Below are 115343 nucleotides of genomic sequence, written 5' to 3' on the forward strand. Positions count from 1 at the left end.
CGCGCTGCTGGCGGCGCCGGCGATCGCCATGGTCAGCGACCGCGACTGAAGACGGAACTATCCCTCGCCGGCCCCGTCTTCGCCCGACGCGCCGCGGCGCCAATAGGCGGTGACAAGATGCCGGTCGCGCGGCAGGGCCCATTCCTTGCGCACGATCCGGCGGATCTCGCGGAAGTCGGTGAACTCGCATCCGGCCCAGACAAAGAGATCGTCGGCCCCGCTGCCGCGCTCGCGCAGCGCTTCCGGCAGCAGGCCGGCGCGGCCTGCTTCGCGGCCGTGCCGATAAAGCCAATGGACGGCGATGTTTTCGCCCGCCGCCAACGTCACTCGGTCTTGCGGACCGTTGACCTCGATGAAGGCCTCGGCACGGACGGACGGCGCAAGCTCTTCCAGCATCCGGCCGATCGCCGGAAGCGCGGTATCGTCACCCAGAAGAAAGAGGTTCGATGCCTCGGGCACATCGCCGCCGCCGGGGCCGATCATGCCGATGATGTCGCCGGCCCGCGCATTCTGTGCGAAAGTCGCGGCCGGCGTCTCGGCGCCGGGATGCAGCACGAAGTCGATGTCGAGCCAGCCCTCGGCCACGTCCAGCGCGCGGATCGTGTAGACGCGGATGGTCAGCGCATCCTCGCCCGAGGGCCAGACGATCAGACCGTCCGCGCCCATGGTCGGCCAGACCGCCTGGCGTCCGGCCGGCGGCAGCAGAAGCCGGACATGAAATCCGCCATGGGCGAAGCGGCCGAGGTCGCGGCCCGAGAAGCGCAGGCGCTGCATATGCGGCGACAGCCGCATCGAGGAAAGGACCGAAATCTCGCGAAAGAACACCGGCGTGCCGGCATCCTTGCCGTCGCCTTGCCAGCGTAAACCTTCGGTGGTGCTGAGATGCGCGGCGATGTGGCCGGCGAAGATCATCTTCATGTAGGAGAGGCAGGTCTCGTCCTCCGCCGAGACACGGACCAGCACGCCGCTGTCGTCGAATGAAGCATTCAACGCGCCGTAATGCATGCGGAATTCCCATTGGCCGGCAACRCCGGTGTCGATTTCATGGTCGCCATGCTCGGCGCGCAGCCTGTCCATCACCGCGCGGATGTCATCATTCTGGATACGGGTTTGCGCGCTCAAAAGATTCATCGCCGGGCCTTTCGATACCAAGTGCGACGGCACCGGCCGAAGCTCGGTGTCGCCAGGCGCCGGCATGCCACAGTGCAAGCGGCACTGCCACTAAAACATGATTATAAAAGTCATATTTTTGGATGAAGCCGCGCGAAGCTCCGTGACGCATCCGGTTTCAGCTGATGACCAGGCTCGCGATCCGGTCGCCGTCCAGCGTGAAGGCCATATCGCCCTCGCCGTTGAAGCCGTTGCCCGTCACGGCGACGCGGGCATGGTAGACGCCGTCGCGCTCTGCGACGCGAACGATGCGAAGATTGGACTGGACGCCGATATTGTCCGACCGGTTCCACCGCGCGACCCCGTCGCGGCCGTGGAAATCACGGCCCCAGTCGCTCAAAAAGGCATCGTCGGTGAAGGTAGCCAGAAAGGCTTCGCTATCATCGGCGTTGGTGGCTTCGACAAAGCGGCGGATCGGATCAGGTGTGGTCATTACTCCAGCCTATGCATCAAATCGTCATCCAGCCAGCGGCCGAAAAAATAGACAAGCTGCTTGTGCCACCACGGCCAGTCATGGCTGACGTCGCCGCCCCAATAGTCGACCCAGGCCGGGATGGATTTGTCGCGCAGCACCTGCTCCAGCTCGCGCGTCTCGACCAGCATGCGCTCTTCCCAGGCGCCTTGGCCGCAGCAGAAGATCAGCCTGAGCGCCCTGAGCCGCCCGAGCAGTTTCTGGTCGACGATGCCGGGCAGGTAATCGAGCGGCGAGTTGAAATAGATGTTGCCTTCAAGCGCCCGGCCGAAAAAGTCGCGGGCCGAATAGACGCCGGACAGCGAGATCACGCCGCTCGCCAGTTCCGGGAAGCGGAACACGAAGTTCGACGAGTGGTAGCCACCCATCGAGCAGCCGCAGAACAGCGGCTTCAAGCCGCGTCCGCCGTTAGACTTGGCGGCGACCGCCTGCAGCTCAGGCAACGCCTCCTCGCGCACATAGCGGAAATAGGCCTCGTGGCGGGCGATGCGATGCGCCGCGTCGGCATGCTTGTTGAAGAAGGATTCCGAATCGATGCCGTCGAGCGTGAAGAGCTGGATGCGGCCGGTGTCGATGAACTCCGCGAGCGCGCCGACACCGCCGGAATCCTCGAACTGGTAGAAGCGCCCTTGCGAGGTCGGGAACACCACCACCGGGCGCCCGGCATGGCCATAGCGTTTGTATTCCATGTCGCGGCCGAGATTGCGGGCATGGCCCTTGTGATAGGAGACGTCCATCGGCTCAGGCCTTTTCCGCGTGGATATAGTCGACCGCCTGGCGCAGCGCCTTCTGATCCTTCGAACGCATCTGGTAGGCGTAATTGCCCATGGCGCGGCTGAAGACCTCTTCGATGGCCTGGTGATGGACGATCTTGTCGCCGTGGGCGGCTAGCACGTCCGCATGGCTGTGCAAATAGTCGATATGGCGTTTGCGGCTGGCATAGGCGGTGAAATACCTGCCCTTGTAGGGGCCGCCGGCGGCATCCTTGACCACCATGTCGGCCCAGGCGGCATAGACGTCGATGTCGAACGTGTAGTTGATGGCGTCCGTCATCCAGGCGCCGGGCGGGCGCATGTTGACCTCGAGCGCTATGATGCGCTCGTCCCTGGTCTCGAACAGCTCGATGTGGAAGAAACGCTCGCGCACGTCGAACGCTTTCAGGATCTTGCGCCCCGCCTCCTCGACCGCCGGAGTGATTTCGGGGAAGCAGGTGTAGCTCATGTGGCGGTCCTTGTTGACCGCATCCATGATGCTCTGGTCGTAGCGGTGGCTCGCCGCCAGCACAACCTCGCCGTCGCGGTTGACCAGCCCGTCGAAGGTCACCACCAGCCCCTCGATGAACTGCTCCATGACGAAGGTCACGCCCTCCGGCTTGTCCCGGAAGAACTGGTCGAGCTCCTTGGCGGTGGAGATCTTGAAGGTGTTCGAGGCGCCGGAGCCCGAATCCGGCTTGACCACCACCGGGTAGCCGACGCGACGGATGAAGGTCATGGCGCCGGTGCGGTCGGAGCATTTGCGCTGCGGGATGGTCTCCACGCCGCTCTTGCGGAAGAAGGCGCGCATGCGGCTCTTCCGCTTCAAATTCTTCACGAAATCGACCTTGGTGCCGAAGATGTTGAAATCGGTGCGGATGTTGGCTTCCAGCTCCAGCCAATGCTCGTTGAGCGACTCGAAGCGGTCGATGCGACCCCATTTGTGGATGAAATGCCCCATCGCCCGGAACACGGCATCGTAGTCTTCCATGTCTGCGACGCGGTAATATTCCGCCAGCGCCGCTTTCAGCTTGCCGCTCAAGGTCTCGTAAGGCGCGTCGCCGATGCCTAGCACCGTGGCGCCCGCYTTCCTCAGCCGGTCGCAGAACTCGGCGCCGTTGGCGGGAAAATGCGGCGAGAAGAACACGAAGTTCATGGATGACCCCTCCCCGGCGGCTGCCGCCGATGGCTGAAGTCTGGCGCATTTGCGGCGCGCGGGGAAGTCCGTCCGCAGGTAGGGGATCGCGATCCGCCATGCGTCCCGCTTGCCTCCGCCGTGCCGCTCCTGTAAGAGAGCCGCCATGACCACGCGCGTCCGCTCCGTCGCTTCCTCTCGCACCGGCTTTGCCGGCGAGACCGCGCGCGCGCTCGCTTCGACCCTGCTTCTTCTCGGCCTTATCGGCGATCGCCGGGCTTGCTGAAGGAGCGCCCGGCGGTCGATACCCGCCGCCTCAGGCGCATGCTCCTTGGCAAAGTCACAATCAAGCGAATGAAATTCTGGTAGAGGCGACGCTCGCCATCAATCCGCCCAAGGCGAACATGCGAGCCGCCCGGAGAAGAGACGATGAACGCACGAGAAGAAATCCGCGCCGGCGAGGCTGAAGGCAAGCATGCCGCTCAGGGCATGCCCAACGCGACCCGAAAATACCAACCCTACCCGACCGTCGGCCTTGCCGATCGCACCTGGCCGAACAAGGTCATCGACAAGGCGCCGATCTGGTGCTCGGTCGACCTGCGCGACGGCAACCAGGCGCTGATCGATCCGATGGGCCAGGAGCGTAAGGCGCGCATGCTGGCGCTCTTGCTCGACATGGGCTTCAAGGAAATCGAGATCGGCTTCCCCTCGGCCTCGCAGACCGATTTCGACTTCGCCCGTTGGTGCATCGAGGGCGGCAATGTCCCCGATGATGTGGACCTGCAGGTGTTGGTGCAGTGTCGTCCCGAGCTCATCACGCGCACCTTTGAGGCGCTGAAAGGCGCCAAGACTCCGATAGTTCATTTCTACAATTCGACCAGCGAATTGCAGCGCCGCGTCGTCTTCGAGAAGGACGTCGCCGGCATCAAGCGCATCGCCACCGATGCCGCCAAGATGATCACCGACATGGCCGCCAAGGCCGGCGGCGGTTATCGCTTCCAATATTCGCCGGAGAGCTTTCCCGGCACCGAGCTCGAGGTCGCGCTGGAAATCTGCAACGCCGTCACCGAGATCGTTCGGCCGACGCCCGACAATAAGCTGATCATCAACCTGCCGTCGACCGTCGAATCCTCGACGCCGAATGTCTACGCCGACCGTATCGAGTGGATGATCCGGCACCTGGACAATCGCGACAGCCTGATCATTTCGCTGCACCCGCACAACGACCGCGGCACCGGCGTCGCCGCGACCGAACTCGCTCTGATGGCCGGCGCCGACCGCGTCGAGGGAACGCTGTTCGGCAATGGCGAGCGGACCGGCAATGTCGATATCGTCAACCTGGCGCTCAACATGTACACGCAGGGCGTCGATCCCGAGCTCGATTGTTCCGACATCAACCGGATGAAGGATGTCTACGAGTATTCGAACCAGCTGAAGATTCCGGAGCGCCATCCTTATGTCGGCGAACTGGTCTACACGGCCTTCTCCGGCTCGCACCAGGACGCCATCAACAAGGGCATGAAGGCGCTGAAGAAGGCCAACACGCCGCTGTGGGAAGTGCCTTATCTGCCGATCGACCCGGCCGATGTCGGCCGCACCTACGAGGCGATCATCCGCATCAACTCGCAGTCGGGCAAAGGCGGCATCGCCTATGTGCTGCAGGCGGATTACGGCCTCAATCTGCCGCGCAATCTGCAGATCGAGTTCAGCCAGGCGATCCAGGCGATCACCGATGCGGAAGGCAAGGAAGTGCCTGCCAAGCGCATCCACGAACGCTTCCTCGAAACCTATGTCGACCAGCCCGGCGCTCGGCTGAAGTTCCTCGACCATCGCACCTTCCCTGATACCGAGGCGAAGGGCCGACGGATCGTAGAGGCGGAGATCCTCGACAACGGCAAGGAAGTGACCATCACCGGCTCGGGCACCGGTCCGATCGACGGCTTTGTCGACGCGCTCTCGCGCCATGTCGGCGTCGATATGTCGGTGCTGGACTATTCCGAGCATTCCTTGCAGCGCGGCTCCAACGCCTCGGCCATCTCCTATGTCGAAATGGAATATCCGGGTGGCAAGCTGTTCGGCGCCGGCATCAACACCAACATCGTCGCCGCCTCGCTGGAGGCCGTTGTTTCGGCTGCCAACCGTATCATCGGCCGCCAAGCCGGCTGATCGGATTCAGTGCTGAAGCGTGGCGCGGCCCAGCTTGCGCCCCGCTTCAAAACGACGCGAAGCTGCCATTCGTTAACCGGCGGGGGAATTTCCGGTGGCTTACGCGATCGCATAATACAAGCATCCTTGTGCGCCGGCGCGAGCGCTATATGATCGCGCCCTAACCTGTGCCGACTTCGAGAGGATCGACACTTGGAGCATGCCCCGCCTGCCGCCCCCGCAGTGCGCGAGACATTGGAGCGACTGCTTGCCAGCGAAACGTTCGGACGCTCCGAGCGTGCACGCCGGCTGTTACGCTATCTGGTGGAACGCGAGCAGGCCGGCGAGGCGGACAGGCTGAAAGGCGTTTCCATCGCCATGGACGTCTTCGGCAAGGACGGCGATTTCGACGCCTCCACCGATGCCGTGGTCAGGGTCCAGGCCGGTCGACTGCGCGAACTCCTGGAGCAGTATTTCGCCAATGAAGGTGTCGCCGAGCCGGTGCGTATCGCGATCCCGCGTGGCGGCTATGTCCCTTCCTACGAGCTGAACGAGATTCGGCTGCCTGGTAACGCCAGGCCCGCCTCCGACACCGTTACGCAGCGGCCCGACGTATCGGCCGAAGCCGCTGCGGCTGTGCCCGAGCATCTCGACAGCTCCGGGCCGGGGCAGCCTGCGGCGCTGACGGCGCCGGCGGCACCCGCGCAGTCGCTCACGCGGCAACTGCGCTTCTTCTGGGCAGCCATGGTCCTGGTCATCATCATGCTCGGCGTGCTCATCGTGCGTCAAGGCAATGCTTTCCTCGGCGGCGGCGACACGGCCTCGACCGTCGAAACGGCGGGCGTGACCGGCACCGCTGCCCAGCCGACATTCGATTCCCTGCCACTGATCTACATCGCGGTGAAAGCCGACGGAGCGGAGGCGGCTCGCGTCGCGTCGTCGCTGCGCGCTGGCCTTGCCGGTTTCGACACCATCGATTTCATCGGGCGCGATGCGGATTCGACGCGCAATCGGTCCGCCGATCCGATCAGTTTCGTTTTCGACATTGTTCCCGGGCCTGCTTCCGGCGACGTCGCGGTGGAATTGCAGAGCGTCGCGACCGGGCGGGTTCTCCTGTCGCGCAATCTGACACCGGCCGAAAGTGCCCCTGGCGTGGTTGAAAGCAACATCGCCAGCCTCCTCACCTCGACCGTTCCCGCTTCGGGCGCGATCTACAGCTACATTGACCAGAGCGACATCCGGACCACTCAGATCGGATGCCTGGTGCTCGACGACCGCTATTTCCTCGACATGAGCGCCCAGACGCACGAAGTGGCGTATCGCTGCCTGGAGAAGTTGGTCGGCGAAGGTACCAAATCGTCGCTCGTCTACGCGGAACTGGCCGCGCTTCATGGCGAGGCTGTCACCGCCCACTATCCCTATCCACCGGAAGCGACGCTCGAAAAGGCCATGTCGCTTGCGCATCGCGCCGTCCAGATGGGGCCGATGAACCCGCACGCGCATCGCGCCCTCGGCTACCTCAACTCACGCCTCGGCAACGCGGACGAGGCGATCCGCTTGACGCGCAAGGCCTACGAACTCAATCCCTATGATCTCGGCATGGCCGCCGCCTATGGCTACGGGCTGATCTTCGCCGGCAAATATGACGAGGGAACGCCGATCCTGGGTCACGCGGTCGAAGCCTTCAGCGGCCATCCGACCTGGTGGGATTATGGCCTCTTCATCGGGGCCTTCATGCAGGGCGATATGAAGAAGGCCGCGATCGCCAGCGAATCGCTGCGCACGACGGCATCCAAGTCGCACTATCTGGCCGCGCGGCTGATCGGCGCCAAGATTTCAGGGCGCGACAAGCTGGCGGGCGAGCTTGCCAACGAGCTCACCGCCGAATTCCCGAACTTCGTCGCCGACCCGCGCGCGACATTCGTCGACCGCAAATACCCCGCCGATCTCACCGACCGGCTGGTGCAGTCCTTGCGAGCCGCCGGGATTGGCAACCCGAGCTAATCCAGCGCTGCGTCTGTGTTTGGGCCACAGGATCCCCAAGCACAAAATAAAGCCCTGTGATCCGGCAGGTATTAGGAAATGCTTGCGCCTTGAGCGCCTCACAGGCAACCAGTCGCAAAAATTTTACTGGCCATGGGTCTGGATCGGGAGCAATTCAGCCGCAATTTCTAATTGCGGCCTGTCTTCTTCACCGTTCCATTTTCATGCTTCCATTCCCTTATGCCGTCGAGGGCGGCGCTGGTCCGAAGACGATCATCTTTCTGCACGGCTTCGGAGCCTGCTGTGAGATTTGGCGTGACGTCATGGCATCGCTGGCGGCGGAAGCGAGACTGTTGGCCTACGATCTGCCCGGCCATGGGCAGTCCCTGGAATGCGAAGGCATGGGGGGCGCCAAGCCGGCGGCGCGGGCCATCCTGGCCGATCTTGCCGCTCGCCGGTTGGGCAAGGTTCATCTCGTCGGTCACTCCATGGGCGGCGCGATCGCGACATTAATGGCGCTTGCCGACCCCAGTCGGGTGGCCTCGCTCACTCTGTTGGCGCCCGGCGGTTTCGGCCCGGAAATCAACGCAGGCTTGCTGCGCCGCTATGCCGCCGCGACCGGCGGGAAAGATATCCGGGCCTGCCTTGCAGCCATGTCGGGCCCGCGCAGCGTGCCGCCTGACCATGTGGTCGACGCAATCTGCCGGATGCGCAAACGGCCGGGCCAGTTGCAGACCCTGATCGATATGGCGGCGGCGATGACCAAAGATGACCGGCAAGGCATCATTCCCGGGGCGCAATTGGATACGCTCCACATGCCGGTAATGGTTGTCTGGGGAGCGGAGGATCCGCTCCTGCCTGTCGTGCAGGCCGAGGCTCTGCCGCCGCATTTCCACCTGCATCATGTTCTTGACGCCGGCCATATGCTGGTCGAGGAGGCCCCGGCCCTGGTTGCCGAGATCGTGCGTCGCAATACGCGGCGGCGTGCCAGCCGGTTGCGTCCACCGCTGGGCGCAGCCGCGAGTTGATTGCTGAGTGCCCTGCGGGGATCGGGTTCCCAGGACCGATCTCGAAAAGCAACCGTAACGCGCTTCATGCGGACCGGGCGGCCGCGCGGCTCGTCATCGGCAGTGCATTTTCCCGGCGACTGTGTTAACTCGCTGTTAACCTACAACGAGGCAGCCGCCCATGAAGGATGCAGGCGACAAAATCACCCCGATAGAGCCGTCGCGAAAGCTCTCGGACGCCATACGCGAGGTCAAGAACGCGTTCGCAGACCGCGATGACGTGGTCGTCGACATGCGCGAGGCGCACCGCATGCGGCTCGATCTGTTGGCGACCGAGCTTGCACCCGTCTTTGCCGATGTCCCGGCCGACATGGACAGCTTCGACTTCGCCGTCTCGTCGGGCCTGCAGCCGCGGCTATGGATAGACGCGGTGAGCCACGTCGCCATGGGGCGCGACCGCCGCACCTACCGCTTCCTCAAGGATACGCGCGTCGGCCGTGTGGTGCTGGCCGAGACGACCGAGATGAAAGCCGTCGCCGATGCAGTGACGCGCTACGTGGCCGAACGGGTCGTCGAGCGGCAGCACATGATGGAGGGCGGCCTGGAGAGCGCCGTTCCCGGCCTGCATCGTCCCGTGGTGCGGGAAGCGGAGCCGCCCATGCTATCTGAAAATCGCCTCAATGGCTGGACGACCTTCTTCGCCGGCCTCGGCCTGATCACCGCCGGCGCCCTTGTCGGCCTGGCGGTTTCGCTGGCGATGTTCTGGGATCGCATCGTGCACATGAAGATCAGCTTCTGACGAGTTCGCGGTCCTTCACGGCCGGCATGTCGAGATCCGTCGTTTGCAGGTCCGAAGGCGGCAGCGCCGGTCCGGTCAGGCCGCGTCGCGTCAAGCGCACGCGCCAGGCACCCTTTTCGCCATCGATCTCGAACAGATTGTACTGAGCGGCCGGATGCTTGCCGCCCGGCGCCTGCCCTGCGGCGGCAACCCCGACTACGGGCACCTTCGCGCCACGTGCGCCGATGCTGAACAAGGACGGCAGATGCGAATGACCGTGCAGGACGAGCTCCGCGCCATGCCGGCGAATGACCTTGTGAAAACGGGCGATGCCGAACAGCCGCTTATGCTGCTGGACGGCGCCGCGCACTGGCGGATGGTGGATCATGATGGCGCGAAACAGCCCTTGCTTCGCCGCCTCGTCGAGAACCTTGCCGAGCCGCTCGGCCTGCCCTTCCATGAAGAAACCGTTGGCCATGAAGGGTGCTGTGGCGCGCGCCGTGGTGACGCCGATCAGCGCGACATTGCCGCGCACGCGCAGATACGGAAAGGAATTGCGGTCGACCGGGCTGTTGACGCCGTCGCCCGTCATCCAGGGAGCCCACGCCCGGCAGACCTTGTCGAAGGCGCCCGGCACATAGGCGTCGTGATTGCCTGGCACCACGGAAACGTCGTGTGGCGATCCAAGCGTCTCCAGCCAGTGCTTCGCCATCTCGATCTCGCCGTCGAGCGCCAGGTTGACGAGGTCTCCGGTGACGGCGAGATGGTCCGGCGCATTCGCCTTGATGTCGGCGACGATGGTGTCGATGACGGCGTCATGCATATGGCGGCGGCGGTTGCGCTGCCAGTTGACATAGCCGAGCACGCGCTTGGACGCGAGATCGCGATAGGTTACATCGGGCAACGGTCCCAGATGAGCGTCGGAAATATGCGCGAGCCTGAACATGGTCTCTTCTTAAGCGACGCCGGCGAGGCTTTCCACTCACCCTTTGCTGTTCGCCCAGGGATCGTTCGATGACCGGCGCAAGCGATCCGGAAGAGGTGTTCCGCCAGACAGGCTGGCCGGGCCTGCGGGCGAGGCTCTTTCATTTTTATTTCGTGCTGCGCCGCCCGATGACGCTTGGCGTGCGCGGCCTGGTTTATGACCGCGCTTCCAATGCCGTTTTCCTGATCCGCCACACCTATGTTCCGGGCTGGCAGCTACCTGGCGGCGGCGTCGAGATCGGCGAGACGCTCGAGGAAGCGCTGGCGCGCGAGCTGGCCGAGGAAGGCAACATCGTCCTGACGGCCCCGCCTGTGCTGAAGTCGATGCATTTCAACCGCCGCTCCAGCAAGCGCGACCATGTCGGCCTTTATCTGATCGAAGCCTTCAGCCAGACCGCGCCGAAACGGCCGGACCATGAGATCGCCGAAGCAGGTTTCTTTCCGATCGACCGTTTGCCGGAGGGCACGACGCCGGCGACGCTGCGGCGGATCGGAGAGATTTTTGGCAGCGAGCGTATCTCAGCCTACTGGTGATCACGCCGCCTTCCTGAACCTGTTGCGATCATGCGCCGCCGCATAGTCGAGCTCGGGCCCCACCGGAATGATCCCCGTCGGGTTGATCGACTTGTGGCTGCCGTAATAATGCGCCTTGACGTGATGCAGGTTGACCGTGCCCGAGACGCCGGGCACCTGGTAGAGATCGCGCAGATAGTTCGACAGGTTCGGGTAGTCGGCGATGCGGCGCAGATTGCATTTGAAGTGACCGACATAGACCGGATCGAAACGCACCAGCGTCGTGAACAGCCGCCAGTCCGCTTCGGTGATGTGTTCGCCAGCCAGATAGCGCTGCTTCGAAAGCCGCTCCTCGATCGTATCGAGCGCCGCGAACAATTCGCCGAACGCTTCCGCATAGGCTGTCTGCGTGGTGGCGAAGCCGGCGCGATAGACGCCGTTGTTGATCGCCGGATAGACCAGCGCATTGAGCCTGTCGATCTCCGCGCGCTGCGCCGCCGGGTAGAAGTCGAGGCCCGCATCGCCCCATTCGTCGAAGGCCGAATTGAGCATGCGGATGATCTCGGAGGACTCGTTGTTGACGATCGTCTTTTCCTGCTTGTCCCACAGAACCGGCACCGTCACGCGGCCTGAATAGGCGGGATCGGCCTTGGCGTAGATCTGGTGCAGGAAATCGAGGCCGTAGAGCGTGTCGCCCGTGGCGCCGTCCTCGGTTTTGAAGGTCCAGCCGTTTTCGCCCATGAAATGGTGCACCACGGAGACGGAGATGATGCCCTCCAGCTTCTTCAGGGCGCGGAAGATCAGCGTACGGTGTGCCCAGGGGCAGGCGAGCGACACATAGAGATGATAGCGGCCGGGTTCGGCCTTGAAGCCGCGCGTGCGGCCTTCCGCCGGCGCGCCGTCGCGCGTGATCCAGTCGCGCCATTGCGACTCCGTCCGCACGAACCGCCCACCGCTGTCGGTGTCGAACGGGCGGTCCTGCCATTTGCCTTCGATCAGCAATCCCATGCGAAAAATCTCCCTGTGGCTTTAGAGATATCTAGACCGATAAGCGGACTGGCGAAGCCTTCGGGCACTGAACAGTTCGTCAAACGACGAACCAGTTCATCGGCTGGAACAAAGAAAGACAAAAGGCATCGATTGCAGCGGCACAAAATTGGTGCTAGCGGAGGCGCCCATGTTCGACTTTGCCTCGATCCGGTTCGACCGACGACGAAAGGGCGCCCGCGCTTAAGAAGCGCTGACTGGCGAACGCTGCCGCTTTGCAGCAGACCTTCCTCGTATACCGGAACGCAAAGACCATGAGCCTTGCCGACGTGAAATACCTGCCGGAAACCCCGGCGCATGATGCCGAAATCGAAGCCCTCAACGACGAGGCCTTCGGCCCCGGTCGTTTCGTGCTTGCCGCCTATAAGATCCGCGAGGCCGGCGGGCACGACCGCTCGATGTCCTTTGTTGCCGTCAAGAACGATACGGTGATCGCGTCGGTGCGCATGACGCGCGTGGCCGCGGGCGCCGGTCGCGCCATGATGCTCGGCCCGCTTGCGGTGCGCCCCGCCTTCAAGAATCTCGGCATCGGCCGCAAGCTGGTCGCGATTGCGCTGGAGGCTGCCAGGAAGGCCGGTGCGCCTGCCGTCATCCTGGTCGGCGACGAGCCCTACTACGGACCGCTCGGCTTCAAGCGTTTCCCGCGCGGGCAGATAACAATGCCGCGCCCGGTCGATCTCGACCGGCTGCTGCATCACGAGATCAAGCCGGGCGCCGTCGCCCGCTTTGCCGGCGATGTCTGTCACGCCAACACGGCAAGGGTTGCGGAATTTGCCCCGGCTTTGGCGCGTTCGGCCGCCAGTGCGCAGCCGTCGATCGACCCGCCTATTGCGGTTGCGCCGCCTTTGCGCGCTTCGTAGCATAATCCGGAATCCTGGGAGGCTTGCATGAACCCGAACGGCCAGATCGCGATCGTCACCGGCGGGGGATCCGGCCTTGGCGAGGCGACGGCGCGCGCGCTTGCCGCCAAGGGCGCCCGCGTCGCCATCCTCGATGTCGGCATCGAGCGCGCCGCGAAGGTCGCGGCCGACATCGGCGGCGTTGCCGTCCAATGCGATGTCTCTAGCGGCGACAGCGCGACGGCCGCAATCGCTGAAGCGGCCGAAAGGCTTGGGCCGCCGCGCATCCTGATCAATTGCGCCGGCATCGCCATCGGCGTGAAGACGATCGGCAAGGACGGACCGCATCCGCTCGACCAGTACCGCAAGGTGATCGAGATCAACCTGATCGGCACCTTCAACATGATCCGCCTCGTCGCCGACCGGGCGGCGAAACTCGATCCGCTCGCCGGCGGCGAGCGCGGCGTCATCGTCAACACCGCCTCCGTCGCCGCCTATGATGGCCAGATCGGCCAGGCCGCCTACGCGGCCTCCAAGGGCGGCGTCGTCGGCATGACGCTGCCTGTGGCGCGCGACCTGGCGCGCTCCGGCATCCGCGTCTGCACCATCGCGCCCGGCATCTTCAAGACGCCGATGATGGCCGGCATGCCGCAGGAGGTGCAGGATTCGCTCGGCGCCTCCGTCCCCTTCCCGCCCCGGCTCGGCGAGCCGTCGGAATATGCCGCACTTGCTCTCCACATCGTCGAGAACCAGATGCTGAACGGCGAGACCATCCGCCTCGACGGCGCCATCCGCATGGCGCCGAAATAAACGGGATGACTGGCTCGCCGACAGGCGCCGGTGCCTCTACCGAAAAGACCGGCCCGCTCGCCGGCCTGAAAGTGATCGAGATGGCCGGGCTGGGCCCGGTGCCGCTTGCCGCGCTGATGCTGTCCGAGATGGGCGCCGGGGTCCTGCGCATCGAACGCGCCGACTCTGGCCAGCCGCTGCTGAGCCTGCCGGAAGAATACGATCTCGACCGCCACGGCCGTTCCATCCTCAAGCTCGACCTGAAGGACCCGCCGGGCGCGGAACTGCTGCTGCGCCTTGCGGCAAAGGCCGACATCCTCGTCGAAGGTTTCCGCCCCGGCGTCATGGAACGGCTCGGCCTCGGTCCCGATGTCGTTCTCCAGCGCAATCCGGCGCTGATCTATGGTCGCCTGACCGGTTTCGGCCAGGACGGACCGCTGTCCGCGCGAGCCGGGCACGACATCACCTATCTCGCCTATGCGGGCCTCTTGCATGCTCTCGGCAGGCAGGACGCGCCGCCGGTGCCGCCGCTCAACCTCGTCGCCGATCAAGGCGGCGGCGCCATGATGCTGATCGCAGGCGTGCTCGCCGCTCTTTTCCAGCGTTCCCTGACCGGCAAGGGCCAGGTGATCGATGCCTCGATGATCGAGGGAGCCTCGATGCTCGCAGCACCCATCCACGCCTATATGGCCGCGGGCCTCTGGAGCGACAGGCGCGGCGAGAACCTGCTCGATTCCGGTGCGCCGTTCTACGATACCTATGAGACCGCCGACGCAAGGCATATTGCCGTCGGCTGCCTCGAACCGCGCTTCTTCGCCGAATTCGCCAGGCTGCTGCCGCTCGACAGTCGTTTTGTCGGCAGCCAGTACGACAAGTCGTCATGGCCCGCGATGCGAGCCGCCATTGCCGGTCGTGTCAGGGAAAGAACACGCGACGAATGGGCCGCGCTGTTCGCCGCGACCGACGCGTGCGTCGCGCCCGTGCTGTCCCTGGTCGAAGCCAGGGATCACCCGCACAATCGCGCCAGGCAGAGCTTCGTGAAATCCGGCGGGCTCGATCGCCCGGCGCCGGCGCCGCGTTTCTCGCAAAATCCGCAGACGCTTGCCGCGGCGCCGGCCGCCGGCGATCGCCAGCCCGTGGTCATATTGACCCGTTTCGGTTTGAGCGAGGAGGAAATCGGAGCCTTGCAAAGGCGGGTGTAGTCGGCCGATAATCGGAGAATAAAAATCAACTTATCTCGGGTGAGCTTGTGACCGAACCGAAAAAAGATGTCATCCGCGAAACCGACGCCGAAGCGGTCAGGCTGGCGAAAACCCTAATCCGATCGGCGCGTTTCGGCGCGCTCGCGGCGATCGAGCCTGGCACCGGCGCGCCGCTGGCAAGCCGGGTTGGCGTCGCCACCGACATCGACGGCGCACCGCTGATCCTGATCTCGATGCTGTCCGCGCACACCGGTGCGTTGCTCGCGGATCCGCGCTGTTCGCTGCTGCTTGGCGAGCCAGGCAAAGGTGATCCGCTGGCGCATCCGCGCATCAGCCTGGCGTGCCGCGCCCTACGGCTGGAGCGGGGAACGGCCGATCAGATCCGCGCCGAACGGCGCTACCTCAACCGCAATCCGAAGGCGAAGCTTTATGCCGGCCTCGGCGACTTCTCGTTCTTCCGGCTCGAGCCCGAACGCGCCAGCCTGAATGGCGGCTTCGGCAAGGCCTTTCTTCTCGACCGCGACGATTTCATCACCAGCGCCGCCCTTGTCGAGGAGTTCGCCGGCGGCGAGCAGGCGGCGCTCGATCATATGAATGCCGATCATCGCGACGCGCTTGCCCTTTATGCCCGCCATTTCGGCCGTGCCGAGGGCGGCGACTGGATCGCCACCGGCTTCGATCCCGATGGCATGGATCTCGCCGCCCCGGACGCGACCTGCAGGATTTTCTTCCCTAAGCCTCTGCAAAGTGCGCGCGAATTGCGTCCGACGCTTGTCGAGATGGCAAAGGCGGGGCGCGCGGCAGAGCAAGACCGATAGTTGATCGCGAGCCGGCGAAAGCAACGCTTGAGATTTAAACAAAATGATCTACCTTCGTTGTGACGCTGATTCAGCAGCGCCCATCGACATCTGAACATTGTGGAATCAGGCGCCATTGCCCCCTGGCGCCAGGATGAGCCAGGACCCTTGGGGGATCTATGATCTCAAATAAGCTAATCGCCAACGCGGAATCGGCGGCCGCCTTTCTCACTCTCATGGGCAACGAAAAGCGATTGCTGATCGTGGCCTATCTGATGGATGGCGAAATGTCGGTCGGCGCCATCGCCGAGAAGGTGCAGCTCAGCCAGTCCGCGCTGTCGCAGCATCTCGCCAAGCTGAGGGCGCTCGATCTCGTCGAGACCCGGCGCGACCGCCAGATGATCTATTATTCCTGCAAATCCGAAGCGGTACGCGAATTGCTGCGCATGCTGGAAGGCATTTTCGGCGAAGGCGATCTTTCCCAGATGGCCTACCGGTTGCGCCGCGCCGGGGCTTGACCCGCGGTTCCAGTCGCTCATACCTCGCCGACTAAAGCGCGTCGCGCTGAACCGGATTCAGTCAACGCGCTTTAAGTCTTTGTTTTGATGCATGTCGTCGTCCCAGAATCGCTGCACACTTCTGGGCGACATGCATTGGTCTTCGGCGAGCCACGCATGAACCTCATCCCCATCGACGACCCCCGGGACCCGCGCGTCGCCGCCTATCTCGACATCCGCGAGCGCGATCTCATCGGCCGGCAAGGCCGCTTCGTCGCCGAAGGCAAGGTGGTGCTTGACCTCCTGTTGTCGGCCGGGCGCTTCGCCGCCGAGTCTGCCCTCATCCTCGAAAACAGGCTGGCTGGCGTGCGCGAGATCCTGGACAAGGCGCTGCCGGATTTCCCCGTCTATGTTGCCGCCGGTGAGGTCATGGACCGGATCGCCGGCTTCCACATGCATCGCGGCATCCTGGCGATCGGCATGCGTAGCGACCCGGTGCCCGCCGAGATTCTGGTGGAGACCTTGCCCCCGCGCGCATTGGCCGTCGTCCTGGTCGGCATATCCAATCACGACAATATGGGAGCGATCTTCCGCAACGCGGCGGCCTTCGGCGCGGGCGCGGTACTGCTCGACCGGACCTGCTGCGATCCGCTCTACCGCAAGGCAATCCGTGTTTCGGTGGGCGCGGCGCTGAAGGTTCCCTTCGCGTCGTTCGGCGATACCGGAGCCTTCACCGCGACGCTCGATCGGCTTGGCTTCAGCCAGTTCGCTCTGTCGCCGGGCGGAGCAACCGACATCCGCGCCGCGGAGCGGCCAGCGAGGCTGGCGCTCTATCTCGGCACCGAAGGCGAAGGCCTGCCGCGGGACCTGCTTACCCGGCTGCGCACTGTGAGGATCGGCATGGCGGAAGGTTTTGACAGCCTGAACGTCGCCGCGGCGTCCGCAATAGCGCTGCATCACTTTTCCGACCGGTAGCCACGGAACGACCCGGGGCACCTCGCGGTCGTCTTTCTCAGTTAGGAGCCGGCCTTCTGCAAAGCCCTCACGCGGTCGGCAAGGCTGACGCCGCGCCCATTCTGCTGCCCCTCGCCTGCCAGCGCCTTGGCGATAGGCGAATCCGGCCCGTCGAGCTTCATCGTCAGATTGACGACCTCGGCCGCCAGTTCGTTCATTTGTTCGCGAAGGCCGGCGCCGGAGCGTGCGTCGCCCGCCGATTCCGGCAACGGCGTCCCCGCGGCGGCAAGATCGGTTTTCAGCCGCTTGTTCTCGCGCGCCAGCGCCGTCAGCCTTGCCTCCAGCCGTTCCCGGTCGCCCTCGAGCCTGGCGATTGCCTTATCGACATCGTCACTTTTCGCGGCCGAGCCGGCAGCCAGCCGCGCGACGCCGTTCGCCGCAGCGGTCTCCTTCGAACGTTCGCGCATTCGAGCAAGGTCCTTCTCATGCCGGTCGAGCTTTTCCTCGCGATCGGCAAGCGTGGCGAGCAGCCGTTCCACCTTCTTCTCGAGCTCGGCCGTTTTCTTCTTCTCAACCTYCAACGCTTCGCGAGCGGCCTTGCTTTCGGAAGCGACCTCCTGGTTGCGCCGGTCCGCCTCCTTGCGCTGGGCTTTGAGCAACGCGATATCGCTGGCGAGCTTTTCCAGCTCCGATTCTCGCGCGACCAGCTCGATCTGGCGATTCGAGGACGAAAAGCTGGCGTCATCATACATCTGCTCGAGCTTTTGCAGCTCCAGCGCGCGCTTCTCCAAAGCCCGCTCCGTCTGTGCATGCTTTTCCGACAGGCGGTGCAGATCCTCCTCGCGCTGCCTGAGCTCCGCATTCTTGGCCTGCAGATCGGAAAGCGCCTGGTTCTTGTCCTTCGTTTCGACCGCGAGCCCCTTCAAGGCCTCGCGCCCGCGACCGATCTCGACCAGCTGTTCGGCCACCTTCTCCTGCAGATTCTTGACGGTTATCTCCAGCCGGCGCGTCGTCATGGCGTATTCCGCACGGACCCGGTCCTTGTCCGCCTGGATCTCGGCGGGCGTCAGCGGCAACGAAGCCTCGAGGCGCCTGCGCGTCAGGACAACGGCCCGCCGCCAGACCGCCGGCGCGATCAGCGACACCAGAAAAACGGCGCAAAGGAAACCAAGTACGAAGAACAGAACCGACTGGACCAAGGCGTGCTATCCACTTTACGGGGCGGCAATCGCGGGATTGTACCATCTTGGCATGGCGGAAATTCAACGCCGCGGCAAGAGCTTGCCGCGGCGCGATCAGCACAGTCCGAGCGATTGTAGCGAGCGCAATCCGATCAGAACGGGTTCCAGGTCGGCCTTTCGGTGAGCTTCAGATAGCCGAGATTGACCCCGAGGCGGGCACCGACGCCGGTGCGGATCGGCACGAGCAGCACCCGGTTGCTCTGCAATACGTTGAAGCCGACGCCCGCAATGACATAGGCGGAGCCGGCGACGCCGCCGAAGCGGTTATAAAGGCTGCTGATGTCGTCGAGGTTATAGACCAGCATCATCACCCGCGATCCCTCGCCGCCGAAATCCCAGCCGAGCGACGGACCTTGCCAGAACACCTTATGGTCGCCGGCGTTCTTGGTGTAGAGCGTCCCCTCACCATAGGTCAGGCCGCCGATCAACGCGCCGGACCCTTCCTCGCCCAGCAGGTAGCCGTTGGGCAGGCCGTAGGAGGCAAATATCTTCTCGACGACGGTGGCCAGGCCGCCGGACGTCTCGCCGAAGAATTTATGACCGGAATCGACGATTTCCTGAGCGGTGTACTGTTGAGCCCGCGATGCCGAGGTCGAAAGGACCAGGGCCGCCAGGAGTGTGATGGTCATGGTGAGGACTCGGACGAACGTCCGGTCGTAGTATCGGGAAAACATGCTTCCAAATCTCCGTCAGGGAGCACTTTCGCCGACGCCTCGCACCCCTGCGGCTCTTGCCGGCCGTTCAGGGTGGCTATCACTGGCAAACTATGCCGTAATCCTTTTTCAACCATTAAGCTCCCACACGAAGATGGCGGTTAGAAGGCCGCGCTTGCGCCTCCACGGCGGGTTTCCCCCGCGAACACACCATTTTCGCCGCCGATAATTTTGGATTTGTTGATGCGCGCCCGGGCCCTGTGTATTCAGAAAGCCTTGGAAAAGAGCGTGATTCGTGTGGGCAGGCGCGAAAAACTGTCGCTCGGCCATGAACAAGTGACTTAAGCAGGGATTTCGCCGATGGCCGAGCTTTTCACCCTTTCCGCGCCTGATCTCGCGGCACTGCTTTGCAGTCGCGTCTGCCACGACATCATTTCGCCGGTGGGCGCAATCAACAACGGCCTCGAGCTGCTCGACGAGGGCGGCGCCGACGAAGACGCCATGAAGCTCATTCGCCAGAGCGCCAGGAACGCCTCGGCGCGACTGCAGTTTGCCCGCATTGCCTTTGGCGCCGCGGGTTCCGCCGGTATGATGATAGACACCGGCGATGCCGAGGCCGTGGCCATCGCCTTCTTGAAGAACGAAAAGCCGGAACTGGTTTGGAACGGCTCCCGGGCGCTCCTGCCCAAGAACAAGGTCAAGCTGCTGCTCAACCTCATTCTCGTCGCCAACGCGGCCATACCGCGCGGTGGCAAGCTGGTGGTCACGCTGGAGAACCTTGAGACCGAGCCGCGTTTTTCGCTGTCGGCCAGCGGCCCGATGCTGCGCGTGCCGCCGAAATTCCTCGAGCTGCATTCCGGCCACAAGCCGGAAGAGCCGATCGACGCTCATTCGGTCCAGCCTTACTACACGCTGCTTCTGGCGCGTGAGGCCAATATGACGATCTCGATCCATGCGACCGCCGACGAGATCGTGCTGACGGCTGCATAAGAAGAGCCGAAGCATCTTTTATCGCTAATATTTGCTCCAGCAGTGCAGGTAGAGTAGTACCAGCCGCAATTCATGTAACGTCGCCGCGGAGGTAAAACCGCGCGATACGCCTGTTTGGAAAAACTTTACCTAACGGCTTTTCGGCTTCTTTACCAGATTGACCTATGGTGCTTTCCGGTTACCGGAGGTTGCCGGTTCGGCAGATGGCAAAGAGGACCCGGACATGAAGCGTTGCCTGTTCGTCGATGATTCGAGCGTCATCAGGAAGGTTGCAAAACGCATTCTTGGCTCGGACATGATCGTCGTCGAGGCGTCGACCGGGGTCGAAGCCGCCGAGATCTGCGCCGACAACATGCCCGATGTCATCGTCATCGACGGCGGGCTGACCGACATCCAGGCGGTCGACCTCATTCGCCGCATCCGCGCCATCGAAGCTCCCGTCAAGCCGCAGATCCTGGTCTCGCTGGTCGAGGTCGATGTGGCTGCGATCATGCGCGCCAAGCGCGCCGGCGCCCAAGGCTATCTGCTGAAGCCCTTCAACCGCGCGCAACTGCTCGAAAGCTTCCGTTTCCTCAAGATCGCCGCCTGATTCGCGGCACCGATCCAACAAAAAAAACCCGGCCGGAGCCGGGTTTTCGTTGGAATCGTTGGATCGCCTAAAGCATGTCTCCCGAAAGTGGGAACCGGTTTCGGGACAAAGACATGCGTAAAATCAAAGCCTAAAGCGTAGGGAGCGAATCTGAAAGGTCGCGACGCGCTTTAGGCGCTGACGCGGATATCTTCCGGCTCGCGCAGCACATAGCCGCGACCCCACACCGTCTCGATATAGTTCTGGCCACCGGACGCCGCGTCGAGCTTCTTGCGCAGCTTGCAGATGAAGACGTCGATGATCTTCAGCTCCGGCTCGTCCATGCCGCCATAGAGATGATTGAGGAACATTTCCTTGGTGAGCGTGGTGCCCTTGCGCAGCGAGAGCAGCTCCAGCATCTGATATTCCTTGCCGGTCAGGTGCACGCGCTGGCCACCGACCTCGACCGTCTTGGCGTCGAGATTGACCACCAGGTCGCCGGTGGTGATGACCGACTGGGCATGGCCCTTGGAACGGCGCACGATGGCGTGGATGCGCGCCACCAGCTCGTCCTTGTGGAAGGGCTTGGTCATATAGTCGTCGGCGCCGAAACCGAGGCCGCGCACCTTGTCCTCGATGCCGGCCATGCCGGAGAGGATCAGGATCGGCGTCTTGACCTTGGAGAGGCGCAGCGTGCGCAGGACTTCATAGCCCGACATGTCGGGGAGATTGAGGTCCAGCAGGATGATGTCGTAATCGTAGAGCTTGCCTAGATCGACACCTTCTTCGCCGAGATCGGTCGTATAGACGTTGAAGCTCTCCGATTTCAGCATCAGTTCGATGCTCTGTGCGGTTGCACTGTCATCTTCAATCAGCAGAACACGCATTTCATTCCCCTTTTCTGCTGCCGGGCCATCTCACGACCCGTCCGGGACCCGGAGCAGTGATTGCCTGAACAGAAGGTGCCACCGACTGGTTAACAAATCCTAATTTCGTGTCATCCACGATACCAGATTTTTTAACCCCTTTCTACACCCACTTGAATCTAATAACGAATCACAGACCAAAATCGCTAATGCACCACATTAATAAGCCAGCCTAAGTGACTCCAGAGACTCGCAGGCCCGGGCTTCCGCCGAGAGCCGGAATTTTTACCCGGCCTTAAGTCCTCGCCCGTATGATTAACAATGCCCGTAAACGAATGGTTACCGCCGGCAAAAATCTTTAGGGCTTTGTTTCCCATAGCCCAGGGAAAGCCGGGGGAAACGGGCGGCGCTTGGATCGTTCCGGGCGGACTGGGCGGTATTGCAAGTGTGCGGTTGCGGAGTATCGAGTCATGAAGTCACGTGAAAACCTCGTTCGACTGAAGCAATTTCAGGTGAATGAGAAACGGCGGCAGCTCTTGCAGCTGGACATGATGATCGCCGAGTTCGAGCGCATGGCCGTGGAGCTGGAAGCGCAGATCATCGCCGAAGAGAAAAAAGCCGGCATCACCGACATCAACCATTTCGCCTATCCGACCTTCGCCAAGGCGGCGCGCCTGCGCCGCGACAACCTCAGGAACTCACAAAGCGACCTCGCCCAGCAGCGAAGCACCGCCGAATCATTACTCGGCGAAGCTGAAGCGGAGCTGTCCAAGGCGGAGATGCTGGAATCGCGCGACACCAAGATTCGCGAGGCCGAAACAGGCGGCCGCAGCGCCATGATCGGCTGATCGCCGGGTATATTCGCAGTCATGCCGGAGGCCTGCCGGCATCTTCAGAACCGGCGATCGGCAGCAATCGGCCTCGCTGTCTTCAGGGCACAGCGCCCATCTCGCCGTGATCTGCCAATGCCCGGGCCCGGGCATCCTTGATTTCGGGCGCATGCTCTTCCGCCCAGGAGCGTATCTGGCTGAGCAGGCCAGCAAGGTTCTGGCCAAGCTCCGTCAGTTCGTACTCCACGCGCGGCGGAATGACCGCAAACACCTCGCGTCGCACAAGACCGTCGCGCTCCAGAACACGCAGCGTCTGGGTCAGCATTTTGGGCGTGATGCCCTCCAGCTTGCGCGCCAGCTCGCCATTGCGCAGCCGGCCGCGCCGCAGCGCGCAGACGGTGAGATAGACCCATTTGCTGGCCAGCATCTCGAGCACGGTATGCGACGGGCAGGTGCGCCGGAACGCGTCGTAGCCGAATGGGGATCTATCGTCACTATCCATAAGGTGTCTATATATAGAAAAGGTACATACTCGACAATCGAATATTACTATCCAAATGATAGCGGCATATCCACTCGAACAGGAGGCGTTCATGCGTGCCGTTATCCAGAATTCCGTCGGCGGACCCGAGGTCCTTTTCGTAGCCGAGCAGCCCGACCCCTCGCCCGGCYCCGGTGAAGTGCTCGTCCGCGTCAAGGCGGCGGGCATCAACCCGGTCGACGGCGCCGTGCGCGGCGGCTTCTACCCGCTGCTCGGCGAGCCGCCTTTCATCCTTGGCTGGGATATTTCGGGGACTGTCGCGGCGCTCGGTTCCGGCGTGACCGCCTTCAAGGTCGGCGACGAGGTGTTCGGCATGCCGCGCTTCCCCAAGCAGGCCGGCGCCTATGCCGAGCTTGCCGCGGCGCCGGCGGGCGAGATCGCCGCGAAACCAGCCGCCATTGACCATGTTCATGCGGCTGCCTTGCCGCTGGCCGGCCTGACGGCCTGGCAGGGCCTTGTCCGCCATGGCGGCCTGCAGGCGGGGCAACGCGTGCTGGTCCATGCCGGAGCAGGCGGCGTCGGCCATCTGGCGGTGCAGATCGCCAAGGCGCGCGGCGCCTGGGTGGCCTCGACCGCCAGCCCGGACAAAACGGACTATGTTCGCTCGATCGGCGCAGACGAGGTCATCGATTATACGAAGGGCGAATTCGCCGGAAAGGCCGGCGATCTCGATCTGGTGCTGGAGACGGTCGGCGGCGACCATGCCGCGGATTCGCTCAAGGTGTTGCGCGATGGCGGCGTGCTGGTGTCGCTGCTCGCTGTCCCCGACGCGGTAAAGGCAAAGGCCAAGGAACGGAACATCCGCGTCGAGCGGATGTCGGTCACGCCCGACCGGGAAGGTCTTGTCGAGCTCGCCAGGCTCGTCGATGCCGGAAAGCTCGCGCCCCATGTGGCGAAGGCCTTTCCGATCGACCAGGCGGGGGCCGCCCACACTTTCCTCGCCACGCGGCCGATCGGCAAGGTTGTGCTGACGGTCTGATACCTTCCAAAACGAAAGGGCGCGGTGTTCCGCGCCCTTTCGATTTACGGCTATCCTGGCTAGTGCCGGTATTGCTGGATCCGCGTGGTGCGGAGACCGGCAAGGCCGTATTCGTCGATCGATGCCTGCCAGGAGAGAAATTCTTCGGTGGTGAGCTTGTAGCGCTGGCAGGCTTCTTCAAGGCTGAGCAGGCCGCCGCGCACCGCCGCGACCACTTCCGCCTTGCGCCGGATAACCCAGCGCCGCGTGTTCGTCGGCGGCAGATCGGCGATCGTAAGAGGGCTGCCGTCGGGCCCAATAACATACTTGACTCTAGGTCTAACCAGATCGGTCATCGTACTCTCTACTAAAAACTCAAAGACCCAATCCCCGCCACAGTACCGCCACAGCTTTAAAAATTGCCTAAGCGAACCCTAATCACTAGGTAAGGATCGTGAACGCCCGGTTAGGATTTCGTTTAGAATTTGAAACACCTGCCTCCAGGCCTTGAAATTGCCGGTAATCTCGTCCTGAGGCGCAAGCTGGCGCAGACGTGGCGCTTGACCTATATTCCGGCCATTGGCATTGAGCGCCGCACAGTGAAAGCACCATGAACAGCCTCGATCTTCCCCGCCGCCCCGAAGAAACCCGCGTCGTCGTCGCGATGTCGGGCGGTGTCGATTCGTCTGTGGTCGCCGGCATCCTGAAGCGCGAAGGCTATGACGTGGTCGGCGTGACGCTGCAGCTTTATGATCACGGCGCGGCCACTCATCGCGCCGGTTCATGCTGCGCCGGCCAGGACATCGACGATGCCCGCCGCGTCTCCGAGACGCTCGGCATCCCGCATTACGTGCTCGATTATGAGGAGCGCTTCCGCAAGGCGGTCATCGATCCCTTTGCCGAGAGCTATGTCGCCGGCGAGACGCCGATCCCCTGCGTTTCCTGCAACCAGACGGTGAAGTTCGCCGATCTTCTGGCGACCGCGCAGGATCTCGGCGCCGACGCGCTGGCCACCGGCCATTACATCCGCTCGCGCGCCAATGGCGCCCATCGCGCGCTCTACCGGCCGGTCGACGCCGACCGTGACCAGAGCTATTTCCTGTTCGCCACCACGCAGGCGCAGATCGACTATCTGCGATTTCCCCTCGGCGGCCTGTCGAAGCCGCAGGTCCGCGCCATTGCCGAGGAGATGGGACTCACCGTCGCCGCCAAGCAGGACAGCCAGGACATCTGCTTCGTGCCGCAGGGCAAATATTCCGACATCATCGCCAAGCTGAAGCCGGCCGCGGCCAATCCGGGCGACATCGTCCATATCGACGGCCGCGTGCTCGGCCGCCACGAAGGCATCCTGCGCTACACGATCGGCCAGCGCCGCGGCATCGGCATCGCCTCCGGCGAGCCGCTCTATGTCGTTCATCTCGACGCCGACCGCGCGCGCGTCATCGTCGGCCCGCGCGAGGCGCTGGAGACGCACAAAATCTATCTGCGCAACATGAACTGGCTGGGCGACGGGCCGCTGTCGGATGTTCCGGCCGGCGGTATCGAGCTCTTCGCAAAAGTCCGCTCGACCAGGCCGCCGCGTCCGGCCGTGCTGCATCACCGCGACGGCGTGACTTCCGTCGAGTTGGCCGACGGCGAGTCAGGCATCGCGCCAGGGCAGGCCTGCGTGCTCTATTCCGACGACGGCAACGACGCACGGGTGTTCGGCGGCGGTTTCATCGAGCGTTCCGAGCGCGGCGCAGAGGCCGAGGCCATGCTGTCCAGGCTGGCCGCCAGGCCGGCGCAGATTCCCGCCGAGTAAAATTAACGTCCGTAGGGCCGGCTTTTCGGGGTCATCGCCGCGGGTTCGGGCAGATTCACGAACCGGTGTGGATCACCGTGCCGGCGGTCAGGATGCGCAGCACCCTGATCGCTTCCTCGCCGTCGGTGCGGGGCTCGGCGCGCGTCTCGATGCATTGCGCGAAATGGGCAAGCTCGCGCGTCAGCGGCATGCCCTCGCCGACGGCCACATAGGAAGGCTCGTTGGCGGTGAAGGCCCACTGGCCGCTGTCCTGCCACACCGCGTGGCGGTAGACGGCAAGCTTGCGCTCCCAGGGCTCGACGTCGTCGAACACCGCCATCGCCTTGGTGCCGACCACCGTCAGGCGCCGCTCGCGATAGGGATTGAGGCGCGAGGCGAAGAGATGGCTGCGCAGGCCGTTCGGGAAACGCATGTGCAGATGCGCGAAGTCGCTGAGATTGTCGAGGAGCGCCGCCCCCTCGCCCCTCACCTCGATCGGCTCGGTGCCGGTGATGGCGAGGATCATCGACAAATCGTGCGGCGCCAGGTCCCAGAGCGCATCGTTTTCGGTATGGAACTTGCCAAGGCCGAGCCGGTGCGAATGGATGTAGCGCACCTCGCCGAGCTCGCCATTGTCGATCAGCGCCTTCAGCGTCTCGAAAGCGGGATGGAAGCGCAGCACATGGCCGACCATGAAGATGCGGCCATTGTCCTTTGCCGCCTTCACCGCGCGCTCGGCATCGGCGACGGTCAGCGCGATCGGCTTTTCCACCAGCACGTCCTTGCCGCTTTCGACCGCGCGCACCGCGGTGTCGGCATGGAATTGCGGCGGCAGCGCCATGACGATGGCGTCGATGTCGTTGCGCTCGAACAGCCTGTCCGGCTCGATCGCCAGGCAATCCTGCTCGCTGGCGAAACCTTCGGCGCGGGCGCGGTTGACGTCGGAAACGGCATAGAGCGCGCCAAGCGCCTTGAGGGTGCGGATATGGTTGCTGCCCCAGTATCCGCAACCGAGGACGGCGATGCGCGGCTTCATTCGTTCAAACTCTAGAATTTCATGGCCGAGACATAGCGACGTGCCCCGCCGAACTCAACCCCGGGAGATCAGCTGAGTGTCTGTCCGGCAAAGCTTTTCTGGGATGAGATTATGCCGGCCGGATTATGCCGGCATGTCGGCCTTATACAAGCTTGACAGGCTCACCCTCGCAACCTTATATCCGCGCGACCTTGGCGAACGCCTCGCGACGCCCGTCCATTCAGGACGGTTTTCCGGGCCATTTGCCACCCTGGCGGGGTAGCTCAGTTGGTTAGAGCACGGGAATCATAATCCTGGGGTCGGGGGTTCAAGTCCCTCTCCCGCTACCATCTTTCCCCACACTCCTTTGGCGTCGTTGGAAAAGCGCCCTTACCGAGGATCCCGGTGAGACGCCCGGCGATTTCGGCTTCTGTTCCGCCGAGCCTCGACGTATCTCGAAAACGGTAACGGTGGCGATCAAGCCTCGCATGRCCGCCTCGGCTCCGGAATCTCCAGAGCCGCTCTATCCGCTGGTTGGAGCCATTCCGGGCGAAAAGCGCTTCTCCCGGAATTGCTCTGATACGGCCGAATTCAGCCCCTCAGCAGGTCGAACATCAGCTCGAAGAAGCGATCGGCATCCACCTCGTTGGCGATCATGGCGTTGTCCTTGAGGCCACGCTCGCCCCAGAAGTCGGCGACGGTGGCGCCAAAAGTGTAGCTGCCGCCGAGATCGACGCCGATATGCGCCGGCCGCGTCCTGACGAGCGTGGGGTCGATCACCAGCGCCAGCGCCAGCGGATCATGCATGGCGCCGCCCACGCCCATCGAATTGCGGTGGAGCTTCTCGTAAAACAGCAGCCAATCGTTCACCAGCTTGCCCAGCGGCGTATCGATCTTGGCGAGCTCGGCATATTGCGGTTTCTCGACCAGCACCTGCATGGTGACGTCGAGGCCGACCATGGTGATCGGCACGCCGGAATCGAGCACGATCCGCAGCGCCTCCGGATCGCAGAAGGCGTTGAACTCGGTCGGCGTGATGATCTCGCTCTTGCGATAGAACACGCCACCCATCCAGATCAGCTGCTTGATCTTGGGCAGGACATGCGGATGTTTCAGCAGCAGCAGGCCGATGTTGCAAAGCGGCCCTGTGGCCACGACCACGGTCGGCTCGGCGCGCGACAGCAGCTTCTCGGCCAGGAAGTCCACGGCATGCTGCTTCACCGGCCTGATGGTCGCCTGTGGCAGGTAGGGCGAGCCCTCCAGGCCGCTTGGGCCGTCGGCGGTGCCCAGCACCAGCGGGCGCGCCAACGGCCGGTGGCAGCCGGCGGCCACCGGAACAGCGCCGGCGCCGATATATTCGAGGATGCGCAGCGCATTGGCGGTGGTCTTTTCGATCTCGGCGTTGCCACAGGTGGTGGTGACGCCGAGCAGTTCGACGGCCGGCGAGCGATGCGCCATGACAAGCGCGATGGCATCGTCATGGCCGGGATCGCAATCGAAGAGGATGGGCGTAGGGGTCATGGTCGGGCTCGTCATGCGGTCCGCTCGTAGCGGGCAAGGGTGTCTTTGAAGATCTTCAGGAAGCGGCGGCCGTCGAGGTCGGTGCCGATGCGGGTGGTCTTCGGTCCGCCGCCCGGCAGGATCTGGAAACCGCGATAGGCAACCGTCTGGCCGCGCGCCACATGGCCGTCGGTCAGCACATCGACGAACAGCGGTTCGGTGAGCGTGGCGAGGCTGGGATCGAAAGCCAGCGCCACGGTGATCACGTCATCCAGCGGGAAGCCGACGAGCCCGAAGAATTCGCGCCAGATGTCCACATAGATGGGGAACACGTCGGCGATCATGTCGACCACCGGATTGTCCATCGCCACCGCCTGCATATCGGCGATGTCGTCGCGCGTCAGCATGGAGGCCGCGACGCGGTTGTCCTCGCAGATGTCGAGCGGCACGAGGATCTTGTCGACCTCGGCGTTCAGCACGATGCGCGAGGCTTCGGGATCGGCCCAGATATTGTATTCAGTGACCGGCGTCATGTTGCCGGGCGTCTGGAAGGTGCCGCCCAGCACCAGCAGGCGCTTGAGCGCGCCCGCAAGGCGCGGCTCCTGCAGCAAGGCCATGGCGGCGTTGGTGAGCGGCCCTGTGGTGACCAGCGTGATCTCGCCGGGATTGGACATCACCGTGTCGATGATGAAATCGACCGCATGGCCCGGCGTCGCCTTGCGTGCCGGAGCGGGCGCCGGCGGATTGAACTTCTTCAGTCGGTCGCCGAAGCGCGCGGTCAGCCGCTTCTCGAAATGCACCGGAGCTTCCATGTCGGCCTTGGCGTGGCCGACGATCGGCCGCCAGGCGCCGGCATGGACGGGGATGTCGTCGCGCCCGGCCAGCGAAAGCGTGTTGAGCACGACATTGGTCACCTGCTCGATGGGCCCGGCCGCGCCGGTGACGGTCGTGACCGCTTCCAGCTTCACGTATGGACTGGCTGCGGCAAACAGCACGGCGAGGATGTCGTCGCCCGCTGAATCCACGTCGAGGATTATGCGTTCCATATGCGTATGGGGTCCTTACGTTGAGGGAGTGTTGTCGGCGTCGGCCCGGCCGGGTTCGACGGAAAGCAGCTTGCGCATGCTCTCGAGCGTCTCGCGAATGATGCGGGGCCTGCTGCGGTAGGAGAGCGCGAACAGCGCCACCAGCGCCACCGCGTAGGGTACTGCCAGGATCAGATATGACGGGAAACCGAAGGTCTGCAGTCTGAGCGAGAAGGCATCGGCGAAGCCGAACAGCAGGCAGCCGCCCAGCACCCTGAGCGGATCGCCGTTGGAGAAGATCAGGATCGCGACGGCCATGAAGCCGCGCCCCGACGACATGTTCTCGGTGAACATGGTGATGTAGCCGAGCGACAGATGCGCCCCGGCGAGCCCGGCGAAAAGACCGCAGAGCAGCGAGGCGACATAGCGGATCCGGGCGATGGAGATACCGAGCGCCTCGGCTGCCTCGGGCTTTTCGCCGACGACGCGGATGTAGAGGCCGAGCCTGGTGCGCCTGTAGAACAGCACGAGCAGCGGCACGGCGAAAAAGGCCACATAGACCAGCGGCGTGTAACCCGAGACCAGCGGCGCCCAGGACCCAAGCAATTCACGAGCCCATGGGATTTGAACCTTCGGCAGGCCGACGATGCCATGGCCGACGATGGATCCGCGCGTGCCGAAAACCGCCTTCATCAACGATATGGTCATGCCGCCCGCGAGGATGTTGAGCGCCAGGCCGACCACCACCTCATTGGCGCGGAAAGTCACGACAAGGAGCGCGAAGACGAGCGCGAAGACAAGCGCGGCGGCAACGCCGCACAGCACGCCGACAAAGGCCGAGCCGGACCAGATGGAGCCAAGCACGGCGAAGAAGGCGCCTACGAGCATCTGGCCTTCGAGGCCGATGTTGAAGATGCCTGCCTTGGTGGTGAACGAGCCGCCGAGGCCGACCAGCAGGATCGGCGCGGTGGTCCTGAGCGTCGCGACCAGGAGCGCGACGTTGAGGAGTTTGTCTAGAACTTCCATCGACGCTCTCCCGCCGTGCTGTCGCCGCGGCGCTTCATCAGCACCTGCGCGGAAACGCTGAGGATGATGAGGGCCTGGATGACCGTGATGATCTCGCGCGAGGCCGTGGTCTCGACCTCCAGCAGCAGCGAGCCGCTGCGCAGCGCGCCGAAGAACAGCGCGGTGACGATCGTGCCGATCGGTGAGCCGTTGGCGAGCAGCGCGGCGATGAGGCCGTCGAAGCCGAAGCCGGGCGCGAAGCCTTCCATGAAGCGGTGATGCACGCCCAGCGTCTCGACGCCGCCTGCCAGCCCGCCGACCGCGCCGGAGACCAGCAGGACCAGGAAGCCCTGCCGTTTGACGTTGACACCGCCATATTCGGCGAATTTCGGCGCCGAGCCGACCATCGAGATCGAATAGCCCTTGCTCGTATAACGGAAGAACCACGCGACGGAGAGCGCCAGCACCAGTCCGATGACAAGGCCCCAGTTGAGGCGCGAAAAGGAAAAGAGCTCGGGCAGATAGGCCGTCGGCAGAACAGGCGGCGTCTCCGACCAGCCGCCCGGCCTCTTGAACAGGAAGATGGTGAAATAGGACGTCAGCAGCACCGCGACGTAGTTCGACAGGATGGTGGAGACCACCTCGTTGGTGTTGTAGCGCGCACGGAAGAACGCCGGAATGGCTACCCAGGCGGCGCCGGCGAGCGTCGCCACGGCCAGCCCGACCAGCATGTGAATGCCGGCCGGCAGCGGCAGGGCGAAGCCGACCCATGCCGCTGCGAAACCGCCGAGGAACAGCTGGCCCTCGATGCCGACATTGAACATGCCGCCGCGCAGGCCGATGCAGGCGGCAACGCCGCAGATCAGGATGGGCGTGGTCTGCAGCAGAGTGCCGGCGATCTTGGCCTGGTCGCCGAAAGCGCCCCGCAGCAGCGTCATGAAGACCTTTACCGGGCTCTCGTCGACCATCAAGATGATGATGGCGCCGATGGCGAGGGCAAAGAGGACAGCAAGCAGCTGCCCGTAAACGGCACGCAACCTGTCGCTCATCGGGCCGCGCCGCCCGTCGCTGCGCYGGCCTCGACACCTGCCATCATCATGCCGATCCTTTCGCTGTCGGCTCCGTCGCCGTCGACCTCGCCCATGATCCGGCCGTTGAACATGACCAGGATGCGGTCGGCGAGCGTGAGAAGCTCATCGAGCTGTACCGATATGACGAGCACGGCGCGGCCGGCCGCACGCTGGCGCATGATCTCGTCGTGGATGGATTCCTGGGCGCCGATGTCGACGCCTCGCGTCGGCTGGTCGATGAGCAGGAAGTCCGCGTCGTTCGTGAATTCCCGCGCCAGGACGACCTTCTGGATGTTGCCGCCCGACAACCGCTTGACGGTATCCTGGGGGCCGCGCGCGCGGATATCGAAGCGCTTGATCATGTCCGCGGCCTGGCTGGCGGCCGCCTGCCAGTCGAGAATGCCGTTGCGCGACCACGGCGCCCTCGTCTGGCGCCCCATCAGGAGGTTCGCCGAGATCGAGGCGCCGCCATCGACGCCGCGCACCATGCGGTCGCCCGGAACATGGGCCAGTCCGGCCTCACGGATCTGCGCCGGCGACTGCGTGGTCAGGTCGCGGCCCTTGAGAACGGCTGTGCCGTGGCTGGCGGGACGCAGGCCGGTGAGCACCTCGGCGAGCTCGGTCTGGCCGTTGCCGGCCACACCGGCGATACCGACGATCTCGCCGGCGCGCACGGTGAAGCTGGCGTCGCGCAGCGCCGGCAGGCGACGGTCGTCGCGGGCCCACAGGTTCTTCACCTCGAGCACGACGCTGCCCGCTGTCCGTTCGCGGCGGCGGCGCGCGAAGCTGACGTCGCGTCCGACCATCATGCGAACGAGATCGGCCTTGGTCAGCTCGGCCGTCGGTCGCGTCGCCACATGCTTGCCGTTGCGCAGCACCGTGACGGTGTCGGAAACCTCCATCACCTCCTCGAGGTGGTGGGAAATGAAGATGACCGTCATGCCGCCGGCAACGAAGCCGCGCAGGGTCTGGAACAGCTCACGGCTCTCTTGCGGGGTCAGCACAGCCGTCGGCTCGTCCAGGATGATGATGCGCGCACCGCGCGCCAGGACCTTGAGGATCTCGATGCGCTGCTCGATGCCCACCGACAGCAGCGAGACGCGCTCGGTCGGTTCGACCCTCAGTCCGAACCGTTCGGAAAGCTCGCGCGTCTTTTCGATCTGCGCGGCGTGGTCGATCAGCCCGTTGCGACGGATCTCCATGCCGAGGAACACGTTCTCGGCCACGGAAAGCGAGGGCACCAGCTTGAAATGCTGATGCACCATGCCGAGGCCCGCCGCGATGGCCGCGGCCGGATCGGCCATTATCATATCCTTTCCCTCGATGCGGATCGCGCCCTGATCGGGTTGCAGCAGACCGAACAGGACATTCATCAAGGTTGTCTTGCCGGCGCCGTTCTCCCCGATGATGGCGTGTATCTCGCCACGACGCACGGCGATGGAAACGTCGTCGTTGGCGGCGAAAGCACCGAAGCGCTTCGTAACGCCGATCAGCTCGACGGCCATCTCGGCGGCGGCGGGCTTGACAGGTGCCGGAGATGGCGACGCGTCGGACACGGTAGCTTCACGGCTCCAAGGTTGAGCGTGCGGGCCACCGACCCGCACGAGGCTGGATGAAAGTCCCGGAGGACTCCGGGACGGCGCGAAGCCTACTTTGCCTTGGCGACCTTGATGGAGCCGTCGACGATGCCCTTCTTGATCTCGTCGAGCTTGGCCTTGACCTCTTCGGGGATCTTCGGCGCGATGTCGTCGCAGACCTTCAGCTCGACACCGCCCGAGGCGAGATCGAAGGTGCGGGTGCCTGGCATGACCTTGTGGCCTTCGACCTCGTCCTTGATCAGGCTGTAGACCGCGATGTCGCCGCGCTTGAGCATCGAGCCGAGCACATTGCCGGGCGCCGTGGAGCACATGTCGATATCGACGCCGATCGAATACTTGTCGGCAGCGGCGCTGGCCTGCATGACGCCCTCTCCCGTCGGGCCGGCGACGTTGTAAACGATGTCGGCGCCTTCATTGTAGAGCGCCTGGGTCAGCTCGCTGCCCTTGGCCGGGTCGTCGAAAGTGCCGGCGAAGACAGGTTTCACGGTGACGTCGGGGGCGGCATATTTCGAGCCCTGCTCATAGCCGCCGAGGAAGTTGCGGATAACCGGGATGTCGCGGCCGCCGACGAAGCCGATGGCCTTGCCGTCGCCGATCTTGTCGAAGGCGCTGCCCTTGTTTTCGATCATGCCGGCGAGCGCGCCGGCGATGAAGGAGCCCTGTTCCTCGGCAAAGTTGGCATAGATCATCTTGTCGCTGTCGAGGACGCCGTCGATGAAGACGAAGCGCTGGTTCGGATAGGCCGCGCTCGCCTTCTGCAGCGCGTCGACGAGCTCCCAGCCCATGACGAAGATCAGGTCGTACTTGCCGTCCTTCGCCAGGTTGGCGAACTGCTCCTCATAGTCGAGCGCGCGATTGCCGGTATCGACCAGCTTGAGGTCGATGCCGAAATCCGTCTTCGCCTTGTTGAGGCCGTTGACGATCGAGACGCCGAAGCCCTGCGCGAAATAGCCCGAGATGGCGGCCACGGATACCTTGCCCTGCGCGCAGGCAAGGCTGACCGAAGCAACAAGCGCGGCGCCGGCAAAGATGCACTTCGAAATGATTTTTTTCATGTTTCTCCCCTGTTTGAAGGTCGCCCCAAGTGCCGGCTCCGCAAGGGGCGCCGGAAAACTTGTTGGTGATCATATGACCTTATGGGTGCTCCAATGACCTGTCAATCTGGCGCCACGCGACGTTCCATGCCTTCGTTCCCGAACGACGCGCAATTGGCTTGACAAAGCCGCCGGATCGATAATTGTTGATACTCAAACAATTTCATAGGGCAATTGGAGCAGCCGATGCCGAAGCCAGCGGTCAGGAAGTTTGTCGTACAGGTCGAGGAGATTTTTCACGAAGGCGGGCCGGTGCGGGCAGAGCCGGTCAAGCGCGGCGCCGTGCTGGCGGTGATCGAGAATCCGTTCGCTGGCCGCTATGTGGAGGAGATCACCGGGTTCATGGAGGATCTCAAGCCGCTCGGTCTCGAAATGGCGCAACGCCTGCTGAATTCGCTTGGCGGCGATCCCTCGAAGGTCGAGGGCTACGGCAAGGGCGCGATCGTCGGCGGCGGCGGCGAGCTGGAGCACGGCGCGCTGTGGCACAATCCGGGCGGTTATGCGATGCGCGAACTGCTGGGCGGCGCCAAGGCGATCGTGCCGTCGACCAAGAAGGTCGGCGGGCCCGGCGCGCGCATCGACATCCCGGTCACGCACATCAACGCTTCGTACGTGCGCAGCCACTTCGACGCCATCGAAGTGGGCATCAACGACGCGCCGCGCGCCAACGAGATCGTACTGGTGCTGGCCATGACGACGGGCGCCCGCGTCCATGCCCGCGCCGGCGGGCTGGAGGCGAAGGACATCAAGGGAGAGGACGGGCTGAGATGAGCGTTGAAATCCGCCGCATCATAACCATCGTGGAAGAAACGCGCGAGGAAGGCGGCCGGCCGGTCGATCCCCCGACGCGTCGCGCAGCTGCAGTCGCGGTCATTCGCAATCCGTTCGCCGGCCGCTACGTGGACGATCTGTCCGCACTGAGCGACATCGGGGCCGAGCTTGGCGAGATCCTTCCAAAGCGTGCGGTCGCAGCGCTCGGCATTCCCGGCGACCAGGTCGAAAGCTTCGGCAAGGCGGCCGCCGTTGGCGCCAATGGCGAGCTGGAACATGCCGCCGCGATCCTCCATCCGAAGCTCGGCGCGCCGTTCCGGGACGTGCTTGGCACGGGTGCCGCGCTCATTCCGTCCTCGAAGAAGCGGGGCGGCCTCGGCGTTCCGCTGGATGTTCCGCTCGGCCACAAGGATGCGGCCAAGGTGCGCAGCCATTTCGACGGCATGGAAGTGCGCGTTCCGGACGCGCCGCGCGACGACGAGATCGTGGTGGCGATCGCGGTCACCGATTCGGGCAGGCCGCACCCACGCGTCGGCGGGCTGACCAAGGAACAGGTCGTCGGCAAGGATGGGCTGATCTAGAGCATTTTGCAGCCAAGCGGAATCGCTTGGCGTCGCACAAATGCGGCTAAAACAAAGAGATAGAGCGGTTTGGCGTTTCCGTGAAACGGTGAACCGCTCCAACTCCCGGCAGCGGGCGATACCTTCGCAAAGCCACGGGCTGTCCCGCCGGCGAAAAAAGCGGCCCGTGAGCCGCTTTTTTTCGGCTTTCCTCAGATCAGGCCGCGACGACTTCGGGCACGCGGATGGCCGGCGGTGTGTTACGGCTGCGCGCGGTACGCACTTCCCCGTCGATCATGATCATGCCGATGCCGGGCAGGTTGCCGAGCGCCAGGCTTTCCAGGAAATCCTTGCCGAGGCCGCCGGCTGCCTGGTCCATGAAGACAAGGTCGGCGGCGCGGCCTGCCTCGATGATGCCGCGATCGGCAAGCTTGCGCACGCGTGCCGTGTTGCCGGTGGCAAAGCAGAAGACCACCTCCGTGGGCACGCCGCCCAGCGATGCCAAATGGCAAATGGTGCGAAGGATGCCCAGCGGCTGCACGCCCGAGCCGGCCGGGCCGTCGGTACCGAGAATGACCCGGTCGAGCTCGTTCCGTTGCTTGGCGATGCCGAGCACGAACAGGCCGGTGCGCAGGTTGCCGTTGTGGACGATCTCCAGGGCGCGGGTGCCTTCCTCGCAGATACGACGGATCTCGTCGTCCGGCAGCGCCGTGGGGCCACCGTTGATATGCGCCACCACGTCGGCGTCGACCTCGAGCACGACTTCGGCCCCGATGCGGCCGGAACCGGGGATCGAGGGCCCGCCGGTATGGGTCATGGAGGTCATGCCGTATTTGCGGGCCCAGGCGATCATCTGGCGGCCCGTCGGACCGTCCTTGACGCCGCCGAGGCCGACCTCGCCGATCAGCGTCACGCCGGCTTCGGCGAGTTCGCGGAAATCGTTCTCGGTCATGCCTGGCTCCAGCACCGGAGCGCCGGCAAGGATCTTCATGCCGCCGGGGCGGAAATTCGAGAAGCTGCGCTGCGCGGCGATGCCGAGTGCCTTGACGCCGACGATGTCGCGAGGGCGGCCGGGATAGTGCGCCTCGCCGGCCGAGACGATGGTGGTGACACCGCCGTGGAGCGTCGAGTCTATCCAGCCGAGCTGGTTCTGGCGCGGGGTCCAGTCGCCGGCCGTGGGATGGACGTGGTTGTCGATCAGGCCGGGGGCGACGACGCAACCCTGCGCATCGATGACCTTCGCAGCTCCACTTGTCTCGACGCCGCCCTGCTTGCCGACCGCAGCGATGCGGCCATCCACGACCACAATGGTGTCGGCGTCGAGGATCGGGCGGGCGATGTCGCCGCTCAGCATCAGGCCGATATTGCGGATGACGGTCTTCCCGGCAGCAGGATTGGCTTGGGGGTCGGAGGACATCGGACTGGTTCCTTCTGTTCGGCGCGGACAAGGGGAGGACATCCCGCCGCCGAAAAATCCAGCGACGCCCGCTGTTTTGCTGCGTCTGGGTTGGGGATCAGTAGGTCATTTGACGGCCGTGTCGCCTGTGTCGTCACGGCTGATGCGCTGGAGCAATTGCAACAGCGTGGCCTGCTCAGCCGTGGAGAGCGGCGAAAGAAGCTGCCGGCCGACTTCGACGCTACGGTCCAGGCGATCAAGCGTGTAGCGCACGCCGTCGTCCGTCAGCGTGATGATGGCCAGCCGCTGGTCTGTCTTGGAAGCGTTGCGCTTGACCAGCCCCTGCTTCAAAAGCTTGCGCACCACGAGGCTGATGGTGGACGGATCCATCGCCGTCAGCCGCCCGAGATGGTTCTGGGACACCTCGCCGTGACGCAGCACCGTCGCCAGCGCCGCGAACTGGGTCGGGGACAGGTCCTCGCCGGCCATCTCCTGCTGGAAGCAGAGCGTCGCCCGCTGATGGGCGCGGCGCACGATGTGGGCCGGGTGCAGATCGAGATCGTATCCGGTCGCGGCATAGCGGGCGAGCGCCTCCTCGCGGCTCAGCCGCTTGTCCTGCGCAGCCTTGCGCTTGGTTCGCTTCGTTTGCTCGGTCACCGTCATCGGGATGCTTGAACTCCTGGCAGGCCTGTTGTCGCTGGCACCGGAGCGATCATGCCGCGACGCTGGCGTTTTCCACGAAGACGCCTTCCCGCAAAGCCCTGACCACGCTGGCCGAGTCGCTGACCACGCCGAAATGGGTGGCGATGTCGTAAAGCGAGCTTTCCTGCTCGCGCGGGCCGGTGGCGGCGCAGCAGTCGCTCGGCACCACGACCTCGTAGCCGTTGAAGAAGGCGTCGTGAACGGTCGAACGCACGCAGATGTTGGTGACCACGCCGAAGACGATGATCTGGTCGACCTTCAGGTCCTTGAGCGTCAGGTCGAGATCGGTCTGGAAGAACGCGGAGTAGCGCCGCTTGATGACATGGATTTCGTCGGCGCGCGCGCCGAGGTCGTCGATGATCTCGACACCCCACGTGCCTTCGACGCAGTGCGGCGTGCGCTTCAGCCATTCGCGGTCCTGCCGCACGTTCTTGCGGTGGACGTCATGCACCCAGATCACCGGGACGCCCGACGCACGCGCGGCATCGATGACGGCGAGTTGCGGTCCGACCAGCACCTCATAACCCGGCAGCACCATCGCGCCGCCCGGCTTGCAGAAATCGTTGAGCATGTCGACCACGACGACCGCAGCGCGCTTCACGTCGATGCTGACGCCTGCTTCCTGTCGATGCGACGAGAAAGTGTCCACGGACATGGCAGATCTCCCCGGCAGCCATTGATTGTTGGTGGTCATACAAAACCGTACAAGGCCCGAAGTCAATCCTTGGAGGCATGTTGCCGGCCATCCCGCTTCACCGGCAACGAAAAAGCCGTTGACAAGCATGGTGTTTCAAGTGTCCGATTGTTTGACCATCAATGATATTGGCGCGCACCGTGGCCGGTCATGAGGGATGAGACATGAACATCATTGTCACGGGATCAAGCGGCCTGCTCGGCCGTCATGTGGCGGCGGCTTGCCTGGCCGTCGGCCATGAGGTTCTGGGCATCGACCTGGCGCCGCCCGCGCGTGGGGCCTGGAAACATGTGAGCGCGGACCTGACGGATCTCGGCCTTGCCCTGCAGCTGATCCGCGACGCCGACGCGGTGATCCATGTCGCGGCGATCCCGCGTCCCACCGGCAAGGCCGCCGCCGAGGTGTTCGGCACCAACATGGCGGCCAGCTACAATGTGGTGGAAGCGGCAGCGCTTTCGGGAGCCTCGCGGTTCATCTACGCGTCTTCCTTCTCGGTCCTCGGCTACCCCTTCGGCGAAAGGCTCGCGCCGCCCGCCTACCTGCCCATCGACCAGGATCATCCGACGGGCGCGCAGGATGCCTATGGCCTGTCGAAATGGCTTGGCGAGGAGATCGTCGAGGCGGCTGTGCGCCGCGGCGCCTTTTCGGCGGTAAGCCTGCGCATGCCCTGGATACAAACGCCGGAAAGCTTCTTCGAGACGGTCGGGCCGCGTCGCGGCACGCCGGACGCGGCGTGGGACCTCTGGGGCTATCTCGACGCGCAGGACGCCGCCGACGCCTTCCTCCGCGCGCTGGCCTGGAAGGGACAGGGACACCTGCGCACCTTCATCAGCGCCGCCGACACCTATTCGGAGACGCCGACGGCCGAGCTGCTGAAGGCCGCTTTTCCTGCGGTCCCGGTAAGACGGCCGCTCGAGGGTCACGCCACGGTCATCGACAACAGCCATGCCCGCGAAACGCTGGGCTTCGCGCCGCGCCGCTCGTGGCGCGGCTACGGCAAGTAAGGCAGGAGAAGGACGATGACCCGTTTTGTGGACAAGACCGTGCTCGTCACCGGCGGTGGCGGCGCCATCGGCAGCGCGGCTGCCCGTCGCTTCGCGCAGGAGGGCGCCAAGGTGGCGGTGCTGGACCTCGATGCCGGCCGCGCCGAGACCATCGCCTCGACGATCGGCGACAAGGCGATAGCGATCACGGCGGACGTAACCGACGAGGCTGCCGTCGAGGAGGCGGTGGCCAAGGTCGTGAGGGTTTTCGGCAGGCTGGACGCGGTGTTCAACAACGCCGGCATCTCGGGCAAGGTGGCCCCTGTCCATGAGTTGCCCACGCAAGACTGGGACGACATCGTGCGCATCAATCTGCGTTCGATGTTCGTGGTGCTGAAGGCTTCGGTGAAGGCGATGATCGCTGCCGGCGTCGAGGGCTCGATCGTCAACATGGGTTCGTCGATGGCGGGATGGGATGTGCTCGCCGGCGGCGCCGGCTATGCTTCGACCAAGCACGGCGTGGTCGGCTTGACGCGCGTCGCCGCGCTCGACGTGGCGCCGTACGGCATCCGCGTCAACGCCATCTGCCCGGGCGTCATCGAGACCACGCTAGGCGTTCCGGCCGCCGACAAGGCGCAATATCTGGCCGGCGTGCAGCGCTTCGCCGACCGCATTCCGCTCCGGCGCATCGGCCAGCCCGAGGACGTGGCGGCTGCGGTCGCCTTCCTCGCTTCCGACGACGCCTGCCATGTCACTGGGGTCGACTGGCTGATCGACGGTGGACAGACCTTGCAGAGTTGGGCCAACGCGCCCGAGGCTGCCGCGTTCCCGAACCTGCGGCGCACGCGCTGAACCGCTTGGCAGATCACCTCTGCGGGCCTGCGGCGTGGCAGGACTATCTTGTCCCTCCCCGCCCCAGTCGCCGCGGCGGCGCGAGCGCCAGCAGCTTGCCGAACAACCCTTGCGGCAGCACGACGACCACGACGATGAACAGCGCGCCGAGCGCGATCAGCCAGTACTGGTCGAGGCTTGCCGACATGGCGTTCTCGGTGGCGCGCACGGCAAGCGCGCCGAGGAAGGCGCCCATCAGGACCGAGCGGCCACCGACAGCCACCCAGATCAGCACTTCTGTGGAGAGCGCAAATCCGACCAGCGGCGGCGAGACGAAGCCGAACTGGGTGGTGAACAGGCCGCCGGCGAAGCCCGCCATTGCGCCCGAGACGGTGAACACGAAGATCTTGTGCAAGCGCACGTCGTAGCCGAAATGCAGCGTGCGGCGCTCGTCGTTGCGGATGCCGGCGAGCACAGTGCCGAGCGGCGAACGCCCGATCCACAACGACAAGAGATAGGTGAGCAGCGCGGCGATACCGACGAAGAAATAGGTTGCATTGGTGGAGAGCGGATCGCCATTAGGCGCCGACAGCGGCGGCACGTTGAACAGGCCGTTGAAACCGCCGATGAACTCCCAGCGCCGCGCCGCGATCTCGCACACGATCGCCGCGCAGAGCGTGACGATGGCAAGATGCGCGCCTGACAGCGCGCGGCCCTGGAACATGATCCAGCCGAGCAGCGCGGCGACCATCATGGGCAGCAGCACGGCGAGCGCCAGGCCCGTCCATTGGCTGTCTCCAAGCCATGGCAGCTTGCCCAGCGTCACCAGCGCCATGGAATAGGCGCCGATGCCGAAGAAGATGGCCTGGCCGAAGCACAATATGCCGGCCTGACCCCAGATCAGTCCAAGGCTGAGCGCGAAGATGCCGTAGGTCACGTATTGGGTGAGCAGGCCGATATTCCAGTCATCGAGCGCAAGCGGAGCCAGTCCGAGCCCTGCCCAGGCGAGCACCGTGAGGCTGAGGCCGAGACGCGCGGGGCGGGTCATTTGCGGCCTCCGATGATGCCGTTGGGCAAGAAACGGATGATGATCATGGCGAGCAGGAACACCAGGATCTGGGCGTCGGCCTGCGAGATGCCCGCCGAGAAGATGGTGGTGGCGCCGCCGATCACGCCGGACCCGATGAGCGCGCCGACGAGCGAGTTGACGCCGCCCACGAGCACCGAGAGGAAGGACGGAATGAGGAAGCCGACGCCCATCTGCGGGTCGACGCTCATGATCGGCGCCATCACAGCGCCCGCGAAGCCCGCCAGCGCCGAGCCGACGGCGAAAGTGGCCCGGTCCATGCGCCGTGTGTTGATGCCCAGGGACGCCGCCATGGCGCGATTGGCGATGACGCCGCGTATCTGCAGTCCAAGTTTTGTCCTGAAGAACAGATAGTAGGTGGCGAGCGCCAGCGCGGCCGCAAGTGCCATGATGAAGAGGCGGTAGGCCGGATACTGAACGCCGAACACATCGACGGCAGTGGGAAGCGGATTTGGAACGCTCTGGGCCCCCGGCCCGAACAGCACGACGACGCCTTGCTTGATCACCAGGGACAGGCCCCAGGTGGCAAGGATGGTGTCGATGAAGCGATGGTAGATGTGGCGGATGATCAACCATTCGACCAGCAAGCCGACGACGGCGAGCACAAGGGGCGCCAGCAGCAGGCCCAGCCAGAATGAGCCCGTCGCATTGCTGACCGCGACGACGACATAGGCGCCGATCAGGAAGAACTCGCCATGGGCCATGTTGATGACGTTCATCAGCCCGAATATGACGACGAGGCCCAGCGTCACCAGCAGCAGGGCAAGGGTGAAGTTCGCGGTATCGAGCAGAAGTGCGATCGTCGCTTGCACGGCAGCCTCAGATTGACAGGTAGCGATGGACGAGTTCGGGTCTTTCGCGCAACTGCCCGATCCGGTCGGCACGATCGGCGATGACGCCGTTTTCCATGAACAGGGCGCGTCCCGCCAGCGTCTCGACGAAGTCCAGATTCTGCTCGACCACCAGAATGGTCAGTCCGGTGGAGCGGGCAATGGCCTGCAGCGTGCGGCCGATCTCGTCGACGATGGAGGGTTGGATGCCCTCCGACGGCTCGTCGAGCAGCAGGAGCTTGGGCTGGCCCACAAGGCAGCGCATGATGGCGAGCTGCTGCTGTTGCCCGCCCGACATGGTGCCGGCCTTCTGCCTGCGCCGCTCGCCCAGGACGGGGAAGAAGTCGTAGATGTCCCGCGGCAGCCGGTTGGGCAGGCGCGGCTTGCCGAGCACGCCCATCAGCAGGTTCTCCTCGACGGTGAAGTCCTTGAAGATCTCGCGCCCCTGCGGAACGTAACCGATTCCCTCATTGGCGATGACATAAGAAGGACAATTGCCGAGCTCACGACCGTCCAGGCGGAAGCTTCCGCCCTGTGTGGCGAGTTGGCCGGCGAGCGCACGCATCAAAGTGGTCTTGCCCATCCCGTTGCGGCCGAGCAGGGCCACGACCTCGCCCTTGGCGACGTCGAAAGTCGTACCCTTCAGCACGCGGCCGCCGGATGGATAGCCGGCAACGAGATTTTCGACCTGCAGCATCAATGACGCTTCCCGAGATAGGACTCGATGACGCGCGGGTCGCGGCTGACCTCGTCGTAGCGGCCCTCGGCGACGATCTTGCCGCGAACCATGACCACGATCGGGCATTCGAGCTGGCGCACGAAATTCATGTCGTGTTCGATCACCAGGATCGACTTGCCTTCCTCGTCGCGCAGGCGCCGGATCAAGCTTGCCACAGCGCTGGTTTCCGCGCCGGACATGCCGGCGGTCGGCTCGTCCAGCAAAATGAGCTCCGCGTCGCGGGCGACCAGCATGGCGATCTCCAGCCTCTGTTTCTCGCCGTGGGCGATTTCGCCGACCTTGTCGCCGGCCTTGCCGGCAAGCCCACAAAGATCGAGCAGCCGGTCGCGGCGGACAGGGTCGGGACGATAACCCAACAACGAGAGCGGACCGTAGCGGCCCGCGCCGGCGGCCAGCGGTATCTCGATATTCTCTGCCACGCTGAGCTCCGGATAAACGCCCGGAACCTGGAACTTGCGAGCCACGCCGAGCCGCGAGATGCGATAGGGCGAAAGGCCGGCGACGTTGCGGCCACCGAGCCTGACCTCTCCGCCATCGGGCGCGAACTCGCCGGTGACGACGTTGAACAGCGTGGTCTTGCCGCAGCCGTTCGGTCCCAGGATGCACTGCATGGCGCCCCTGGGCAGCGTCAGGCTGAGCCCGTCGAGGACAACGAGCCCACCGAAGCGCTTGGTTACCCCCGCAAGCTGCAGGATAGGACCACGCGGTTCGTTCACGGCGTCAGCCGCACTGGCTGGGCGCAACGATACGGCCGAGGTCCTTCAGGACCTTGAGTTGGCCGTTGTCCACCTGAACGATGAGCACGTTGAGGTCGGCGTGGCGGTCCGAGGCGCGCAGATCCACCTCGCCATTGCCCGACATCAGCGACTGCCCGACCATCGCGGCAAGTATCTTTTCCTTGTCGTCGGCGCCCGCCTTCTTGACGCCTTCGATGAAGAAGCGCGTCAGCGTGTAGTGCGCGTCGGTGGTGTTGGAGACCACCGCATTCGCGCCGTAGCGGGTATGGAAACGCTGCACGAAGGCCTTCGCCTCCGGCTTGTCCAGATTGGCGATGAAATTGGACGGCGCGACGATGCCGTTCGATTCCGTCTCGGAGAGACCGGCCACGTAGTTCTCGTTGAAGCCGAAGAAGATGATCTTGATCTTGCTCTGCAGCCCGGCGGCGGCGAACTGCTTGACGAAGGTGACGGCGTCGGCGCCGACGATGGTGATGACCACGACGTCGGCGCCGGCGCTTTCGATCTTGCGCAGAGTGGCCGCGTAATCCTTGGCGCCCCAGGGCGTGTATTCTTCGCCAACCACCTTGGCCTTCACCTTCTCGACTTCCTCGCGGAAGGCCTTGTTCATCTTCTGCGGCCAGACATAGTCGCTGCCGACGAGATAGAACGCCTTGCCGAGGTTCTCCACGGCATAGGGCACCAACGGGTTGACCCAGTGCGCCGGCAAGGCGCTGTAGCAGGTCACATAACGGCTGCAGACACCGCCCTCATAGTCGGTGGCATAGAGCAGCGGGGTCTTGTAGCGCTCGATCGTCGGCAGCATGGCGTCGCGGTTGGCGCTGGTGACGGGGCCGATGATGGCGGTGACCTTGTCGCGGCGGATCAGTTCGCTGGTGCGCTCAACCGCGGTCTTGGGATCGGTGCGGTCATCCGCCTTGACGATCTCGAACATGCGCCCGCCGAGCACGCCGCCCGCCTCGTTGGCCTCCAGAAGCGCCATTTCAGCGCCCTGGAATCCCTGCTGGCCGAGCACCTCGAGGCCGCCCGAGAAGGGTTGCAGGATGCCCACCTTGATGGGGTCTCCGGCAGCGCGCGCGACGTAGGGCATGGCCAGGCCGGCCAGAGCGCCGGCAGCGCCGGTGAACAGCACCTTGCGGCGTGAAATCCTCGAATTCAGATGCATCTCGTTCTCCTCCAGATCTGGATGCCTGCTTGCCGAGTCTACCTCTCGGCTATGTCCGCCCGGCAGCGCCGGGCAATCCCCATGCGACGTCCGGCCCCGGGAATGGCCTCGGAGAAACCGGCAAACGGATGACTTCCTGCCGCGCCCTTGTGCGCCGATGAGCGGTGTGACGACTGAGACTGGGTCAATGCGCAGGTCCACCTAACGCGCCCCTCGCGCGGTCGATTATTTGTTTGTAGTCAAACAAGATTATGGGTGTTCAAACAATCTGTCAATCGACCCGAAATCGAGGTTAATTGAATTCGCGCTGCCGGCGTCCTATACGTCGAGGCCATGGAAACCATAGCCAGCGCCCAGCAAAACATCGCTCCCCTGTCCGGCAGCAAGCCTCCTGCCGGACGGGCGGCGCCGTTCCTGCCGATGAGCCGCGCCGAGATGACGGCGCTCGGCTGGGATGAATGCGACATCGTGCTCGTCACAGGCGACGCCTATGTCGATCATCCGAGCTTCGGCATGGCGATCATCGGCCGCTTGCTCGAAGCCCAGGGTTTTCGGGTCGGCATCATCTCGCAGCCCGACTGGCAGTCGGCGGAACCGTTCAAGGCGCTGGGCAGACCGAGACTGTTCTTCGGCGTCACCGGCGGCAACCTCGATTCCATGGTCAACCGCTACACCTCGGACCGCAAGCTGCGCCACGACGACGCCTATACGGCAGGCGGCGAAGGCGGCAAGCGGCCGGACCGCTGCACCATCGTCTATACGCAGCGCTGCCGCGAGGCCTACAAGGACGTGCCGGTGGTTTTGGGCGGCATCGAAGCCTCGCTGCGCCGCATTGCCCACTACGACTACTGGTCCGACAAGGTGCGCCGCTCGATCCTGGCCGATGCCAAGGCCGACCTCTTGATCTACGGCAATGCCGAGCGCGCCGTCGTCGAGGTGGCGAACCGGCTCGCCGCCGGCGAGACGCCGCGCCAGCTCGATTCCGTCAGGGGCGTCGCCCTGTTCCGCCGCGTGCCCGAGCACTTCACTGAGCTCCACGCAGACGATCTCGATTCCGCCGACGAGGGCGCGAGCCGCAAGCCCGGCGACATCGTGATCCGGCTGCCGTCCTTCGAACAGGTCGAGGACGATCGCGACGCCTATGCCCGCGCTTCGCGCGTGCTGCACCGCGAGGCCAACCCCGGCAATGCCCGCCCGCTCGTCCAGCGCCATGGCGACCGCGACCTGTGGCTCAATCCGCCGCCCATCCCGCTGACTTCCGACGAGATGGACGCCGTCTACGACCTGCCCTACGCGCGCGCCCCGCATCCGTCCTATGGCGATGCCAAGATCCCCGCCTGGGACATGATCAAGTTCTCGGTGACGGTGATGCGCGGCTGCTTCGGCGGCTGCACCTTCTGCTCGATCACCGAGCACGAGGGCCGCATCATCCAGAACCGCTCCGAGGGCTCGATCCTGCGCGAGATCGAGAAGATCCGCGACAAGACCCCGGGCTTTACCGGCGTGATCTCCGATATCGGCGGGCCGACCGCCAATATGTACCGGATGGCTTGCAAGGACCCGAAGATCGAGGCGGCCTGCCGGCTGCCGTCCTGCGTGTTTCCCGACATCTGCCCCAACCTCAACACCTCGCATGACGACCTGATCCGGCTCTACCGCAAGGTGCGCGAGGTCAAGGGCGTCAAGAAGGTGATGGTTGCCTCCGGCGTGCGCTACGACCTGGCCGTCAAGAGCCCCGAATATGTCAAGGAACTGGTGACCCACCACGTCGGCGGCTATCTCAAGATCGCGCCCGAGCACACCGAGCGCGGGCCGCTCGACAAGATGATGAAGCCCGGCATCGGCGCCTATGACCGCTTCAAGGAGATGTTCGACGCAGCCGCCAAGGAAGCCGGCAAGAAATACTATCTCATTCCGTATTTCATCGCCGCCCATCCCGGCACGACCGACGAGGACATGATGCACCTCGCGCTCTGGCTGAAGAAGAACCGCTACCGTGCCGACCAGGTGCAGACCTTCCTGCCTTCGCCCATGGCGACCGCGACGGCCATGTACCATACCGGCGTCAACACGCTGAAGGGCGTGCGGCGCGGCGCGACCGACAAGGTCGAGACCGTTCGCGGTGGGCGGCAGCGCCGGCTGCACAAGGCATTCCTGCGCTACCACGACCCCGACAATTGGCCGCTGCTGCGCGATGCGTTGAAGGAGATGGGCCGCGCCGACCTCATCGGCCCCCGCCCCGACCAGCTCGTGCCAGCCCACCAGCCGCCCGGCACCGGCAAGGCCGCCGCCACGAAGCGGCCGGTGAGGCCTATCGGCAGGGGGCAGAGGTTCACGACGAAGGGCGTGCCGCTGCTGAAGAAGTGAGGCGTAACGCTCGGTCAGCATAACTGACCTGCCGGGTGTCGGTTCGAGCCAGCAGATCTGGCTTCGACGGCAGCTTGGCGCCCAGAATTGGCCGTTCATGGCGCCTTTGCCGTAGGCTGAGAACAGACATTGCCCGTACGTTTGCGCCTGACGAAATAGCCAAAGAGCAATGTAGCGTTMCGCCGCCTCAGGGTGTGCTCTTCGCGGTCAGTTAGTGAGTTCGATCTCGACAGGGATTTTAGGCGTAATCTCGGCCGCAATTKGGGTATAAAGATCGATCTCCACGTCCGGCGACGCCAGCGTCACCACCAGCGCATAACGTGCCTGCTGCTCTAGCACCGCCTTGTTGCCTCGCTCCTTCCACCAGCCCCCGACGGGTTTCACGCAGATAAGGTCCCGCGAGGCAAGCCTGGCACCGCTGCCGATCCATTGGTCGCAGTGAATCGACCCTACCGATATGCTGCTTGGTCCGAATTGCCAACCTGAGTCATTGGGACGCGCGGCTGTGGCCAATCCGAGAGGCAATTTCTCTTCGGCATTGATACCGGCACGAAACCGAATCTCACTCTCCTGCGGGCGCTTGAGGTCGAAGCRCAAGCCAAATGACTGGTACTTTTGGGGGTCTATGGCTGCCGCACGGCCGGGGTTCGGTTCGATGAAATAAGAGAGTGTCACCTTCAGGATGAAGTCCTGATCCGCATATTGCTCCAAGATCTCCTTCGGCCAGGGCAGCGGATAATAATGGCATTCGTTGAAGCCTTTGCTGTATGTCTTCACTCCATCCTCGATGGTGATTTTTCTGCGGTAAGGCTGGATCACCTGCTGCGCAACAAGCGCCAGATGATCGGTGGCCGATGCCGTCGCGCGCTCGTAGGATGGCACGCCATAGCCGAAGCATCGCGCGAGGCGCTGCTTTTCGCGGAGGCTGTCCGTCGCCTGAAGGCGCTGCCACATCGGCTCGGTCCATTCGGCGCTGTGCACCATGAGCGCACGGATGGTCTCCGGCCAGTAGTTTGGATGATCGGCTTTCAGTCGGGCGGCGAGCCGCGAGGCAAGTGCCGTGGCTGCGCTGGTCGCAGCGAAGTTCACGATCGGCAGACGGTCGGCTTCACTGCCGGTCGTCAGCAGCTCCAGTGAGGGGCAGGAAACAAGGCTCTGGCCGTTGACGGACCTCGCCCGGTTGCCTGCCTCCATGACGATTTCGGGTTTGACAGGGGTCTTGCCCTGCACCCAGGCCAGCGAATTGCGCGAATACGGGCTTAGCTCACCCATTGGGGCCATGGGCTGATAGCCGTCCAGCCCATCATCAATAATCTGTTTCTGCGTATATCCGCCGACAGTCAGCGCATTCCAAGCCTGCGCTGGGTCTTCGATCGGATAATTCTCAAAGGGTTGAAGATCGGCGAAGTTCATGACGGCTGGCACGTTGCCCGCCGAAATAAAGAACAGGCGGCGCGGAGAGTTCGCGTCATCCCCCTCCATTCTGCCGATGGCGGCACGATCAACCGATGCGCTCCAACTTGTGCCGCGTTCGCCCGACACTTCCTCATTGGTGATGGCCATGCAAAAGATGCGATCCGAATCCGGATTCTGGATTTCGGCGAGGGCGATGGCGGTCGACGTGATCGTGCCCAATCTCGCCGGTTCGTTCGGCGGGAAGCCATCGGCGGGCATGATGCGCACGGATTCCAGCCGGTGACGAAGTGGCCTCTCGCCCTGATCCTGAAGGGCGGCGAAGAGATCGCCATGGAGCGCCAGTCCGGCCATCTCCGTGCCGTGGCTATCCACCTGATTGTCAGTGGGCACCCAATCTGGATTGGCGGTGAGCAGATCGGCTTCCGCCAGAGCGGGTTCGATGAGTACATGGGCGCGGTTGACGCCGGTATCGAGCAGGCAGACGCGGGGAGCGTCAGCACCTGGCCAAGCGACACGCTCGGCCAGATCACTGGCCCAATCATGCTGGTTCTCGCGCTCCTCTTCCATAAAGAAGGAAGGCGTGTCGGAGCCACGGCGAAGCTCGGTGATGCCCCTGCAGGCGAACAGCGCCACTTCGATATCCGTACGGCGGGCGAAGACCGGCACAACAATCGTTTCGGGGAAGGTCAGGCGGTAGTCGTCATCGGCGATCTGGCATTCGAGCTGCGCCAGTACCTCAAGCACCTCGCCCTCAAAGCCGCGAGTACACCAGACTTCCCACCAGATTTGCGCCTGTGGGTCGTCGGGAAGCGCAACGGGATTGTCGGTCCAGAAGGACAGCAGACGAGCGCGCCTGATGCCCTCGATCGGCTCGACATAGGATTTATGCTGCGGCTTATCCCTCGCGGTCAGCGGCCCGGCGCGATAATCCTCCAGTATGGTCTCCAGCACTGGCAGGGATTCGTCCGGCACGAACAGGACGGCAGTCAGCTTTTCAGTTTCGGCGTCCCGCTTTGCCGCGCCTGACAGAATGCCGGAGTTCTTTTTGTCGAGATTCTCCGCGTCGGCACCCTTTCGCAGTTCCACCTCGTAATAGGCACCCGCAGAACGTTCAAACCGTTCGTCGGGCGAAGGGGATTCGGCGACCTCCTGAAAGGCGGCGCGCAATTGGTCAAGGAGCATAGCACCATGCTCCTGGCGAACGCGCGGGGCGCTTCCATCTCCCATGTTTCGAGGAGGTGATTTGTAGAGGCTGGTCTGTCGTCGATTGGAAATGTCGAGATGAGGCAGGACGAAATCAGGCATATCGGGTTAGCGGGGCTTCGGGTTGGAGAATGCCTCCTGCATAGCGCGTCGTTCGCCCAGCCGCCGGACGAGCTGATCTGAGGTGACGACATTGGTCTCGCTGAGAATGGCCGATTTCACGGCGTCTTCCGTCGCGCGGGCAATCTCGGCCTGACTTAGGCCTTCGGCGGCCTTGAACAGCGTTTTCCACGCGAGACGCGGCGCTTTGAAGGGACGCAACGCGCTGAGGATGATTTGCCTTACCTGAGCCTGCGATGGCATGTCGAAGGGCGCCACAAGATCGAAGCGGCGCAACAGCGCGTTATCGAGCAGATCGGGATGGTTCGTCGCGCCGATAATAAGGCTGTCGGTCGAGTTCTCCTCCTCCATATATTGGAGGAAGGAGTTCAGGACGCGTCGCATTTCGGCCACATCGTTTGTGGCATTGCGCCTCCCGCCGACTGCATCGAATTCATCGAAGAGATAGACGCCGCGCCGTTTCACGGTTTCGTCAAAGACGAGCCGCAGCTTCGCGGCGGTTTCGCCCATGAAACGCGTTATCAAGCCTTCCAGTCGAATAACGAAAAGCGGGAGGAGGAGTTGCCCTGCCAGCGCCTCGGCGGTCATGGTCTTGCCGGAGCCGGGTGGRCCGACGAATAGGGCACGACGATTTGGCGTCTTGCCGTGCTCGCGCAGCCAGCTCCGCTTTTGCTGCTCGCGCACCAATTCATCAAGACGCGCGCGAAGCGTCTGATCCAGCACCACGTCCTTGAGGGTGTAGCGGGGTTCCCGATGCTCGATAAGTCCTTCCAATTCGCCACGCGGCTTGGCGAACGGGATCGCGACGGGGGTTTCCCTGCGCGATTTCCGTGCGATTTCAACGGCGGAGCGAAGCGCCTCGGCGCTGGAGCGGCGTCCCTGCCGCGCCTCGGAGGCGGCTACCTGCAACGCGATCGAATAGAATTGCTCGTCGTCGCCCTCAGCGCGACTGTGCAGCATCGCCAATATTTGTTTCGCGTTGGACAAAGGTTTGAGCTTTCTAAGTCACCAGCCGTGTTCTGCTCAGCCTGATGCGATCCTATATCGGAACAGCAGAAACAAAAGGTCAACCGCGACGTCGAATCGGTAGCCCACAGAAAATGATCAGTACCATGGGCATTCTACGCGAGAAATGGCGCTGACGTGCCGCCAGCGTCGCCAGAATGTCCGCCGATCAGAGTGGCAGTTGTTTGAGTTCCGCAGCCTCAGGCTGCCAGTCCGCTTGCGGCCCGTTCGGGCCATTTAAAAAATGGATCTCGAATAGCAGGCATGGCTACCCGCCAAGGCTTCAACCTCGAGCATCAGCCCCGGTTGGCTGACCACACCATCATCGTCCAATCTCAGCCCCCGCCGGGTGGCGACACCGCCTCTCGCTGCATAACAGCGGCAAAGAAGCCGTCGGTGTCGTTGCGCGCGGGCGACAGCGACAGGTAGTCGGAATGGGATGAATTCGTCAGTTGCGGCGCGGCCTCGTTGAGCGGCACGGCACGAAAGGCGGGATGCGCCGCAAGGAAAGCGGCCACCTGGTCCTCATTCTCCTCCGACAGCATGGAGCATGTCGCGTAGACCAGCCGTCCGCYGGGCTTCACCAGACGCGCCGCGCTCGCCAGGATGCGGGCTTGCAGCGACACGAGATTATCCAGACCCTGTTCCTCTGGCGCGCGCCAGCGTGCGTCGGGATTGCGGCGCCAGGTGCCGGTGCCGCTGCAAGGCACGTCCACCAGAACGCGATCGAAACCACCCTTGTGGCGCTTGATCCACTGATCCGTTTCGCTGGCCAGGAGCCGGGTCTGGATGTTGTGCAATCCTGCCTGCCGGAAGCGCTCGGCGCCGCGCTTCAAACGGCCTTCCATGACGTCGCAGGCGACCACATGGCCCTTGTTGTTCATCTGCGCGGCGATGGCCAGTGTCTTGCCGCCGGCTCCGGCGCAAAAATCGACCACGCGCTCGCCCGGCCGGGCATCGACCAGCATGGCGACAAGCTGCGAGCCCTCGTCCTGGATCTCGACCTCGCCTTTCTTCAGCATCGGCAGGCTGGCCAGCGAGGGGCGCTCCTGCACGCGAATGCCGTAAGGGGCCAGGGCCGAAGGCTGCGCCCGCAGGCCAAGGTCCTTCAACGCGCCAAGCATGGCCTCACGTGTCGACTTGATCGGATTGACGCGCAGGTCGAGCGGCGCCGGCGTCAAAAGCGCGGCCATTTCTTGGCTGAACGCTTCCCCGAAACGGCGCCGCAGCGGATCGGCCGCCCAGGACGGACATTCGAGGCGCACTTCTTCCGGCATGCCGGGATGGTCGATCGTGCATCCCTGCAGTTTGACCAGCAGCGCGTGCTCTTGACCCGTCAGGATGGCAGGCGCGAATTTCACGCCATTGAACAAGCGTTCGATCTGATCGGGCGTCGTGCCTGCCTTGAGCGTCAGCCATGCAAGCAGCCGGTTGCGGGGCTTGTCCTCGCGCCCATGCCTGGCCAGCCACCAGCCAAGCCGCGCATGATGCCGCAGGAGCGCATAAAGCAGCTCCAGAATCTGGCCACGGTCCTTGTCGCCGATATAGCGTCGGGCCCGAAACCAGACCGAGACGACGGCATCCGCGGGACGCGGAATGCTATCGACTTCATGCATAAGTTCGATTGTGGCTTGCAGGCGGGCGGCAGGGGTCACGGAACGACGGTCAGGCTGGAAAAACGCCTATATAGGCGACAGAGCCGTTCCTGACCATTGTTCGCGTCCCAGCGCTCATCCCTTGCGTTCCTGCAGGATGTTGCCGCCGTCCACGACGAGGACCGCGCCGTTGACATAGCTCGCCGCGTCGGAGGCCAGGAACAGCACGGCGGCCGCGACTTCCGCGGGGCTGCCGGCGCGGCCAAGCGGCGTGTTGCGCGCGGCGACCAACTCCTCCGGCGTCGAGGCGCCGGTCGCGATCCAGCCCGGCGCCACGGCGTTGACCGTGACGCCGTCGCGGCCGACCTCCAGGGCGAGCGCATGCGTCAGCCCGATCATGCCTGCCTTGGCCGCGGAATAGGCGGCCTCGCCTTCGTTGGACACGTAAGGCCCTGTCACCGAGGCCATGTTGACGACGCGCCCATGGCCGCGCCGCACCATGCCGGCCAGGAATCCGCGCGTGCTCAAGAAGGCGGTCTTCAGGCTGACATCGATGCCGCGATCCCAGTCGCTTTCGCTGAGATCGAGAAACCGCCGCTGCAATGCCGGCTGGGCAACGGTGCCCATCCCGGCATTGTTGACGAGGATATCGATTTCGCCGACCTCGGAGCCTAAGCGATCGACATCCCCGGAAAGCGTCAGGTCGGCCACGACAGCGCTTATATCGAGCCCCTCCCCCCGCAATTCCTCCGCGCGTTGCTCGACGCGTGCGGAGGAAGCGGTGATGACGACCGAAAGACCGGCCTCGCCCAGCGCCCGCGCGGTAGCGATGCCGATACCGTCGGCGGCGCCCGCGCCGGTCACCAACGCCCTGCGAGACTTGCGGAACACAATCATTTCCTCTCCACCGTTAGAATGCCGGCATGCCGGCGCGGGCGATCGCGATGAAACCGATCCCTGGGTTCAGTAACCGGCGCTGACGCCGAAATCGATCGAAAGCGCGGCCCCGGTGATCGGCGCCGCGCCCGGCTGGCAAAGATAGTGGATGAAGGAAGCGATCTCTTCCACCTGGATGAACCTTGCTTTGTCCCCTTGCGGATAGTGCCCCAGAAGCCGGCGCTTGTAGCCGTCGGGGTCATCTCCGCCATAGGTCTTGGCCTGATATTCGATCATCGGCGTCGCCGTGTCGCCGGGGCAGACGGCGTTGACCCTGATGCCTTGCGGGGCAAGTTCCAGGGCAAGGGCCTTGGTCAAAAGCACCAGCCCGCCTTTCGAGGCGCAATAGACGGACGCCCCGTTGTTGCCGACGATGCCGGCGTCGGACGCGATGTTGACGATCACGCCCTGCGCCGCCGCCAGATGCGGGATGGCCGCCGAGATCAGGAAGAACGCGCCCTTGAGATTGACGTCCAGCACAAGGTCCCACTGGTCTTCTGCGACCTCGCTCGCCGGCCCTTCGAGCCAAACGCCCGCGGCGTTGACCAGGATGTCGAGCGCTCCGCCCCAGTCCCTGGCCTTGCCCACCACATCGCGGCAGGCGGCAACGGAGCGGATATCGAGCGACAAACCGATCGCCTGCGCCCCGGTCGCGGCAATCTTGGCCACGGCGGCGTCGAGCTTGGGACCGGCAAGATCGGCAAGCGCGATCCGCTCGCCGTCAGCGGCGAAACGCAGCCCGGTCGCGAGACCCATTCCCCCGGCGCCGCCGGCAATCAGGACCGTCTTGCCAGCCATTCGACAACCTCCACGAAACGCAGTTCGGCAAAGGCAACCACGCCATTGGGCCATGTCGCATGAACCAGCCAGGCAAAACAATGATCTCAGCGCGCCGTGCCGCGCGGGATCATCCCAGCTAGAGCGTCGTGACACCGAAGACCGTCGACAGGGTGTTGCCGGGCTTGCCGCCCTTGCACAGGCGTGTCGGCACAAACCCCCGGAACCGTGCCGGCAGGCTGCTCAGCCAACGGCAAGGGCGGACATATCGAAGATCGTCCCCGGAGGTCCGGCGGAAACAGCCCACGCCGGTGGCGCGCTCATAGGGACTCGTCAATTCAACGCGGGGCTGCGGGTCCGACTATTATTGGGACGGGTTTCGCGAACCGATGCAAAGAGTTAGCAACGAATTCACCACCTGATCGTTCGTTGTCCCAATGGGCAACTGGACACGACCGGCCAAGACTGGAAATCTTCATTTGTCGTTGCTTGGAATCGCATGGAGTGCCGCAAGGAATGCCGCTAAGTGCCGCAGAGATCGCCCGTCATCCGGCAGCGCTTCGCAGTGTGCAGGAGCAGTCGCGCGCGCTCATCCGTGTCTACGAAACGACTCCGCGGCTGGYCGCCGTCTTCGCCACCCAGCAGCGCTGGCTGCTTGGCCATGTCGGCCTGGCGTTGCATTTCCGGCGCGATCCCAACGACCGCCGCACAGAGATGACGATGGCGCGCTTCATCGAGGCCGTGCGCCGCCATTCGGTGGCCAGCCGCAACACCGCCGAAGCTTTCGTCAAGGAGATGCTGCATTACAACATCGCCGAATATATCTCGGCCGGCGGTGATGGCCGCGCCCACCCCATGCAGGTCACGACGGCCACCGTGGAGACCTTCACCAACTGGATCTACGCGCATCTGAGAACGCTCGACCGCATAGATGGCGGAACCCGGCTGGCGGCCTTCCTCGACCAGCCCGAAATGCTCCCCACCCTGCAGCCGCTGATCGCCGACGGATTGCTCGCCAGCGACGGCGTGCGGGAGCCCGGACCGACTTTCTCGTTGTTTATCTGGCTGAACAACGGCGGCATCGTCATGGATTGGCTGATGTCCGGCATCGATCCGGAGGACGCTTATCTCGACAGGATACCGACCAGCGTCATTTCGGTCAGCGAATTCGCGCACTGGCTGAAGCTCTCCCGCACGCATCTGGCGCGCAAGCTCTATGATGCCGAGGCGCTCGGCAGCATCGGCTGGATCGGCCAGCGCGGTCATTCCGTGATGTGGGTTTCGAGGGCTTTCTTCGACGAATACATGGCCGTCCAGGCAGCCAAGCTGGCCGTCGTCGACGAAGCGTTCGAGGCCTGTCTCTCAGCTCTGAAAGAGCGCTGACCACCGCAACGGCGCGGCCCCGCTGGCGAGTGCGGGCCAAAMCTGCTATCCGCAGCGTGCGAGCATACAGCATCTTTGGGGTGGAAGCTGGGAGGGTGCGTTGACCTATGAAGACATTGCCGGTCACCCGGCATTGCCCGCTTGCGTGCGCGCACAGGCCTTGGCGATGCAGCAAGCCTATCAAGGAAACCCGCGAGCCTCCTCGGTCTTTGCCACCCAGCAACGCTGGCTGATGGCGCATATCGGTCTTGCCTTGTATTTTCGCAGGGATCCCAGCGACTACCGGAAGGAGCTGACGGCGGCGCGTTTTGTCGACGTCACCGTCCAGCATGCGGTGGCAAGCCGGAACACGGCTCATGCCTTCATCAAGGAAATGCAGCACTACAATTTCATCGAGGTCGGGCCGGCGGGCGACGACGGCCGCATTCGCCCTTTGCGGCTGCCCGCCATCACCCTGGAGCCGTTGATCGGCTGGATCCATATGCATCTAGGCACGCTCGATGCTCTTGACGGCGGGCACCGGCTGGAAACATTCCGGGCACGGCCGCAATTGCTGGCGCAATTGCAGCCGTTGATCGCGGACGGGCTGGTTTCCTCCGTGCCGGTGCGCGAGCCGCAACAGACTTTTTCGCTGTTCACCTGGCTCAACAATGGCGGCGTCGTCATGGATTGGCTGATCTCGGGCGTCGACCCTCAGAATGCCGGCCAGGAGCGTATCCCGACCGGCGTGCTGTCGATCGGCGATTTCGCCAGATGGCTGAAGCTGTCGCGCACCCACCTTGCGCGCAAATTGCGCGATGCCGAGGCGCTTGGCAGCGTCGGCTGGCTGGGGCAGCGCGGCAATTCCATCATGTGGATCTCGAACGAATTCTATGGCGAATACCTCACCGCGCAGGCGGTCAAGCTCGCCATCATCGACGCGGCTTTCGCCGCCAGCACCACGCAAGCGATGGACTGACCGGCTCTATCCGGCCTTCAGGATAGCGGAAAAACGCGGATCGAAGGCCCGGCTGATCGGCTCTGCCGCGGCGCCCACCGCGATCGCCCAGGGATCGGTGGTGCCCAGCTGCAGCCGCGGCAGGCGCCGGACCGGCCGGTCCGCGATCGACGGCAGCAGCGGATGCATGGCCTGAAGCAGGAGCCGGGCCAACGCCTCGGGCGCGCTGCTGGTGAGAATGACGGTTTGCGGGTCGAAGATCGTTTCGATCAGATGTACGCTCCAGCGCAGGTCGGACGCGGCTCTTTCGACCCAGCCCATGACCCTCGGGTCTTGCACGAGCGCCAGCGCGCCGAGCTTTTCGTAAAGTCCCCTTTCGGCGGGATCGAGGCCGAGATGCTGGTAGAGCGACGCGAGCGAGGCGCGATGCTCCAACGGCGTCGAGCCGGGTCCGGACGGCGACAGCAATGCCCTGCCGATCTCGCCGGCATTGCCGTTGCCGCCATTGTAGAGCTCGCCGTTCAGGATAAGCCCCGCGGCGATGCCATAGCCGACATAAAGGCAGACCGCATGGTCGACGCCGTGCGCGGCACCGACGATGCGCTCTGCCGTGGCGCAGGCAGCGGCATCGTTCTGCAGCCCGACATTCAATCCCGTGCCGGCGGCAAGCGTCTCGAGCAGCGGGAATTGCTGCCAGGCCGGCATCATCCATTTGTCGTCGGATTCCCTTAGGCCGAACGGCCCCGGCATGGCGACGCCAAGGCCGACCAGCCGCCGCTCGGACTGGGCGAACAAGGAAGCCAACTCCCGCCTGACGCGGTCGACTAGGCTCAGGATGATCTTGGCGCCGGCTGATGSCTCGTCGAGCGGCAGACCTGCCTCGGCGCGCGCGATCACCTTGCCGACGAGGTCGACCACCACGACGCGCGTCAAATGCCGGTCGATCTGCAGCCCGATGGCGAACGCCCCTTCGGGTACCAGCCGATAGGGCGTGAAAGGCTGCCCCCTGCCCTTGCGCACCGCATCCAGGGCCACGACCAGGCCGTCCCGCTCGAGATCCTCGACGATGTTGGAAACCGCCTGCTTGGTGAGCTGCGTCGCCCGCGCAAGGTCCGCGCGCGAGAGCGCGCCGTTGAGCCGCAGCGCCTCTATCATGACGCGGCGGTTATGCGCGCTGGTACCCTCCTGGTTGGTGCCGCTCTTGGCACGGATCGGGCTGATATCATGCACCGTCGCTTCCCCTCTTGACTCCATTAAAGGATTGATCGACTAATTAAGTCAAGCGAATTGACTTAATAGGTGAGGCCCGCGCGGCTCTACAAAAAGACGGCAAGGCTTTCGGGCTCCGCCGCACGCCGCTGAGGACGGATCCGGTCACGCGAAGCGAATTCGAGGAAGCGGCTGGCCGCTCCCTTGCAGCTGTCTAAAATGGGAGAAAGACAAATGCTGAAATCGATCGGTAAGACACTTCTGGGCGCGGTGTTCGTCGGCGGGCTGTACGTCCCCCACGCCTTCGCCGAAACCACCTTGAACGCGCTCTTCATGGCGCAGGCCGCCTACAGCGAGGCTGACGTGCGCTCGATGACGGAGGCCTTCACCAAGGCCAATCCGGACATCAAGGTTAACCTCGAATTCGTTCCCTATGAAGGCCTGCACGACAAGACCGTGCTCGCCCAAGGATCCGGCGGCGGCTATGACGTGGTGCTGTTCGACGTCATCTGGCCTGCTGAATACGCGACCAACAAGGTGCTGGTCGACGTGTCGTCGAAGATCACCGACGACATGAAGAAGGGCGTGCTGCCCGGCGCCTGGACCACCGTCCAGTATGACGGCAAGTATTACGGCATGCCGTGGATCCTCGACACCAAATACCTGTTCTACAACAAGGAAATCCTGGAAAAGGCCGGCATCAAGGCGCCGCCGAAGACCTGGGAAGAGCTCGGCCAACAGGCCAAGATCATCCAGGACAAGGGGTTGCTGAAGACGCCGATCGCCTGGAGCTGGTCGCAGGCCGAAGCAGCCGTCTGCGATTACACCACGCTGGTCAGCGCCTATGGCGGCGACTTCCTCAAGGACGGCAAGCCCGACTTCCAGAATGGCGGCGGCGTTTCGGCGCTGAAATACATGGTCGACAGCTACAAATCGGGCCTAACCAATCCGAATTCCAAAGAATTCCTGGAAGAGGACGTCCGCAAGGTGTTCGAGAACGGCGATGCCGCTTTCGCGCTGAACTGGACCTACATGTACAACATGGCCAACGACCCGAAGGATTCGAAGGTCGCCGGCAAGGTCGGCGTCGTGCCGGCGCCGGGCGTCGCCGGCACCAGCGAGGTGTCCGCCGTCAACGGCTCCATGGGCCTCGGCATCACGGCGGTGTCGAAGCATCAGGACGAAGCCTGGAAGTACATCGAGTTCATGACCTCGCAGGCGACGCAGAACCAGTATGCCAAGCTCTCGCTGCCGATCTGGGCCTCGTCCTATGACGATCCGGCCGTCACCAAGGGCCAGGAAGAGCTGATTGCCGCCGCCAAGCTCGGCCTCGCCGCGATGTATCCGCGCCCGACCACGCCGAAATACCAGCAGCTGTCGACGGCGCTGCAGCAGGCGATCCAGGAATCGCTGCTCGGCCAGACGACGCCGGAGGACGCGCTCAAGACCGCCGCCGAAAACAGCGGCCTCTGATCTGGCGTTCCTCGACGCGGGCGGCCTCATCGACGAGCGCCGCCCATGCTATTTCGAGAGCAATTCCAGGAAAAGTGTGAAGCGGTTTTCCGTCCGGAATTGCGTTAAAACAAAGAGATAGAGCGGTTCGCCGGTTCCGTGAAACGGTGAACCGCTCTGACCGGATGACGGGAGAGAGGCGCCTCTGATGTCAGGCACCTGGATGACGACTCGCGCGTGGCTGTTGATGCTGCCGCTTCTGGTGGTCATGGTCGCCGTTATCGGCTGGCCATTGGTCGATACCGTCAGGCTTTCCTTTACCGACGCCCAACTGGTCGGCACGGCGGGCAACTATGTCGGCTTCGACAACTACGCCAAGATGCTGACGAGCTCGAATTTCACCCGCACCCTGGTCACCACCACCTGGTTCGCCGTCATTTCGGTCGCCGCCGAGATGGTGATCGGCGTGCTCGCGGCCCTCCTGCTCAATCAGGAGTTCCGCGGCCGTGCCGTGTTGCGCGGGCTGATGATCCTGCCCTGGGCGCTGCCCACCGTCGTCAACGCGACGCTCTGGCGGCTGATCTACAATCCCGAATATGGGGCGCTGAACGCGGCGCTGACGCAACTCCATCTCATCGACGACTATCGTTCCTGGCTGGGTGAGCCCGGCACGGCGCTCGCGGCGTTGATCGTCGCCGACTGCTGGAAGAATTTTCCGCTTGTCGCGCTGATTGCGCTCGCCGCCCTGCAGGCCGTGCCGCGCGACATCACCGCCGCAGCGCTTGTCGACGGCGCCGGGCCGTTCAACCGCTTCCGTTTTGTGATCCTGCCCTATCTTGCAGGCCCGCTGATGGTGGCGCTGGTGCTGCGCACCATCGAAGCCTTCAAGGTCTTCGACATCATCTGGGTGATGACACGCGGCGGCCCCGCCAGCAGCACGCGCTCGCTGTCGATCCTCGTCTACCAGGAAGCCTTCTCCTTCCAGCGCGCCGGCTCCGGCGCCTCGCTGGCGCTGATCGTCACGCTGCTCGTCACCGTGCTCGCCGTCGCCTATGCGGCGCTGGTGAGGAAAACCGCCGGGAGCGCGGCCTGATGGAACGCAGAAGCCCGGTCTTCACCGTCTTCGTCCATGCCTGCGCCCTCCTGCTCGCCGCCGTGATCCTGGCGCCGCTCGCCTGGCTCTTCGTCATGAGCATATCGCCGGCGGCCGATCTTGCCGCCAAGCCGCTGCGCTGGTGGCCGCAGGCGGCCGATTTCTCCCGCTACGCGCAGCTTCTGTCGAGGGCCGAAAATAGCGCCGGCGCGGCCTTCACGTCATCGCTGCGCAACAGCCTGGAGGTCGCCGGCATGGCGACTCTCGCCGCTGTCGTCCTTGCCGTGCCCGCCGGCTGGGCCGTCTCGCGCACGCCCTCGGTCGGCTGGTCGCTGTCGATGGTGATCGCCACCTACATGCTGCCGCCGGTGGCGCTCTCCGTGCCGCTTTATATGGGCCTGTCCTGGCTCGGCCTGCTCAACAACGTCTTTGGCCTGGCGCTGATCTATCTGACCATCCTCGCGCCCTTCACCACCTGGCTGATGAAATCGGGCTTCGATTCCATCCCGCGCGAGATCGAGGCCGCGGCGATGATCGACGGGGCGGGACTGCTCCAGACTTGGCGCATCATCACCTTGCCGCTGGCCGCGCCCGTGGTGGCGACATCAGCGTTGTTTGCCGTGCTACTCGCCTGGGATGAGTTCTTCTACGCCCTGCTCTTCACCTCGGACCAGCGGGCAAAGACACTGACCGTCGCCATCGCCGATCTCGCCGGCGGCCGCGTCTCCGACTACGGACTGATCGCCACCGCCGGCGTGCTGGCAGCCTTGCCGCCAGTGCTGATCGGCCTCGTCATGCAACGCGCGCTGATCTCAGGCCTAACCAGCGGCGGAGTGAAAGGATAAAGATGACTGCGGAAAGGAAACGCCCGGCAGGGCTCGTCGCGATCGATCGCGAGATGGCGCGCCAGCATCAGGATGCGCTGGCCTCCTTCGAGAATAACAGGGATGCCGCCGCCAAGGTCGCTGCTTCGATCAGGAAGAACGGGCGGCTCGTCCTGCTCGGCATGGGCGCCTCGCATGCCGTCGCCCGCGCGGTCGAGCCGCTCTATCGCGCCCATGGAATCGACGCCATCGCGCTGCCGCTGTCGGAACAGCTCGGACAGCCGCTGCCGCTTGAAGGCAGGACGGTGCTCGTCACCTCGCAGTCGGGCGAGAGCGCCGAGGTGCTGCGCTGGTTTGCCGAGACCGGCGGTCGCGCCGAAACCTTCGGCCTGACGCTGGAGAAAGGCTCGTTCCTCGGCCGCACCGTGCCTTGCCTCGTCGGCGCCGGCGGCACCGAGCTTGCCTTTGCCGCGACCCGCAGCCTGACCGTGACCTTCGCCCTGCATCTCGCCATCCTGGCCGCGCTTGGCGACGATCCCGCCGCCGCGATTGACGAGCTCAAGGCGCCTCGAATGGTCGAGATCGATGCCGCGCTCGCGGCGCTGAGAACGGTCGCGACCATCGTCACGTCCGGCCGCAAGCTTCAAGGCGTGGCTGAAGCCCTTGCGCTCGGCTTCACCGAACTGTCGCGCCTGCCTTGTTTCTCGCTCGAAGGTGGCCAGCTGCGCCACGGGCCGATGGAGATGCTGGGCCCGAGCATTGGCGTCGTGCTCTTCCGAGGCAACGACCCGACCGCCGACCTCGTCACCGCGATGGCCCTGTCCGTCGTCGAGACCGGCGCGCCGCTGATTGTCTTCGACGCCTCGGGCATGTCGCCGGTCCCGGGCGCCGTGACATTGGCCTTCGAACCCGCCACGGGCCTGGCGGCGGTCTTTGCCATGCTGCCGGTGGCGCAGCGCCTGATGATCGCCTTTGCCGATTCCCGCGTCGAGAACGCCGGAACGCCGGTGCGTACGACCAAGATCACCAGGAGCGAGTGATGCGGCCGCTTGCGGTGATCGGCAACGTCAATGTCGACCTGATCGTCGGCCCGGTCGCGCCTTGGCCGAAGGCAGGGACGGAGACCGTCGTCGACCACGACGATCTCCGCGTCGGCGGCCAGGCCGGCAATACGGCGCTTGCCTGGCAGGCGCTGGACATCGACTTCGAAATTGCCGCCAATATCGGTGACGATCAGTTCGGGCGCTGGCTGCGCGAAGCCTTTGGAGACCGGGCGCAAAAATGGCCGGTTTGTCCCGAAGGCACGACATTGTCGGTCGGCATGACCCATCCGGACGGCGAGCGCACCTTCTTCACCACGCGCGGCCACCTGCCCCGCTTCAGCCTGGCCGACGTGCTCGCCGTGCTTGACGGAAATCGGCTTTCCGGCGGCTACGCGCTGCTCTGCGGCTCTTTCCTTACCGACGACCTGACGCGCGATTACGATGCCTTCTTCGACTGGGCCGAGGCGCACCGCATCGCCGTCGCGCTCGACACAGGCTGGCCGATCGACGGTTGGACCGAGGCGAACTGCGCCGCTGCGCGCAACTGGCTGTCGCGCTGCGAACTGGCGCTCTTCAACGAGGTCGAGACGACGACATTGGCCGGTCTCGCAAGTCCGGCGGAAGCGGCGCGCAAGATCCGCGACGGCATGAGGAATGGCGCGACGGTCGTCGTCAAGCGTGGACCCGACGGCGCGATTGCCATCGGCTCCGACGGCAAATTCATCGAAGTGCCTGCGCCGAGCGTCACCGTCATCGACACGATCGGCGCCGGTGATGTCTTCAACGCCGCTTTCCTGGCCGCGCTGGTGCAAGAGCAGTCGCTGGAGGACTGCCTCTCCACCGCCATTCAGGTGGCGTCGCGCGCCATCTCAACCCTGCCCCGCGACTATGGCGGGCCGATCCAGTTCGAGGATGCCGCCCATGAGCGCGCTTGAAATCCGCGATGTCCGCAAGAATTACGGCAGCGTCGAGACGCTGAAAGGCATCGACATCGCGCTCGAGAACGGCGAGTTCCTTGTGCTGCTCGGCTCCTCGGGCTGCGGCAAGTCCACTCTGCTCAACATCATCGCCGGTCTCGCCGAAGCAACCAGCGGCGACGTCAAGATCGGCGGGCGCTCGGTGCTTGGCGTGCATCCGAAGAACCGCGACATCGCCATGGTCTTCCAGTCCTACGCGCTCTATCCGAACCTGACGGTCAGCCGCAACATCGGCTTCGGCCTGGAGATGCGCAAGATTCCCGCCGCCGAGCGCGACAAGGCGGTGCGCGAGACGGCGAAGCTTTTGCAGATCGAGAACCTGCTCGACCGCAAGCCCGGCCAGTTGTCCGGCGGCCAGCGCCAACGTGTCGCCATCGGCCGCGCGCTCGTGCGCAAGCCGCAGGTCTTCCTGTTCGACGAACCGCTCTCCAATCTCGACGCCAAGCTGCGCCTGGAAATGCGCACCGAGCTCAAGCGCCTGCACGAAATGCTGCGCACCACGGTGGTCTACGTCACGCATGACCAGATCGAGGCGATGACGCTGGCGACCCGCATCGCCGTTATGCGCGACGGTCGCATCGAACAGCTCGGCACACCGGAGGAGATCTACAACCACCCGGCGACGCTCTATGTCGCCGGCTTCGTCGGCGCGCCGGCGATGAACATGCTGGAAGCGGCTGTCGAGGATGGCAAGCTCGCCATTGCCGGCACGGATGCCCGGGTGACGCTGCCGCAACGCTACGCCAGCGCCGTCCGCAACGGTGCTTCGGTTGTCGTCGGCATCAGGCCAGAGGCGCTCCGCCTTGGAGCGGGCAGCGGTGCCGACATGTCGCTGCCGGTCGAGATCGATGTCGTCGAGCTGACGGGACCAGAGCAGGTCACCACGGCGCGGGTCGGAACCCAGCGGCTGACGGCAACCTTGCCGCCGCAGGCCCGCGTCGCCAAAGGCCAGTCATGCGCCTTTGTCTTCGACGCTGACGCGCTTCGCCTGTTCGACCCGGCGACCGGCAAAGCTTTCTGAGGAGCAATATCGAGCGGTTCGGCTTCTCCAAGCTGAACCGCTCGATAGAGCAATTCCAGGAAAGTGTGGGCGGTTTTCCGTCCGGAATTGCATCAAAATAAAGAGATAGGGCGTTTCGCCGTTTCCGTGAAACGGTGAAACGCACTGGTCTCAATCGATGTCGAACGACACGCCCTGTGCCAGCGGCAGCGCCTTGGAGAAGTTCACCGTGTTGGTGGCGCGGCGCATATAGGCCTTCCAGGCATCCGAGCCGCTCTCGCGGCCGCCACCCGTCTCCTTCTCGCCGCCGAACGCGCCGCCGATCTCGGCGCCCGAGGTGCCGATGTTGACGTTGGCGATGCCGCAATCCGAGCCGTCGACGCCGAGGAAACGCTCCGATTCCTGCAGGTCGCGGGTGAAGATCGACGACGACAGGCCGGCGCCGACCGCATTGTGCAGCTCGAGCGCCTCGTCGAAATCGGTGTATCTCATCACATAGAGGATCGGCGCGAAGGTTTCTTCCGTCACCGGCGAAACCTGCTTCGGCATCTCGACCAGCGCCGGATGCACGTAATAGGCGTCCGGATGACCGTTTTCGAACCGCGCGCCGCCGGTCACCTTGCCGCCATGGGCGGTGGCTTCCTTGAGCGCCTTCTGCATGTTGTCGAAGGCCGCCTTGTCGATCAGCGGGCCGACCAGCGCCTTGCCTTCGAGCGGATTGCCGACGGAGACGGACTGATAAGCCTTCTTCAAGCGCGGCAGGAGCGCGTCGTAGACGCTGTCATGCACGAACAGGCGCCTGAGCGTCGTGCAGCGCTGGCCGGCGGTGCCCATGGCGCCGAAGGCGATGGCGCGCAGCGTCATGTCGAGATCGGCGGTGGGCGTGACGATGCCGGCATTGTTGCCGCCGAGCTCAAGCACGGCGCGGGCAAAGCGCTTGGCGAGCCTGGGACCGACCTCGCGGCCCATGCGCGTCGAGCCGGTGGCCGAGACCAGCGGCACCTTCGGATGGTCAACCAGCACCTCGCCGACGGCGCGGTCGCCGATCAGCACCTGCAGCAGCCCCGCCGGCGCGTCGGCACCGAAGCGCTTGGCGGCGCGCTTGAAGATCGCCTCGCAGGCGAGTGCCGTCAGCGGCGTCTTTTCCGACGGCTTCCACACCACCGCATCGCCGCAGACGAAGGCAAGGGCCGCATTCCACGACCACACCGCGACCGGGAAGTTGAAGGCCGAGATCACGCCGACGACGCCGAGCGGATGCCAGGTCTCCATCATGCGGTGCCCGGGGCGTTCGGTGGCGATGGTGAGGCCATACAATTGCCGGGAAAGACCGACGGCGAAATCGCAGATGTCGATCATTTCCTGGACCTCGCCGAGCCCCTCGGACGGGATCTTGCCGACCTCGATCGACACCAGCCGGCCGAGCTCGTCCTTGTGCGCGCGCAACTCTTCGCCAAGAAGGCGCACCAGTTCGCCGCGCTTCGGTCCCGGCACCAGCCGCCAGGCCTGGAAAGCCTTGTGCGCGGCATCGATGGCCTTGCCGGCATCGGCGGCCGAGATCGACTTCAGCGCCGCGATCTCCTCGCCCGTCACCGGGCTGCGCACGATGAGGTCGCCTCCGACAAGCGCCTCCTTGGCGACGCCCAGTTTCTCGAGAAGCGAGGCCGTTTCCTTCACCAGTGTCATTTTTGTCCCTTTCAGATTCCGCCTCTCATAGGGCGGAAATGGAAGCCATGCGCCATGTCTTGGATGTGCCGTCAGGCACGCCCGGGCGCTTTGATGGCGTGGCATTACTCGTTTCAGGGAAAAACCGCCACCCCGGCATGGTCTAAGGCCCGAGCGTGAAATTGGGCCAGACGCCAAGGTCGGATCAGCGCGCCTTCTGCAATGAGGACTTCTCGGCGCTTTCCTTGATCAGCCGATCGATATGCATGCGGATATGCGCGGCCTCTGCCGCCGTGTTGGCCAAGGCGATGGCGCGGTCGAAGGCGACGCGCGCCTCCTCGTTGCGGCCAAGCTGCATCAGCAGCCCGCCCTTCAGCCCGAAGAAGTGGAAATAGCCCGACAGCCGCTCTTCCAGCGGCTCGATCATGGCAAGTGCGGCTTCCGGGCCGCGCACCTTGCTGACCGCGACGGCGCGGTTCAGCGTCACCACCGGCGAAGGTTGCATCTGCTCCAGCAGGCCGTAGAGCAAGTCGATCTCGGTCCAGTCGGTATCCTCGGCCGTCGCCGCCCGCGCATGCAGCGCCGCAATCGCCGCCTGCACCTGATAGGGGCCGGGCTTGCGGTGGCGCAGCGCCTTGTCGACCAGAGCCAGGCCCTCGTCGATCATCTTGCGGCTCCAGAGCGAGCGGTCCTGATCCTCGAGCAGCACGATCTCGCCATTCTCGTCGAAGCGCGCCGGCGCGCGCGCATGCTGGAGAAGCAGCAGCGCCGTCAGCCCCATGATTTCCGGTTCCTGCTGGAACAGCCTGAGCAATAGACGAGCAAGGCGGATCGCCTCTTCGCACAGCGGCGCGCGCGCCGGCGCCTCGCCGCCATTGCTCGAATAGCCTTCGTTGAAGATCAGATAGACCATCGCGGCGACGGCGGCGAGCCGCTCCGAGCGCTCGACCGCGCCCGGCGTCTCGAACGGCACGCCGGCATCGGCAATACGCGCCTTGGCGCGGGTGATGCGCTGTTCCATGGCGCTCTCGCCGACCAGGAAAGCGCGCGCGATCTGCTTGACGGTGAGGCCGGAGACGATGCGCAGCGCCACCGCGATCTGCTGCGTTGCCGGCAGATCCGGATGGCAGCAGATGAACAGAAGCCGCAGGATGTCGTCGCGATAATGCGCGCCGTCCAGCCGCTCGGCCATGTCGCTCTCGGCGTCCTCCAGATCGGATACCTGGTCTTCTTCCGGCATCGGCGCCTGCTTGGCGCGCTTGCGCACGGCGTCGATGCCGCTGTTGCGTCCGACGAAGATCAGCCAGGCCGCCGGATCGCGCGGCGGCCCGTTCTTCGGCCAGTTCTTGAGCGCCCTCAGGCACGCGTCCTGGAAAGCCTCTTCCGCGGCGTCGAGGTCGCGGAAGTAGCGCAGCAGCGCGCCCATCGCCTGCGGACGGGCGTTGCTGATCGCCGTGCTTATCCAGGCAATATCCGTCATACCGCTACCTTTGTCGGGTTGAAGACCGAAACCGGCCGGATCTCATAGGAGCCGCCGCTCGGATTGACCTCGGAGAGCTCGCGCGCGAACTCGACGGCTTCGTCGAGACCCTTGCATTCGAGCGTGTAGAAACCGAGGAACTGTTCCTTCGTCTCGGCGAACGGGCCGTCCAGCACGACCGCCTCGCCCTTGACCTTGCGCAGCGTCGTCGCCGCCGTCGTCGGCAAAAGGCGCGCCACGGGCCCGAGCCGGCCGGCCTTGGCGTATTTGTCCTGCACGTCGAGGATCTTCGCCATGACCTCGTCGTCCTGTTCCTTGCTCCAGGAGCAGACGACGTCTTCGGAGGCGTAGCAGAGGATGGCGTAGAGCATGGTTCGTCCTTTCCGTATCAAAGGACGCGACACTAGGGCCCTTCCCGACACGAGGTCGATAAAAAAATGTATCGACGGATCACGGACTTGGCGATCTTTGCGCTTGCCTGTCAGGCGCCGTGCGCCTGGAGCCACCTGAGGACCAGCGTTTCTTCCTCGTCCAGCCCGGATATCAGGCGCTTGCGCTTGTTGGCCTCGGCCATTTCGTCAAGCAGTCGTCCTTGGCTCCATGTCTCGAATACCAGCGGATGGATGTAGCATCTGCGGCAAACCGCCCGGGTGTTTCCCAGCCGCTCGGCGACCTTGTCGACGACACTGTTGACCACCCGTTTTTGTTGTGTCTTGCTTTCCGGCAACTCGGTCGCGGCAAACAGCGACGCAGCATGGATCGTGCCGCCCCAGGTGCGGAAATGCTTGGAGCTGAAGTCGGCGCCGGAGGCATCACGGATATAGCGGTTGACGTCCTCCGAGCGCACCGGCCGCCGGTCGCCATCCTCGTCGAGATATTGGAACAGCTTCTGTCCCGGCAAATCCTGGGCGCCGCGCACGACCTTGGCTATCCGGCGATCGACCAGCTTCAGCTTCCATTCCTTGCCCGACTTGCCCTTGAAGGCGAAGCGCAGGCTGGAGCCGGTGATCTCGACATGGCGGTCGCGCAGCGTGGTCAGCCCAAAGCTCTTGTTGTCGCGTGCGTAGGCCGCGTTGCCGATACGGATCATTGTGTTGTCGAGCAGCCAGACCACCGAAGCGACGACACGCTCCAAGGGCAGGCCGTGCCGGCGCAGGTCCGTATCGATCTGCCGCCGCAGCGCAGGCAGGCTTTCGGCGAAAGCGACGAGACTGGAATATTTGACGCCGTCGCGTTCCTCGGTCCATTGCGGGTGATAGCGATACTGCTTGCGGCCGCGCTGATCCCGGCCTGTCGCCTGGATATGGCCGTCCGGATCGGGCGAGATCCACACATCCGTCCAGGCCGGCGGGATAACGATCGCCTTGATGCGTGCAAGGGTCGTTTCGTCGACGGTTCCGCCGTCGGCGCAGACATAGGTGAATCCCGTACCCTTCCTCAATCTGCGGATGCCGGGATCGGCATCGCTTACATAATTGAGCGATGTGCCTTCGACAGAGGTGCGGGCGCCGTTCCTTCGGGTTTCCTCGGCCCGCGCCGAACGGTCCGATGACAATTGTAAATGCTGCAGCATGCCGGCTCCGCGAAATGACCCGTAGATAAAGCCGCGCGGCGAAGACTGGTTCCGAATGCAAACCCGCAGTGCGAATGACTGACGCGTCAGGCAGCGACCGGAATGACGTCGACCGCCTGCTCGCCGACCTGGCCGCCCGTCGTCTTCAGCACGCCGACGATCGGCGCCACGTCGGAATAGTCGCGGCCATAGCCGACGGTGATATGGTCGTTGCTCGCCCGCATGCCGTTGGTCGGGTCGAACTCCTGCCAGCCGGCATCGCGCCCGCACCAGGCCTTGACCCAGGCATGCATGGCGTCCGCGCCTTCGAGCCGAGGCTTGCCCTTGGGCGGGATCGTGCGCAGGAAGCCGCTGACATAGCCGGCCGGAATGCCAAGCCCACGCAGGCCGGCGATCATGATGTGCGAGAAGTCCTGGCAGACACCGCGCTTCAGCGCGAAGGCATCGCTGGCCCGCGTCTGCACCGTGGTTGCCTTACCGTCATAGGTGAAGTCGCGATGGATGCGGTTGCACAGATCGACCGCCGTGGCCACGGCGGAACCGGCAAGGCTCTCCCGCGCATAGGCGGTGATCGCCGCGTCGATGCCGACATGATCGCTGGCGGCGAGGAAATGATGCGGCGCGGACGGCGATAGCGAGCGCACCAGGTCGAGTTCCGATCTCAGCCCGCTTATGTCGGGCGAGACATCAAGATCAGGCTCGGGCCGCGAGACCGAGACGCGCGCGTTCATTCGGATGTCGAGCGTCTCGTGGGCGTCGCGAAAGGCGATCGAGGTGACGCTGTTGCCGAAGAAATCGGAAAAATCGGCGCGCTCGGCCGGCGGCGGCTGGAAGGACAGCGAGGCGGCGATCACGCGCTGCACCCCGGCGATCGTCTGCGGCATCACGCGCACCTGGTGCCGTCCGCCGCCGGCGGCCGCCGCATAGTCGTAGTGCAGATGGAGTTTGATGTCGTAGAGCATTAGAGCAATTCCAGCAAAAGTGCGCAGCGGTTTTGCGTCCGGAATTGCGCAAAAACAAAGAGATAGAGCATTGAAGGCGATCCTTTTCGCTGGAAATGCTCTAACCGAAATAAGCCTTCGAGAGGCTGTTGTAGAGGTCGCCGATCTGGCCGGCGAGGTCGTCGAGCACCTTGGCGCTCATGTCCGACGGCTCCATGATGGCGATTGCCGTGTTGAGCTGCAGGATTTCCTTGGCGGCGGGCGACATATGCCCCTCGCCGCCGACCGAAGGCAGCATGCCGATCTCCGCCTTYAGCCGCTCGAGCTGGAACAGGATCGAGCGCGGATTGAGAGGGTCGAGCGCCAGCAGGTCGATCACCGTGCGCCGCCCGGCCTGCACCGGATATTGCCGGCGATGGGTCATGACGCTGTCGCCGATCTCCAGCATCATGTCGAGCGCGCCCTCCGGCGCCCCGTTCCTGGTCAGCCGGCTAAGCGTGCGTGCGGTCTGGATGCCGCGCTCCAGCCTGCGGCCGATCTCCAGGAACCGCCATCCGGTGAAGCGGTACATGTTCTCGTGCAACAGGCCGGAAAAGCCTGCGAGCTTGCGCAACATCACCGTCATCGCCCGCGTCGCGTCATCGCCTGGCGCGACCGTTTCGGCGAATTTGTGGATGGTCTTCGACAGATCCTTCAGCGCCAGCCAACCATCGGGAGAGAAGCGGTCGCGGATCTGCCCTGCGCTGTAGACCGCGCTGTCCAAAGTGCCGATCAGCCCCTGCGGTATCGCCGTTTCGACCTCGATGCCGAACGGCTCCAGATAGTCCCTGATATCGGCAAGCAGCGGCATATCCGGATCGGATGTCTCGGCCAGCCGCACGTGATAGGCGCGCAGCACGCGCACGGTGTCTTCCGAACGCTCGATATAGCGCCCGAGCCAGGTCAGGTTCTCCGCCGCGCGGCTGGGCAGGCTGCCCGGCATGGTGCGGGTGAAGCCCTCATGCTCCTGCGGCAGCAATGTCTCGTGCTCGACCGGCCTGTCGCTGACCACCCAGACATCCGCCGCCTGGCCGCCGCGCTGCATGGCGATCGCCGTCGGGTCGAGCGAAAAACCGACGCGGGCGAAGCCACCGGGCATCACCGTCCAGCCTTCCGGCGTGCGCGCCAGATAGACGCGCAGGCTGGCGGGCCGCGGCTCAAGCACGCCGCCGACGAACACAGGCGTGGTCGACAGCGTCACCGCTTCCTGGCCGACGAAACCGGCGCTGTCCGCCTCGATCCGCGCCACGAGCTCGGCCCGCTCGCCGGCCGAAAGGGACGACCCCAATCGGGTCGTACCATCGTCCTCGAAGGCAAGCCGGGTCGACAGCGCCGGGCCGACCACCATGCGGTCGATATTGGCGAGCACATGGGCGCGCTCGGCCTCCTGTCCGCACCACCAGGTGGCGATGCTCGGCAGCTTGAGATCGTCGCCCTGTAATTCCCGCGCGATCCTCGGCAGGAACGACAGCAAGGCCCGCGTCTCGATCAGGCCCGAGCCAAGCGCGTTGACCGCCGAGACCATGCCGCGCCGGATTGCCTCGACCAGGCCCGGCGTGCCGATCTGCGAATCCGGCCTCAACTCCAGCGGGTCGGCGAAGGCGGCGTCGAGTCGTCGCCACAAGACGCCGATCGGCATCAGGCCGGAAACCGTGCGCACCATCAGCCTGCCGCCGGAAACGGTCAGATCCTCGCCCTCAAGCAGCATGATGCCGAGATAGCGGGCGATATAGGCGTGCTCGTAATAGGTTTCGTTCAGCGGTCCGGGCGTCAGGATGGCGACGCGGCCACCGGATTCCTTGGCCATGCCGTTCAGCGCGTCACGGAAACGCCGGAAGAAGCCGGCGAGGCGATGCACATGCATCTCGCCATAGACGTCCGACAGCGCGCGCGTGGTGGCGACGCGGTTCTCCAGCGCGAAGCCCGCGCCGGACGGCGCCTGCGCGCGATCGCCCAGCACCCACCAGCGCCCGTCCGGGCCACGGCCGAGCTCGAAGGCGACCATATGCAGGAAATGCCCGCTCGCCGGCCAGACGCCGGCGACGGGGCGCAGATATTCGGGGCTCGCCGCGATCAGCCCGGCTGGCAGGATGCCCTTCTCGATCAGCCGATTCGGCCCATAGATGTCGGCCAGGATCGCTTCGAACAGGTCGGCGCGCTGGACGAGGCCGGCGCTGATCTCGGCCCATTCCTTCTCGTCGATCAGCAGCGGGACATGCGCGAGCGGCCATTCGCGCTCATTGGCGCCGGCCTGTTCGTAGACGCGGTAATAGACGCCGGCGTCGCGCAAATACTGGTCGGCGCGCGCGAAGCGCTGTCCAAGCCGCTCCGCCCCCAGATCGTCGAGCGCGTCGATGAAGAAGCGCCAGGCCGGACGGGGGCTGCCCGAGTCGTCGACCATCTCGTCGACGACGCCTTCGATCGGCCGATAGCGTTCCAGCAGTCCCTGCGCCCGCGGCCTACCGCCCGCCCGTCTCTGATTCCCCTTGGCCATTGTCGATCAGAATCTCGCCGGCCGCCTGAGGTCAAGGGTCATGGGAAACTCTTCAGAAGCTTCTTCGTCACGCAGCACATAGCCGCCCGGCTTGTGGCCGCGCGGTTCGAACCGGGCAAGCCGCCGCGCCTCGGCCTCGTTGCCGTTGACCGGGAAGGTGTCGTAATTGCGGCCGCCCGGATGCGCGACATGGTAGACGCAGCCGCCGACCGAGCGGCCCGACCAGCGGTCGTAGATGTCGAAGACCAGCGGCGTGTTGACCGGCAGCGCCGGATGCATGCCGGATGCCGGCTGCCAGGCCTTGAAGCGCACGCCCGCCACCGCGACCTCGCGATTGTCCGTCACCTTCATCGGCACGATGCGGCCGTTGCAGACGATGGCGTGACGTTCCGGATTGAGGCCTTCGGCGCGCACCTGCAGCCGCTCGACCGAGGAGTCCACAAACCGCACAGTGCCGCCGATCGCGCCCTGCTCGCCCATCACATGCCAAGGTTCCAGCGCCTGCCTGAGCTCCAGCTTGACGCCGGCATGGCTCACCTCGCCGCAAAACGGGAAGCGGAACTCGAGCTGGGCGGCGAACCATTCCGGGCGGAGATCGAAGCCGTTGAGCTTCAGATCCTCCAGCACGTCGAGGAAATCCGCCCAGACATGATGCGGCAGCATGAAACGGTCATGCAGCGAGGTGCCCCAGCGCACGAAGCGGCCCTCGAGCGGATTCTTCCAAACGCGCGCGATGATGGCGCGGACCAGCAATTGCTGCGCAAGCGACATGCGCGCATTGGGCGGCATCTCGAAACCGCGGAACYCGACCAGCCCGAGCCGGCCGGTCGGACCGTCCGGCGAGAACAATTTGTCGATGCAGATTTCCGAACGGTGCGTGTTGCCGGTCACGTCGGTCAGGAGATTGCGGAACAGCCGGTCGACCAGCCATGGCAAGGGTGCCGTGCCCGTGTCGGGATGCGGCACCTGCGCCAGCGCGATCTCCAGCTCGTAAAGGGAATCCTGCCGCGCTTCGTCGATGCGCGGCGCCTGGCTGGTGGGACCGATGAAAAGGCCCGAAAACAGATAGGACAGCGACGGATGCCGCTGCCATTGCAGCACCAGGCTTTTCAACAAGTCCGGCCTGCGCAGGAACGGGCTGTCATTGGGCGTCGCGCCGCCAACCACGACATGGTTGCCGCCGCCGGTGCCGGTGTGGCGGCCGTCGATCATGAATTTGTCGGTGCCGAGCCGCGATTGCCGCGCCTCCTCGTAGATCGCGCTCGTCGTCGCGACGCATTCCCGCCAGTTCGCGGCCGGATGGATGTTGACTTCGATGACGCCGGGGTCCGGCGCCACACGGATGACGTTGAGGCGCGGATCGTGCGGCGGAGCGTAGCCTTCGATATGCACCGGCAGGCCGATCGCCTTGGCGGCATTCTCCGCCGCCGCCACCAGTTCGAGATAGTCTTCCAGCGCCTCGACCGGCGGCATGAACACGCAGAGCCGCCCGTCGCGCGGCTCGACGGTGAGCGCGGTGCGCACGGCGCCGCCGATCTCGGTCAGTTGCTGCTCGACCCGGTCCTGCTGGGCCGTGGCGGCGGTGAAGGAGGCCTCGGCCTGCTGACGCGCCATTTCGTCGGCGCCGCCGGCTGGAGCTTCCGGCAGGATGGCATCGCGCGCCGGCAGCGCGCCGCGCGGCACGGAGGGATCGACCGGCACGATATAAGGGAATTGCGCCGGCGGCACGTAAGGCAGCGCGCCGAGCGGCAGGCGGTAGCCGACTGGAGAGTCGCCGGGCACAAGGAACAGGCGGCCGCGCCGGGTCTTCCATTTCTCCGAGCGCCAGCGCTGTCCGGCGGCCTGGCTGTTCCAGCGCTGCACCGGCAGCACATAGCCGGACGGCCTGGTCAGCCCCCGCTCGAAGACGCGCGCCATGCGGCTGCGCTCTTCCGGGTCTTCCAACTTCGAATTGGAGGGATCGACATTGTCGGGCAGCTTGCCTTCCTTGAGCAGCCACTCGCCCGGATCCTCATAGGCCTCGCTGACCATCGCCTTGTCGATGCCGAGCTCGCCGGCGACCGCCTTGAGCAGGCTTTCGGCCTGTTCGGGCCCGACCGCGGCATTACCGTTTTCCTTCGCGATCAGCGACGGATCGCGCCAGACCGGCTCGCCGTCGGTGCGCCAGTAGAGCGAGAAGGTCCAGCGCGGCAGGCTCTCGCCCGGGTACCACTTGCCCTGGCCGTAGTGGAGAAAACCGCCCGGCGCGAAGCGCTCGCGCAGCCGGCGGATGAGCTGGTCGGCCTTGTCGCGCTTGGTCGGACCGACGGCCGCGGTGTTCCATTCCGCGGATTCGAAATCGTCGATCGACACGAAGGTCGGCTCGCCGCCCATTGTGAGCCGCACGTCCCCGTCCCTCAGCGCCGCGTCGACTTTTTCGCCCAGTTGGTCGAGCGCCTCCCAGCTTTCATCCGAAAACGGCTTGGTGATGCGCGGATGCTCGGCGATCCGGTCGACCCGCATGTCGAAGCCAAAGTCGACATTGGCGAAGCTCGCCATGCCGGAGATGGGCGCTGCATTGCGAAAATGCGGCGTCGCGGCCAGCGGCACATGGCTTTCGCCGGTGAGCAGGCCGGAGGTCGGGTCGAAACCGATCCAGCCGGCGCCCGGAATATAGACCTCGCACCAAGCATGCAGGTCGGTGAAGTCGACGGCCGTCCCGGGCGGTCCGTCGAGCGCGACGAGATCGGGCTTGAGCTGGATCAGATAGCCGGAGACGAAGCGCGCGGCGATGCCCAGATTGCGCAGGATCTGCACCAGGAGCCAGCTGGAATCCCGGCATGAACCCTTGCCGGCGGCAAGCGTCTCTTCCGGCGAATAGRCGCCGGTCTCCATGCGCACGATATAGGCGATCTCGCGCTGCAGCCTTGCATTGAGGCCGACCAGGAAATTGACGGTGTTTGCCGGGCTGCGGTCGATGCTTTCCAGGAATTTCGACAACAGCGGTCCTATCGGCTCGGGTTGCCGGTAGATGGCGAGGTCTTCCCTGATCTCTTCCGGGTAATCGAACGGAAAATTCTCGGCGCTCTCCTCGACGAAGAAGTCGAACGGATTATAGACCGTCATGTCGGCGACGAGGTCGACCTCGATCTTCAGCTCGCTCACCGGTTCCGGGAAGACGAAGCGGGCGAGAAAGTTGCCGTAAGGGTCCTGCTGCAGATTGACGAAGTGGTTTGCCGRCTCGACCTTCAGCGAGTGGCTGAGCACCTTGGTGCGCGAATGCGGCGCCGGCTGCAGCCTGATCACCTGGGGACCGAGCACCACCGGCCGGTCATATTTGTAATGGGTCAGGTGATGGACGGCTGCCAGAATTGCCATGGTGCCCCGGAGTTCGGCGTTTCAATCCGCCGAACCCTGACATAAATGCTGGCCCTTCTCCAAGCAGAGATGTTGCGCTGCACCTAATTTAAGCAGCGTTGCCGGCTTAGAAGAACGCCTGCAGGCCCGTCTGCGCCCGTCCCAAGATCAGCGCATGCACGTCATGCGTGCCTTCATAGGTGTTGACCGTCTCCAGGTTCTGCGCGTGGCGCATCACATGGTAGCCGATCTGGATGCCGTTGCCGCCATGCATGTCGCGGGCCTGGCGGGCGATGTCGAGCGCTTTGCCGCAATTGTTGCGCTTGACGATGGAGATCATTTCCGGCGCCATCTTGCCTTCGTCCATCAGCCGGCCGACGCGCAGCGAGCCCTGCAGTCCAAGCGCGATCTCCGTCTGCATGTCGGCGAGCTTCTTCTGGAACAGCTGCGTGCCGGCGAGCGGCTTGCCGAACTGTTTCCTGTCGAGACCGTACTGCCGCGCCCGATGCCAGCAATCTTCCGCCGCACCCATGGCGCCCCAGGAGATGCCGTAGCGCGCCCGGTTGAGGCATCCGAACGGGCCTTTCAGGCCCGAGACATTGGGCAGCAGCGCGTCCTCGCCGACCTCGACGCCTTCCATCACCACTTCGCCGGTGATCGAAGCCCGCAGCGAGAGCTTGCCGCCGATCTTCGGCGCCGAAAGCCCCTTCATGCCCTTTTCCAGGATAAAACCACGGATCTGGTTGTCATGCGCGGCCGACTTCGCCCAGACGACGAAGACGTCGGCGATCGGCGCGTTGGAAATCCACATCTTGGAGCCGGAGAGCTTGTAGCCGTTGGCTGTCTTCTCGGCGCGCGTCTTCATGCCGCCCGGATCGGAGCCGGCATCCGGCTCGGTGAGGCCGAAACAGCCGATCCATTCCCCCGACGCCAGCTTGGGCAGATACTTCTTGCGCTGCGCTTCCGAGCCATAGGCATGGATCGGATACATGACCAGCGAGGACTGTACGCTCATCATCGAGCGATAGCCGGAATCGATGCGCTCGACTTCCCGCGCGACCAGGCCATAGGTCACGTATCCGGCGCCAAGCCCGCCATATTCCTCCGGAATGGTGATGCCGAGCAGGCCCGCCTCGCCCATCTCGCGGAAGATCGACGGGTCGGTCTTCTCGTCGGCATAGGCTTCCTCGATGCGCGGTGCCAGCTTGTCGGCCGCGAAGGCGGCCGCGCCGTCGCGCACCATGCGCTCATCCTCGGAAAGCTGGTCCTCGATCAGGAAAGGATCGTTCCAGACGAAAGCGTTCTTCTCGGCGGCCATGGCCTCGGGCTCCCAGTATTTCGATGTGCCCGGCTTATCCGCCCGCACAAGGGAAAAATCAAACGAAATTGCATCGCGGATCAATGAGCATTAGTAATAGATCATGAACGTCCAGCGCCGCCTTTTGCCGAACACCGCCGCGCTCGCCGCCTTCGAGGCGGTGGCGCGCCTCGGCTCCTTCACCGCCGCCGCGCGCGAGCTCGACCTGACCCAAGGCGCCGTCAGCCGGCAGATCAACCTGTTGGAAGAACAGTTCGGGCGCCGGCTGTTCGAGCGCGACAGCCGCAACGTCCGGCTCTCAGCCGCAGGCGAGACCTATGCCGAAGCGGTGCGCTCCGCGCTTGGCCAGTTGCGTGATGCTGCGCTTGGATTGATGAGCAATCGGCATAGCGGTGTTCTCAACCTTGCCATCCTGCCGACCTTCGGCACGCGCTGGCTGATGCCATTGATCCCGGATTTCGTCGCCCGTCACCCCGACATCACCATCAATTTCGCCACCCGCATCGGGCGGTTCGACTTTGCCCGCGAGCGGCTCGATGCCGCGATCCATCACGGCATGCCCGACTGGCCGGACGCCGAGAGCACGCTTCTGATGCGCGAAACCGTGATGCCGGTGGTTTCGCCCGAGTTCCTCGCCACCCGCGCCGTCGTCGCGGCATCCGATATCAGTCGTCTGCCGTTGCTGCATATGGCAACCCGCCCTGGCGCCTGGAGCGAATGGTTCGAGCATCAGGGGCTCGAGGCGCCGACCGGTCCGGGCATGCAGTTCGAGCAGTTCGGCACGGTCGCCCAGGCCTGCATGGCGGGCCTCGGCGTGGCGCTGCTGCCGGAAATCCTGATTGCCGGCGAATTGCAGCGCCGCCAGCTGGTGCCGGCGCCGGGCACACCGATGCAGAGCCGCAGCGCCTATTACCTGGTCGTGCCGCACGACAAGCGCGGCCATCCGCCGGTCGCCAGCTTTCGCGACTGGCTGCTGGGTCAGATCGGCAAGGAGCCGGCAGTGCTCGCGTGGTAGCTACTTGCGCTTCATCGCCTCGGCGAGTGCCGCGCCGAAAGCACCCTGCGAAGGCTTTTCCGGCTGGCGCTGCGGTGCCGGCGAACGCGGCGCCGGCTTGCCGCCGCCGTGGTCGCGCTGGCCGCCACGGGGAGCCCCACCCTCACCGCCATCCTTGCGCATCGACAGGCCGATGCGCTTGCGCTTGATGTCGACATCGACGACGCGCACCTTAACCACGTCGCCGGCCTTCACCACCTCATGCGCATCCTTGATGAAACGGTCGGCCAGTTGCGAGACATGCACCAGCCCGTCCTGGTGCACGCCGATGTCGACGAAGGCGCCGAAGGCGGCGACATTGGTGACGGTGCCTTCGAGCAGCATGCCTGGCTTCAGATCCTTGATGTCGTCGACGCCGTCGGCAAAAGTCGCGGTCTTGAAGCCGGGGCGCGGGTCGCGACCAGGCTTTTCCAGCTCGGCAATGATGTCACGCACCGTCGGCAGGCCGAAACGCTCGTCGACGAAGACGCGCGGATCGAGCGCCTTGAGCGCGGCGCTGTCGCCCATCAAAGCGCGCACGTCGCGGCCGCAGGCGGCAACGATCTTCTTCGCAACGCCATAGGCTTCCGGGTGCACAGAGGAAGCATCCAACGGCTCCGCTCCATTCGGGATGCGCAGGAAGCCGGCGCTTTGCTCGAATGCGCGCGGCCCGAGCCGCGCCACCTTGAGCAGGTCCTTGCGGCTGGCGAACGGCCCGGCGGCGTCGCGATGCGAGACGATCGCCTCGGCGAGCGACGGCCCCAATCCCGACACGCGCGCCAAAAGCGGCGCCGACGCCGTGTTGAGGTCGACACCGACCGCGTTCACCGCATCCTCGACCACCGCTTCCAGGGAACGGCCAAGCCGGTATTGGTCGACATCGTGCTGATACTGGCCGACGCCGATCGACTTCGGCTCGATCTTGACCAGCTCGGCCAGCGGATCCTGCAGGCGCCGCGCGATCGACACCGCGCCGCGCAGCGAGACATCGAGGCCCGGGAATTCAGCGGCCGCCGTCGCCGACGCGGAATACACGGAAGCGCCGGCTTCGCTGACGATCACCTTGAGCGGCTTCGGCCCCGCCCCTGCGGGCAGCTCCGACAGCATGTCGGCAACCAGCTTCTCGGTCTCGCGGCTGCCGGTGCCGTTGCCGATCGAGATCAGCTCCACCTTATGCTGGCGGATGAGCGCGGCAAGTTCAGCCTGCGTGCCGCGCACATCGTTTTTCGGCGGGAACGGATAGACGGTCGTCGTCGCCACCAGCTTGCCGGTGCCGTCGACCACCGCCACCTTGACGCCGGTGCGGATGCCGGGGTCGAGCCCCATGGTCGGCCGAGAGCCGGCGGGCGCGGCGAGCAGCAGGTCCTTCAGGTTGCGGGCAAAGACATGGATCGCCTCTTCCTCGGCCCGCTCGCGCAGGTCGCGCATCAGGTCGAGCGTCAGATGCAGCGACAGTTTGATCCGCCAGGTCCAGCCGGCCACTTCCATCAGCCATTTATCGCCGGGCAAGCTGCCGCCAATCGCATAGGCGTTGGCGATCATGCGCTCGACCGGCTTCACCGGCGATTGATCGTCGGCATCCACCTCGATATCGAGCGACAGGACCTCTTCGTTGCGGCCGCGCAGCATGGCCAAGGCACGGTGGCTGGGCACGCCCGACCAGCGCTCGACATGGTCGAAATAGTCGGCGAACTTCGCGCCGGCCTCCTGCTTGCCGTCGACGACTTTTGCGCGCAGGAAGGCGCGTTCCTTCATATAGGCGCGCAGCTTGCCGACCAGATCGGCATTCTCGGCGAACTGCTCCGACAGGATGTCGCGCGCGCCTTCGAGCGCCGCCTTGGCGTCGGCCACCTCTTCCGTGACATAGGCGAGCGCCAGCTCGGCCGGCACTTTCGACCGATCGGCGAGGATCGCCTCCGCGAGCGGACCAAGCCCGCGCTCCCTGGCGATCTCGGCCTTGGTGCGCCGCTTCGGCTTGTAGGGCAGGTAGATGTCCTCGAGCTCCGCCTTTGTGGCGGCCGCCGCGATCTTGGCCTCCAGCTCCTCGGTCAGCTTGCCCTGCTCGCGGATGGAGCTGACGATCGTCTCGCGCCGCGCATCGAGCTCGCGCAGATAGGCGAGCCGCTCGGAGAGGTCGCGCAGCTGCGTGTCGTCGAGCCCGCCGGTGACTTCCTTGCGGTAACGTGCCACGAACGGCACCGTGGCGCCCTCGTCCAGCAGCCCGATCGCCGCCGCGGCCTGTTCCGGCCGCGCGCCGATCTCGGCTGCAATGATTGCTGCGATGCGCTTGATGTCCGATGCCATGCTGGTCCCTCTCGAAAAGAGCGGCGACCATAGGCCGGGAGAACCGCTACGCCAACGGCAACGGTTTCATCATGCACCGAAGGTCCACAGAAAACAGCCCTTGGAACCAGCCTCTGGTCGCTCACACCATCCCGCTCAACGCCTCGAAGAACGCCACGAGGTCCTCATCCAGCTTGTCGTCCACCGGCTCCGGCTGCGACGACATCTTGGCGATCACCACTTCCGTCTTCGGATTGACGTAGAGCCATTGCCCATGAATGCCGATGCCACAGAAGGCGCCGCTGTCATGGCCGGTCTGGTACCATTTGTTGCGGTAGCGTCCCTTCGGGAACAGGAACGCCATCGTGCCGCGCTGCCAGGCCTCAAAGCTGCCGCCGGTGGCGACCGTGTCGCGCACCCAGGCTTCCGGGACGATGCGGCGGCCGTTCGCCGTGCCGCCCTGCCGCATCATCTCGCCGATGCGGGCAAGGTCGCGCGGCGTTATCGACATGCCGCCGGCCGTGCGCGCCGTGCCTTCCATGTCGACCGTCACCGACATGTCGCTCGCGGCGCCGAGCGGCAGCCACAGTTTTTCACGGAGCAGCTCGGTCACGCGCATGCCCGACGCCCGCTCGACCAGGATGCCGAGCATGTCCGAATTGGGCGAGCGGTAGCGATAGGTCTGGCCATGCGGCTCGGAAAGCCGCTGGATCGTCATCAGGAAAGCCGCGAGGCTCTCCGATCCGCCACCGGGATTCCACAACGTCGAGCGGCGGTAACGGGCAAAGGCGCTTTCTGGATCGAGATAGGCCTCCTCGAAATCGAGGCTCACCATCATGTCGAGCACGTTGCGCACGCTGGCATCGCCATAGGCCGAGCCCTTGGCCTCGGGGATGTAGTGCGTCACCGGCGCGTTGGGATCGAACACGCCCTCGCCTTCCAATATGCCTGCAAGGATCGCCGTCACCGACTTGCTGATCGAAAAGATGATGTGGCGGGCTCCGAACGGCATATGCGACGCCGACCAGTCGCCGACGAGCTTGCCGGCCTTCAGGATCGTCAGTCCATCCGTATCGGAACGCTCCAAGAAGCTACCGACGGTTTCGCTGCCGCCTGCGAGCGAGACCTTCTCCTCGAGCAAGGCGCCGAGCGATTTCGCCTGCTCTCCGCCGCTCAGCGCCGCGGCGACATGCGCGCTCGGCACCAGCTCGCCGACGTTCTGGAACGACCATCGGTTGAACGGCGAAAGCCGCCAGGTTTCAAGCCGCACATCCTTGCGGGCAAAGCCGTATCTGGCCTCGAAGGCGCTCTTGCCGATCACGACACTCTCCGGGATTTTATTCTGCGATTCAGGCCAGCGCGGCGGCGATGGCATGCACCGCCTTCTGCGTCGCCACCGAATAGGCGGCGTTGAGGAAATCCGGATAGGTCGAAAGCTTCACCACGACCATCCTGTGTTCCCAGCTCATATGGATCAATTGGCCGAACACGCCGCGGCACATCAGCGAGCGCGAGCGCGAATCCTCGATCCAGAACTGATTGCGGTAGCTGCCGTCCGGGAGGCTTGGGCTGAAATTCGGCCCGTRCTTGCCGCTGCGCGTCGCCTCGATCCAGTCGGCAGGGATGACGCCGCCGCCATTGTCGAGGATCAACTGCCCGAAGCGGCCATAGTCGCGCAGCGTCGCGTTGAAGCCGCCATCGGCAAGCGCATAGCCGGCGCTGTCGACGGTGAAGCAGGCGCTCTCGTCGGCGCCGAGCTTTTGCCAGAGCTCTTCCGAGACGAGCTGCGCCAGGCGCTTGCCGCTCACCCGCTCCATGATGAAGGCGAGCACGTCGGTCTCGATCGAGCGGTATTCGAACGCCTCGCCATGCGAGCGCACTTGATCCTTCAGCCGCAGGATCAGCTCGAACAGGTGCGAGGGCCATTGAAAGTCCGGATCGCTGCCCGGCGGGATCGGCTTCCAGCCGGTCGCGACGTCGACCTGGCCGATCTCGGAATAGCGGTCGGTGTATTCCTCGGAAAAGCGCACGCCCGTCGTCATGTCGAGCACGTGCTGGACCGTGGCGCCGGCCCAGCCGGTCTCGCCGAGCTCCGGCAGGTAGTCGGTCACCAGTCTGCCCGGATCGATCAGGCCGCGCCCGACCAGGATGCCGCACACCGAGCCGGTGACCGATTTCGCCATCGATTGCGACAGATGCAGCGTGCGCTCGTCCATGCCGTTGAAGTAGCGCTCATAGGCGACCTTGCCGTCCTTCAGCACCAGGAAGCCGTCGGCGTAGGTTTCGTCGAGCAGGCCGGCGAGCGTCGTCGGCGCTCCCTTGCTGTCGACCACCGGCAGGTCGTCGAGATCCACCTCCGCGCGCTCGAGGCGACGGCGATGGCCGTTGCCGCGCCACACCTCGACCGTCGGCAGGAATTCGCGGATGTGCTGGAAGGCCCAGCGATTCCAGGGTGGCCGGTCCCAGTCGAGCTTCGGCGGCACCAGCTTCGGCGGCGAGCCCTGCATGATCGGCGGCCGCGGATCGGAGTTGCGATAGGACGACAAGGCTTCCTCCCGAGGCATGTCGCTCAAAAGGGAGAGCGATATGCACAGTAGCAGTCACAAGAAAGGGAGGCCGGAGCCTCCCCTCCTTCCACGTCTTTGCGCGGAATTATTTGCGCAGGTTGGTCCAGATCTTGTTGTAGATCTCCACCACGTCGGGCGGGCACGGCTCGACGAATTCGGGCGTCGGCGAGCCGGCGGGCGGAGTGATCTCGGGCGAGTTGGCGAACTCCGGCGACAGGAACTTGTGGCTGCCCGCGATGCCGTTGTCGTAGCCCGCGAATTCCGAGATCAGCGCCGCATTTTCCGGCGCCATGACGAAGTCCTGGAACAGCTTGGCGTTCTCGAGGTTCTTGGCGCCCTTCAGCACCGCGACATTGTCCATCCAGCCCTCGACGCCTTCCTTCGGATAGGCATATTTGATGGCCGGAATCTTCTGGCGCGAGCGATAGGTCGCGCCGTTCCACTGTTCGGTGACGATCACGTCGCCGGAAGTGATCTTGGTGATGGTGTCATAGCTGAAGGTCTTCCACGACGGCTTGGCGGCCACGAGGATGTCGTTGATCTTCTTCAGATTGGCCTTGTCGGCGCCGCAGCGCGGCACGCCGGCATAGCGCTCGGCCGCATGCATGACGGTGTTGACGTCGTCGAGCATATTGATTTGGCCCTTCAACGCGTCCGGCGGGTCGAACAGGATGGCCAGCGTGTCGATGTCGCCTTTGAACTTGTCCATGTTGACCGCGAACGTCGTCGTGCCGAACTGCCAGGGCGCGGTGTAGTGGCGGCCCTTGTCCCAATAGACGTCGACGAAGCGCGGATCGATGTTCTTGCCGTTCGGCATCGCGTTGGGCTCGGTCTTTTCGAGCAGGCCCTCTTCGACCATGATCTTCACGGTGTAGTCGGACGGCACGACGATGTCATAGCCGGAATTGCCGGCGCGCACCTTGGACAGCATGGTTTCGTTGGAATCGTAGTCGTCCAGCGTCACCTTGACGTTGTATTGCTTCTCGAATTTTTCGATCAGCTTGGGGTTGGTGTAGTCCCCCCAGTTGTAGATGTGCAGTTCGCCGTCGGCGAGCGCCGGCACCGCCCACAGCAGAACGGCCGCGGAAACGGCCGCCATCAGTTTTCCAGACATTTTATGTTCTCCTTGCCTTCCCATTGTTGTGTTGGAGCTCGCGGATCATTTTGCGCGCCGCCGCGCGATCAGGAACGAGACCGAGACGAACAGGATCGACACCAGGAGCAGGATGGTCGAGATGGCGTTGATCTCCGGCGTCATCGGCCGCCGGATCTGGTTCCAGATATAGAGAGGCAGCGTCGTCTGGCCGGGGCCTGCGACGAGCTGCGTTATGGTGAAATCGTCGAAGGAGACGATGAAGGCCAGCGCCGCGCCCGACATGATGCCGGGAACCAAGAGCGGCAGCGTGATGCGTTTGAAGGCGTTCCACGGCGTCGCGTAGAGATCGGCCGCCGCATATTCCAGCGTCAGGTCCATATCCTCCAGCCGCGCCCTGATCGGCATGTAGGCGAAGGGGATGCAGAACACGGTGTGGGCGAGGATCAGGTTGCCGATGCCGAAATTCAGCCCGAGCGTGCCGGCGATCAGCGCGAAGAAGGAGAGCGTCGCCACCGCCGTGATGATCTCCGGCACCATCAGCGGCAGGTTGATGACCATGAAGGCCGCCGCCAAGCCGCGCCATGGCTTCACCCGCGTCATGCCGATCGCGGCCAGCGTCGCGCAGATGGTCGAAACGATCGTCGCGGTCACCGAGATGATCAGCGTGTTCTTCGCGGCGCTGTGGAACTCCTCGTTGAGCAGCGCGCTGCCGTACCAGTTGAGCGTGACGCCTTCCCAATGCGTGACCAGCGATCCGCTGTTCAGCGAGAAGATCATCAGGATCAGCACCGGTATATAGAGCACCAGCAGGCAGATGACGGCGATCGAGCGGAAGCCCGGCTGGTCCTTGATATCCATGACACGGGGCTCAGCCATGCTGCACCTTCCCCGACGTGTTGCGGACATAGAAGAACAGCGCCACCAGCACCGCCGCCATCAGGATCAGCGCCTGCGCGCAGCCGAGCGGCCAGTTGCGGCCCGAACCGAATTGCTGCGCGATGAGATCGCCGATCATCAGGTGCACGCCGCCGCCCAGGATCAGCGGCGTCACATAGGCGCCGAGCGCCGGGATGAAGACGAGCAGGCAGCCGGCGATAATGCCGGGCTTGGACAGCGGGATGATCACCCGCCACAGCACCTGCCGGCGCGTCGCGTAAAGATCGTAGGCTGCCTCGACCAGGCGGAAGTCGAGCTTTTCCAGGCTCGAATAGAGCGGCAGCACCATGAACGGCAGGAAGGCATAGAGCAGGCCGAGCTGGATGGCGAAGTTGGTGTAGAGCATCGTGATCGGCTTATCGATCACGCCGAGCGCAAGGAGCGCGTTGTTGATCAGCCCCTCGTCGCGGATGATGAACATGATCGCCAGCGTGCGGACCAAAAGGTTCGACCAGAACGGGATAGTGATCAGAAGCACCCACCAGTTGCGTTGCGCCGGCGGCCGCGTCGCCATGAAATAGGCGGTCGGAAAACCGAGCAGCAGGCAGATGATCGTCGTCACCACCGCGAACAGGAAGGAGCGAAGATAGATGATCAGGAAGTCCGGCGTGAACTGCAGCGTGTCGTCGAAGATGTCGCGCTGGAACAGGAAATTGAGATAGGCGTCGGTCGAGAACTGCCACTGCACGCCGCCATAGGGCGCGGCGACGAGAAACGAGTAGACGCAGATGATGATCAGCGGCAGCACGCCGAAAATGCCGATGATGATCAGTGCCGGCAGCGACAGCAGGCGGTTGCGCCGCGCACTTGTCTTCACCGCCTGGGCTTCGAACAACGCGGCCTTGGAAAGCGTGGTCGGGGAGAGCGTGGCTGTCGTCATCAGTCTTTCAGGACGCGGGCGGCGTCCTCCTCGAACTGGATGCCGACCTTGGCGCCGGTCTCGTAGGTCACCGCGCTCGAACGGCTGTTCTGGTGGCGCACGATGAAGTTCTCGCCGCCGCCGTCGAGCTTGACGTGGTAATGGGTGTCGGTGCCGAAATAGACGATGTTGGAGAKCGTGCCGGTGATCGTGCCCTTGGCCGGATCGGGAACCAGATCGGCGTGCTCGGGACGCACCACCAGCGTCACCTCGCCGGTCGGGTTGAAGCCTTCGGGATAGCCGGCGCTGATCGTAGCGCTGCTGGCGAACTTGACCGTTGCCACGCCGGCCTGCTTCGACACCACCGTGCCGGGCAGGAAGTTCGTTTCGCCGATGAAGTCGGCGACGAAGCGTTCGGCCGGCCGGTCGTAGATGTCGMGCGGCGTGCCGACCTGCAGGATCTTGCCGGCCGACATCACCGCGATGCGGTCGGACATGGTCAGCGCTTCTTCCTGGTCGTGGGTGACGAAGATGAAGGTGATGCCGGTCTCGTTCTGCAGCCGCTTCAGCTCGATCTGCATTTCCTTGCGTAGCTTGTAGTCCAGCGCCGAGAGCGGCTCGTCGAGCAGGAGCACCTTCGGCTGCGGCGCCAGCGCGCGGGCCAAAGCCACGCGCTGCTGCTGGCCGCCTGAAATCTGGCTGGTGCGCCGCGCCTTGAGCGCTTCCATCTTGACCAGCTTCAGCATCTGCGCGACGCGCGCCTCGATCTCGKCTTTCGGCTTGCCGAGCATCTCCAGTCCGAAGCCGATATTCTGCGCCACCGTCATGTGCGGGAAGAGCGCATAGCTCTGGAAGACGGTGTTGACCGGGCGTTTGTAGGGTGGCAGCGGTGCGATGTCCTGGCCGTGCAGCAATATTTCGCCGGCGGTTGGGAAATCGAAGCCGGCAATCAGCCTCAGCAATGTCGTCTTCCCGCATCCGGAAGGGCCGAGTAGTGTGAAAAACTCGTTCTCGCGGATCGACACCGACACCGTGTCGAGGGCGGCTACCTGGTTTTCGCCGGTTCCGAAGACCTTGCGAACACCGCGAACTTCAATCGCGTTCTTACCCGGTTGTTCCGGCACGATTACCCCATTGAGAGCGCCTGCTCTTGTCGGCAGGTGTGTTCCTGTTTGATTGTCACCATAAGCCGGTCGGCTTGGCAACTGCGCAGCAGTGACTCGATCCGAGTCCCCATTCAATTAAGCAATTCCTATGCCATCGTTAGGCTTGGTAGGTGATCCTCCCTCCGCAGATGGTGGTCACCGGATGCACGGTGTGCAGCGCTTCCGGCGCGGTCGCCTCGATATCCGCCGACAAGACGACGATATCGGCGAGGTAGCCCGTCTTCAGGCGACCCTTGCGATGTTCGTTGAACTCAGCATAAGCGCCTTCGACCGTGTAGCCCTCGATTGCTTCCCGCAACGAGAAGCTCTGGTCCGGCATGCCTTCTGCCCAAGGTTTGCGCATCACTGCCGCCTGGATGGACAGGATCGGATCGATCGGCGAAACCGGCCAGTCGGACGCGAACACCACGCGCGCGCCGGCGTTTTTCAGCGTGCGCCAGGCATAGCTCAGCGGCCACTTGTCACGGCCGATGCGCGAGATCGTCGGCTCCATCGGGAAGTTCAGCGCGCCCGGCGGATGCGCCGGCTGCATCGAGGCGAGCACGCCGAGCTCGGCGAAACGCGGCACGTCGGGGGCCGTGATCACCTCGATATGCTCGACGCGGTGGCGGCTGTCGCGCCGGCCGTTCTTCTTCGCCGCCGCCTGGTAGCCGTCGAGCACCGCGCGCACGGCGCCGTCGCCGATCGAATGAACGGCGATCTGCAGCCCGCGCCTGTCGGCCTCGACCGCCACCTCGGCGAAATGTTGCGGCGAAAACAGCGGCTCGCCGCGCCATCCGGGCCGGTCGGCATAGTCGTCGACCATCACCGCCGTCCAGGAGTCCAGCACGCCGTCATAGAAGATCTTGACCATGCCGGACGTCAGCCATTCGGAATTGTAGGTCGCGGCCATCCGCGAAGCCTTTTCCAGCATGTCCAGCTTCATGAAGTTCTTGAAGTGGAACGGGATCTTGGTGCGGCAGAGCAGCCGCCCCTCCTTTTCCAGCCCGGCGAGCAGCTCGAGCTGGTAGAGATTGCCGTCCATGTTCTGGATCGAGGTGATGCCATGCTTGGCGCACCATTCAAGACCGCGATGCATCAGGTCTCGATCGGCGGCCAGTTCCTTCGCCGAAGGATAAGGATCGGGCTCCGCGCCTTCGAGGCCAAGCCGCGTCCGGTTCGCCCCGTAATGGTCGAGGAGCGGTCCGAAGGCCTCGCCTTCGCGCAGCTCGCCGGCCGCAAGCCCGTCGGCGCCCATGACGATCTCGTTGCCTTGTCCGACCTCCCTGCCATGCAGCAGCCCGGCCTCTTCCAGAGCCTTGGTGTTCGCCCACATCGTGTGGTGGTCCGAAGCCGACATGGCGAAGGGACGGTCGGGAATGATACGGTCGAGATCGTGGCGCGTCACCGGCTCCGGCAGGATGGCGTAGTCCACGCCGGCGCCGATCAGCAGCCGGGCATCCGGGCGCTTGGCCGCGAAATCCTGGATCGCGTCGCGCAACGCGTCGAAGCCGTGCACGCCGGCCAGATGCAGGTTGTCGAGCTCGGCCGCGCCGCCGAACAGATGCATATGCGCTTCGATGAAGCCCGGCAGAACGGAACCGCCCTGCGCGTCGATAATTTTTGTCGCGGGCCCTTTGAGCTCTTCGATCGAAGCGCGGCTGCCGATGGCGATGATGGCGCCGTCCTTGACGGCAATAGCTTCAGCGGCGGGATTGTCGTCGTCCATGGTCAGCACGCGGCCGTTGACGACCACCAGATCCGCACCACCACCCGCAACCGACATCGCGACTCCACATTTTGCTGAGGGACCGACAGCGCCAACGTCCAACGAGCTGCCGATCCATCGGGCGGCGCCATGGGACAAAGTCGATGCCGATGCGCCGCCTTCGAAATTCCCCTTGTTATCGTTGAAGACAGCGTGGATAAAGAATGCGACTGTTTATTCGCGTTTGTCAACAGCCGGAATTTGCAATGTATAGTGGACCGCACCGCGCGCCGATGGTGGGGTCGAGCGGGGAACGGGGGCAACGAGCCGTGAAGCGCAGTCTCGACCGCAAGACCAAAATAGCGCTCGAACCGCGCAAGCAGCCGCGGCAGCAACGGTCAAGCAAGGTGGTCGACAGGATTCTCGATGCGGCCCTGATCCTGACGCGGGAGCAAGGAACCAGAACGCCGACGACGCTCGCCATCGCGCAGCGCGCGGGTCTATCAGTCGGTTCGGTCTACCAGTATTTTCCCAACAAGGAAGCCATCCTTCTCGAACTCGGCAGGCGCTGGCTGTCGTCCTTTCCCGAGGTGATCGCCAAGCGCATCAAAGTCTCCCCACCCAACAACCGCGAAGAGTTTCGCCGCGAAGTGCGCAAGCTCTTTATCGACACGTCGCGGATCTATCTCGACAACGCGACGCTGATGCCGGTGATCGAAGCCATATCCGGCAACGCCGACMTGAGGCCGATCCAGGACGAATACGACAAAGAGATCATCGCCCTCTATGCAGCCTGGCTGCAGCATGTGAACCCGGCCCTCGAGGAAAAGACCGCCAAGCGATTGGGCCTGGTGATGATGGAGGTCGGGCACGCCTGCAGACTTGTCGGACTGAAGCGGGATCGCAAGACATTCGACCTCATCGAGGACGATGTGGAAGCCATGTGGCTGGCTCTCGTGAACCCCTATCTCAACCTCGACTGATTTCGCATTTCCAGCTGATTTCGCACTCCAGGGGAACTCAATGAAAACTGTCTTTTCGCCTCTCCACGCCGGCCATTCAGGCCAGATGGAACTGGTCACGTCGGCGATCGTGCCAGGCTTCGAGAAACCGTCGCGGGCCGAATTCATCAAGGCGCGAGTGGAGAGCGAGAAGCTCGGCCCGATCATCGGTCCGGTCGAGCATGATCTGACCGCCGCCAAGCGTGTTCATGAAGCCCACTATATCGACTTCCTGCCGACGGTGTGGCCGGAATGGGTCGCCGCCGGTTTCACGGGATCGGCCATGGGCTTCACCTGGCCGACGCGCGGCCTGCGCGGCGACGTGCCGCCGAAGCGCATCGATGCCTTGCTCGGCTATTACTCCTTCGACGCCGGCGCAACCTTCGTTGAGGGCACATGGGCGGCGATCAAATCCTCCTATGACGTCGCGCTGACCGCGGCGGCCCTCGTCAAGGGCGGCGAGCGCACCGCCTTCGCGCTCTGCCGTCCGCCAGGCCACCATGCGGGCGCCGCCTTCATGGGCGGCTATTGCTTCATCAACAACGCCGCCGTCGTCGCGCAATGGTTTCGCGACCAGGGCGCGAAGCGCGTTTCGATCCTCGATGTCGACTACCATCACGGCAACGGCACGCAGGAGATCTTCTATCGTCGCGGCGACGTCCAGGTGCTCAACCTGCATGGCGATCCGATGGTCGAGTATCCCTTCTTCCTCGGCCATGCCGACGAGCGCGGCGAAGGCGAAGGCGAAGGTTTCAACATCAATTACCCGATGCCCTTCGGCACCAACTGGGACGGCTGGGGCGCGTCGCTGGAGGACGCCTGCGCCAGGCTCGCGGCCTATGCCCCGGACGTCGTCATCGTCTCGCTCGGCGTCGACACCTTCGAGAAGGACCCGATCAGCCAGTTCAAGCTGAAGAGCGTCGACTATCCCAAGATCGGCCGCCGTATCGCCAAGCTCGGCCTGCCGACGCTGTTCGTCATGGAAGGCGGCTACGCCGTCGAAGAGATCGGCATCAACGCCGTCGGCGTGCTGACCGGCTTCGAGGATCGCTGAGCCGCACCCGAATGGACATACGCCCTCGGTTGCGGCCGGGGGCGTATTTTTGCGCCGCGCCACGAAATCATCGGCTCAATTCGGCTTTGAAATCACCGCCAAGTAACGCAAAGACCGGCTGCTGAGTCGCAATGCGAGTCCACCGGATTCGATTTTGTCAAATCGCGTTTGATGTCGGATTCATCTGCGGGTAGATTAGACCCGAATCAGCCGGTCCACGGGGGGCGCGGCGACCACCCAAAGTCTCAAGTTCCGGCGCCAGGCCGGCACCAGACGCGGACGGATTTCGCGTTCCCTAGAGGGATTCGGCGTGATTGGGCGCCGTTCGCGCCCATGAGTGTGTCTTCGTGAATGTGACGCGTTTCGGGTCCGGCCGTTGGTTTCTCCAGCACCGGGCACAAGGATCGATTCCGGCAAGAATCCAAGAATTAAAATGAGCAGTTCCGCCGCGCTTCTCCAACCCGACGCCTCAGGCTCGCGCCTGACGTCCCGCGGCGATCTCACCTCCTTCTTCATGCAGCTTGCCGCCGATATCGGCGCCGACAGCTACATGCTGGTCGCCATCGTGCACGACCAGGACCGCAACGATGCGCGCATCCTCTCCTCGAACTGGATCTTCGACGGCATAGAGCTGATCGGCAAAAGGCTGATTGCCAACCTTGCGTTGGGGCCCCTGACCGTGGCGCCGGGCGTACGCCCAAAGCCGTTGGTGGCAGCGCACGCGCCCGACGCCGGCGCATTACTGAGCGGCGAGGAAGCCCGCCTGCTCGACGTGCTCGGCCACGCCGAAATCTATTCGCTGCGGTTGAATGTCGGCCGGCAACGCCTGTTCGTGCTGTTCTCGGCGGCCGAAGCGGGCAAGATCGACCTCGCCGCCCTGATGAAGGCGCAGATCAAATGCTGCTATGCGCTTTCCAGCATTCCGCAGCTGATCGCGGCGGCATCCATGCAGGATCCGCTGTCGGACCGCGAGCGCGAATGCCTGTTCTGGGTCTCGGAAGGCAAGACCACCGACGAGGTGGCCGTCATCCTCGGCGTCTCGTCGAACACCGTCAACAGCTACATCACGCACGCCATCCAGAAGTTCGCGGCCTCGAACCGCGCGATGGCGATCGCGACGGCGATCAGGAGCGRCATCATTTGAAGCACGCACAGGCCAGAGAGGCGGCAGCAGCCCTTTTCAACGATCAGCGCAACCCGTTCGGCGCCTTCTCGCTCGGCTCCGAGACGCACCACGCCGTCACCATTCCCGATGCCGTGCGCCGATGCCGCTGGATAGCCGTCGATATCAACGCTTCGGCTTTCGGCCTCTATTTCGTCAGCCCCTCGCCCGAGCGCGCGCGTCTCGTGGCGTGTTTCGATTCCGACTATCCCGGCACCGCGGTCGCGACCAAGTTCATTTCCGGCGCCAATGGCGAGGATATGGTGCGCCACAGCCGCCTCTCGACGGCGCCGCGATGGTGGGCCGACGATGGCGCCGCCGGATCGCGGCAGGCCTTCCAGTCGCTCGCCTGGGCCGAGCCGACCGCGCCGCTGGCGCCCGGCACCAACGGCATCGCCTTTCCGGTGCATGCCGATCGCGGGCAATGCGGGCTGGTCGTCTTCCTCGGCTCGGAGATCGCGCTCACCGACGACACGCTTTGCGAGATTCACGCCCGCTCCTTCGCGCTCTTCGCGGCGGTCGCCCGCATCCGTCCCGGCGACACCGGCCGGACGCGCTCGATCTCCAAGCGCGAGCTCGAATGCCTGAAGCTGACCGCCAACGGCAACACCAGCGAGGAGATCGCCAAGCTCCTCAAGCTGTCGGTGCATACCGCCAACCAGTATCTCACCCAGTCGACGCAGAAGCTCAACGCGGTCAACCGCAACCAGGCCGTCGCTAAGGCTTTGCGGCTCGGGCTGATCGAGTAGTCGCAGTGGACCTGGGCGCGGTGCAGCCTGCTTAGGCGACCGCAATCAATTCATCAGGGAAATGCCACCGGCTCGGTCCTGCGGATGCGCGCTTCGTCGATCGCGTCCTCGAGCAAGGCCGTGTTGTGCTCGGGCGTCTCGCCGGGCTTCTCGAACGACACGTAGTTGACCACCACGGAAGCCTCGCGCTCGGTCAGCGTCAGCTGGAAATAGACGGTCACGCCGCGCGGCCGCAGCTCCAGATCGAGCACGATGCGCGGGCTGCCGCTCCAGTCGACATGCGCCTCCGCGCCGTGGCCGAGCCGCAGCGTCCCCGGCCGGAAGTAAAGCTCGACCGCCGAATCGACGAGGTCCGACAGGCAGGCGAGATGCTCGAGCCGGATGAAGGCGATATAGTCGGCAACGTCGATGAGCCTCAATTCGCCCACCACGGGCTCGATGGCGCTGGCGACGATCAGCTCGCGGGAGTTGGCGTGTGGTTGCCGGTCCATGGATTAGCGGCGTCCGTTCATTGGGTTGCTTTGCGCGCGGCCTTCTTCGAGTAGACGATCCGCACCAACTCGGCGACCGCCTGGTAGAATTGCGACGGGATCACGCTATCAACCGAAACTTGCTTGTACATGGAGCGCGCAAGCGCCACGTCCTCGAAGATCGGGATGTTGTTCTCCTTGGCGATCTCGCGGATCTTCAACGCCACCAGATCCTGTCCCTTGGCCAGCACGATCGGCGCGGAATCCTCCTCGCGCACATATTTCAGGGCGATCGAATAGTGCGTCGGGTTGGCGATCACCAGCGTCGCGCGCGGCACGGCCGTCATCATGCGTCGGCGCGCCCGGTCGCGCGCCAGCGAGCGCAGCCGCGACTTGACGATCGGATCGCCTTCCGACTGCTTCATCTCGTCCTTGACTTCCTGCTTGGTCATGCGCAAGTCGCGCCGCCAGTGGAAGCGCGACCAGACGATGTCGACCACCGCGATCAGTCCCATGACGAAGACGATCGCCACGAGGATGTCGACGAAGATGCCGCGGATGACCATGCCGAACGAGATCGGGTTGGTGATCATGCCGGCGAGCAGCTTGCGATGATCTTCCGAGAGCGTGAAGCTCAGCACTGCGATGGCGAAGCCGAGCTTGGCCAGCGACTTCAGGAACTCGACCCACCCTTGCGCGCCGAACATCCGGCTCCAGCCCTTGGCGATCGAGATACGCGAAAGCTGCGGCCTGATCCGTTCACCGACGATCTGCGGCATGTTTTGGAAGACCGAGGCGCCGATGCCGGCAACCGTCAAGAGCACCAGCAGGCTGACGACGGCGCGGCCGATCTCGGTCATCACCTGCTTGTAGAGCGAGATGACGTCGGTCTCGGTGTCCATCGGCCAGGCTTCCGGCTTTTCCAGGAACGTCGACAGGAACATGCCGAGATCGACGATCGCGTCCTTGGCGTAGAAGACGGCGAAGACCAGTATGGCGAGGAAGGACGCAAAGATCGCGGTCTCACGCGAATGCGGCAGCTTGCCTTGTTCGATCGTGTCGCGGATCTTCTTTTCTGTGGCTTCCTCGGTTTTGGAATCCTTGTCGACCGCTTCAGCCATGGCGCTCTGACCGGGTGGTTATCGTCAGGCGGCTTCGGCGGCGGTCTGCGTCGAGGGCAGCTCGAAAGCCCCTTCGCGCGATAGCCGGATGGCGGCGACCGATATGCTTTTGCGCGCCGCCATGATGTCGGCAAGCGCAATGCCTTCCGATCCCTGTCCGAGTTCGGATTCGATCATGCGACGGGAGCGCGCGCCAATGGCCGACAGCGCCGATTCGGCGAGTTCCGGCGACGCGCCGCGCAGCGCCAGCGTGACGAGCTCGGTCGACAGYCCGTCGAACAGCAGGACGCGGGCTTTCTGCGGCAGCAGCGGCAGGTCGTCGAAGGCGAACAGCCGCGACCTGACGCCGGCGAGATCGGGCGTGCCGGCTTCCTCCAGGTCCTGCATGAGTTCGTCCAGTTCGGGCTTCGCCATTTCGTTGAGCATGCCTGCGACACGCTCCTGGCCGGCCGTGGTGTCCCGGCTGGCCTTCTGCGACAGCACGCTCACGCGCAGCTGGTTCTCGACGATCCTGGATGCCGCGTCGGGGATGTTGGCCATCGTCACCATGCGTTTGATGATCTGGCTGCGCATCGGCTTTTCCATGGTGAGCAGCACGTTGGCGGCCGTCTGCGACGTAAGCTTCGACAGCACCATGGCCGATGTCTGCGGATGCTCGCCGGCAAGGAAGCTGCCAAGCCGCGACGGCTCGAGCTTCTCGAGGTCCGGCCATATCGGCGGAGGCCCTTCCACGACCGGCTCGAACTTCTTCTCGCCCATGATGGCGCTCATCTCTTCGGGCGACAGCGATTCGTTGAGGATCGTGTCCATCCGGTCGGCTGAATCGAGCAGGCCCGCGCCCTCGGTGAATTCGGCTTCGAACTCGGCGACGATGCGCTCCAGGTCGGCCTGCGGAATGGTGCGTAGGAGACGCGCGCCCTCGATCAGCGCCTTCAGCTCGTCCTGCTTGAAGAATTTGAGCAGGCGGCTGGCCGCGGGCTTGCCCATGGCCACCAGTATGGCCGCCGCCTTTTGCGGACGTGTCAGCGCCAATGCCGTCGTCATGCGTGTAGCCCTCGCTGCCGATTGGTCCGCCCGCCGTCCATTCTCAGGCGCTTTTTGTCGCGGCGATGATCTCGGTGAGCCGGATGCCGAAGCGCGTCGGATCGCTTTCCAGCACCGTGATCTCGCCGCGCGCTATTTTGCGGCCGTTGACGACGACGTCGACCGGCTCGCCGATACGGCGATTGAGCGCGACGGTGGAACCCTTCTGCAGTGCCATCAGCTCCGAGACCGGCATCTCCGTGCTGCCGAGGATGATCTGCACGTCGACCGGAATGGTCATGATGATGGAGGAGTTGGCGCCCGACTGGAGGGCGGCGTCCGGGCGCTTTTCCTCTTCCCGCAGCACGCCGCGCAGTTCCTCGATGGCGCGGTCGAGCTGCTCGTCGGGCTGATCGGGTTCGGCTTCCACCTTGGTCTTTGCCATCTGTCGTCTCCATGAATGCCGCGCCCGGCGTCAGCCCGGCAGCAGTCCGTCGATGAAATCCTGCCCGGCATCATGCGGATGGCTGATGCGGACGGTGTAGTTCTGCCCCAGCTTGCCGAACTCGCAGACAAACAGTGTTTTGTCGCGGGCGCTGAGCCTGGCGTTGAGCTGGGCGTTTTCCTCCAATTCGATCACCTGGCCGGGCTCGAACGCCGCGAGGTCGCCGAGCGTCAGCCGGGCGAGAGGCATCGTCGCTTCGAGCCGGACGGTCGAGCGCATCACCTCCTCGGAGAAGCGGGCCCGCCAGTCGAATTCCGTGGTCTCGCCATGCTCGCCAGCGGCGGCGTCGCCGCTGCGCGAGGTGAGCAGCAGGCGCTGCGGGATCATCACCGTGAGCGTGCCGCTGTCGGATGGCGTCGACAGGCCATAGACGATGCGTACGGCGGCGCCGTCGCGCAACACGCGCCGTCTCGCCTCGTTGCCGGACATTGCTTTCGGCACGGGCAGGCGCAGGTCGAGCGAACGTTTGCCGGATCCGTTGAGAGCCGCCGCGACCTCCTGGAACACGGTGGTCGCCACGTCGGCCTCGATCTGCGACAGGTCGCGCTCGATCGGCGCTACCGGCTGGTCGGGATCGCCGCCGAACAGCGCGCTCACCATGACGGCGACCGCTTGCGCATCCATCACCAGCGTCATGGCGTCGGCCGAGGTCGGCGAGGACACGACGGTCAGGGCAAAGGCATCGCCGGCGCGTGAACGCGCCTCGGGAACGCGGCCGACCTCCACCGCTTGCAGATCGACGGTCACCGGCGCGCCGAGTTCCGCGGCAAGCGCCTTCTGCAGCAACGGCAGCGCCCGCTCCGCCATGCCGCGGCCGGCGCCGATCACCTGCGCCGCCTCGCCGCTGTCGCCGACGAGCCGCTCGATGATCAAGGCCCGCGTTTCTGACGGACTGGCCGGACTGGTCATGACGGCAGGCGGCCCTGTCTCGGATGCTGCATGCTCAGGCCGCCTTCTTCTCGGCGGTGCCGGCGCTCATGGTGCTCTGCTCCACCGCATCGATCGTCGGACGTTCGTACGAGGAAATGGTCTTGCGGCCGAATTCGATCGCCACCTGCGGCAGGGCGCCGTTCATATACGCAAGCAGCGTCTGCTTGACGATGATGTAGAGACGATTCCTCTTCTCGCGCACCGTCTTGATCTTGGTGGCGACCGGACCGACCACCGCATAGGACAGGAAGATGCCGAGGAAGGTTCCGACGAGCGCAGCACCAATCAGGCCGCCGAGGATTTCCGGCGACTGGTCCAGCGCGCCCATCGCCTTCACCACGCCGAGCACGGCTGCCACGATGCCCAGCGCCGGCAGGCCGTCGCCGACCGCGACCATCGCGTGATAGGCCTTGAGCTTGTCGGTGCGGATCGTCTGGATTTCTTCGTCCATCAGCGCTTCGATCTCATGCGAGCGGGCATTGCCGATGATGATGATGCGGCAGTAGTCGCAGATGAAGTTCGTCAGGTCATGGTTCTTGAGCACGGTCGGGAAGGCCTGGAAGATCGCCGACTCTTCCGGATTGTCGATATGCGCCTCGACCTCGCTGCGCGACTTCGAGCGCAGTTCGCGCATCAGGCTGTGCAGGACGCCCAGCGTCTCGAGATAGTCGCGCTCCTTCGGTACCGCCTGCTTGAAGGCTTCGAGGATGCCCTTGCCGGTGTCCTTGACCGTCTTCATCGGGTTGGCGACGAGGAAGGTGCCGAGCGCGGCGCCGCAGATGACCACCGCTTCCCAAGGCTGCAGCAACACATGCAGATGCCCGCCCATGGCCATGAAGCCGCCGAGAACGCAGCCGAGCGTCACCACAAGTCCGATCAGAATGCCCACGACAGGTCCTTCCGCATGTCACGTCGTGAATCAGGGATAGTCCCCGTGCCTTGTGTGAGGCTTGAATCGAAGGCAGCGGACGCGATTCAGCTTCGCGCAAGGAAGTGGCGCTATCGTGCGGGGATAGCTTCGGCCGGAGGCATGCCCTTTGCTCAGTACCTATATCAGCTATCAGTTGATCGCCAAAGACATCCCCAAGTCTATCGCCCGCATCGAGCAGCAGCCGACGGTGGATCGCGACACCCAATACTATCTGGCCAACATCACCAAGGTGAAATCGATCGACGATTTCGTCAACAACGACCGCCTGTTCAAATATGCCATGAAGGCCTACGGGCTCGAGGACATGGACTACGCCAAGGCCTTCATGGTCAAGGCGCTGAAGGAAGGCGTCTCCGATCCCGACAGCTTCGCCAACAAGCTGACCGACAAGCGCTACGCCCAGTTCGTCGCTGCCTTCAACTTCGCTGCCGACGGCGCCAATGCGACGGTCTACAACCCGACACAGCAGCAGGTTACGGCGAACTACGCCACGCAGGCTGAGATCGCGGGCCTTGATCCGGATTCGGACTATGTGAAAGGCGAGACGACCTACTATCTCGCCAACATCACCAAGGTGAAGTCGATCGACGACCTGATGTCGAACGACCGGCTCTACACCTACGCGCTGGCCGCGTTCGGCCTGGATTCGGTCACCGAGGACAAGGATCTGATCAAGTCCGTCCTGCAAGGCGGCGTGAAGGATCCCGACAGCGTCGCCAACCAGCAGACCAACAAGGCCTATGCCGGGCTCGCCGCCGCTTTCAACTTCGCGCAGTACGGCGATACGACCACCACGCGCGTCACTGCGCAGCAGCCGACCGTCGACATGTATCTGCGCCAGACATTGGAGGAGGACGCCGGCCAGACCAACGAAGGCGTGCGGCTGGCGCTCTATTTCCAGCGCAAGGCGCCCGATATCACCAGCTGGTACGACGTGCTGGCCGACACCGCTTTAGCCAGCGTGGTGCGTACCGCGCTCGGCCTGCCGGATTCCTTCGCCACCGCCGACATCGACAAGCAGGCGCAGCTCTTCGGGCAGAAGCTCGACATCAAGGACTTCACCGACCCCGAGAAGCTCGGCAAGTTTCTGACCCGCTTCACCAGCATGTACGAGATCGCCCATCCGACCTCGACGGCGGTGACGTCGGTCAGCGTGCTCTTCGCGCAGCCGACCACTGTCGGCATCTCCACCGATCTGATGATGGCCATGCAGCAGTTGAAGTTCTGAGAAGATCATGCAGGACAGTCTTTACGTCGCCCTTTCCTCTCAGATCGCGCTCGAGCGTCGTCTCGACACCATCGCCGACAACGTCGCAAACGCCTCGACCATCGGCTTTCGCGCCACCGGCGTGAAGTTTGAGGACGTGGTCTCGGGCACCGGGCCGAAATCGGTCTCCTTCGCCTCTTCCGGCAAGACCTATCTTTCCGGCGCGCATGGCGCGCTGACCGAAACCGGCAACCCGTTCGATTTCGCCATCCAGGGCGATGCCTGGTTCGCCATCGAAACCCCCGCCGGCACGGTTATGACGCGTGACGGCCGCTTCTCCATGAACGAGAACGGCGAATTGATGTCGATCGAAGGCTATCCGGTGCTGGACGGCGGTGGCGCTCCGATCCAGCTCGATCCGCGCAACGGCCCGCCCAAGGCAGGCGCCGACGGCTCGCTCAGGCAGAACGACCAGCTGGTCGGCGCCATCGGCCTCTACAATTTCGACCCCGGCGAGAATTTCGTCCGCTACGGCAATTCGGGCATCGTTCCGGCGCGCACGCCCGAACCTGTCACCGATCGTTCGGACGTCGGTGTCGCTCAAGGGTTCCTGGAGGAGTCGAACGTCAACCCGGTGCTGGAAATGACCCGGCTGATCCAGGTGCAGCGCGCTTTCGAGAACACGGCGGCGCTGATGCGGCAGACCGATTCCTCCACCGACGACGCGATCAAGACGCTCGGCTCGAAGTGACGGCATGACGACCGGCTCGTCCCTGTTGCGCGCCTCCGAGAGCCCGGCGGACACCGGACAGACCGACAGGCTGGCCGCGCTCGAACGCATCTGGCGGCGGTTCGACGATCCGCAGGCGCTGCTGTCGCGCGGCGGCCGCATCGCCGAGATATCGCCGACGCATTACAAGGTCCGCGGCCTGTCCGGGATTGCCAGGCTCGGCGACATCGTCGAGCAGCGCGGCAAGGCCGGCGCGCGACGCGGCGAGATCGTCAAGATCGGCAGCGACGAGGTGGTGGTCGCCCCTTTCGAGCGCAGCGCCGATGCCGGCATCGGCGACGCCGTCTTTCGCCGCGGGCCTCTCGCGGTCACGCCGCATGTCTCCTGGCGCGGGCGCGCCATCGACGCATTGACCCGCGCCATTGACGGCGGCCCGCCGCTGATCAGGCCGAATGCGGCGGATGCAGCGCATGGCGCGACGCCCGGCGCCTTGGCGCGCCAGCGCGTCGGCACCGGCTTCCTGACCGGCGTCAGGGTGATCGACATCTTCACCCCGCTCTGCTTCGGCCAGCGGCTCGGCATTTTCGCCGGGTCCGGCGTCGGCAAGTCGACGCTGCTTGCCATGCTCGCAGGCGCCGAGGCCTTCGATACCGTCGTCGTGGCGCTGATCGGCGAGCGCGGCCGCGAAGTGCGCGAATTCCTCGAGGACACGATCGGCGCCGAGAGCATGACCAAGACCGTCGCCGTCGTGGCCACCAGCGACGAAAGCGCCATGATGCGCCGGCGCGCGCCCGACACCGCCATGTGCGTGGCCGAGCATTTCCGCGACCAGGGTCACCGCGTGCTGCTGGTGCTGGATTCCATCACCCGTTTCGCGCATGCGCTGCGCGAGGTGGCGACCGGAACCGGCGAACCGCCGGTGGCGCGCGGCTATCCGGCCTCGGTCTTCACCGACCTGCCGAAGTTGCTCGAACGCGCCGGCCCCGGCGCCGAGGGAAAAGGCTCGATCACCGCCATTATTTCCGTGCTGGTCGACGGCGACGACCACAACGATCCGGTCGCCGATTCGGTGCGCGGCATCCTCGACGGCCATGTCGTGCTCGACCGCGCGATCGCCGAGCAGGGCCGCTATCCGCCGGTCAATCCGCTGTCGTCGATCTCGCGCCTTGCCGACAAGGCCTGGAGCCCGGAGCAGCGCATGCTGGTGACAAAGCTGAAATCGATGATCGCGCGCTTCGAGGATACGCGCGACATCCGCCTGCTGGGCGCCTACCAGAGCGGCGCCGACGCCGAGCTCGACAACGCGGTGCGCCAGGTGCCGCTGATCTACGAGGCGCTCACGCAATCGCCGAGGGACCGCGCGTCGGCCGATCCGTTCGCCGATCTCGCCCGCCATCTCAAGGGGAAGCTGAATGGCGATCAAGGAGACTGAGCTCCAATACACCGAGCGCATGTTGCGCGACATGCTTGCCGAGGCCGAGGCGGCGGAGAGAGCCGAGGCCGACGCGGCAAGGACTGCCAAGGAGAAGGCCGCGCATGCCAGGACACAGAAGGCAACGGCTCTCCTGACCAGAGCCGACAGGCCGCATCCGCCGCGGCCATCCACCGCCGAGACGGCCGATGTCGCGCAGGCCAGCCGCGATTCCCTGCTTGACGGGCTCTTTCCCCGCACCGAATGGCCGGAGCCACCGAAAGCCCAGTTCCCGCGCCTGGTCGACAGGAGCGCCGACCGCCGAAGCGATTTCGTCATCGCCGCGCTCGGCATCACGCTCGGCCTCATCTGCGCGTTGTTCCCCTGGTACATCTTCTTCAACCAGGAACAGTTCGGCGTCCAGACCATCAAGTTCGGCGGCAGCGGCAGCAATGCCGGGCGCGAGGGCGGCGGCGTCGTGGCCCAACGCAGCGGGCCGCTGACGGCCAAGGACGTTCCCAATGCCGATATAGACCTCTTTGCCACCGGAACGGTCGAGGACGATCCCGCGCCGCCGCCCGCCGACCAGCCCTTCCCTGCCGCCGCTTCGGAATTCAAGATGGTGCATGTCGCCAACGGCCGCGCCATGATCGAGGACGATACCGGTCTGTGGCTCGTCCAGCGCGGCTCTATCCTGCCTGATTCCAGCCGCGTCGCCTCGATCGAGCAGCGCGGCGGCAGATGGGTGATCGTCACCAGCGCCGACAAGGTGATCCAGCTCTCCAAGTAATTATGCCGGGCCATGTGGCCGCCCCGCGCGCAAGGTCCGCGCAAGACTGGCCGCCTAGTCTTGCGCGTACTTGCCCCGGAGATTCCCATGGAACCGGTAAATCTTTTCGATCTCGCCACGCGGCAGTCGCAATGGCTGGCCGTGCGCCAGTCGACGATTGCCTCCAACATCGCCAATGCCAACACGCCGGGCTACACCGCCAATGACGTCGAGCCGTTCGAGAAGGTGCTCGACCGGACCGCCGTGACGCTTGCCGCCACGCAGGCCGGCCACCTAGGCGCCGAAACGGCCAATGCCGGCTTCAACGTCAAGCCCGAGGATCCCGACGGCGCGATCATGCCGTCGAAAAACACCGTGGTTCTCGAACAGGAGCTGATGAAGGCCGGCGAGGTCCGCCGCTCCTTCGAGCTCAACACGGCGATCGTCAAGGCCTTCCATTCGATGATGACGATGGTGGTGAAGAGCTGACCATGGATGCCCTCACCGCAGCCCTCAAAGTCGCGGCCTCCGGCCTCGGCGCCCAGTCGGAACGCCTGCGCGTGGTCTCGGAAAACCTCGCCAACGCCCAGTCGACCGGCAACACGCCGGGCGCCGATCCCTATCGCCGCAAGACCATCACCTTCCAGTCCGAGGTCGATCGCGCGACCGGCGGCTCGCTGGTGGAAGTCAGCGCGATCTCCCGCGATCCTTCGGACTTCCCGATCGAATTCCAGCCCGGCAACGAAGCCGCCGACGACAAAGGGTACGTCAAGATGCCCAACGTCAACACGTTGGTCGAAATGGCCGACATGAGCGAGGCGAACCGCTCCTATGAAGCCAACCTGCAGGTCATCAAGCAGGCTCGCGATCTGATTTCCATGACCATCGACCTGATGAGGAACCAGTAATGATCGGCGGTATCGGGGCAATACAATTCAAGACGGCAGTCGACGGAGCGGAGCAGGCTTCACCGGGTCTGCTGCAAGGCGGCATCGGAACGCAGGCAAGCGAAAGCGTCGGCAGCAGCTTCGCCGAAGTCCTCAGCCAGGCGGCGACGAAAACCGTCAACACGCTGCAGGGCGCCGAGCAGATGTCGATCCAGGCGCTGAAGGGCGACGCCGACACGCGCCAGGTCGTCGATGCGGTGCTGAGCGCCCAGCAGGCGCTGCAGACCACCATCGCCATCCGCGACAAGGTCGTCTCGGCCTATCTCGAAATCAGTCGCATGAGTATCTAGGACCGCGTCATGAAAGCCCTTGCCATCGCCGCCACCGGCATGAACGCCCAGCAGACCAACCTGGAAGTCATCGCCAACAACATCGCCAACATCAACACCACCGGCTACAAGCGGGCGCGGGCCGAGTTCTCCGACCTGCTCTACCAGGTCGACCGCACGCAGGGCGTGCCCAACCGCTCCAACACCTCACTGGTGCCGGAAGGCGTCTCGATCGGTCTTGGCGTCAAGACGACGGCTGTGCGCAACGTCCACACGCAAGGCGAGTTGGCCAGCACCGGCAACAGCTTCGACCTGGCCTTGACCGGCAGGGGCTGGTTCCAGATCCAGGGAGCCGATGGCGGCACGCTCTACTCGCGCGCCGGCGCCTTCAACACCAACGCCACCGGGCAGTTGGTGACCGTCGACGGCGCCGAGGTCATTCCGGCCATCACCGTGCCGACCGACGCGGTCGAGGTGATCGTCAACAAGACCGGCCAGGTCTTTGCCCGCTTGGACGGTCAGACGAATTTGCAGCTGCTCGGCCAGCTTCAGATCGCCAACTTCGCCAACGAAGCAGGCCTGGCGCCGCTCGGCGACAACCTCTTCCAGGAAACGGCTGCCTCGGGCCCGGCCAATGTCGGCGTGCCCGGCGACCCGGGTTTCGCCACGATCCAGCAGGGTTATCTGGAATCCTCCAACGTCGATCCGGTCAAGGAAATCACCGAGCTGATTTCGGCACAGCGTGCCTACGAAATGAACTCCAAGGTCATCCAGGCCGCCGACGATATGGCCTCGGTGGTCTCCAAGAACATCAGGTAACGGATGATGGCCCGGTCGATCTCCTCCGCGCTCCGTCGCGCCGCGCTGGCCACCGTCCTGGTGGCCGCCGGCATGCCGGCTTTCGCGCAGGACACGACCGGTCAGTCGGCAAACCAGATCGCAGCCGGCCAGCCCGCCGGCGAGGCCGTGCTGATCCCCAACCGGGTCATCTATCCCGGCGAGACCATCGAGCCCGGCTCGCTCAAGCAGGTGACGCTCATCCCCGGCAAGCACAAGCCCGACGGCATGGCGACGCGCTCCGAGGAGCTTCAGGGCAAGGTCGCCAAGCGCACGCTTCTGCCTGGCCGCTACATCCCGGTCACCGCCATCCGCGAGGCCTGGCTGGTCGAGCAGGGCGCTTCCGTGCAGGTCTATTTCACCGCCGGCGCGCTGACCATCTCGGCGGCCGGCGTCACGCTGCAGCCAGGTGCCGCCGGCGACCAGATCAAGATCCGCAACATCGACAGCGGCAAGATCATCTCGGGCACGGTGATGGCCGACGGCACCATCAAGGTCGGCGCTTCGTGATGCGCGCCTTCGTCCTTCTGCTGAGCGCCGTCATCGGCCTTCAGCCGGCATTGGCGGATGGGCTGACGCCCAAGGCCAAGCGCGAGCTCGCGCAGAAGAATGGCGGCGTCTACGACGATCCGGAATATGATCCGGCCACGACCCAGCGCATGTTCCGGGTCTCGACCGGTCCAAGCACGCTGCCGCCCGGCCAGGTCGCCGCGCGCATCAAGGACATCGCCCAGCTGCAGAGCGCGCGCGATAACCAGCTCGTCGGCTACGGCCTGGTGATCGGCCTTGCCGGCACCGGCGACAGCCTGCGCAACTCGCCCTTCACCGAACAGTCGATCCGCGCCATGCTGGAGAATCTCGGCATCGCCACCGAAGGCGGCAGCGCGCGCGCCAAGAACGTGGCCGCCGTCATCGTCACCGCCAACATGCCGCCCTTCGTCCAGTCGGGCGCCCGCATCGACATCGACGTCTCCTCGATGGGCGACGCCACCTCGCTCGCTGGCGGCACGCTGGTGATGACTCCGCTCAAGGCGGCGGACGGTGAGATCTATGCCGTGGGACAGGGCTCGGTGATCGTCGGCGGTTTCACCGCCAAGGGCCAGGCCGAAGAACTCACTCAGGGCGTGCCGACCGCCGGCCGCGTGCCCAACGGCGCCATCGTCGAGCGTGCCGTGCCGGCCGAGTTCGACGACCAGGGCGTGTTGACGCTGCAATTGCGCAATCCCGATTTCTCCACCGCCATCCGCATCGCCGACGCCATCAACGATTACACTTCGCAGCGCTTCGGCATGCGTGTCGCCGCCGAGCGCGATGCGCGCACGGTGCAGATCAGGCGGCCGAAGAACGTCTCCGCCGCGCGTTTCTACGCCGAGATCGAGAATCTTGTCGTCGAATCGGACGCCCCTGCCCGCGTCGTCATCGACGAGCGCACCGGCACCATCGTCATCGGCAACAATGTTCGGATCTCTCGCGTGGCGATCAGCCATGGCACCCTTACGGTGCGTATCACCGAAGCGCCTAAGGTGGTCCAGCCCGAACCCTTCTCGAGGGGACAGACCGCAGTCGAGCCCTTCACCGCCATCGAGGCGAGCCGGCCCGACGCGCGTGTTGCCGTGCTCGACGGCCCTGATCTCGAAACGCTTGTCTCCGGCCTCAACCGCCTCGGCGTGAAGCCCGACGGCATCATCGCCATCCTGCAAGGCATCAAATCGGCCGGCGCCTTGCAGGCCGACCTGGTCCTCCAATAGGCACGCCGATGATCGCGCTTTTCTCCTCGAAGACACGTCACCCCCTCACAATGATCGCCGCCGCGGCGGCGGCCGCGCTTGTCGGCAGCGTTTCCGTCGGCGCCGAGGAAGTCCGGCAGGTCCTGCCCGGCGGTCAGACGCCGGCTCAGCCGGCCGAACTGACGCGCGAGACGGCATCGGCCCAGCCGGCCGCGCTCGCGGCGGGGAAGGCTCCCGACGAAAGCGAGATCCAGCGCTTCTGCTCCAACATTGCGGACGCCGCGCGCGACCGCCGCTATGCGCTTCAGGCCGAGGAATTGAAGCAGCTGCAGGCCGGCATCGATGAGCGCATGAAAGCGTTGGAGGCAAAAAAGGCCGAATACGAGGAATGGCTGAAGCGCCGCGAAGTGTTCCTAGCGCGCGCCGAGGACGGCGTCGTCAAGATCTATGCCGGCATGAAGCCCGATGCTGCCGCCGAACGTCTGGCGATGGTCAATGCCGAGCTCGCCGCGGCCATCCTGATGAAGCTCGACTCACGCAAGGCCGGCGTCATCCTGAACGAAATGGACCAGAAGGCGGCGGCGACTCTCACCGGCATCATGGCCAGCGCGGCGCGAAGGGTTGATCCGTCATGAAGTCGAAGTTCTTTGTCTTGGTCGCGATAGCGGCGCTGTCCGGCTGCGGCACCAATTTCAAGGAGATCGGCAGGGAGCCCGCTTTATCGCCGGTTGGTTCCGGTATCGGCGACGGTGCCTCCGGCCCCTACAGCTATCCCGAGCCGCCGGCCTCGCGGCCGAAGAAGTTTTCGCTGTGGGACGACCGCCAGAGCCGGCTCTTTACCGATCCGCGCGCGCTGCGCGCCGGCGACATCCTTACCGTCAACATCAGGCTCAACGACCGGGCCAATTTCAAGAACCAGAACGACCGCAGCCGCACCGCCGCGCGCAAGCTCGGCTACGACGTCACGCTCGGATGGGACGGCAAGAGCACAAGCGGTAAGGGCGACGCCGGCTTGAGCTCCAGCACAGAGACCAATGCCGACGGCGAGATCAAGCGCTCGGAAGACATCGCCCTCAACGTCGCCGCCGTCGTGACCGAGGTGCTGCCCAACGGCAATCTGATGATCAGGGGCTCGCAGGAAGTCCGGGTCAACTATGAGCTCCGCGTGCTGACCATCGCCGGCATGGTTCGTCCGTCCGACATCGGCGCGGAGAACACCATCCCTTACGAGCGCATCGCCGAGGCGCGCATCTCCTATGGCGGTCGAGGCCGTGTGAGCGAGGTCCAGCAGCCGGCCTATGGCCAGCAGGTCCTCGACCAGGTTCTTCCTTTCTAGGTTCGGGAGAACGCCGCCGTGGCCAATGTCGAGCAGGTCCAGCCCAAGAAGGGACCTTCCCTGGTGATCCAGCTCGCCATGCTCCTGGTCATGACGGGCGCGGCCGTCGGCATGGGTTGGGTTTCCGGCGGCTATCTCAAGCAAGGCGAAACGCCGGCGCCGGTGCCCGCGGCGCCGGAAAACGCCGGCACCGCGGAAAAACCCGCCGAAGGCGGCAAGGCCGCCGGGCCGACGCTCGCGCAACTGGCGCCGATCACCACCAATCTCGCCTCGCCATCGGACGTCTGGATCCGGCTGGAGGTGTCGCTGCTCTATGATGCTCCCCAGCCGCCCGAAATGACCGAGCAGGTTCATCAGGACCTGCTCGCATTCGTGCGCACGCTCAAGCTGCACCAGATTGAAGGCGCCAGCGGCTACCAGCATCTCAAGGCCGATCTCGACGAGCGCGCGGCGCTGCGCAGCGCCGGCCACGTCAAACAGGTTCTCGTCAGGACGATGCTGCTCGAATGAGAAAATTCCTCATAGCCATGGCGCTCATTGTCGTCACCACGTCCGTCGCCGCGGCCCAGCAACTCGATCTTGGCGGCATCGGCAAGGCCGACGGTACGACAGTCGGCTACCTGATCCAGATGTTCGGCCTGCTCACCGTGCTTTCGGTGGCGCCTGGCCTTCTGATCATGGTGACGAGCTTCACCCGCTTCGTCATCGCCTTCTCGATCCTGCGCGCCGGCATCGGCCTGCAATCGACGCCGGCAAACCTGATCCTGATCTCGCTGTCGCTGTTCATGACCTTCTATGTCATGGCGCCGACCTTCGACCAGGCCTGGAACACCGGCGTGAAGCCGCTGATGGACAACCAGATCACGCAAGGCGAGGCGTTCGAGAAGATCTCCGGGCCGTTCCGCGATTTCATGCTGCACAATGTGCGCGACAAGGATTTCGACCTCTTCGCCGACCTCGCCCGCGAGCGCGGCCAGACCGTCTCGCGCGAAACCGTCGACCTGCGCATCCTGGTGCCGGCCTTCATGATCTCGGAAATCCGGCGCGGCTTCGAGATCGGCTTCCTCATCGTGCTGCCCTTCCTCGTCATCGACCTCATCGTCGCCACCGTCACCATGGCCATGGGCATGATGATGCTGCCGCCTACGGTGGTGTCACTGCCGTTCAAGATCCTGTTCTTCGTCTTGATCGACGGCTGGAACCTTCTGGTCGGCAGCCTGGTGCGATCGTTCACCTGACGATGCTCGGACGGGCGTCGAAATGACGTCCCGTTCCGTACAAATTTTGCGCAATATATTTTCGATTAACCCTCCGATTTAGGTCTTTGGTAGGGACTTCCCGCCATAGTCGCTCGCAGATGGCGGGTGACCCAGTCGAACGGTCATTGGCATGATGCCGCACCGTCATACCGGACATGCCGGTATGTCAAAAAAATCCCTGTAAAATAGGTACGAGTACCATGGCCAGTATCATGACCAACGCCTCGGCGTTGACCGCTCTGCAGAGCTTGAACGCCACCCAGAAGAACCTCGACACCACCCAGTCCCGCATCTCGACGGGCTATCGCGTCTCGCAGGCTTCCGACAACGCCGCTTACTGGTCGATCGCCACCACGATGCGTTCCGACAACCAGGCCATGTCCACGGTTTCGGACGCGCTCGGCCTCGGCGCCTCGAAGGTCGACACTGCCTACACCGGCATGGACAGCGCGATCACCACCATCAACCAGATCCAGCAGAAGCTGACCGCGTCCTACGGCCAGACGGACGCTTCGAAGGAAAAGACCCAGGTCGAAATCAAGGCTCTTCAGGACCAGCTGAAGGCCTATGCCGACGGCGCCACTTTCTCCGGCACCAACATGCTGTCGGTCAACAGCGGCGCCACTGCCACGAGCGCGGCCGACGTCAAGATCGTTTCGGCCTTCAACCGCGACGCTTCGGGCGCGGTTTCGATCTCGACGATCGACGTCAATGTGGAAAGCATCAAGCTGTATGAGGCAGGCACGGCGTCGGGCGTGTCGAAGGGCATCCTCGACGCCGACCGCGTCGGTGCGACCGGCGCCGTCACCACTACCGCGCAAAACCCGACCCTGGGTGCGGCAGCTGCGGCGGGCGACACCTATTCGGTCGCCACCATGAAGATCTTCTCCGGCACGACCGCTGCCAGCGACACCCAGATCGCAGAGATGATGAAGGTCGTCGACGCCGCGCTGAAGGACATGACGAACGCCGCGACCAAGCTCGGCGCCGCCAAGAGCTCGATCGACCTGCAGAAGACCTTTACCTCGAGCCTGATGGACTCCATCGACCGCGGCGTCGGCCAGCTTGTCGATGCCGACATGAACAAGGAATCGACCCGCCTCCAGGCGCTGCAGGTGCAGCAGCAGCTCGGTGTTCAGGCGTTGTCGATCGCCAACGGCTCGTCGCAGTCGATCCTGTCGCTCTTCCGCGGCTGATCGCTCTATACTGACCAGGCTAAAGCATCGGGCCGCGCCAAAAGCGCGGCCCGATTTTTTATTGGGGCGGTTCGCCGTTTCACGGAAACGGTGAACCGCTTCGTCTCTATTTGCTTCGAAGCAATTCCGGTTGGAGAACCGTTTCACACTTTTCCTGGAATTGCTTTGCTCAAGGCCCGCGCAATCTTCGTTTCTTAACGTCTCGAAAGCCTACTTTTAACAGGCCATTAACCATATCGCGCTAGGTATGGTTAACCAATGAATACGACAGGTTGCCGACTCGGCCCCGACCGGCACGATCGCAACCGATGGGCAGGTCGAGACCCGGCCTGTGTGGCATGCCGGCTTTTGAGAAGGAGCGAGTTTCTTGGCGAGCATCATGACGAACGCTGCGGCGTTGACTGCACTTCAAAGCCTCAACGCCACCAACAAGTCGCTCGAGCAGACGCAGTCGAGGATCTCCACCGGCTATCGGGTTTCCGAGGCCTCCGACAACGCTGCCTATTGGTCGATCGCCACCACGATGCGATCCGACAACTCGGCGCTGTCGACCGTGCAGGACGCGCTCGGCCTCGGCGCCTCGAAGGTCGACACCGCTTATACCGGCATGAACAACGTGCTGGACACCATCGGCAAGATCAAGACCAAGCTTTTGTCGGCCGTCGGCCAGTCGGATGCCAACAAGGCCAAGACGCAGACCGAAATCACCGCGCTTCAGGCGCAGATGAAATCCTTCGCCGACGCCGCCACCTTCTCCGGCTCGAACTACCTGTCGGTGACGTCCACGCARGTTGCAGCCGCCAATGACGGTGTCCAGCCGGATGCCAAGATCGTCTCCTCGTTCAATCGCTCGTCGTCGGGCGCCATTTCGCTTGGAACGATCGACATCGATGTCGAGAGCACCAAGCTGTTCGATTCCGGCCTCTCCACGGCCGTCAAGAACCAGGGCATTCTCGATCGCAAGACTTCGATCTATTCCACCGCCGCGGACCAATCGGCATATGATGCCGCCTATGCGGCCTCGATCGCCGCCGGCAACACCGACATCGCCGCCAACACCGCCGGCCAGGCCGCGGTGTCGGGCACGCCCGTCAAGATCGACAACGTCTCCGCCTTCAATCTCGACATCACGGCGACGGGCGTGACCGACGACATCATCACGCAGATGGTCACCAAGATCGACAACGTCATGAGTCAGCTTACCGACGCCGCCACCGTGCTCGGCGCCGCCAAGAGCTCGATCGACCTGCAGAAGACCTTCACGCAGAGCCTGATGGACTCCATCGATCGCGGCGTCGGCCAGCTCGTCGATGCCGACATGAACAAGGAATCGACGCGCCTGCAGGCGCTCCAGGTCCAGCAGCAGCTCGGCATCCAGTCCCTGTCGATCGCCAACAGCTCCTCGCAGTCGATCCTGCAGCTGTTCAAGAACGGCTAAGCCGCCTGATCACCATCGACCGACGAAAAGGCCGCATCTGAAACGCGGCCTTTTTTCGTTGCCCGGAAGGAAAGTGCGCGTTCAGCATCTTGCTGGCTCTTTGGCGGCACGCCCTATCATCCTCGCACAAGCTTCGCGGTCTAGTCTTCCGGCGGACAGTCATGCTGGGAGCGGTTGAATCGTGCCGGAACAGATCCAGGGCATCATCGCGAATTTGAAGAGCTTCGGCGTGCGGCGTCTGGCGCTCATGGGCGGCATCGCGGCCCTGGTCATGGCCGTCATCGGCATCGCGTCCGTCTATCTCAACCGTCCGGCCTATGAGACGCTCTATGTCGGCCTCGAGCGTTCCGACGTCAACCAGATCGGCCTGGTGCTGGCCGACGCCGGCATCGGCTTCGATGTCGGCTCCGACGGTACCTCCGTGCTGGTGCCGGCCGGCACCACCGCGCAGGCGCGCATGCTGCTTGCCGAGAAAGGCCTGCCGACCAGCGCCAATGCCGGTTACGAGCTGTTCGACAATGTCGGCTCGCTCGGCCTCACCTCCTTCATGCAGCAGATCACCCGCGTGCGCGCGCTGGAAGGCGAGATCGCGCGCACCATCCAGTCGATCTCGGGCGTCAAGGCGGCGCGCGTCCACATCGTCATGTCCGAGCGCGCCAATTTCCGCCGCGACGAGCAGCAGCCCTCCGCCTCGGTGGTCATCCGCTATGCCGGCAACGATGCCGAAAAGAGCGCCATGTCGATCCGCCACCTCGTTGCCGCGGCTGTTCCGGGCCTCTCGGCCGACAAGGTCACGGTGCTCGATTCCAACGGCAACCTTTTGGCCGCCGGCGACGACCCGTCCAACACGAGCGCTGCCCGCACGCTCGGCATCGAGCAGACGGTCGAGACGCAGATCGGCGACAACATCCGCCGGGCACTGACTCCTTATCTCGGCCCGGACAATTTCCGCGCCAGCGTCAAGGCCGACGTCAACACCGACACCCGTCAGACCGAGGAGACGATCTTCGATCCGAACTCGCGCGTCGAGCGTTCGGTGCAATCGGTCAAGACCAACGAGGCCAGCAACCAGAAGCAGGCCTCGACGCCGACCAGCGTCGAGCAGAACCTGCCCGAGACGCAGACCACCACCACCGAGGGACCGCAATCCTCCTCGCAGAACGACCGCAAGGAGGAGATCACCAACTACGAGATCAACTCGAAGAAGATCGCGACCGTTTCGAACGGCTACACGGTCAACAAGATGTCGATCGCGGTCGTCGTCAACCAGGATCGGTTGAAGACAATCCTCGGCAAGGACGCCACCCCGGAGCAGATCGCCAAACGCGTCGCCGATATCCAGAAGATGGTCGCCTCGGCGACCGGCTTCGACGACAAGCGCGGCGACGTCATCGACGTGTCCGCGGTCGAGTTCATCAACGGCCTCGACGGCGAGCCTATCGAGCAACCGGGCATCCTCGCCTCGATCGGCACCTATACCGGCACGCTGATCAATGCCGGCGCCTTCATCGTCGTCGTCTTCCTGGTGGCCTTCTTCGGCCTGAAGCCGATGGCCGCGGCGCTGACGGCGTCGGCGAAGCCCGCGGCCATTGCCGGCCCGAGCTTCGACGACGTGCAGCGTTCCTTGCCGACGCCCGATGCGCCCGTCGCCGCGATCACCGCCGAGACCCCGGCCGGCGCCCTGCCTGGCGCGCGCGCCGGCGCAACGCCGCTCGACGACCTGCGCCAGAAGATCCGGCCGGCGCCGCAGGAGCGGCTAGCCCGCATGGTCGATCTCAACGAGGAGCGCACCGCGCAGATCCTGCGCAAATGGGCGGCCGCCCCGGAAGCCGTGGGTTAGGCCATGGCCTCGGCAGCCCTCTTCGATCTCCTGCCCGATTTCGGGTCGCGGACCTCGGCAGCCAGCCAGGTGCCGAAAGATCACGGTGACGTCCAACACATGCCGGCCGCGCCGGCGCCGCAGGCCGATATCGGCGCGCTGATCGCAGAGGCGGTTGCCGACGCGGAGGCAGCGCTCGAGGCGCGCCTTGCGCTCTCCCACCAGGCTGCGCTCGACGCCGAGCGTCAGGCCAGTGACGATGCGGCCAAAGCTTTCCTGGAAAGCTTCGGCGGCGATCTTGGCGCCGCGGTCGCCACGCGGATCGAAGCCATGGAGCGGCGCGTTGCCGAGCTTGCCGGCGCGACCGTCGCCCGCATCGTCGGCGGCCTTCTCAGCGACGACCTTCAGCGACGTTCGCTGCAGGCGCTTTCGCACGCCATCGTCACTGCGGTCGCCGACAGCGAGGCCGTGCGTATCGGTGTCCAAGGACCACTCTCGCTGTTCGAGCCGCTGAAGGCGTCGCTCGGGTCCCGCGCCGCCAATCTCGACTTCACCGAAGCGCCGGGCTTCGACCTGACGGTCACCATTGACGAAACGGTGTTCGAGACGCGTATCGCCGAGTGGTCGGCGTCCTTGTCGGAGGTCTTGTCATGAGCACCGTCGGCCATGCCGACCCCCGGCACGAGATCATCATCGTCAAGCGCAATCACGACGGTCACGACGACGATCACCATGGTGGCGTGTGGAAGATCGCTTTCGCCGACTTCATGACGGCAATGATGTGCTTCTTCCTCGTCATGTGGCTGATCAACGCCGCCAACGAGCAGACCAAGGCAGYCGTCGCCAGCTATTTCAATCCGGTCGAGCTGATCGACCGCAACTCCAGCCGCAAGGGCCTGGAAGATTTGGGCGACGGCCCGAGCAAGGTCGGGCTGACAGCGGACAACCCGCAGCAGGGCGCGACCAAGGCGGGCGATGACGGCAAGGGCGGCGCCGGCTCCTCCGAACGCCGGCAGACGAAGGACGGGGCGCAGGATGCCCAGCTCTCCGATGAGAAGCTGTTTGCCGATCCCTACGCCGTGCTGGCCGAGATCGCCGCCGATACGGGCGTGATGCAGAATGTCAGCGCCAAGGGCGAAGGCGGCGCCCAGACGTCCGGTCCGGCGACCGGCGCGTCCGGCGGCGAATCCTATCGCGATCCATTCGCGCCGGATTTCTGGTCGCAGCAGGTGGCGGCGCCCGGCGCCGAGGCCACCGCCGAGCGCGCCAGGATCGACGGGGATCCGGCCAAGCCCGGCGAGAAAGTCGCCACCGTCGCTGTGCCGAAGGTGAAGGCCGTTCCGGCTGCACCTCCGCTCACGGCCGCRCCGCTCGAGCCGCTGGCAACCCCGGAAAAAGCCGCGCAGGGCGAGTCCGGGAAGCCATCGAGTGAAGGCAGCAAGGCCGAGAGGGCGCAGGGCGGGAAAGCCGAAACCGACAAGCGCGAGGCTGCGGCCGGCGACGCTAAAGCCGAGGCGGCAGAGGCGGAAAAGACCGAACAAGAGCAGGCCGCCGACAAGGGCGGCAAGACGCCGAGCAAAGCCGCCCTCCAGGAAGCGGCGGACATCAAGAAGGAACTCGCCAAGGCATTCCTGCCCGGCGAAAAGCTCGCCGACGGCGTCTCCGTCGAGGCCACCGACAAGGGTGTCGTCATTTCGATCACCGACCAGCTCGATTTCGGCATGTTCGAGATCGGCTCGGCCATGYCGCGCCGTGAGCTGGTGCTGGCGATGGAAAAGATCGGCCACATCGTCAACCAGAAGAAGGGCACCATCACCATCAGCGGCCACACCGACGCGCGGCCGTTCCGAAGCGACACCTACGACAACTGGCGGCTGTCCACCGCGCGCGCCCATTCGGCCTACTACATGCTGGTGCGCGGCGGCGTCGACGAAAGCCGCATCACCGAGGTCGCGGGCTTCGCCGACCGGCAGCCCAAGATCGCCTCCGATCCGATGGCGGCCGCGAACCGGCGCATCGAAATCCTGCTGACGGCCGGCGGATGAAGGGCGGGAGCGTCATCGGCGGCGCGATAGCGCTGTTATTGCTCGCGGCAGGATCGCCATCGGCGGCCTCCGCGCAGGAGGCGTTGCAGCCCTATCAGCTGGTGCGCTCGCTGCAGCTGATCCAGGACCGCATTGCCGGCGGCGATCATGCCGCGCTGCCGATGCAGGCAAAGCTCCTCGAAATGATCGACGCCCGGATGCGCGATGCCAATGCCGGGGATTTCAAGGAGCCGAAGAATTTCCGCGCCTTGCTGGTCTACGGCATGAGCGGCGGCAATCCGGTGACGGTCGCGGCGGCGGCTTCGCGCGCGATGACCGATCCGCAAAGCCTCGCCATCGCCAAGGGCGTCGTCGCCTATCTGAACGGCCGGCCGGCCGAGGCCATCGAAACGCTGAAGCCGATCGATCCGATGAGCGTGCCCGCCGACATCGGCGCCTTCCTGGCGCTGGTCAAGGGCTCGCTGCTTGCGGCCGATGACCCGGCGACAGCGCTTAGGCTGCTCGACGAGGCGCGCCTGCTCAGCCCCGGCACGCTCGTCGAGGAGGCTGCGCTTCGCCGCTCCGTCGGCATCGCGGCCGCGCAGGGCGATGCTGCCCGCTTCGCGCTGGCCTCGACCCAGTATGTCGCGTCCTACCTCTATTCGCCCTACGCCAGCCAGTTCGCCGATGCCTTCGTTTCCGGCATCATCGCGCTGCACATGGCGATCAGCCAGGACAAGATCGCCGACATCACCTCGATGATGGACCCCGAGCGCGAGAAGGTGATCTATCTGCGTATCGCGCGCCACGCCGCGATCGACGGCATGACGGAGCTGTCGGCTTTCGCCTCGGCCAAGGCAGAGCTGGGCCGCAACGGCAACGGCAACCAGGATGACCCGCGCACCCAGCTCTATTCGGGCCTTTCCACCATGACATCGGCCAGTGTCGATGAAGTCCGTGCCAAGCTCGGCAAGATCGATCGGGGCAAGCTTTCGCAAAGCGACCGCGACCTGCTCGACGCCGCGCAGGCTGTCGCAGGCGAAGTCGTGGCGCCGGTGAAAGCGGCCGTGAAAGCCGACGCCGCACCGGCAACCGCCGCAAAAGGCGAGGACGCGAAATCCGCGGCTGAGGCCTCGGCCGATCCGGCCAATGCGGACTTGCCTCCGGTTGAAGGGGCGATGCCCGACCAGCCGGCGGTCGCGTCAAGCGATCCGGTGGTCGCGGCGAGCGATCCGGCGAAAGACGCGTCCGCGGTTTCGCCGCCCCCCGCCCCGCAGCCGGCTGAGACGCCGGCGGCAGCTCCCGCACCGACTGGCGCCGCGCCG

At 64.5% G+C, this 115343-nt stretch carries 109 protein-coding genes and 1 tRNA gene (2 of these 110 only partly in view); 56 read left to right on the plus strand and 54 right to left on the minus strand.

Translation table 11 applies throughout. The annotated features are described in order from the left end of the window. Positions 1-49, plus strand: partial view of an MFS transporter gene (locus LCM4577_RS04810; protein WP_071069968.1) — the 3' end only. Its footprint begins 1169 nt before the window's first position; only the last 49 of its 1218 coding nucleotides appear in the window; its start codon lies beyond the left edge, outside the window; its stop codon occupies positions 47-49. Positions 50-57: 8 nt separating this feature from the next. Here LCM4577_RS04810 and LCM4577_RS04815 read toward each other — a convergent pair whose 3' ends face one another. The 4 genes from LCM4577_RS04815 to LCM4577_RS04830 all read right to left on the minus strand — a co-directional run bounded on the left by LCM4577_RS04815 (position 58) and on the right by LCM4577_RS04830 (position 3550). Then, positions 58-1131, minus strand: coding sequence for a siderophore-interacting protein (locus tag LCM4577_RS04815; RefSeq protein WP_071033175.1), 1074 nt, complete (start codon positions 1129-1131; stop codon positions 58-60). Between the two features lie 157 nt (positions 1132-1288). Next, positions 1289-1603, minus strand: a complete 315-nt coding sequence (locus LCM4577_RS04820; RefSeq protein WP_071033078.1) for a nuclear transport factor 2 family protein — start codon at positions 1601-1603, stop codon at positions 1289-1291. Next, positions 1603-2379 carry an esterase family protein gene (locus LCM4577_RS04825; protein WP_071069969.1) on the minus strand — a complete coding sequence of 259 codons (777 nt, stop codon included), beginning with the start codon at positions 2377-2379 and terminating at the stop codon, positions 1603-1605. The genes LCM4577_RS04820 and LCM4577_RS04825 overlap by 1 nt, the downstream gene beginning before the upstream one ends. Before the next feature lie 4 nt (positions 2380-2383). Continuing rightward, positions 2384-3550, minus strand: a complete 1167-nt coding sequence (locus LCM4577_RS04830; RefSeq protein WP_071069971.1) for an ATP-grasp domain-containing protein — start codon at positions 3548-3550, stop codon at positions 2384-2386. A 408-nt stretch (positions 3551-3958) separates the two neighbouring features. On the opposite strand from LCM4577_RS04830, the gene leuA reads away from it, so the two are divergent. The 4 genes from leuA to LCM4577_RS04850 all read left to right on the plus strand — a co-directional run bounded on the left by leuA (position 3959) and on the right by LCM4577_RS04850 (position 9463). Next, positions 3959-5695, plus strand: coding sequence for a 2-isopropylmalate synthase (leuA, locus tag LCM4577_RS04835; protein WP_041004568.1), 1737 nt, complete (start codon positions 3959-3961; stop codon positions 5693-5695). Between the two features lie 192 nt (positions 5696-5887). Then, on the plus strand, positions 5888-7678 hold the full coding sequence (locus LCM4577_RS04840; protein WP_071069973.1) for a hypothetical protein: 1791 nt from the start codon (positions 5888-5890) through the stop codon (positions 7676-7678). A 203-nt stretch (positions 7679-7881) separates the two neighbouring features. Beyond that, positions 7882-8685 (plus strand): alpha/beta fold hydrolase, encoded by an 804-nt coding sequence (locus LCM4577_RS04845; RefSeq protein ID WP_071033073.1) that lies wholly within the window; start codon positions 7882-7884, stop codon positions 8683-8685. Between the two features lie 160 nt (positions 8686-8845). Further along, a complete protein-coding gene (locus LCM4577_RS04850) occupies positions 8846-9463 on the plus strand; it encodes a hypothetical protein (protein ID WP_041004574.1) in 618 nt (205 codons plus the stop codon). Here the strand turns inward: LCM4577_RS04850 and LCM4577_RS04855 are convergent. Further along, positions 9453-10388, minus strand: coding sequence for a metallophosphoesterase (locus LCM4577_RS04855; protein WP_071033072.1), 936 nt, complete (start codon positions 10386-10388; stop codon positions 9453-9455). The genes LCM4577_RS04850 and LCM4577_RS04855 overlap by 11 nt on opposite strands. 68 nt (positions 10389-10456) lie before the next feature. Between LCM4577_RS04855 and LCM4577_RS04860 the strand changes: the two genes are divergently transcribed. Beyond that, positions 10457-10960, plus strand: coding sequence for an NUDIX domain-containing protein (locus LCM4577_RS04860; RefSeq protein WP_041004578.1), 504 nt, complete (start codon positions 10457-10459; stop codon positions 10958-10960). Here the strand turns inward: LCM4577_RS04860 and LCM4577_RS04865 are convergent, their stop codons facing one another. Beyond that, positions 10961-11947 (minus strand): glutathione S-transferase family protein, encoded by a 987-nt coding sequence (locus LCM4577_RS04865; RefSeq protein ID WP_071069975.1) that lies wholly within the window; start codon positions 11945-11947, stop codon positions 10961-10963. 293 nt (positions 11948-12240) lie between these two features. Between LCM4577_RS04865 and LCM4577_RS04870 the strand changes: the two genes are divergently transcribed. The 6 genes from LCM4577_RS04870 to LCM4577_RS04895 all read left to right on the plus strand — a co-directional run bounded on the left by LCM4577_RS04870 (position 12241) and on the right by LCM4577_RS04895 (position 17085). Beyond that, positions 12241-12846 carry a GNAT family N-acetyltransferase gene (locus LCM4577_RS04870; protein ID WP_083354659.1) on the plus strand — a complete coding sequence of 202 codons (606 nt, stop codon included), beginning with the start codon at positions 12241-12243 and terminating at the stop codon, positions 12844-12846. Positions 12847-12873: 27 nt separating this feature from the next. Next, positions 12874-13635: a 3-hydroxyacyl-CoA dehydrogenase gene (locus tag LCM4577_RS04875; protein WP_071033069.1), complete on the plus strand. Its 762-nt coding sequence runs from the start codon at positions 12874-12876 to the stop codon at positions 13633-13635. Positions 13636-13640: 5 nt separating this feature from the next. Next, a complete protein-coding gene (locus tag LCM4577_RS04880) occupies positions 13641-14816 on the plus strand; it encodes a CaiB/BaiF CoA-transferase family protein (RefSeq protein ID WP_071069977.1) in 1176 nt (391 codons plus the stop codon). Between the two features lie 47 nt (positions 14817-14863). Then, positions 14864-15634: a HugZ family protein gene (locus tag LCM4577_RS04885; protein WP_071069979.1), complete on the plus strand. Its 771-nt coding sequence runs from the start codon at positions 14864-14866 to the stop codon at positions 15632-15634. A gap of 158 nt (positions 15635-15792) precedes the next feature. Continuing rightward, positions 15793-16131 carry a helix-turn-helix transcriptional regulator gene (locus LCM4577_RS04890; protein ID WP_040989832.1) on the plus strand — a complete coding sequence of 113 codons (339 nt, stop codon included), beginning with the start codon at positions 15793-15795 and terminating at the stop codon, positions 16129-16131. A gap of 156 nt (positions 16132-16287) precedes the next feature. Further along, positions 16288-17085: an RNA methyltransferase gene (locus LCM4577_RS04895; RefSeq protein ID WP_071070585.1), complete on the plus strand. Its 798-nt coding sequence runs from the start codon at positions 16288-16290 to the stop codon at positions 17083-17085. 41 nt (positions 17086-17126) lie between these two features. On the opposite strand, the gene LCM4577_RS04900 is transcribed toward LCM4577_RS04895, so the two are convergent. Both LCM4577_RS04900 and LCM4577_RS04905 read right to left on the minus strand, forming a co-directional pair. Continuing rightward, positions 17127-18263: a hypothetical protein gene (locus tag LCM4577_RS04900; protein WP_071069981.1), complete on the minus strand. Its 1137-nt coding sequence runs from the start codon at positions 18261-18263 to the stop codon at positions 17127-17129. Between the two features lie 134 nt (positions 18264-18397). After that, the gene (locus tag LCM4577_RS04905) at positions 18398-18934 is read right to left on the minus strand and encodes a DUF1134 domain-containing protein (protein ID WP_224514585.1); all 537 of its coding nucleotides are present in this window, start codon (positions 18932-18934) and stop codon (positions 18398-18400) included. A gap of 384 nt (positions 18935-19318) precedes the next feature. Here LCM4577_RS04905 and chpT point away from each other — a divergent pair, with 384 nt between their 5' ends. Continuing rightward, positions 19319-19948: a histidine phosphotransferase ChpT gene (chpT, locus tag LCM4577_RS04910; protein WP_040989839.1), complete on the plus strand. Its 630-nt coding sequence runs from the start codon at positions 19319-19321 to the stop codon at positions 19946-19948. Between the two features lie 223 nt (positions 19949-20171). Beyond that, positions 20172-20537, plus strand: a complete 366-nt coding sequence (locus LCM4577_RS04915) for a PleD family two-component system response regulator (protein WP_041004962.1) — start codon at positions 20172-20174, stop codon at positions 20535-20537. Between the two features lie 170 nt (positions 20538-20707). On the opposite strand, the gene ctrA is transcribed toward LCM4577_RS04915, so the two are convergent. Next, entirely contained in the window at positions 20708-21403 is a 696-nt protein-coding gene (ctrA, locus tag LCM4577_RS04920; RefSeq protein ID WP_006203583.1) for a response regulator transcription factor CtrA, read from the minus strand. A gap of 449 nt (positions 21404-21852) precedes the next feature. Between ctrA and LCM4577_RS04925 the strand changes: the two genes are divergently transcribed. After that, positions 21853-22230 (plus strand): flagellar export protein FliJ, encoded by a 378-nt coding sequence (locus LCM4577_RS04925; protein ID WP_040989842.1) that lies wholly within the window; start codon positions 21853-21855, stop codon positions 22228-22230. Positions 22231-22312: 82 nt separating this feature from the next. On the opposite strand, the gene LCM4577_RS04930 is transcribed toward LCM4577_RS04925, so the two are convergent. Beyond that, positions 22313-22714: a helix-turn-helix domain-containing protein gene (locus LCM4577_RS04930; RefSeq protein WP_041004590.1), complete on the minus strand. Its 402-nt coding sequence runs from the start codon at positions 22712-22714 to the stop codon at positions 22313-22315. A gap of 91 nt (positions 22715-22805) precedes the next feature. On the opposite strand from LCM4577_RS04930, the gene LCM4577_RS04935 reads away from it, so the two are divergent. Beyond that, the gene (locus LCM4577_RS04935) at positions 22806-23732 is read left to right on the plus strand and encodes an NADP-dependent oxidoreductase (protein WP_071070587.1); all 927 of its coding nucleotides are present in this window, start codon (positions 22806-22808) and stop codon (positions 23730-23732) included. Between the two features lie 59 nt (positions 23733-23791). On the opposite strand, the gene LCM4577_RS04940 is transcribed toward LCM4577_RS04935, so the two are convergent. Continuing rightward, complete coding sequence (locus LCM4577_RS04940; protein ID WP_006203587.1) at positions 23792-24067, minus strand: DUF1153 domain-containing protein; 276 nt, start codon at positions 24065-24067, stop codon at positions 23792-23794. Positions 24068-24321: 254 nt separating this feature from the next. Here LCM4577_RS04940 and mnmA point away from each other — a divergent pair, with 254 nt between their 5' ends. Beyond that, on the plus strand, positions 24322-25512 hold the full coding sequence (mnmA, locus tag LCM4577_RS04945; RefSeq protein WP_071069983.1) for a tRNA 2-thiouridine(34) synthase MnmA: 1191 nt from the start codon (positions 24322-24324) through the stop codon (positions 25510-25512). A gap of 55 nt (positions 25513-25567) precedes the next feature. On the opposite strand, the gene LCM4577_RS04950 is transcribed toward mnmA, so the two are convergent. Then, complete coding sequence (locus LCM4577_RS04950) at positions 25568-26527, minus strand: Gfo/Idh/MocA family protein (protein ID WP_071069985.1); 960 nt, start codon at positions 26525-26527, stop codon at positions 25568-25570. Positions 26528-26779: 252 nt separating this feature from the next. Here LCM4577_RS04950 and LCM4577_RS04955 point away from each other — a divergent pair. After that, positions 26780-26856, plus strand: a tRNA-Met gene (locus tag LCM4577_RS04955). Positions 26857-27097: 241 nt separating this feature from the next. On the opposite strand, the gene LCM4577_RS04960 is transcribed toward LCM4577_RS04955, so the two are convergent. The 6 genes from LCM4577_RS04960 to LCM4577_RS04985 all read right to left on the minus strand — a co-directional run bounded on the left by LCM4577_RS04960 (position 27098) and on the right by LCM4577_RS04985 (position 33759). After that, positions 27098-28042 (minus strand): nucleoside hydrolase, encoded by a 945-nt coding sequence (locus LCM4577_RS04960; protein ID WP_040989851.1) that lies wholly within the window; start codon positions 28040-28042, stop codon positions 27098-27100. Beyond that, on the minus strand, positions 28039-29052 hold the full coding sequence (locus LCM4577_RS04965) for a nucleoside hydrolase (RefSeq protein WP_071069987.1): 1014 nt from the start codon (positions 29050-29052) through the stop codon (positions 28039-28041). Before LCM4577_RS04965 ends, LCM4577_RS04960 begins: the two co-directional genes overlap by 4 nt. Positions 29053-29067: 15 nt before the next feature. Continuing rightward, positions 29068-30057 carry an ABC transporter permease gene (locus LCM4577_RS04970; RefSeq protein WP_071069989.1) on the minus strand — a complete coding sequence of 330 codons (990 nt, stop codon included), beginning with the start codon at positions 30055-30057 and terminating at the stop codon, positions 29068-29070. Then, entirely contained in the window at positions 30045-31085 is a 1041-nt protein-coding gene (locus tag LCM4577_RS04975; RefSeq protein ID WP_071033055.1) for an ABC transporter permease, read from the minus strand. Before LCM4577_RS04975 ends, LCM4577_RS04970 begins: the two co-directional genes overlap by 13 nt. After that, positions 31082-32611, minus strand: coding sequence for an ABC transporter ATP-binding protein (locus LCM4577_RS04980; protein WP_071070589.1), 1530 nt, complete (start codon positions 32609-32611; stop codon positions 31082-31084). Before LCM4577_RS04980 ends, LCM4577_RS04975 begins: the two co-directional genes overlap by 4 nt. A 143-nt stretch (positions 32612-32754) precedes the next feature. Then, positions 32755-33759, minus strand: coding sequence for a BMP family protein (locus LCM4577_RS04985; protein ID WP_071069991.1), 1005 nt, complete (start codon positions 33757-33759; stop codon positions 32755-32757). A 225-nt stretch (positions 33760-33984) separates the two neighbouring features. On the opposite strand from LCM4577_RS04985, the gene LCM4577_RS04990 reads away from it, so the two are divergent. Both LCM4577_RS04990 and LCM4577_RS04995 read left to right on the plus strand, forming a co-directional pair. Then, positions 33985-34569: an amino acid synthesis family protein gene (locus LCM4577_RS04990; RefSeq protein WP_040990394.1), complete on the plus strand. Its 585-nt coding sequence runs from the start codon at positions 33985-33987 to the stop codon at positions 34567-34569. Continuing rightward, positions 34566-35150: an amino acid synthesis family protein gene (locus LCM4577_RS04995; RefSeq protein WP_040989862.1), complete on the plus strand. Its 585-nt coding sequence runs from the start codon at positions 34566-34568 to the stop codon at positions 35148-35150. Before LCM4577_RS04990 ends, LCM4577_RS04995 begins: the two co-directional genes overlap by 4 nt. Positions 35151-35346: 196 nt before the next feature. Here the strand turns inward: LCM4577_RS04995 and LCM4577_RS05000 are convergent, their stop codons facing one another. The 3 genes from LCM4577_RS05000 to LCM4577_RS05010 all read right to left on the minus strand — a co-directional run bounded on the left by LCM4577_RS05000 (position 35347) and on the right by LCM4577_RS05010 (position 37882). Beyond that, complete coding sequence (locus LCM4577_RS05000; RefSeq protein WP_071069993.1) at positions 35347-36546, minus strand: amidohydrolase family protein; 1200 nt, start codon at positions 36544-36546, stop codon at positions 35347-35349. 105 nt (positions 36547-36651) lie between these two features. After that, positions 36652-37188: a MarR family winged helix-turn-helix transcriptional regulator gene (locus LCM4577_RS05005; RefSeq protein ID WP_040989864.1), complete on the minus strand. Its 537-nt coding sequence runs from the start codon at positions 37186-37188 to the stop codon at positions 36652-36654. Between the two features lie 49 nt (positions 37189-37237). Next, positions 37238-37882, minus strand: coding sequence for a cysteine hydrolase family protein (locus tag LCM4577_RS05010; protein WP_040989865.1), 645 nt, complete (start codon positions 37880-37882; stop codon positions 37238-37240). Between the two features lie 203 nt (positions 37883-38085). On the opposite strand from LCM4577_RS05010, the gene LCM4577_RS05015 reads away from it, so the two are divergent. Beyond that, positions 38086-38925, plus strand: a complete 840-nt coding sequence (locus LCM4577_RS05015; protein WP_071069994.1) for an NAD(P)-dependent oxidoreductase — start codon at positions 38086-38088, stop codon at positions 38923-38925. 15 nt (positions 38926-38940) lie between these two features. After that, positions 38941-39756: an SDR family NAD(P)-dependent oxidoreductase gene (locus LCM4577_RS05020; RefSeq protein WP_071033051.1), complete on the plus strand. Its 816-nt coding sequence runs from the start codon at positions 38941-38943 to the stop codon at positions 39754-39756. Between the two features lie 43 nt (positions 39757-39799). Here LCM4577_RS05020 and LCM4577_RS05025 read toward each other — a convergent pair whose 3' ends face one another. Genes LCM4577_RS05025 through LCM4577_RS05045 form a run of 5 tightly spaced genes read right to left on the minus strand, consistent with a single transcriptional unit; the run spans position 39800 to position 44293 of the window. Beyond that, positions 39800-40783, minus strand: a complete 984-nt coding sequence (locus LCM4577_RS05025) for a branched-chain amino acid ABC transporter permease (RefSeq protein WP_071069996.1) — start codon at positions 40781-40783, stop codon at positions 39800-39802. Beyond that, positions 40780-41634: a branched-chain amino acid ABC transporter permease gene (locus LCM4577_RS05030; protein ID WP_071069998.1), complete on the minus strand. Its 855-nt coding sequence runs from the start codon at positions 41632-41634 to the stop codon at positions 40780-40782. The genes LCM4577_RS05025 and LCM4577_RS05030 overlap by 4 nt, the downstream gene beginning before the upstream one ends. 7 nt (positions 41635-41641) lie before the next feature. Continuing rightward, entirely contained in the window at positions 41642-42349 is a 708-nt protein-coding gene (locus LCM4577_RS05035; protein ID WP_071033048.1) for an ABC transporter ATP-binding protein, read from the minus strand. After that, complete coding sequence (locus tag LCM4577_RS05040; RefSeq protein ID WP_198541019.1) at positions 42349-43107, minus strand: ABC transporter ATP-binding protein; 759 nt, start codon at positions 43105-43107, stop codon at positions 42349-42351. The genes LCM4577_RS05035 and LCM4577_RS05040 overlap by 1 nt, the downstream gene beginning before the upstream one ends. Before the next feature lie 4 nt (positions 43108-43111). Then, on the minus strand, positions 43112-44293 hold the full coding sequence (locus LCM4577_RS05045; RefSeq protein ID WP_083354639.1) for a substrate-binding protein: 1182 nt from the start codon (positions 44291-44293) through the stop codon (positions 43112-43114). Positions 44294-44626: 333 nt separating this feature from the next. Between LCM4577_RS05045 and LCM4577_RS05050 the strand changes: the two genes are divergently transcribed. Then, the gene (locus LCM4577_RS05050) at positions 44627-46660 is read left to right on the plus strand and encodes a YgiQ family radical SAM protein (protein WP_071070000.1); all 2034 of its coding nucleotides are present in this window, start codon (positions 44627-44629) and stop codon (positions 46658-46660) included. A 207-nt stretch (positions 46661-46867) separates the two neighbouring features. Here LCM4577_RS05050 and LCM4577_RS05055 read toward each other — a convergent pair whose 3' ends face one another. The 5 genes from LCM4577_RS05055 to LCM4577_RS05075 form a co-directional block, all read right to left on the minus strand. After that, entirely contained in the window at positions 46868-49258 is a 2391-nt protein-coding gene (locus LCM4577_RS05055) for a S8 family peptidase (RefSeq protein ID WP_157900449.1), read from the minus strand. 129 nt (positions 49259-49387) lie between these two features. Then, positions 49388-50359 carry an AAA family ATPase gene (locus LCM4577_RS05060; protein WP_041012709.1) on the minus strand — a complete coding sequence of 324 codons (972 nt, stop codon included), beginning with the start codon at positions 50357-50359 and terminating at the stop codon, positions 49388-49390. Between the two features lie 380 nt (positions 50360-50739). Next, the gene (locus LCM4577_RS05065) at positions 50740-52020 is read right to left on the minus strand and encodes an RsmB/NOP family class I SAM-dependent RNA methyltransferase (protein WP_198541020.1); all 1281 of its coding nucleotides are present in this window, start codon (positions 52018-52020) and stop codon (positions 50740-50742) included. 114 nt (positions 52021-52134) lie between these two features. Beyond that, positions 52135-52890 carry an SDR family NAD(P)-dependent oxidoreductase gene (locus tag LCM4577_RS05070; protein WP_244508222.1) on the minus strand — a complete coding sequence of 252 codons (756 nt, stop codon included), beginning with the start codon at positions 52888-52890 and terminating at the stop codon, positions 52135-52137. Between the two features lie 72 nt (positions 52891-52962). Further along, positions 52963-53733: an SDR family NAD(P)-dependent oxidoreductase gene (locus LCM4577_RS05075; protein WP_071070009.1), complete on the minus strand. Its 771-nt coding sequence runs from the start codon at positions 53731-53733 to the stop codon at positions 52963-52965. Between the two features lie 495 nt (positions 53734-54228). On the opposite strand from LCM4577_RS05075, the gene LCM4577_RS05080 reads away from it, so the two are divergent. Next, positions 54229-55095 (plus strand): hypothetical protein, encoded by an 867-nt coding sequence (locus tag LCM4577_RS05080; RefSeq protein ID WP_071070011.1) that lies wholly within the window; start codon positions 54229-54231, stop codon positions 55093-55095. A 100-nt stretch (positions 55096-55195) separates the two neighbouring features. Further along, a complete protein-coding gene (locus LCM4577_RS05085; protein ID WP_244508223.1) occupies positions 55196-56053 on the plus strand; it encodes a hypothetical protein in 858 nt (285 codons plus the stop codon). 6 nt (positions 56054-56059) lie between these two features. Here the strand turns inward: LCM4577_RS05085 and LCM4577_RS05090 are convergent, their stop codons facing one another. Beyond that, positions 56060-57262, minus strand: coding sequence for an ROK family transcriptional regulator (locus tag LCM4577_RS05090; RefSeq protein WP_071070013.1), 1203 nt, complete (start codon positions 57260-57262; stop codon positions 56060-56062). A gap of 213 nt (positions 57263-57475) precedes the next feature. On the opposite strand from LCM4577_RS05090, the gene LCM4577_RS05095 reads away from it, so the two are divergent. The 6 genes from LCM4577_RS05095 to LCM4577_RS05120 all read left to right on the plus strand — a co-directional run bounded on the left by LCM4577_RS05095 (position 57476) and on the right by LCM4577_RS05120 (position 63651). Then, a complete protein-coding gene (locus LCM4577_RS05095) occupies positions 57476-58714 on the plus strand; it encodes an extracellular solute-binding protein (protein WP_071033039.1) in 1239 nt (412 codons plus the stop codon). Between the two features lie 187 nt (positions 58715-58901). Continuing rightward, entirely contained in the window at positions 58902-59786 is an 885-nt protein-coding gene (locus LCM4577_RS05100; RefSeq protein WP_071033038.1) for a carbohydrate ABC transporter permease, read from the plus strand. Further along, entirely contained in the window at positions 59786-60631 is an 846-nt protein-coding gene (locus tag LCM4577_RS05105) for a carbohydrate ABC transporter permease (protein WP_071070015.1), read from the plus strand. The genes LCM4577_RS05100 and LCM4577_RS05105 overlap by 1 nt, the downstream gene beginning before the upstream one ends. Before the next feature lie 2 nt (positions 60632-60633). Beyond that, positions 60634-61650: an SIS domain-containing protein gene (locus LCM4577_RS05110; protein WP_071033036.1), complete on the plus strand. Its 1017-nt coding sequence runs from the start codon at positions 60634-60636 to the stop codon at positions 61648-61650. Continuing rightward, a complete protein-coding gene (locus tag LCM4577_RS05115) occupies positions 61650-62588 on the plus strand; it encodes a PfkB family carbohydrate kinase (RefSeq protein WP_071070016.1) in 939 nt (312 codons plus the stop codon). The genes LCM4577_RS05110 and LCM4577_RS05115 overlap by 1 nt, the downstream gene beginning before the upstream one ends. Beyond that, a complete protein-coding gene (locus LCM4577_RS05120; RefSeq protein WP_071070018.1) occupies positions 62575-63651 on the plus strand; it encodes an ABC transporter ATP-binding protein in 1077 nt (358 codons plus the stop codon). The genes LCM4577_RS05115 and LCM4577_RS05120 overlap by 14 nt, the downstream gene beginning before the upstream one ends. A gap of 150 nt (positions 63652-63801) precedes the next feature. On the opposite strand, the gene LCM4577_RS05125 is transcribed toward LCM4577_RS05120, so the two are convergent. The 8 genes from LCM4577_RS05125 to LCM4577_RS05160 form a co-directional block, all read right to left on the minus strand. Continuing rightward, the gene (locus tag LCM4577_RS05125) at positions 63802-65316 is read right to left on the minus strand and encodes an aldehyde dehydrogenase family protein (RefSeq protein ID WP_071070020.1); all 1515 of its coding nucleotides are present in this window, start codon (positions 65314-65316) and stop codon (positions 63802-63804) included. 184 nt (positions 65317-65500) lie between these two features. Then, a complete protein-coding gene (locus tag LCM4577_RS05130) occupies positions 65501-66775 on the minus strand; it encodes an RNA polymerase sigma factor (RefSeq protein WP_071070023.1) in 1275 nt (424 codons plus the stop codon). Next, a complete protein-coding gene (locus LCM4577_RS05135; RefSeq protein ID WP_071033032.1) occupies positions 66772-67146 on the minus strand; it encodes a YciI family protein in 375 nt (124 codons plus the stop codon). Before LCM4577_RS05135 ends, LCM4577_RS05130 begins: the two co-directional genes overlap by 4 nt. Positions 67147-67256: 110 nt before the next feature. Continuing rightward, positions 67257-68348, minus strand: a complete 1092-nt coding sequence (locus LCM4577_RS05140) for a DNA topoisomerase IB (RefSeq protein ID WP_071070025.1) — start codon at positions 68346-68348, stop codon at positions 67257-67259. An 86-nt stretch (positions 68349-68434) separates the two neighbouring features. Continuing rightward, positions 68435-69310: a transglutaminase family protein gene (locus LCM4577_RS05145; RefSeq protein WP_071070027.1), complete on the minus strand. Its 876-nt coding sequence runs from the start codon at positions 69308-69310 to the stop codon at positions 68435-68437. A gap of 100 nt (positions 69311-69410) precedes the next feature. Continuing rightward, positions 69411-71822 carry a circularly permuted type 2 ATP-grasp protein gene (locus LCM4577_RS05150; protein ID WP_071070029.1) on the minus strand — a complete coding sequence of 804 codons (2412 nt, stop codon included), beginning with the start codon at positions 71820-71822 and terminating at the stop codon, positions 69411-69413. 6 nt (positions 71823-71828) lie between these two features. Next, positions 71829-75179, minus strand: a complete 3351-nt coding sequence (locus tag LCM4577_RS05155; RefSeq protein ID WP_071070032.1) for a DUF2126 domain-containing protein — start codon at positions 75177-75179, stop codon at positions 71829-71831. A gap of 106 nt (positions 75180-75285) precedes the next feature. Continuing rightward, entirely contained in the window at positions 75286-76476 is a 1191-nt protein-coding gene (locus LCM4577_RS05160) for an acyl-CoA dehydrogenase (protein ID WP_041004648.1), read from the minus strand. Between the two features lie 103 nt (positions 76477-76579). On the opposite strand from LCM4577_RS05160, the gene LCM4577_RS05165 reads away from it, so the two are divergent. After that, positions 76580-77491, plus strand: a complete 912-nt coding sequence (locus LCM4577_RS05165) for a LysR family transcriptional regulator (protein ID WP_071070034.1) — start codon at positions 76580-76582, stop codon at positions 77489-77491. Here LCM4577_RS05165 and LCM4577_RS05170 read toward each other — a convergent pair whose 3' ends face one another. From LCM4577_RS05170 to LCM4577_RS05205, 8 genes are all read right to left on the minus strand, one after another. After that, a complete protein-coding gene (locus LCM4577_RS05170; RefSeq protein WP_071070036.1) occupies positions 77492-79813 on the minus strand; it encodes a Tex family protein in 2322 nt (773 codons plus the stop codon). It abuts the gene before it with no gap. Positions 79814-79934: 121 nt separating this feature from the next. Next, positions 79935-81113, minus strand: a complete 1179-nt coding sequence (locus tag LCM4577_RS05175) for a serine hydrolase (RefSeq protein ID WP_071070594.1) — start codon at positions 81111-81113, stop codon at positions 79935-79937. Between the two features lie 28 nt (positions 81114-81141). Next, complete coding sequence (locus LCM4577_RS05180) at positions 81142-82338, minus strand: serine hydrolase (protein WP_083354640.1); 1197 nt, start codon at positions 82336-82338, stop codon at positions 81142-81144. A 106-nt stretch (positions 82339-82444) separates the two neighbouring features. Beyond that, complete coding sequence (locus LCM4577_RS05185) at positions 82445-83473, minus strand: extracellular solute-binding protein (RefSeq protein ID WP_040989917.1); 1029 nt, start codon at positions 83471-83473, stop codon at positions 82445-82447. Positions 83474-83518: 45 nt separating this feature from the next. Further along, entirely contained in the window at positions 83519-84331 is an 813-nt protein-coding gene (locus LCM4577_RS05190) for an ABC transporter permease (RefSeq protein ID WP_071070040.1), read from the minus strand. Then, on the minus strand, positions 84324-85271 hold the full coding sequence (locus LCM4577_RS05195; RefSeq protein ID WP_116389985.1) for an ABC transporter permease: 948 nt from the start codon (positions 85269-85271) through the stop codon (positions 84324-84326). Before LCM4577_RS05195 ends, LCM4577_RS05190 begins: the two co-directional genes overlap by 8 nt. Next, complete coding sequence (locus LCM4577_RS05200) at positions 85271-86374, minus strand: ABC transporter ATP-binding protein (protein WP_071070042.1); 1104 nt, start codon at positions 86372-86374, stop codon at positions 85271-85273. The genes LCM4577_RS05195 and LCM4577_RS05200 overlap by 1 nt, the downstream gene beginning before the upstream one ends. A gap of 139 nt (positions 86375-86513) precedes the next feature. Beyond that, positions 86514-88181, minus strand: a complete 1668-nt coding sequence (locus LCM4577_RS05205) for an amidohydrolase (RefSeq protein ID WP_071070044.1) — start codon at positions 88179-88181, stop codon at positions 86514-86516. 146 nt (positions 88182-88327) lie between these two features. Here LCM4577_RS05205 and LCM4577_RS05210 point away from each other — a divergent pair, with 146 nt between their 5' ends. From LCM4577_RS05210 to LCM4577_RS05225, 4 genes are all read left to right on the plus strand, one after another. After that, complete coding sequence (locus tag LCM4577_RS05210; RefSeq protein ID WP_244508224.1) at positions 88328-89086, plus strand: TetR/AcrR family transcriptional regulator; 759 nt, start codon at positions 88328-88330, stop codon at positions 89084-89086. Positions 89087-89126: 40 nt separating this feature from the next. Further along, positions 89127-90158, plus strand: coding sequence for a histone deacetylase family protein (locus LCM4577_RS05215; protein WP_071070048.1), 1032 nt, complete (start codon positions 89127-89129; stop codon positions 90156-90158). Between the two features lie 433 nt (positions 90159-90591). After that, on the plus strand, positions 90592-91302 hold the full coding sequence (locus LCM4577_RS05220; RefSeq protein ID WP_071070050.1) for a helix-turn-helix transcriptional regulator: 711 nt from the start codon (positions 90592-90594) through the stop codon (positions 91300-91302). Next, positions 91299-92069 (plus strand): helix-turn-helix transcriptional regulator, encoded by a 771-nt coding sequence (locus LCM4577_RS05225; RefSeq protein WP_071070052.1) that lies wholly within the window; start codon positions 91299-91301, stop codon positions 92067-92069. The genes LCM4577_RS05220 and LCM4577_RS05225 overlap by 4 nt, the downstream gene beginning before the upstream one ends. 53 nt (positions 92070-92122) lie before the next feature. Here LCM4577_RS05225 and LCM4577_RS05230 read toward each other — a convergent pair whose 3' ends face one another. From LCM4577_RS05230 to motA, 6 genes are read right to left on the minus strand one after another with little or no spacing between them, the layout of a single operon-like run. Beyond that, on the minus strand, positions 92123-92560 hold the full coding sequence (locus tag LCM4577_RS05230) for a hypothetical protein (RefSeq protein ID WP_071033015.1): 438 nt from the start codon (positions 92558-92560) through the stop codon (positions 92123-92125). Between the two features lie 17 nt (positions 92561-92577). Beyond that, complete coding sequence (gene flhB, locus LCM4577_RS05235) at positions 92578-93660, minus strand: flagellar biosynthesis protein FlhB (RefSeq protein WP_071070054.1); 1083 nt, start codon at positions 93658-93660, stop codon at positions 92578-92580. A 24-nt stretch (positions 93661-93684) separates the two neighbouring features. Continuing rightward, positions 93685-94704, minus strand: coding sequence for a flagellar motor switch protein FliG (locus tag LCM4577_RS05240; RefSeq protein WP_071070057.1), 1020 nt, complete (start codon positions 94702-94704; stop codon positions 93685-93687). A gap of 43 nt (positions 94705-94747) precedes the next feature. Next, positions 94748-95128, minus strand: coding sequence for a flagellar motor switch protein FliN (fliN, locus tag LCM4577_RS05245; RefSeq protein ID WP_041004676.1), 381 nt, complete (start codon positions 95126-95128; stop codon positions 94748-94750). A 30-nt stretch (positions 95129-95158) separates the two neighbouring features. Further along, a complete protein-coding gene (locus LCM4577_RS05250) occupies positions 95159-96097 on the minus strand; it encodes a FliM/FliN family flagellar motor switch protein (protein ID WP_041004678.1) in 939 nt (312 codons plus the stop codon). 34 nt (positions 96098-96131) lie between these two features. Beyond that, positions 96132-97007 carry a flagellar motor stator protein MotA gene (gene motA / locus LCM4577_RS05255; protein ID WP_040989940.1) on the minus strand — a complete coding sequence of 292 codons (876 nt, stop codon included), beginning with the start codon at positions 97005-97007 and terminating at the stop codon, positions 96132-96134. Positions 97008-97155: 148 nt separating this feature from the next. Between motA and LCM4577_RS05260 the strand changes: the two genes are divergently transcribed. The 20 genes from LCM4577_RS05260 to LCM4577_RS05355 all read left to right on the plus strand — a co-directional run. Then, complete coding sequence (locus tag LCM4577_RS05260; RefSeq protein ID WP_071070058.1) at positions 97156-98277, plus strand: DUF1217 domain-containing protein; 1122 nt, start codon at positions 97156-97158, stop codon at positions 98275-98277. A gap of 7 nt (positions 98278-98284) precedes the next feature. Further along, on the plus strand, positions 98285-99007 hold the full coding sequence (gene flgF / locus LCM4577_RS05265; RefSeq protein WP_041012679.1) for a flagellar basal-body rod protein FlgF: 723 nt from the start codon (positions 98285-98287) through the stop codon (positions 99005-99007). A 4-nt stretch (positions 99008-99011) separates the two neighbouring features. Further along, entirely contained in the window at positions 99012-100418 is a 1407-nt protein-coding gene (fliI, locus tag LCM4577_RS05270; RefSeq protein ID WP_071070060.1) for a flagellar protein export ATPase FliI, read from the plus strand. Beyond that, complete coding sequence (locus LCM4577_RS05275) at positions 100399-101187, plus strand: hypothetical protein (protein ID WP_071033008.1); 789 nt, start codon at positions 100399-100401, stop codon at positions 101185-101187. Before fliI ends, LCM4577_RS05275 begins: the two co-directional genes overlap by 20 nt. Before the next feature lie 87 nt (positions 101188-101274). After that, positions 101275-101655: a flagellar basal body rod protein FlgB gene (gene flgB, locus LCM4577_RS05280; RefSeq protein ID WP_071033007.1), complete on the plus strand. Its 381-nt coding sequence runs from the start codon at positions 101275-101277 to the stop codon at positions 101653-101655. 2 nt (positions 101656-101657) lie between these two features. After that, positions 101658-102074 carry a flagellar basal body rod protein FlgC gene (gene flgC / locus LCM4577_RS05285; RefSeq protein WP_040989953.1) on the plus strand — a complete coding sequence of 139 codons (417 nt, stop codon included), beginning with the start codon at positions 101658-101660 and terminating at the stop codon, positions 102072-102074. Then, positions 102074-102403 (plus strand): flagellar hook-basal body complex protein FliE, encoded by a 330-nt coding sequence (locus LCM4577_RS05290; protein ID WP_040989955.1) that lies wholly within the window; start codon positions 102074-102076, stop codon positions 102401-102403. Before flgC ends, LCM4577_RS05290 begins: the two co-directional genes overlap by 1 nt. Positions 102404-102412: 9 nt before the next feature. Next, entirely contained in the window at positions 102413-103201 is a 789-nt protein-coding gene (gene flgG, locus LCM4577_RS05295) for a flagellar basal-body rod protein FlgG (RefSeq protein WP_040997112.1), read from the plus strand. A 6-nt stretch (positions 103202-103207) separates the two neighbouring features. Further along, a complete protein-coding gene (gene flgA, locus LCM4577_RS05300; RefSeq protein WP_041012831.1) occupies positions 103208-103729 on the plus strand; it encodes a flagellar basal body P-ring formation chaperone FlgA in 522 nt (173 codons plus the stop codon). Between the two features lie 149 nt (positions 103730-103878). Next, positions 103879-104967, plus strand: coding sequence for a flagellar basal body P-ring protein FlgI (locus LCM4577_RS05305; protein WP_244508244.1), 1089 nt, complete (start codon positions 103879-103881; stop codon positions 104965-104967). A gap of 8 nt (positions 104968-104975) precedes the next feature. Then, a complete protein-coding gene (locus LCM4577_RS05310) occupies positions 104976-105581 on the plus strand; it encodes a MotE family protein (RefSeq protein WP_071070064.1) in 606 nt (201 codons plus the stop codon). Continuing rightward, entirely contained in the window at positions 105578-106282 is a 705-nt protein-coding gene (flgH, locus tag LCM4577_RS05315; protein WP_040989963.1) for a flagellar basal body L-ring protein FlgH, read from the plus strand. Before LCM4577_RS05310 ends, flgH begins: the two co-directional genes overlap by 4 nt. A gap of 18 nt (positions 106283-106300) precedes the next feature. Continuing rightward, positions 106301-106792 (plus strand): flagellar basal body-associated protein FliL, encoded by a 492-nt coding sequence (gene fliL, locus LCM4577_RS05320; RefSeq protein WP_071033003.1) that lies wholly within the window; start codon positions 106301-106303, stop codon positions 106790-106792. Next, on the plus strand, positions 106789-107520 hold the full coding sequence (gene fliP / locus LCM4577_RS05325; RefSeq protein ID WP_071070066.1) for a flagellar type III secretion system pore protein FliP: 732 nt from the start codon (positions 106789-106791) through the stop codon (positions 107518-107520). The genes fliL and fliP overlap by 4 nt, the downstream gene beginning before the upstream one ends. 221 nt (positions 107521-107741) lie before the next feature. After that, complete coding sequence (locus LCM4577_RS05330; protein ID WP_040989968.1) at positions 107742-108737, plus strand: flagellin; 996 nt, start codon at positions 107742-107744, stop codon at positions 108735-108737. Positions 108738-109104: 367 nt separating this feature from the next. Next, a complete protein-coding gene (locus LCM4577_RS05335; protein WP_041004698.1) occupies positions 109105-110175 on the plus strand; it encodes a flagellin in 1071 nt (356 codons plus the stop codon). Between the two features lie 181 nt (positions 110176-110356). Further along, entirely contained in the window at positions 110357-112015 is a 1659-nt protein-coding gene (gene fliF, locus LCM4577_RS05340) for a flagellar basal-body MS-ring/collar protein FliF (protein ID WP_071070068.1), read from the plus strand. A 3-nt stretch (positions 112016-112018) separates the two neighbouring features. After that, positions 112019-112648, plus strand: a complete 630-nt coding sequence (locus tag LCM4577_RS05345; protein ID WP_071070070.1) for a hypothetical protein — start codon at positions 112019-112021, stop codon at positions 112646-112648. Beyond that, complete coding sequence (locus tag LCM4577_RS05350) at positions 112645-114039, plus strand: MotB family protein (protein WP_071070071.1); 1395 nt, start codon at positions 112645-112647, stop codon at positions 114037-114039. The genes LCM4577_RS05345 and LCM4577_RS05350 overlap by 4 nt, the downstream gene beginning before the upstream one ends. After that, positions 114036-115343, plus strand: partial view of a chemotaxis protein MotC gene (locus LCM4577_RS05355; RefSeq protein ID WP_071070073.1) — the 5' portion only. Its footprint extends 123 nt past the window's final position; the window shows 1308 of its 1431 coding nt (coding positions 1-1308); it begins with the start codon at positions 114036-114038; the stop codon falls past the right edge of the window. Before LCM4577_RS05350 ends, LCM4577_RS05355 begins: the two co-directional genes overlap by 4 nt.

It is taken from the genome of Mesorhizobium sp. LCM 4577, assembly GCF_001854795.2.
Classification (GTDB): domain Bacteria; phylum Pseudomonadota; class Alphaproteobacteria; order Rhizobiales; family Rhizobiaceae; genus Mesorhizobium; species Mesorhizobium plurifarium.

Bases quoted from the DNA above. Each gene is read 5' to 3' on its own strand.
- LCM4577_RS04960 (WP_040989851.1), bottom strand. From the start codon at position 28,042: ATGACGAGCCCGACCATGACCCCTACGCCCATCCTCTTCGATTGCGAT.
- flgG (WP_040997112.1), top strand. From the start codon at position 102,413: ATGAAAGCCCTTGCCATCGCCGCCACCGGCATGAACGCCCAGCAGACC.
- LCM4577_RS05310 (WP_071070064.1), top strand. From the start codon at position 104,976: ATGATCGCGCTTTTCTCCTCGAAGACACGTCACCCCCTCACAATGATC.
- fliP (WP_071070066.1), top strand. From the start codon at position 106,789: ATGAGAAAATTCCTCATAGCCATGGCGCTCATTGTCGTCACCACGTCC.
- LCM4577_RS04930 (WP_041004590.1), bottom strand. From the start codon at position 22,714: ATGGATAGTGACGATAGATCCCCATTCGGCTACGACGCGTTCCGGCGC.
- LCM4577_RS04870 (WP_083354659.1), top strand. From the start codon at position 12,241: ATGAGCCTTGCCGACGTGAAATACCTGCCGGAAACCCCGGCGCATGAT.
- LCM4577_RS05160 (WP_041004648.1), bottom strand. From the start codon at position 76,476: ATGGCCGCCGAGAAGAACGCTTTCGTCTGGAACGATCCTTTCCTGATC.
- LCM4577_RS05165 (WP_071070034.1), top strand. From the start codon at position 76,580: ATGAACGTCCAGCGCCGCCTTTTGCCGAACACCGCCGCGCTCGCCGCC.
- LCM4577_RS05250 (WP_041004678.1), bottom strand. From the start codon at position 96,097: ATGACCAGTCCGGCCAGTCCGTCAGAAACGCGGGCCTTGATCATCGAG.
- LCM4577_RS05125 (WP_071070020.1), bottom strand. From the start codon at position 65,316: ATGACACTGGTGAAGGAAACGGCCTCGCTTCTCGAGAAACTGGGCGTC.
- LCM4577_RS05230 (WP_071033015.1), bottom strand. From the start codon at position 92,560: ATGGACCGGCAACCACACGCCAACTCCCGCGAGCTGATCGTCGCCAGC.
- LCM4577_RS05005 (WP_040989864.1), bottom strand. From the start codon at position 37,188: ATGACGGTGACCGAGCAAACGAAGCGAACCAAGCGCAAGGCTGCGCAG.
- LCM4577_RS04970 (WP_071069989.1), bottom strand. From the start codon at position 30,057: ATGGAAGTTCTAGACAAACTCCTCAACGTCGCGCTCCTGGTCGCGACG.
- LCM4577_RS04940 (WP_006203587.1), bottom strand. From the start codon at position 24,067: ATGACCGATCTGGTTAGACCTAGAGTCAAGTATGTTATTGGGCCCGAC.
- LCM4577_RS05185 (WP_040989917.1), bottom strand. From the start codon at position 83,473: ATGTCTGGAAAACTGATGGCGGCCGTTTCCGCGGCCGTTCTGCTGTGG.
- LCM4577_RS05115 (WP_071070016.1), top strand. From the start codon at position 61,650: ATGCGGCCGCTTGCGGTGATCGGCAACGTCAATGTCGACCTGATCGTC.
- LCM4577_RS05000 (WP_071069993.1), bottom strand. From the start codon at position 36,546: ATGTCCTCCGACCCCCAAGCCAATCCTGCTGCCGGGAAGACCGTCATC.
- LCM4577_RS04965 (WP_071069987.1), bottom strand. From the start codon at position 29,052: ATGGAACGCATAATCCTCGACGTGGATTCAGCGGGCGACGACATCCTC.
- LCM4577_RS05075 (WP_071070009.1), bottom strand. From the start codon at position 53,733: ATGGCTGGCAAGACGGTCCTGATTGCCGGCGGCGCCGGGGGAATGGGT.
- LCM4577_RS05205 (WP_071070044.1), bottom strand. From the start codon at position 88,181: ATGTCGGTTGCGGGTGGTGGTGCGGATCTGGTGGTCGTCAACGGCCGC.
- LCM4577_RS05290 (WP_040989955.1), top strand. From the start codon at position 102,074: ATGATCGGCGGTATCGGGGCAATACAATTCAAGACGGCAGTCGACGGA.
- flgC (WP_040989953.1), top strand. From the start codon at position 101,658: ATGGATGCCCTCACCGCAGCCCTCAAAGTCGCGGCCTCCGGCCTCGGC.
- LCM4577_RS04995 (WP_040989862.1), top strand. From the start codon at position 34,566: ATGAGCGTTGAAATCCGCCGCATCATAACCATCGTGGAAGAAACGCGC.
- leuA (WP_041004568.1), top strand. From the start codon at position 3,959: ATGAACGCACGAGAAGAAATCCGCGCCGGCGAGGCTGAAGGCAAGCAT.
- LCM4577_RS04950 (WP_071069985.1), bottom strand. From the start codon at position 26,527: ATGAAGCCGCGCATCGCCGTCCTCGGTTGCGGATACTGGGGCAGCAAC.
- LCM4577_RS05190 (WP_071070040.1), bottom strand. From the start codon at position 84,331: ATGGCTGAGCCCCGTGTCATGGATATCAAGGACCAGCCGGGCTTCCGC.
- flgA (WP_041012831.1), top strand. From the start codon at position 103,208: ATGGCCCGGTCGATCTCCTCCGCGCTCCGTCGCGCCGCGCTGGCCACC.
- LCM4577_RS04975 (WP_071033055.1), bottom strand. From the start codon at position 31,085: ATGAGCGACAGGTTGCGTGCCGTTTACGGGCAGCTGCTTGCTGTCCTC.
- LCM4577_RS05170 (WP_071070036.1), bottom strand. From the start codon at position 79,813: ATGGCATCGGACATCAAGCGCATCGCAGCAATCATTGCAGCCGAGATC.
- LCM4577_RS05330 (WP_040989968.1), top strand. From the start codon at position 107,742: ATGGCCAGTATCATGACCAACGCCTCGGCGTTGACCGCTCTGCAGAGC.
- LCM4577_RS05020 (WP_071033051.1), top strand. From the start codon at position 38,941: ATGACCCGTTTTGTGGACAAGACCGTGCTCGTCACCGGCGGTGGCGGC.
- LCM4577_RS05025 (WP_071069996.1), bottom strand. From the start codon at position 40,783: ATGACCCGCCCCGCGCGTCTCGGCCTCAGCCTCACGGTGCTCGCCTGG.
- LCM4577_RS05105 (WP_071070015.1), top strand. From the start codon at position 59,786: ATGGAACGCAGAAGCCCGGTCTTCACCGTCTTCGTCCATGCCTGCGCC.
- LCM4577_RS05275 (WP_071033008.1), top strand. From the start codon at position 100,399: ATGGCGATCAAGGAGACTGAGCTCCAATACACCGAGCGCATGTTGCGC.
- LCM4577_RS05050 (WP_071070000.1), top strand. From the start codon at position 44,627: ATGGAAACCATAGCCAGCGCCCAGCAAAACATCGCTCCCCTGTCCGGC.
- mnmA (WP_071069983.1), top strand. From the start codon at position 24,322: ATGAACAGCCTCGATCTTCCCCGCCGCCCCGAAGAAACCCGCGTCGTC.
- LCM4577_RS04825 (WP_071069969.1), bottom strand. From the start codon at position 2,379: ATGGACGTCTCCTATCACAAGGGCCATGCCCGCAATCTCGGCCGCGAC.
- LCM4577_RS05305 (WP_244508244.1), top strand. From the start codon at position 103,879: ATGTTCCGGGTCTCGACCGGTCCAAGCACGCTGCCGCCCGGCCAGGTC.
- LCM4577_RS04845 (WP_071033073.1), top strand. From the start codon at position 7,882: ATGCTTCCATTCCCTTATGCCGTCGAGGGCGGCGCTGGTCCGAAGACG.
- LCM4577_RS04865 (WP_071069975.1), bottom strand. From the start codon at position 11,947: ATGGGATTGCTGATCGAAGGCAAATGGCAGGACCGCCCGTTCGACACC.
- LCM4577_RS04895 (WP_071070585.1), top strand. From the start codon at position 16,288: ATGAACCTCATCCCCATCGACGACCCCCGGGACCCGCGCGTCGCCGCC.
- LCM4577_RS05140 (WP_071070025.1), bottom strand. From the start codon at position 68,348: ATGCTGCAGCATTTACAATTGTCATCGGACCGTTCGGCGCGGGCCGAG.
- LCM4577_RS05010 (WP_040989865.1), bottom strand. From the start codon at position 37,882: ATGTCCGTGGACACTTTCTCGTCGCATCGACAGGAAGCAGGCGTCAGC.
- flgB (WP_071033007.1), top strand. From the start codon at position 101,275: ATGGAACCGGTAAATCTTTTCGATCTCGCCACGCGGCAGTCGCAATGG.
- LCM4577_RS04855 (WP_071033072.1), bottom strand. From the start codon at position 10,388: ATGTTCAGGCTCGCGCATATTTCCGACGCTCATCTGGGACCGTTGCCC.
- LCM4577_RS04990 (WP_040990394.1), top strand. From the start codon at position 33,985: ATGCCGAAGCCAGCGGTCAGGAAGTTTGTCGTACAGGTCGAGGAGATT.
- LCM4577_RS05015 (WP_071069994.1), top strand. From the start codon at position 38,086: ATGAACATCATTGTCACGGGATCAAGCGGCCTGCTCGGCCGTCATGTG.
- LCM4577_RS04820 (WP_071033078.1), bottom strand. From the start codon at position 1,603: ATGACCACACCTGATCCGATCCGCCGCTTTGTCGAAGCCACCAACGCC.
- LCM4577_RS04985 (WP_071069991.1), bottom strand. From the start codon at position 33,759: ATGAAAAAAATCATTTCGAAGTGCATCTTTGCCGGCGCCGCGCTTGTT.
- LCM4577_RS04905 (WP_224514585.1), bottom strand. From the start codon at position 18,934: ATGACCATCACACTCCTGGCGGCCCTGGTCCTTTCGACCTCGGCATCG.
- flhB (WP_071070054.1), bottom strand. From the start codon at position 93,660: ATGGCTGAAGCGGTCGACAAGGATTCCAAAACCGAGGAAGCCACAGAA.
- ctrA (WP_006203583.1), bottom strand. From the start codon at position 21,403: ATGCGTGTTCTGCTGATTGAAGATGACAGTGCAACCGCACAGAGCATC.
- LCM4577_RS05110 (WP_071033036.1), top strand. From the start codon at position 60,634: ATGACTGCGGAAAGGAAACGCCCGGCAGGGCTCGTCGCGATCGATCGC.
- LCM4577_RS05045 (WP_083354639.1), bottom strand. From the start codon at position 44,293: ATGCATCTGAATTCGAGGATTTCACGCCGCAAGGTGCTGTTCACCGGC.
- LCM4577_RS04875 (WP_071033069.1), top strand. From the start codon at position 12,874: ATGAACCCGAACGGCCAGATCGCGATCGTCACCGGCGGGGGATCCGGC.
- chpT (WP_040989839.1), top strand. From the start codon at position 19,319: ATGGCCGAGCTTTTCACCCTTTCCGCGCCTGATCTCGCGGCACTGCTT.
- LCM4577_RS04890 (WP_040989832.1), top strand. From the start codon at position 15,793: ATGATCTCAAATAAGCTAATCGCCAACGCGGAATCGGCGGCCGCCTTT.
- LCM4577_RS04850 (WP_041004574.1), top strand. From the start codon at position 8,846: ATGAAGGATGCAGGCGACAAAATCACCCCGATAGAGCCGTCGCGAAAG.
- flgF (WP_041012679.1), top strand. From the start codon at position 98,285: ATGCAGGACAGTCTTTACGTCGCCCTTTCCTCTCAGATCGCGCTCGAG.
- LCM4577_RS05100 (WP_071033038.1), top strand. From the start codon at position 58,902: ATGTCAGGCACCTGGATGACGACTCGCGCGTGGCTGTTGATGCTGCCG.
- fliN (WP_041004676.1), bottom strand. From the start codon at position 95,128: ATGGCAAAGACCAAGGTGGAAGCCGAACCCGATCAGCCCGACGAGCAG.
- LCM4577_RS04860 (WP_041004578.1), top strand. From the start codon at position 10,457: ATGACCGGCGCAAGCGATCCGGAAGAGGTGTTCCGCCAGACAGGCTGG.
- LCM4577_RS05215 (WP_071070048.1), top strand. From the start codon at position 89,127: ATGAAAACTGTCTTTTCGCCTCTCCACGCCGGCCATTCAGGCCAGATG.
- LCM4577_RS05195 (WP_116389985.1), bottom strand. From the start codon at position 85,271: ATGACGACAGCCACGCTCTCCCCGACCACGCTTTCCAAGGCCGCGTTG.
- LCM4577_RS05345 (WP_071070070.1), top strand. From the start codon at position 112,019: ATGGCCTCGGCAGCCCTCTTCGATCTCCTGCCCGATTTCGGGTCGCGG.
- LCM4577_RS05120 (WP_071070018.1), top strand. From the start codon at position 62,575: ATGAGCGCGCTTGAAATCCGCGATGTCCGCAAGAATTACGGCAGCGTC.
- LCM4577_RS04925 (WP_040989842.1), top strand. From the start codon at position 21,853: ATGAAGTCACGTGAAAACCTCGTTCGACTGAAGCAATTTCAGGTGAAT.
- LCM4577_RS05130 (WP_071070023.1), bottom strand. From the start codon at position 66,775: ATGACGGATATTGCCTGGATAAGCACGGCGATCAGCAACGCCCGTCCG.
- LCM4577_RS05135 (WP_071033032.1), bottom strand. From the start codon at position 67,146: ATGCTCTACGCCATCCTCTGCTACGCCTCCGAAGACGTCGTCTGCTCC.
- LCM4577_RS05035 (WP_071033048.1), bottom strand. From the start codon at position 42,349: ATGCTGCAGGTCGAAAATCTCGTTGCCGGCTATCCATCCGGCGGCCGC.
- LCM4577_RS05095 (WP_071033039.1), top strand. From the start codon at position 57,476: ATGCTGAAATCGATCGGTAAGACACTTCTGGGCGCGGTGTTCGTCGGC.
- LCM4577_RS04915 (WP_041004962.1), top strand. From the start codon at position 20,172: ATGAAGCGTTGCCTGTTCGTCGATGATTCGAGCGTCATCAGGAAGGTT.
- LCM4577_RS05145 (WP_071070027.1), bottom strand. From the start codon at position 69,310: ATGCTCTACGACATCAAACTCCATCTGCACTACGACTATGCGGCGGCC.
- fliI (WP_071070060.1), top strand. From the start codon at position 99,012: ATGACGACCGGCTCGTCCCTGTTGCGCGCCTCCGAGAGCCCGGCGGAC.
- flgH (WP_040989963.1), top strand. From the start codon at position 105,578: ATGAAGTCGAAGTTCTTTGTCTTGGTCGCGATAGCGGCGCTGTCCGGC.
- LCM4577_RS04880 (WP_071069977.1), top strand. From the start codon at position 13,641: ATGACTGGCTCGCCGACAGGCGCCGGTGCCTCTACCGAAAAGACCGGC.